Origin of the sequence: Peptoclostridium litorale DSM 5388 (assembly GCF_900141635.1) — a bacterium.
Classification (GTDB): domain Bacteria; phylum Bacillota; class Clostridia; order Peptostreptococcales; family Peptostreptococcaceae; genus Peptoclostridium; species Peptoclostridium litorale.
Genome location: NZ_FSRH01000003.1, coordinates 57672 through 173014, shown reverse-complemented (window position 1 = coordinate 173014; position 115343 = coordinate 57672). Strand labels below are relative to the sequence as shown.

113 protein-coding genes, 1 tRNA gene, 1 riboswitch and 2 other annotated features (2 of these 117 cut by a window edge) are annotated in these 115343 nt (G+C 41.2%); of the genes, 10 read left to right on the top strand and 104 right to left on the bottom strand.

Annotated elements, in window-relative coordinates; genetic code table 11:
* From smc to steA, 13 genes are all read right to left on the bottom strand, one after another.
* Positions 1-741 carry the 5' end (the start) of a chromosome segregation protein SMC gene (smc, locus tag BUQ87_RS04060; RefSeq protein ID WP_038268081.1) on the bottom strand. 2823 nt of this gene lie to the left of the window's left edge, so 741 of the gene's 3564 nt are visible here — the first part of the coding sequence; it begins with the start codon at positions 739-741; the stop codon falls past the left edge of the window.
* A 3-nt stretch (positions 742-744) separates the two neighbouring features.
* The gene (locus BUQ87_RS04055; RefSeq protein WP_038268079.1) at positions 745-1818 is read right to left on the bottom strand and encodes an elongator complex protein 3; all 1074 of its coding nucleotides are present in this window, start codon (positions 1816-1818) and stop codon (positions 745-747) included.
* Positions 1819-1820: 2 nt separating this feature from the next.
* Entirely contained in the window at positions 1821-2522 is a 702-nt protein-coding gene (gene rnc, locus BUQ87_RS04050) for a ribonuclease III (protein ID WP_038268077.1), read from the bottom strand.
* 21 nt (positions 2523-2543) lie between these two features.
* Complete coding sequence (locus tag BUQ87_RS04045; RefSeq protein WP_038268075.1) at positions 2544-3773, bottom strand: peptidase U32 family protein; 1230 nt, start codon at positions 3771-3773, stop codon at positions 2544-2546.
* 42 nt (positions 3774-3815) lie between these two features.
* Positions 3816-4460: an O-methyltransferase gene (locus BUQ87_RS04040; RefSeq protein WP_038268073.1), complete on the bottom strand. Its 645-nt coding sequence runs from the start codon at positions 4458-4460 to the stop codon at positions 3816-3818.
* 44 nt (positions 4461-4504) lie between these two features.
* Positions 4505-5512 carry an endolytic transglycosylase MltG gene (gene mltG, locus BUQ87_RS04035; RefSeq protein ID WP_038268071.1) on the bottom strand — a complete coding sequence of 336 codons (1008 nt, stop codon included), beginning with the start codon at positions 5510-5512 and terminating at the stop codon, positions 4505-4507.
* Positions 5513-5631: 119 nt separating this feature from the next.
* Positions 5632-6513: a tyrosine-type recombinase/integrase gene (locus BUQ87_RS04030; protein ID WP_038268069.1), complete on the bottom strand. Its 882-nt coding sequence runs from the start codon at positions 6511-6513 to the stop codon at positions 5632-5634.
* A gap of 99 nt (positions 6514-6612) precedes the next feature.
* Positions 6613-7143 carry an NUDIX hydrolase gene (locus BUQ87_RS04025; RefSeq protein WP_038268067.1) on the bottom strand — a complete coding sequence of 177 codons (531 nt, stop codon included), beginning with the start codon at positions 7141-7143 and terminating at the stop codon, positions 6613-6615.
* Entirely contained in the window at positions 7140-8213 is a 1074-nt protein-coding gene (locus BUQ87_RS04020; protein WP_038268065.1) for a DUF3866 family protein, read from the bottom strand. Before BUQ87_RS04020 ends, BUQ87_RS04025 begins: the two co-directional genes overlap by 4 nt.
* Positions 8214-8232: 19 nt before the next feature.
* Positions 8233-9033 carry an MraY family glycosyltransferase gene (locus tag BUQ87_RS04015; RefSeq protein WP_038268062.1) on the bottom strand — a complete coding sequence of 267 codons (801 nt, stop codon included), beginning with the start codon at positions 9031-9033 and terminating at the stop codon, positions 8233-8235.
* A gap of 27 nt (positions 9034-9060) precedes the next feature.
* Positions 9061-9735, bottom strand: coding sequence for a glycosyltransferase family 2 protein (locus BUQ87_RS04010; RefSeq protein WP_038268060.1), 675 nt, complete (start codon positions 9733-9735; stop codon positions 9061-9063).
* Positions 9736-9779: 44 nt separating this feature from the next.
* Positions 9780-10649 (bottom strand): copper transporter, encoded by an 870-nt coding sequence (locus BUQ87_RS04005; RefSeq protein ID WP_038268058.1) that lies wholly within the window; start codon positions 10647-10649, stop codon positions 9780-9782.
* 51 nt (positions 10650-10700) lie between these two features.
* Positions 10701-11813 (bottom strand): putative cytokinetic ring protein SteA, encoded by a 1113-nt coding sequence (gene steA, locus BUQ87_RS04000; RefSeq protein ID WP_038268056.1) that lies wholly within the window; start codon positions 11811-11813, stop codon positions 10701-10703.
* A gap of 789 nt (positions 11814-12602) precedes the next feature.
* On the opposite strand from steA, the gene ortA reads away from it, so the two are divergent.
* From ortA to BUQ87_RS03985, 3 genes are read left to right on the top strand one after another with little or no spacing between them, the layout of a single operon-like run.
* Positions 12603-12914 carry a 2-amino-4-oxopentanoate thiolase subunit OrtA gene (ortA, locus tag BUQ87_RS03995; protein ID WP_038268054.1) on the top strand — a complete coding sequence of 104 codons (312 nt, stop codon included), beginning with the start codon at positions 12603-12605 and terminating at the stop codon, positions 12912-12914.
* A complete protein-coding gene (gene ortB, locus BUQ87_RS03990) occupies positions 12901-14307 on the top strand; it encodes a 2-amino-4-oxopentanoate thiolase subunit OrtB (protein ID WP_038268052.1) in 1407 nt (468 codons plus the stop codon). The genes ortA and ortB overlap by 14 nt, the downstream gene beginning before the upstream one ends.
* A gap of 19 nt (positions 14308-14326) precedes the next feature.
* On the top strand, positions 14327-15766 hold the full coding sequence (locus BUQ87_RS03985; RefSeq protein WP_038268050.1) for a Na+/H+ antiporter NhaC family protein: 1440 nt from the start codon (positions 14327-14329) through the stop codon (positions 15764-15766).
* A gap of 67 nt (positions 15767-15833) precedes the next feature.
* On the opposite strand, the gene BUQ87_RS03980 is transcribed toward BUQ87_RS03985, so the two are convergent.
* The 3 genes from BUQ87_RS03980 to BUQ87_RS03970 form a co-directional block, all read right to left on the bottom strand.
* Positions 15834-17216, bottom strand: a complete 1383-nt coding sequence (locus BUQ87_RS03980; RefSeq protein ID WP_242943769.1) for a sigma-54-dependent transcriptional regulator — start codon at positions 17214-17216, stop codon at positions 15834-15836.
* 74 nt (positions 17217-17290) lie between these two features.
* Positions 17291-18844, bottom strand: a complete 1554-nt coding sequence (locus BUQ87_RS03975; RefSeq protein WP_159434261.1) for a transporter substrate-binding domain-containing protein — start codon at positions 18842-18844, stop codon at positions 17291-17293.
* 323 nt (positions 18845-19167) lie between these two features.
* Positions 19168-19503, bottom strand: coding sequence for a hypothetical protein (locus BUQ87_RS03970; RefSeq protein ID WP_038268043.1), 336 nt, complete (start codon positions 19501-19503; stop codon positions 19168-19170).
* Between the two features lie 336 nt (positions 19504-19839).
* Here BUQ87_RS03970 and BUQ87_RS15390 point away from each other — a divergent pair, with 336 nt between their 5' ends.
* Together BUQ87_RS15390 and BUQ87_RS15810 are read left to right on the top strand one after the other, a co-directional pair.
* Positions 19840-20004 (top strand): PPC domain-containing DNA-binding protein, encoded by a 165-nt coding sequence (locus BUQ87_RS15390; RefSeq protein WP_200774437.1) that lies wholly within the window; start codon positions 19840-19842, stop codon positions 20002-20004.
* On the top strand, positions 19940-20116 hold the full coding sequence (locus BUQ87_RS15810; RefSeq protein WP_408635096.1) for a PCC domain-containing protein: 177 nt from the start codon (positions 19940-19942) through the stop codon (positions 20114-20116). The genes BUQ87_RS15390 and BUQ87_RS15810 overlap by 65 nt, the downstream gene beginning before the upstream one ends.
* Before the next feature lie 118 nt (positions 20117-20234).
* Here the strand turns inward: BUQ87_RS15810 and BUQ87_RS03965 are convergent, their stop codons facing one another.
* From BUQ87_RS03965 to argB, 6 genes are all read right to left on the bottom strand, one after another.
* Positions 20235-21071, bottom strand: coding sequence for a radical SAM protein (locus tag BUQ87_RS03965; RefSeq protein WP_038268040.1), 837 nt, complete (start codon positions 21069-21071; stop codon positions 20235-20237).
* Between the two features lie 403 nt (positions 21072-21474).
* Entirely contained in the window at positions 21475-24669 is a 3195-nt protein-coding gene (carB, locus tag BUQ87_RS03960) for a carbamoyl-phosphate synthase (glutamine-hydrolyzing) large subunit (RefSeq protein WP_038268392.1), read from the bottom strand.
* 5 nt (positions 24670-24674) lie between these two features.
* The gene (gene carA / locus BUQ87_RS03955; RefSeq protein ID WP_038268036.1) at positions 24675-25739 is read right to left on the bottom strand and encodes a glutamine-hydrolyzing carbamoyl-phosphate synthase small subunit; all 1065 of its coding nucleotides are present in this window, start codon (positions 25737-25739) and stop codon (positions 24675-24677) included.
* A gap of 66 nt (positions 25740-25805) precedes the next feature.
* Positions 25806-26984 (bottom strand): aspartate aminotransferase family protein, encoded by a 1179-nt coding sequence (locus tag BUQ87_RS03950; protein WP_038268033.1) that lies wholly within the window; start codon positions 26982-26984, stop codon positions 25806-25808.
* A 44-nt stretch (positions 26985-27028) separates the two neighbouring features.
* Positions 27029-28015 carry an ornithine carbamoyltransferase gene (gene argF / locus BUQ87_RS03945; protein WP_038268030.1) on the bottom strand — a complete coding sequence of 329 codons (987 nt, stop codon included), beginning with the start codon at positions 28013-28015 and terminating at the stop codon, positions 27029-27031.
* Between the two features lie 3 nt (positions 28016-28018).
* Positions 28019-28876 carry an acetylglutamate kinase gene (gene argB, locus BUQ87_RS03940; protein ID WP_242943768.1) on the bottom strand — a complete coding sequence of 286 codons (858 nt, stop codon included), beginning with the start codon at positions 28874-28876 and terminating at the stop codon, positions 28019-28021.
* A gap of 139 nt (positions 28877-29015) precedes the next feature.
* Positions 29016-29245: a binding site (T-box leader), on the bottom strand.
* Between the two features lie 229 nt (positions 29246-29474).
* Positions 29475-29726: a binding site (T-box leader), on the top strand.
* A 171-nt stretch (positions 29727-29897) separates the two neighbouring features.
* On the opposite strand from argB, the gene argC reads away from it, so the two are divergent.
* On the top strand, positions 29898-30935 hold the full coding sequence (argC, locus tag BUQ87_RS03935; RefSeq protein WP_038268028.1) for an N-acetyl-gamma-glutamyl-phosphate reductase: 1038 nt from the start codon (positions 29898-29900) through the stop codon (positions 30933-30935).
* A 96-nt stretch (positions 30936-31031) separates the two neighbouring features.
* A complete protein-coding gene (gene argJ, locus BUQ87_RS03930) occupies positions 31032-32246 on the top strand; it encodes a bifunctional ornithine acetyltransferase/N-acetylglutamate synthase (protein ID WP_330391225.1) in 1215 nt (404 codons plus the stop codon).
* Between the two features lie 43 nt (positions 32247-32289).
* Here argJ and BUQ87_RS03925 read toward each other — a convergent pair whose 3' ends face one another.
* The 30 genes from BUQ87_RS03925 to BUQ87_RS03775 form a co-directional block, all read right to left on the bottom strand.
* Positions 32290-32595: a hypothetical protein gene (locus BUQ87_RS03925; protein ID WP_038268023.1), complete on the bottom strand. Its 306-nt coding sequence runs from the start codon at positions 32593-32595 to the stop codon at positions 32290-32292.
* 384 nt (positions 32596-32979) lie between these two features.
* Positions 32980-33783 (bottom strand): sporulation transcription factor Spo0A, encoded by an 804-nt coding sequence (spo0A, locus tag BUQ87_RS03920; protein WP_038268386.1) that lies wholly within the window; start codon positions 33781-33783, stop codon positions 32980-32982.
* Between the two features lie 54 nt (positions 33784-33837).
* Positions 33838-35523 (bottom strand): DNA repair protein RecN, encoded by a 1686-nt coding sequence (gene recN / locus BUQ87_RS03915; RefSeq protein ID WP_038268020.1) that lies wholly within the window; start codon positions 35521-35523, stop codon positions 33838-33840.
* 23 nt (positions 35524-35546) lie between these two features.
* Entirely contained in the window at positions 35547-35993 is a 447-nt protein-coding gene (locus tag BUQ87_RS03910) for an arginine repressor (RefSeq protein ID WP_038268017.1), read from the bottom strand.
* Positions 35994-36029: 36 nt separating this feature from the next.
* The gene (locus BUQ87_RS03905; RefSeq protein WP_038268014.1) at positions 36030-36836 is read right to left on the bottom strand and encodes a TlyA family RNA methyltransferase; all 807 of its coding nucleotides are present in this window, start codon (positions 36834-36836) and stop codon (positions 36030-36032) included.
* Positions 36836-38713 (bottom strand): 1-deoxy-D-xylulose-5-phosphate synthase, encoded by a 1878-nt coding sequence (dxs, locus tag BUQ87_RS03900; protein WP_038268011.1) that lies wholly within the window; start codon positions 38711-38713, stop codon positions 36836-36838. The genes BUQ87_RS03905 and dxs overlap by 1 nt, the downstream gene beginning before the upstream one ends.
* Positions 38714-38717: 4 nt before the next feature.
* On the bottom strand, positions 38718-39320 hold the full coding sequence (locus tag BUQ87_RS03895) for a hypothetical protein (RefSeq protein WP_052636422.1): 603 nt from the start codon (positions 39318-39320) through the stop codon (positions 38718-38720).
* Positions 39321-40041: 721 nt separating this feature from the next.
* Complete coding sequence (locus BUQ87_RS03885) at positions 40042-40491, bottom strand: divergent PAP2 family protein (RefSeq protein WP_038268005.1); 450 nt, start codon at positions 40489-40491, stop codon at positions 40042-40044.
* 17 nt (positions 40492-40508) lie between these two features.
* On the bottom strand, positions 40509-41399 hold the full coding sequence (locus BUQ87_RS03880) for a polyprenyl synthetase family protein (protein ID WP_038268002.1): 891 nt from the start codon (positions 41397-41399) through the stop codon (positions 40509-40511).
* 2 nt (positions 41400-41401) lie between these two features.
* Positions 41402-41629 (bottom strand): exodeoxyribonuclease VII small subunit, encoded by a 228-nt coding sequence (gene xseB / locus BUQ87_RS03875; RefSeq protein ID WP_038267999.1) that lies wholly within the window; start codon positions 41627-41629, stop codon positions 41402-41404.
* Complete coding sequence (gene xseA, locus BUQ87_RS03870; protein ID WP_038267996.1) at positions 41610-42839, bottom strand: exodeoxyribonuclease VII large subunit; 1230 nt, start codon at positions 42837-42839, stop codon at positions 41610-41612. The genes xseB and xseA overlap by 20 nt, the downstream gene beginning before the upstream one ends.
* Entirely contained in the window at positions 42829-43821 is a 993-nt protein-coding gene (locus BUQ87_RS03865; protein ID WP_038267993.1) for a hypothetical protein, read from the bottom strand. The genes xseA and BUQ87_RS03865 overlap by 11 nt, the downstream gene beginning before the upstream one ends.
* The gene (gene nusB, locus BUQ87_RS03860; protein ID WP_038267991.1) at positions 43805-44209 is read right to left on the bottom strand and encodes a transcription antitermination factor NusB; all 405 of its coding nucleotides are present in this window, start codon (positions 44207-44209) and stop codon (positions 43805-43807) included. The genes BUQ87_RS03865 and nusB overlap by 17 nt, the downstream gene beginning before the upstream one ends.
* A 74-nt stretch (positions 44210-44283) precedes the next feature.
* A complete protein-coding gene (locus BUQ87_RS03855) occupies positions 44284-44649 on the bottom strand; it encodes an Asp23/Gls24 family envelope stress response protein (protein ID WP_038267989.1) in 366 nt (121 codons plus the stop codon).
* Between the two features lie 233 nt (positions 44650-44882).
* Entirely contained in the window at positions 44883-46115 is a 1233-nt protein-coding gene (fabF, locus tag BUQ87_RS03850; protein WP_038267986.1) for a beta-ketoacyl-ACP synthase II, read from the bottom strand.
* A 19-nt stretch (positions 46116-46134) separates the two neighbouring features.
* Entirely contained in the window at positions 46135-46365 is a 231-nt protein-coding gene (gene acpP, locus BUQ87_RS03845) for an acyl carrier protein (protein ID WP_038267984.1), read from the bottom strand.
* 71 nt (positions 46366-46436) lie between these two features.
* The gene (fabG, locus tag BUQ87_RS03840; RefSeq protein ID WP_038267982.1) at positions 46437-47183 is read right to left on the bottom strand and encodes a 3-oxoacyl-[acyl-carrier-protein] reductase; all 747 of its coding nucleotides are present in this window, start codon (positions 47181-47183) and stop codon (positions 46437-46439) included.
* A 14-nt stretch (positions 47184-47197) separates the two neighbouring features.
* The gene (gene fabD / locus BUQ87_RS03835) at positions 47198-48139 is read right to left on the bottom strand and encodes an ACP S-malonyltransferase (protein ID WP_038267980.1); all 942 of its coding nucleotides are present in this window, start codon (positions 48137-48139) and stop codon (positions 47198-47200) included.
* A gap of 10 nt (positions 48140-48149) precedes the next feature.
* Positions 48150-49079 (bottom strand): enoyl-[acyl-carrier-protein] reductase FabK, encoded by a 930-nt coding sequence (gene fabK, locus BUQ87_RS03830; RefSeq protein ID WP_038267977.1) that lies wholly within the window; start codon positions 49077-49079, stop codon positions 48150-48152.
* 22 nt (positions 49080-49101) lie between these two features.
* The gene (locus tag BUQ87_RS03825; protein WP_038267975.1) at positions 49102-50091 is read right to left on the bottom strand and encodes a beta-ketoacyl-ACP synthase III; all 990 of its coding nucleotides are present in this window, start codon (positions 50089-50091) and stop codon (positions 49102-49104) included.
* Positions 50092-50250: 159 nt separating this feature from the next.
* Positions 50251-51252, bottom strand: coding sequence for a phosphate acyltransferase PlsX (gene plsX, locus BUQ87_RS03820; protein WP_038267974.1), 1002 nt, complete (start codon positions 51250-51252; stop codon positions 50251-50253).
* Between the two features lie 2 nt (positions 51253-51254).
* Positions 51255-51824, bottom strand: a complete 570-nt coding sequence (gene fapR / locus BUQ87_RS03815; RefSeq protein ID WP_038267971.1) for a transcription factor FapR — start codon at positions 51822-51824, stop codon at positions 51255-51257.
* Between the two features lie 162 nt (positions 51825-51986).
* Positions 51987-52166, bottom strand: a complete 180-nt coding sequence (gene rpmF / locus BUQ87_RS03810) for a 50S ribosomal protein L32 (protein WP_038267969.1) — start codon at positions 52164-52166, stop codon at positions 51987-51989.
* Between the two features lie 25 nt (positions 52167-52191).
* Entirely contained in the window at positions 52192-52710 is a 519-nt protein-coding gene (locus BUQ87_RS03805) for a YceD family protein (RefSeq protein WP_052636419.1), read from the bottom strand.
* A gap of 140 nt (positions 52711-52850) precedes the next feature.
* Positions 52851-54041: an acetate/propionate family kinase gene (locus tag BUQ87_RS03800; RefSeq protein ID WP_038267966.1), complete on the bottom strand. Its 1191-nt coding sequence runs from the start codon at positions 54039-54041 to the stop codon at positions 52851-52853.
* Between the two features lie 318 nt (positions 54042-54359).
* A tRNA-Sec gene (locus tag BUQ87_RS03795) sits at positions 54360-54456 on the bottom strand.
* A 265-nt stretch (positions 54457-54721) separates the two neighbouring features.
* The gene (selB, locus tag BUQ87_RS03790) at positions 54722-56602 is read right to left on the bottom strand and encodes a selenocysteine-specific translation elongation factor (protein WP_038267964.1); all 1881 of its coding nucleotides are present in this window, start codon (positions 56600-56602) and stop codon (positions 54722-54724) included.
* Between the two features lie 9 nt (positions 56603-56611).
* Positions 56612-58015 (bottom strand): L-seryl-tRNA(Sec) selenium transferase, encoded by a 1404-nt coding sequence (gene selA, locus BUQ87_RS03785; RefSeq protein ID WP_038267961.1) that lies wholly within the window; start codon positions 58013-58015, stop codon positions 56612-56614.
* A 206-nt stretch (positions 58016-58221) separates the two neighbouring features.
* The gene (gene selD / locus BUQ87_RS03780; RefSeq protein WP_081823017.1) at positions 58222-59232 is read right to left on the bottom strand and encodes a selenide, water dikinase SelD; all 1011 of its coding nucleotides are present in this window, start codon (positions 59230-59232) and stop codon (positions 58222-58224) included.
* Between the two features lie 327 nt (positions 59233-59559).
* Positions 59560-60222, bottom strand: a complete 663-nt coding sequence (locus BUQ87_RS03775) for a helix-hairpin-helix domain-containing protein (RefSeq protein WP_074210031.1) — start codon at positions 60220-60222, stop codon at positions 59560-59562.
* A gap of 133 nt (positions 60223-60355) precedes the next feature.
* Between BUQ87_RS03775 and BUQ87_RS03770 the strand changes: the two genes are divergently transcribed.
* Together BUQ87_RS03770 and BUQ87_RS03765 are read left to right on the top strand one after the other, a co-directional pair.
* Complete coding sequence (locus BUQ87_RS03770) at positions 60356-61684, top strand: D-alanyl-D-alanine carboxypeptidase family protein (RefSeq protein WP_074210030.1); 1329 nt, start codon at positions 60356-60358, stop codon at positions 61682-61684.
* A 90-nt stretch (positions 61685-61774) separates the two neighbouring features.
* On the top strand, positions 61775-62227 hold the full coding sequence (locus BUQ87_RS03765) for a DUF4942 domain-containing protein (protein ID WP_052636413.1): 453 nt from the start codon (positions 61775-61777) through the stop codon (positions 62225-62227).
* Positions 62228-62336: 109 nt separating this feature from the next.
* Here the strand turns inward: BUQ87_RS03765 and sdaAA are convergent, their stop codons facing one another.
* The 49 genes from sdaAA to BUQ87_RS03520 all read right to left on the bottom strand — a co-directional run bounded on the left by sdaAA (position 62337) and on the right by BUQ87_RS03520 (position 112682).
* Complete coding sequence (sdaAA, locus tag BUQ87_RS03760) at positions 62337-63209, bottom strand: L-serine ammonia-lyase, iron-sulfur-dependent, subunit alpha (RefSeq protein ID WP_038267947.1); 873 nt, start codon at positions 63207-63209, stop codon at positions 62337-62339.
* Between the two features lie 51 nt (positions 63210-63260).
* The gene (sdaAB, locus tag BUQ87_RS03755) at positions 63261-63932 is read right to left on the bottom strand and encodes an L-serine ammonia-lyase, iron-sulfur-dependent subunit beta (RefSeq protein WP_038267944.1); all 672 of its coding nucleotides are present in this window, start codon (positions 63930-63932) and stop codon (positions 63261-63263) included.
* 83 nt (positions 63933-64015) lie between these two features.
* Positions 64016-64399, bottom strand: a complete 384-nt coding sequence (locus BUQ87_RS03750) for a RidA family protein (protein WP_038267941.1) — start codon at positions 64397-64399, stop codon at positions 64016-64018.
* 133 nt (positions 64400-64532) lie between these two features.
* Positions 64533-65756 carry a threonine ammonia-lyase gene (gene ilvA, locus BUQ87_RS03745; protein WP_143182393.1) on the bottom strand — a complete coding sequence of 408 codons (1224 nt, stop codon included), beginning with the start codon at positions 65754-65756 and terminating at the stop codon, positions 64533-64535.
* Positions 65757-66922: 1166 nt separating this feature from the next.
* Positions 66923-68209 (bottom strand): diaminopimelate decarboxylase, encoded by a 1287-nt coding sequence (gene lysA / locus BUQ87_RS03740; protein ID WP_038267928.1) that lies wholly within the window; start codon positions 68207-68209, stop codon positions 66923-66925.
* An 11-nt stretch (positions 68210-68220) separates the two neighbouring features.
* Complete coding sequence (locus BUQ87_RS03735) at positions 68221-69414, bottom strand: aspartate kinase (RefSeq protein ID WP_038267925.1); 1194 nt, start codon at positions 69412-69414, stop codon at positions 68221-68223.
* Positions 69415-69611: 197 nt separating this feature from the next.
* Positions 69612-69785, bottom strand: a riboswitch (Lysine riboswitch).
* A 192-nt stretch (positions 69786-69977) separates the two neighbouring features.
* The gene (gene sstT / locus BUQ87_RS03730; RefSeq protein WP_038267923.1) at positions 69978-71231 is read right to left on the bottom strand and encodes a serine/threonine transporter SstT; all 1254 of its coding nucleotides are present in this window, start codon (positions 71229-71231) and stop codon (positions 69978-69980) included.
* Between the two features lie 372 nt (positions 71232-71603).
* Entirely contained in the window at positions 71604-72296 is a 693-nt protein-coding gene (locus BUQ87_RS03725; protein WP_038267920.1) for a DUF554 domain-containing protein, read from the bottom strand.
* A 60-nt stretch (positions 72297-72356) separates the two neighbouring features.
* Positions 72357-74777: a leucine--tRNA ligase gene (gene leuS, locus BUQ87_RS03720; protein ID WP_038267918.1), complete on the bottom strand. Its 2421-nt coding sequence runs from the start codon at positions 74775-74777 to the stop codon at positions 72357-72359.
* A gap of 311 nt (positions 74778-75088) precedes the next feature.
* A complete protein-coding gene (gene rsfS, locus BUQ87_RS03715) occupies positions 75089-75445 on the bottom strand; it encodes a ribosome silencing factor (protein WP_038267914.1) in 357 nt (118 codons plus the stop codon).
* 13 nt (positions 75446-75458) lie between these two features.
* Positions 75459-76400: an LCP family protein gene (locus BUQ87_RS03710; protein ID WP_038267910.1), complete on the bottom strand. Its 942-nt coding sequence runs from the start codon at positions 76398-76400 to the stop codon at positions 75459-75461.
* 1 nt (position 76401) lies between these two features.
* Positions 76402-76980, bottom strand: a complete 579-nt coding sequence (yqeK, locus tag BUQ87_RS03705) for a bis(5'-nucleosyl)-tetraphosphatase (symmetrical) YqeK (protein WP_038267907.1) — start codon at positions 76978-76980, stop codon at positions 76402-76404.
* Positions 76981-76985: 5 nt separating this feature from the next.
* A complete protein-coding gene (gene nadD / locus BUQ87_RS03700; protein ID WP_038267904.1) occupies positions 76986-77597 on the bottom strand; it encodes a nicotinate-nucleotide adenylyltransferase in 612 nt (203 codons plus the stop codon).
* Between the two features lie 168 nt (positions 77598-77765).
* On the bottom strand, positions 77766-78062 hold the full coding sequence (gene yhbY, locus BUQ87_RS03695) for a ribosome assembly RNA-binding protein YhbY (RefSeq protein ID WP_038267900.1): 297 nt from the start codon (positions 78060-78062) through the stop codon (positions 77766-77768).
* 29 nt (positions 78063-78091) lie between these two features.
* Complete coding sequence (gene obgE, locus BUQ87_RS03690; protein WP_038267896.1) at positions 78092-79372, bottom strand: GTPase ObgE; 1281 nt, start codon at positions 79370-79372, stop codon at positions 78092-78094.
* Positions 79373-79429: 57 nt separating this feature from the next.
* Positions 79430-79714 (bottom strand): 50S ribosomal protein L27, encoded by a 285-nt coding sequence (gene rpmA / locus BUQ87_RS03685; RefSeq protein ID WP_038267895.1) that lies wholly within the window; start codon positions 79712-79714, stop codon positions 79430-79432.
* Between the two features lie 2 nt (positions 79715-79716).
* A complete protein-coding gene (locus BUQ87_RS03680) occupies positions 79717-80052 on the bottom strand; it encodes a ribosomal-processing cysteine protease Prp (protein ID WP_038267894.1) in 336 nt (111 codons plus the stop codon).
* On the bottom strand, positions 80052-80363 hold the full coding sequence (gene rplU, locus BUQ87_RS03675) for a 50S ribosomal protein L21 (RefSeq protein ID WP_038267893.1): 312 nt from the start codon (positions 80361-80363) through the stop codon (positions 80052-80054). Before rplU ends, BUQ87_RS03680 begins: the two co-directional genes overlap by 1 nt.
* Before the next feature lie 92 nt (positions 80364-80455).
* Positions 80456-81943, bottom strand: a complete 1488-nt coding sequence (locus BUQ87_RS03670) for an Rne/Rng family ribonuclease (RefSeq protein ID WP_052636411.1) — start codon at positions 81941-81943, stop codon at positions 80456-80458.
* A gap of 16 nt (positions 81944-81959) precedes the next feature.
* Entirely contained in the window at positions 81960-82655 is a 696-nt protein-coding gene (locus BUQ87_RS03665) for a TIGR03936 family radical SAM-associated protein (RefSeq protein ID WP_038267892.1), read from the bottom strand.
* Positions 82655-84499 carry a TIGR03960 family B12-binding radical SAM protein gene (locus tag BUQ87_RS03660; RefSeq protein WP_038267890.1) on the bottom strand — a complete coding sequence of 615 codons (1845 nt, stop codon included), beginning with the start codon at positions 84497-84499 and terminating at the stop codon, positions 82655-82657. The genes BUQ87_RS03665 and BUQ87_RS03660 overlap by 1 nt, the downstream gene beginning before the upstream one ends.
* A 26-nt stretch (positions 84500-84525) precedes the next feature.
* Positions 84526-85629: a rod shape-determining protein RodA gene (rodA, locus tag BUQ87_RS03655; RefSeq protein ID WP_038267887.1), complete on the bottom strand. Its 1104-nt coding sequence runs from the start codon at positions 85627-85629 to the stop codon at positions 84526-84528.
* 89 nt (positions 85630-85718) lie between these two features.
* Positions 85719-86000 carry a cell division topological specificity factor MinE gene (minE, locus tag BUQ87_RS03650; RefSeq protein ID WP_038267884.1) on the bottom strand — a complete coding sequence of 94 codons (282 nt, stop codon included), beginning with the start codon at positions 85998-86000 and terminating at the stop codon, positions 85719-85721.
* A gap of 12 nt (positions 86001-86012) precedes the next feature.
* The gene (gene minD, locus BUQ87_RS03645; protein WP_038267881.1) at positions 86013-86810 is read right to left on the bottom strand and encodes a septum site-determining protein MinD; all 798 of its coding nucleotides are present in this window, start codon (positions 86808-86810) and stop codon (positions 86013-86015) included.
* Between the two features lie 17 nt (positions 86811-86827).
* The gene (minC, locus tag BUQ87_RS03640; protein ID WP_038267878.1) at positions 86828-87448 is read right to left on the bottom strand and encodes a septum site-determining protein MinC; all 621 of its coding nucleotides are present in this window, start codon (positions 87446-87448) and stop codon (positions 86828-86830) included.
* A 34-nt stretch (positions 87449-87482) separates the two neighbouring features.
* A complete protein-coding gene (locus BUQ87_RS03635; RefSeq protein ID WP_074210038.1) occupies positions 87483-90272 on the bottom strand; it encodes a penicillin-binding transpeptidase domain-containing protein in 2790 nt (929 codons plus the stop codon).
* 21 nt (positions 90273-90293) lie between these two features.
* On the bottom strand, positions 90294-90791 hold the full coding sequence (gene mreD, locus BUQ87_RS03630) for a rod shape-determining protein MreD (protein WP_038267876.1): 498 nt from the start codon (positions 90789-90791) through the stop codon (positions 90294-90296).
* 12 nt (positions 90792-90803) lie between these two features.
* The gene (gene mreC / locus BUQ87_RS03625; RefSeq protein WP_038267873.1) at positions 90804-91676 is read right to left on the bottom strand and encodes a rod shape-determining protein MreC; all 873 of its coding nucleotides are present in this window, start codon (positions 91674-91676) and stop codon (positions 90804-90806) included.
* Between the two features lie 18 nt (positions 91677-91694).
* Positions 91695-92789, bottom strand: a complete 1095-nt coding sequence (locus tag BUQ87_RS03620) for a rod shape-determining protein (protein WP_074210029.1) — start codon at positions 92787-92789, stop codon at positions 91695-91697.
* 17 nt (positions 92790-92806) lie between these two features.
* Positions 92807-93502: a RadC family protein gene (gene radC, locus BUQ87_RS03615; protein ID WP_038267869.1), complete on the bottom strand. Its 696-nt coding sequence runs from the start codon at positions 93500-93502 to the stop codon at positions 92807-92809.
* A 156-nt stretch (positions 93503-93658) separates the two neighbouring features.
* Positions 93659-94243, bottom strand: coding sequence for a Maf family protein (locus tag BUQ87_RS03610; RefSeq protein WP_038267866.1), 585 nt, complete (start codon positions 94241-94243; stop codon positions 93659-93661).
* A gap of 159 nt (positions 94244-94402) precedes the next feature.
* Positions 94403-95281, bottom strand: a complete 879-nt coding sequence (locus BUQ87_RS03605; protein WP_077216644.1) for an RnfABCDGE type electron transport complex subunit B — start codon at positions 95279-95281, stop codon at positions 94403-94405.
* Between the two features lie 12 nt (positions 95282-95293).
* Positions 95294-95866: an electron transport complex subunit RsxA gene (gene rsxA, locus BUQ87_RS03600; protein WP_038267863.1), complete on the bottom strand. Its 573-nt coding sequence runs from the start codon at positions 95864-95866 to the stop codon at positions 95294-95296.
* A 23-nt stretch (positions 95867-95889) separates the two neighbouring features.
* A complete protein-coding gene (gene rsxE, locus BUQ87_RS03595) occupies positions 95890-96480 on the bottom strand; it encodes an electron transport complex subunit RsxE (RefSeq protein ID WP_143182392.1) in 591 nt (196 codons plus the stop codon).
* A gap of 15 nt (positions 96481-96495) precedes the next feature.
* A complete protein-coding gene (locus BUQ87_RS03590; RefSeq protein WP_038267858.1) occupies positions 96496-97050 on the bottom strand; it encodes an RnfABCDGE type electron transport complex subunit G in 555 nt (184 codons plus the stop codon).
* The gene (locus BUQ87_RS03585; RefSeq protein ID WP_038267856.1) at positions 97050-97997 is read right to left on the bottom strand and encodes an RnfABCDGE type electron transport complex subunit D; all 948 of its coding nucleotides are present in this window, start codon (positions 97995-97997) and stop codon (positions 97050-97052) included. The genes BUQ87_RS03590 and BUQ87_RS03585 overlap by 1 nt, the downstream gene beginning before the upstream one ends.
* Before the next feature lie 15 nt (positions 97998-98012).
* Positions 98013-99341 carry an electron transport complex subunit RsxC gene (gene rsxC, locus BUQ87_RS03580; protein WP_038267854.1) on the bottom strand — a complete coding sequence of 443 codons (1329 nt, stop codon included), beginning with the start codon at positions 99339-99341 and terminating at the stop codon, positions 98013-98015.
* A gap of 568 nt (positions 99342-99909) precedes the next feature.
* The gene (locus BUQ87_RS03575; RefSeq protein WP_038267849.1) at positions 99910-101304 is read right to left on the bottom strand and encodes an FAD-binding oxidoreductase; all 1395 of its coding nucleotides are present in this window, start codon (positions 101302-101304) and stop codon (positions 99910-99912) included.
* A 33-nt stretch (positions 101305-101337) separates the two neighbouring features.
* Positions 101338-102534: an FAD-binding protein gene (locus tag BUQ87_RS03570; RefSeq protein WP_038267847.1), complete on the bottom strand. Its 1197-nt coding sequence runs from the start codon at positions 102532-102534 to the stop codon at positions 101338-101340.
* Positions 102535-102546: 12 nt separating this feature from the next.
* Positions 102547-103335 carry an electron transfer flavoprotein subunit beta/FixA family protein gene (locus BUQ87_RS03565; RefSeq protein WP_038267844.1) on the bottom strand — a complete coding sequence of 263 codons (789 nt, stop codon included), beginning with the start codon at positions 103333-103335 and terminating at the stop codon, positions 102547-102549.
* Between the two features lie 74 nt (positions 103336-103409).
* Positions 103410-104933 (bottom strand): L-lactate permease, encoded by a 1524-nt coding sequence (locus BUQ87_RS03560; RefSeq protein ID WP_038267841.1) that lies wholly within the window; start codon positions 104931-104933, stop codon positions 103410-103412.
* Positions 104934-105196: 263 nt separating this feature from the next.
* Complete coding sequence (locus BUQ87_RS03555; protein ID WP_038267839.1) at positions 105197-105904, bottom strand: FadR/GntR family transcriptional regulator; 708 nt, start codon at positions 105902-105904, stop codon at positions 105197-105199.
* Between the two features lie 81 nt (positions 105905-105985).
* Entirely contained in the window at positions 105986-106435 is a 450-nt protein-coding gene (locus tag BUQ87_RS03550) for a hypothetical protein (RefSeq protein ID WP_038267837.1), read from the bottom strand.
* 1 nt (position 106436) lies between these two features.
* Positions 106437-106925 (bottom strand): pantetheine-phosphate adenylyltransferase, encoded by a 489-nt coding sequence (gene coaD, locus BUQ87_RS03545; RefSeq protein WP_038267836.1) that lies wholly within the window; start codon positions 106923-106925, stop codon positions 106437-106439.
* Between the two features lies 1 nt (position 106926).
* Positions 106927-107475, bottom strand: a complete 549-nt coding sequence (rsmD, locus tag BUQ87_RS03540; protein ID WP_038267833.1) for a 16S rRNA (guanine(966)-N(2))-methyltransferase RsmD — start codon at positions 107473-107475, stop codon at positions 106927-106929.
* Between the two features lie 42 nt (positions 107476-107517).
* Positions 107518-109566, bottom strand: coding sequence for an ATP-dependent DNA helicase RecG (gene recG, locus BUQ87_RS03535; RefSeq protein WP_038267831.1), 2049 nt, complete (start codon positions 109564-109566; stop codon positions 107518-107520).
* 157 nt (positions 109567-109723) lie between these two features.
* Positions 109724-110653, bottom strand: a complete 930-nt coding sequence (locus BUQ87_RS03530; RefSeq protein ID WP_038267829.1) for a nucleoside hydrolase — start codon at positions 110651-110653, stop codon at positions 109724-109726.
* A 33-nt stretch (positions 110654-110686) separates the two neighbouring features.
* Complete coding sequence (locus tag BUQ87_RS03525; protein ID WP_330391222.1) at positions 110687-112312, bottom strand: DAK2 domain-containing protein; 1626 nt, start codon at positions 112310-112312, stop codon at positions 110687-110689.
* 13 nt (positions 112313-112325) lie between these two features.
* Positions 112326-112682, bottom strand: a complete 357-nt coding sequence (locus BUQ87_RS03520; protein WP_038267827.1) for an Asp23/Gls24 family envelope stress response protein — start codon at positions 112680-112682, stop codon at positions 112326-112328.
* 158 nt (positions 112683-112840) lie between these two features.
* Here BUQ87_RS03520 and rpmB point away from each other — a divergent pair, with 158 nt between their 5' ends.
* The gene (gene rpmB / locus BUQ87_RS03515) at positions 112841-113032 is read left to right on the top strand and encodes a 50S ribosomal protein L28 (protein ID WP_074210028.1); all 192 of its coding nucleotides are present in this window, start codon (positions 112841-112843) and stop codon (positions 113030-113032) included.
* 246 nt (positions 113033-113278) lie between these two features.
* Here rpmB and BUQ87_RS03510 read toward each other — a convergent pair whose 3' ends face one another.
* The 3 genes in view from BUQ87_RS03510 to rsgA are tightly spaced (at most 6 nt apart) and all read right to left on the bottom strand, a layout consistent with a single transcriptional unit that may run on beyond the window.
* Positions 113279-113923, bottom strand: a complete 645-nt coding sequence (locus BUQ87_RS03510; protein WP_052636399.1) for a thiamine diphosphokinase — start codon at positions 113921-113923, stop codon at positions 113279-113281.
* 6 nt (positions 113924-113929) lie between these two features.
* A complete protein-coding gene (gene rpe, locus BUQ87_RS03505) occupies positions 113930-114589 on the bottom strand; it encodes a ribulose-phosphate 3-epimerase (protein WP_038267824.1) in 660 nt (219 codons plus the stop codon).
* Positions 114586-115343: the 3' portion of a ribosome small subunit-dependent GTPase A gene (rsgA, locus tag BUQ87_RS03500; RefSeq protein ID WP_038267822.1), read on the bottom strand. 133 nt of this gene lie beyond the right edge of the window; only the last 758 of its 891 coding nucleotides appear in the window; its start codon lies beyond the right edge, outside the window; it ends in the stop codon at positions 114586-114588. Before rsgA ends, rpe begins: the two co-directional genes overlap by 4 nt.

Sequence of the window (115343 nt, the reverse complement as noted above, 5' to 3'; positions counted from 1 at the left end):
AGATTCAAACAGCTCTGAAAGTCTCGACCTCGTCTTTTCCACTTGATTTATGAAGCTGTTGACCTCAAGGGATTTTAGCTCTTTCGAAAGCGTTTTGTATTTTACAGCTTTTTTCATCTGCTTTTCAAGAGGACTTATCTGCTTCTCTATTTCAAAGAATACGTCATATATCCTTTCGAGATTTTCAGAAGTCTTGTTGAGTTTCCTCTGCGCCTCATCCTTTTTGTATCTGTATTTGGATATGCCCGAAGCTTCATCGAATATTCTTCTTCTAGAAGCCGAATTCGACGAAAGTATCTCGTCTATCTTTCCCTGCTCTATTATAGAATATCCTTCTTTTCCTATTCCCGTGTCCAAAAGGAGCTCTTTTATATCCCTGAGCCTGCACTGCTCGTTGTTTATATAAAACTGGCTCTCTCCCGATTTATAGGCTCTTCTTTTGACCGTGACCTCGGAAAAGTCAATGTCCATTATACTGTCCTGGTTGTCTATTGTAAGCGCAACCTCGCAGTATGACATGGCTTTTTTTTCCTGTGTCCCTCCAAATATTACGTCTTCGAGCTTTTCTCCCCTGAGGCTTTTCATCCTCTGCTCGCCCAGCACCCATCTTACCGCGTCTGATATGTTGCTCTTTCCGCTTCCATTGGGCCCTACAACTGAAGTTATTCCGCCGTTGAACTCTATTGTCGTTTTATATGGAAATGACTTAAATCCTTTAAGTTCTATCTTTTTTAAATACACAAGCTACCCCCTAAAATACATCTTTTCAAGACATTTGTATATTTGGTAAAGGCTAAAGTCGAGCTCTTTCTCTCCAAGCAATATTTTCAAGCTGCTTTCGCTCACTAAGTTGTCCTCGACTACAGCAAGCTCAATTTCCATGTTTTTGAAATATGATATATTTTCCTTTTTGTTGCCTATAATCTTTGACATGTTTTTCTTCGCTGCCCTTGCCGTCACTTTTTCCTCACCGCACTCTTTTATAAGAGAGTGTATGAAGTCCCTGTATATCCTGCTTTCTACCTTTTCCCTTATAGCCGGATGGTACGGGCCGCCTACCACTTGGTTTCCCATGGTTATGTTTTCAGTTGGCTGAAGCCCGACTCTTATTATTTTTATGTCATTGAGACTGTATATGACCATAAGCTTCTTCACTATCTCCACGGTCTTCTCTACGTCAAAAGGGACATAGCTTCCGCGCTCATAGTCCCTCTCAAGTCCCGTATCCCGAACCACAAGAGTCGGGTATATCCTTACAAAATCCGGACTAAGCTTTACAAACTCCCTTGCCGTATATATGCATTTTTGCTCATTGTCGTCAGGAAGCCCCACCATCATTTGAAGCCCCAGTGTAAATCCATGCTCCCTTATCATATTGGCGGAAGTTCTTACCACTTCGGAATCGTGCCCTCTTATGCTGCTTTTGAGGACCGTCTCGTCCATAGACTGCACTCCAAGTTCGACTATTGTAACTCCATATTCCTTGAGAATTTGCAGCCTCTTTTCATCTATTGCATCCGGCCTTGTCGAAAGTCTTATGTCTTTGACCTTTCCGGATTCCTTGTATGATCTGGCCACGCCCAAAAGCTCCCTTTGGAAATGGATGTCTATTGCAGTAAAGCTTCCCCCGAAAAAGGCTATCTCCACATCATTACTTTCTGTGTCTATGGTCTGCAGGTACTCCTTTATTATATCTTTTGCCCTTTTAGCGTTCATGTCTGTTTGAAGCCCTGTTATCTTTCTCTGGTTGCAGAATATGCAGTCATGCGGACATCCAATATGAGGAACAAATATAGGTATTATCTTCTTTCCCTTCATATTTAAGCAAACCTTTCTATGGCTTTTTTTGCAGCTTCCTGCTCCGCCTCTTTTTTTGTCCTTCCCTGTCCGCTTCCTAAAACCTTTTCATTGAATTTAACTTCCATTATGAACTTTTTGTCATGGTCAGGGCCGAATTCGTCTACAAGCTCGTATCTTATCTTCTCGCCGTTCCCTATGCTTTGAAGTATTTCCTGAAGCTCTGTCTTGTGGTCCCTGAATATGTTTCCATTCATAGACGCCTGTATTATGTCTTTTAGACGCACTTGTATAAACTCAGTCGCCTTTTCCATTCCTCCGTCGATATATATGGCGCCTATCACCGCTTCAAACGCATCTGCAAGTATCGACGATCTTTCCCTTCCCCCTGTGGCCTCTTCGCCCTTTCCCAGGAACAAGAACTCGCCCATGTTTATCTTTTTTGCCGCCTGGCTTAAAGACCTCTCGCATACTATTGTGGCCCTTTTCTTTGTAAGCTCCCCTTCCTGCAGCTCAAGATTTTTAAACAGATAGCTGCTTATAGCAAGTCCTAGAACTGAATCCCCCAAAAACTCGAGTCTCTCGTTGCATTTCGCCCCATGCACCTTGTTTTCATTCGCATACGAACTGTGCGACAGGGCTTCCTTTAAAACAGCCCTGTCCTTGAATGAGTAGCCTATTTTTTCTTCAAAATTTATAAGTATCTTCTGGTCATTTTTATTCATAATAATCTACCCCTTAGCTAATCACTTCTCTACTTTTTTTCTTATTATATAGTTTTCCTTTACTTCAATGTCCATTTTTATGTTTATAAGCTGCTTAGGGTGCGGCGCCGACTCGATCTCTTTCCAGTTTGCATCCCACATTTGCTCTACCGTGAATTCAATCTTTTCAAAATCCGGCCCTATTATTTCCATTGTATCTCCGATTTGGATCTTGTTCCTCTGCTCAACAAGCGCGACCTTCTTATCGCTGTCATAGTCTTTTATAACACCCATGAAATCGTATCCTCTTATATAAGAGCTTGAACCGTAGTGATGCTCATCTGGGCCCGGCTTTTCAAAATAGAATCCGTTTGTAAAATCTCTGTGGCTTACAGTCTTAATCTCGTCCATCCACTCCGGATTGAACTTCCAGCCCTTCGGATCTTCAATATATGCGTCTATAGCCATTCTGTATGCCCTTACGACATTTGCCACATAATATGCCGACTTCATTCTTCCTTCTATCTTAAGGCTCTTTATTCCAGACTCTATTATCTGAGGGATGTTTTCAATCATGCAAAGGTCCTTGGAGTTGAAAAAGAATGTTCCCCTTTCGTCCTCGTATACAGGAAAATACTCCCCAGGCCTTTTCTCTTCCATTAGAACATAGTTCCATCTGCATGGATGCTTGCACTCTCCCCTGTTCGAATCCCTTCCCGTCATGTAGTTGCTTATAAGGCATCTTCCCGAATACGATATGCACATTGCACCATGCACAAACGCCTCTATTTCCATATCCTCTGGTATATTGTCCCTTATGGTCTTTATCTCTTTAAAAGAAAGTTCCCTTGCAACCACTACTCTCTTTATGCCCTGCGAATGCCAGAACCTTGCGCTCATGTAGTTTGTATTGTTGGCCTGAGTGCTAAGGTGTATCTCCATTCCCGGAGTAACCTCTTTGATTTTCATTATCACTCCAGGGTCTGATGCTATGAATGCATCTATTCCCACATCTTCAAGTTCCTTCAGGTATTCGTCAAGTCCTTCAAAGTCTTCATTGTGAGGTATCATGTTTACGGTCACAAATACCCTTTTGCCCCTGGCATGTGCAAATTCAACGCCCTCTTTTACCTCTTCCATGGAGAAGTTTTTAGCAGCCGCTCTCAGGCCGAATCTCTCTCCTCCAAGATATACGGCATCCGCACCGTACAGTATTGCCATTTTAAGTTTTTCAAGGTCTCCCGCTGGAGCCAAAAGTTCTATATCTGTCATTTTATGCACCTCATGCTCTCTATTAATTTATATTTATACTCATTATTTTTTATAGCTAAGCGCCACTCCGTCCCCTATCGGGATTATGCTCGTCTCAAGCTCGTCAATGCTGCATATGTGGTCAAGATAGTTTCTCATCCTCTTTATTATTGTCTTTTTCCTTTTTACTGCAAACTCGTCGCTTGCAACCATTCCCTTGTAGAGTATGTTGTCTGATATCAAAAGTCCGCCTTTTTTGAGCTTGTCAAATACAAGGTCGAAAAACAGCTTGTACTGGCCTTTTGCTGCGTCCAAAAATATCATATCATATTCGCCTTCTAATTCCTTTAAAATCTCGCAGGCGTCTCCTTCAAGTATGGTTATATTTTTTTCAAAACCGCTTTTTTTGATGTTTTCTTTGGCGATTGGTATTATATTTTCATTTCTCTCCACGGTTGTTATCTCGCACTCCCCTCCGGCAGATTTTGCAAACACTATCGAAGAGTAACCTATAGCAGTCCCCACTTCCAGTATCTTCCTCGGCTTTTGGAAGTTCAGCATAACCCTTATGAGCTGAGCCACTTCCGGCTGTATTATCGGAACTATGTTTTCATGTGCATATTCCTCAAGCTCCTGCAAGAACGGCTCCCTTTCCCTTATAGTGGCCCTTATATAATTTTCCACCGGTTCGCTTACTATGTTGCTCAACTATATCATCCCTTTCACAAAGAAATAGATGGATTCTCACCCACCTATTCCGAAAAATTCTTTTTCTTTGCCTCTAAATGTTCCTTGTAAGTTTTTGAAAAAGTGTGGCTTCCGTCTTTTTTTGCTACAAAATATAGATAATCCGCATCAGCAGGATAAAGGGCCGCCTTTATTGACTTTTGGCCTGGCGATGCTATGGCCGACGGAGGAAGCCCTGCATATTTATATGTGTTGTATGGAGAATCTATCTCAAGGTCGGCATAGCTTAAGTTTGCCTTCCTCTCCTTCAATATATATTGTACAGTGGCGCAGGATTCAAGCCTTCTCTCCAGTTTGAGCCTGTTGTAAAATACAGACGAAACCAACTCTCTTTCCGAGTCAGCTTTCGCCTCCCTTTCGACAAGCGACGCCATTGTTATTATCTCATTTAATGTAAGTCCCATCTCTTCCTGCTTTTTTTCATATTCCGGCGCATACACCTGCTTGAATCTTTTGAGCATTTTTGCTATTATCTGCTCTTCGCTATCATCCTTTTCAAAATAGTATGTGTCCGGGAACAAAAATCCTTCGAGAGTCTTTATGTCTTCGCCCTTCAAAAACTCCGCCTCGTCATAAAATACAGAAGGAGTGTTCACAAGTTCCATGAACCTTTCACTGCTTGCAATTCCAATTTCCTCAAGCCTGTTTGCAATCTTGTATGATTCAAAACCTTCTGGAATTGTCACTGATATGCCCTCGCTGAATGTATCGCCGCTGTTTAGCATATGGAGTATCTCAACATTCGAGCTCGACCTGTAAATTTTGTATTTGCCCGCTTTTATTGATTCCATTTCGTTGGTCTTGGCCAATATCCTAAAGAAGATCTCATTCCTTATGAGCTTTTTCTCATGCAGAATATTTGCCGCGCCTTCCATATATGTCCCCTTTTGAATTTCGACTACCTCATATTCACTGCTGTTTTTTTCGTAAGGTCCAATCTGGGCCTTAAAATACATCCCTGCGCCCAAAACCGCCACTATGGCCGCTAGCGCCAAGGCCAAAAATTTTTTCATAGTATACCCTCTTTCAGTACGTGAGTTGCAGCATGAGTGTAAATTTATTTACTTTACATAATATATTATTATATTATCGAACCCCTGATTATACAATATAAAACTCAAATCTGTGCACTTTAGCCTCTAGGGTGATTGTTTTTTATCTCTTTTCTCGCACTTTTTCTCACTGTATCCATATAGGCCTGCATGCATGAAAGTGTGGAATTCCCCAGTATCTGGCTCACTATTTTTATGTCCGCCCCGTTTTGAATCATGTGGACTGCAAATGAATTTCTAATTACCGAGGGTGTGACGCTTTTGTCTATCTCCGCCATTTTTGCGTATTTTTTTATTATTTTCCATATCCCCTGCCTTGTGAGCCTCTCCCCTTTTGAATTCACAAAAAGAGCCTTCTGCTCTTCACTTCCCACAATGCTGTCTCTTGCATTTTCCATGTATGCCTTGACACTTTTCAATGAAAGGCTTCCAAGGGGAATAGCCCGGCTGCTTCCCGAGCAACTGCAACTTATATACTCCATTTCAAGGTTCACATCATCCACGTCTATTGATATTATCTCAGACACCTTCATCCCGGTTCCATACAGTATTTCAAAAAGAGCCCTGTCCCTTTTCCCTGTTTCGGAATCCATGCTTATTCTGTCAAGAATACTCACTATTTCTTCTTGGGTTAGTATTGCAATGCCCCCATTTTCTATTTTGGGCTTTTTAAGATTTTTGGCAGGATTTTTCTTCACGCCTTCTTTTTCACACATAAATTCATATAGTGACTTTATAGAAGAAACCATGCGTGAAAGCGTTGAAGTTGACATCTCCATGCCCTGAAGGTGTATCAAAAAACCCATCACGTCATTTTCCGTAGCCCCTTCAATATTTGCCTCTTTGGATTTGATGTATCCAAAATATTTTTTAATGTCGTTTTCATAAGACATTATTGTATTTTCAGATAATTTCTTTTCATCCTTTATATACTCCTTATATTTTTTGAGGATTTTTTCCATTCATATCTCTCCCAATTAAAACTTTTCCAAAAAATTATGTAGAACAAATCCCCTTCCCCAAAGCTTATAATAGCTCATTATTCTGGGAAGGGGAAGTTTCTACAGCAGTTTGTCCACATATAATATTGATATTATGCTCTTTGCGTCATGTATCTCATTGTCCTTTATCATCTGGACAAGATCTTCTATTTTGTATTTTTCTATCTCTATATATTCATTCTCGTCAGGTTGCGCCTTGCCGTTTTTAAGCCCAGTGGCAAAATATATGTGTATCTTCTCATCTGTAAATCCCGGCGAAGAGTAAAAATCCAATAAAAACTCCATGTTTTCCGCTTCATATCCGGTTTCCTCTTTAAGCTCTCTTATGGCGCACTTTTTGGGATCTTCACCATTGTCCAGCTTTCCAGCGGGTATTTCAAGCACACAGTCTTCAATCGGCTTTCTGAACTGTCTGACCATTATGACTTCATTTTCTTCAGTAAGAGCTATTATGCCTACGCCTCCAGGATGCTCAACAATTTCCCTCTTTGAGTATCTCTGCTTCGGAAGTTCTACAGTGTCGATTCTGAGGTTTACAATTTTGCCATTGTATACGATTTCACTGCTCATGGTTTCTTCCCTTACTATCATTTCAATCCCTCCATTATGTGGTATGCCGCAGCTGACGCCGCCTTGAAGAACTCTTCATCTTCTTCGAAACCTCTGCCCATGCTTTTGACCTTCATACCATAGTGGTCGAGGGCAATTTTTGTCGAATCATCATCAACAAAGACCACATCGTGCTTTTCCATAAGCCCGTTTTCCTCAATCTGGGCCCTAACCCTTTCAAGCCTGCTTTCATCCTGTATGTTTATAGGAATTTCAGCCCTGCACCACGCCATGTCCCCCAGTATGGTTACAGTATGGTGGCTTATTCCAAAATGTCTTTCCCTCTTGTCCGCAAAGCTTATCCTTGGAATTGCAACCGGACGTCCTCCCAGCTTTGCCACGCTGTCCAGTATATAGGCCTGCTCTATGCCTGTGAAACCATATTTCGTTCCAGTTCCAACTATCCCAGGACCCATGCATATAATAATTATATCAGATTTAAGCACCTGCTTTGCAAATATAATTGCAGAGTGGACATTTACGCTTTCGAATTCGCCCCCGAATGCATTACCACAACTTATTGTATGGTCTATAAGACCCTTTTCCACTAGGCTTTTCACATTCCTGCTCAGATACATCGGAAGAGCCGCCCCGTCAGTCATTATATATGTTATCTTCTTTTCAGAGTCCATAAATTTCGCCGTGCATGCAAACGGCACAAGCTGGCTGTGAAGCGTTCCAACTGCAACAGGGGTTCCTTCAAGCGATGAAAACCTTTTTATCTCTTCGTGGTACTTGCTCTCCTGCTCTTCCACTGCAAAACACTTTATCTGGAAGGGAGTGTACCTGAGCTTCATTATGTGGCCGCCCGGGCTCATCTGACTCTGCGGGCTGTCCATATTTGCAATTACGAAATGGTAGCCTCCAGTTCCAAGCCCAAGCTCTACAGCCGTAGTGTTCAAAAGAAGCCTGTCTCCTTCGCTGAGTTTGCCTGTGAGCAGTGTATATGATATGGCCTTTTCTATATTGCCATCTATTTCCACAGTCATCTCCTGCATGTCGTCATATTCTCTTGTTATTGATCTGACCAAACCAGTCTTTTTGCTAAGCATTGTATACTCCTTTTTTCTCCTATCGTCCTATCTTGTCTACATAGTCGAGAAGCCTGTTTCCTTCTATCATCTTTGTTATAGAATATTTTTCAGCAATCAGGTGGACAAGCACCAAAAATATCAAAGCTCCCATTTTAGCGCCCCCACCAAGCCCTAAAGCCACTAGCATTCCTATTGAAACTCCAAGCACATTTGAGCCTGCATCTCCCATCATGGCCCTGGCCTTTATGTCCTCTGGAAAATAGCCCATCACAGATGAAATGCTTCCAACCGCCAAAAGCCTTATGTCATTAGGTATGAATGGAAAAACTGCGGCGCAAGATGTAAAATACACCTTTATGGCCCTTCCCGGCCTTAAATCCATCAGGTTGAAAAAATTGGTGAAAAGCGCTATCAAAAGCGTGTTTATTATCATATCCAAAACGCCTGTGGATATGGGTATTGACGCAAAAAGAGCAACAAGCCCCCCAAACAAGGCCTTGAAAGCTCCAGTCGTAAGCTTGCCCTTGAAAAGGGCCTTGAAATGCCCCTTGAATCCGCTTGAACTCCTGTTTCCCATGGTGTCGTCAATTATGCCCGCAAAGCTCATGGCCATTACCGCAAACATGTATGTGCCTACAAATTCATACTTTTCAAAGTAAAGTATAATAGCGCAGTTTACAAGCATGAGCGGCAAGAATGACATTCCCATGCTCACCGGTATCGGGTCTTCCTTGTAATTCTTCCTTACCATTCCCGATTCACATATCATATCCTTGAAATAAGGGGTTAAAATTCTTGTTCCTGCAAAACCCGCAAGTATCAGTACAAAATACAGCAATTAATTTACCTCCAATCTGCTCACAGGCTATTTCCCCATTGCCTTTTTTAAAAGTATAAGCAGTATGTGGTAGAACTGCCTTCCCCTGTGCTTGAATCCCGAGATGTTTCTTCCCGTTTCATTGTGGGTCATATGAACCGGCACTTCTTGTATGGTGTATCCGGATCTTAGTATGTCTATTGTCATTCCAACTTCCACTCCGTACCCTGCAGGCACCTCGCCAAGCCTTTCTATGACTTCTCTTTTAAACGCCCTTTGTCCCGAAAGGCTTGAATTTATTTCCCTGCCGGTGAAAAGCCTCACTCCACCTCTGGCAAGCCTTTTCACAAGTCCGAATCCTCCCTTTTTCTTTGCTGGAGGAAATGCCGCTATTGTGACGTCGCACTCGCCTTTTAATATTGGATTTATGAGCTTTTTTATCTCCGATGAGGATTCGCATACATCCGCATCCAAAAATACTATTATATCCGCTTCATTCATGTGGCCAAGCCCAAAATTCATGGCATATCCCTTGCCCATGTTTTTTTCCAGCTTGAATGCCCTTACCTTTTTTATTCCCTGCGCCTGGCTGTATGTTTCATCCAATGATCCATCATCCACCACTACTATATCGTCTATCTCTTCAATGTCAATTATTCCCATCAACGTCTTTCTTATTCTTGATTCTTCATTATATGCTGGTATAAGTACGCTAGTTTTCATAAATGCCGTTACAAAAGTAACTGTTCACTCTCCCTTTGCCTGTATTAATCTATTTTCTTTGGCATAAGCTCTTCAGCTGTTTCTTTTTCACCAAAATGCCCGTTTTTGCCGCCCAAGGCCATTACAAGCGATATTTTCCCCGTTATGCTGTCCACATTGTCTATAGTTGAAGTCTTTGACTTCTTGTAGTAAGACACATATGAAAATTCAACATTTTTCTTTTCAATTTCAACTGCATTTATGTTCTTCTGGTTGAAATATCTCGTTATATTTCCGTCAAAAAGGTCCATTTTGGCCTTGTTCTCATCCATGCTTCCCGCTGCAATAACCACAGAGTCCACAGCGTCAAATCCGCCCTCTTTGTAAAGCGTGAATTTTACATATCCCTTTTCAGACAGTGCATTTGCAAACTCAAAATTCTTGTCTTCCATTATAGTCTTTAAAATGTATTCCACCAGTGCATCCTTGCTTTCAAACCCAGTTCCCATTTCCTGGTTAAATGCATTCATGTCCAGTTCTTCTGCAAGGGTGTCCTTGAGCAATAGTTCAAACGCCACCTCGCCCGAGGCCTTCTTTATAAACTCCGCAACATTCGGATAGAAATAGTCCTCTGTTGTATAAACCATTCCTATGGTCTTCCCCTCAAGTTCATTTTCTATTATGGAGCTGCTGCTGTTTTCGACATAGTTGTTGAGCTGTTCCCTGTTTTTTTCAAATGTCTGGACTGCTATTTCAAGTTCTTCCTTTTGGGATTTGACCTCTACCAGCCTCTCTTCAAGCTTTTGAATTATCTGTGTCTGCTGCTCGCTGAAAAACATCTCCCCGTCAAGGTTGAATCCTATGAGTATTCCTATTCCCAGTGCTATGAATATCGCACTTATCGTAACCACATAATACTTCATGTTTATATGCATTTTTATTCCCCTTTTCAATTGTGTTATTAAATTCAGTCCTACAAATCAATGCTATAGAAACTTTAGCCTCAGCTCTATCAGCCTCATTATCTGCTGTATCTGAGGAGATATAGACGCAACTATTAGTACGGGGAAGAGAGCCGCTATCATAAGCCCCAGTACGTATTTGATCTTCATTCGGCTTCTGTAAAGAAGGCTTACACCTTTTGCGTCTATAAGCTTTGCCCCTATTTTCATCCTCACAAGGAATGTACTCGACATCCCCTTTCTCCCCTTTTCCAGAAAGTCAATGATGTGAGTATGAGTTCCAAGCGCAACTATAAGCTCCGCACCGTTTTCATATGCTATGAGCATTGCTATGTCTTCGCTTGTCCCTATCGCAGGAAAGACAGTTGCCTTGAGTCCGAGTTCTTCTATACGCTTAAGACCCGGAGCCCTTCCATCAGGATATGCATGGACTATTATCTCCTTGCACTTCTTGAGGCTCTTGTCTGTGACGCTGTCCATATCCCCTACTATTATGTCGGGTGAGTACCCGTATTCCAAAAGGGCGTCGGCTCCGCCGTCCACTCCTATGAGTACAGGCTTTACCTCCTCTATATATGAAATTATGGTGCTCAGGTCCTCCTTGTAATTTTGACCTCTCACCACCACAAGCACGTGTCTTCCGTTTATATCCACATCAGTTTTTGGTATATTCATGTCGTCAAGTATGAAACTCTTTTCTCGCTGCGCATACTCTATTGTATTGTCTATGAAATTGTCAAGCTCTTGAGAGAGGTTAGCATGGCATACCTCCATAAGCTCCTCGACCCTCTTGCAGTCCAGTATATCCCCTTCTCCTATCAGCTTTCCATCAAGATATATCCTGCTGTCTTCTATTTCGAGCACGTCATCATCTTTTAAAAGTCCAAATATTTCGCTCCCTACATTGTCAATTATAAGAACTCCCTTTTCACAAAGCAAGTGAGGTCCCTTGTTCGGATATTTTCCGCTTATAGACAGATCTGCGTTTATTACGACCTTCACTTTCTTTTCAACAAGCGAATCCGCCGCAACCTCGTCTAAGTCCCTGTGGTTTATAACTGCTATTTCACCTGGACTTAAACGTTTTGCAAGGTTTTTAGTCTTCCTGTCTATTTTGATTGGAGCTTTAATTTTCATACAAACATACCCCTTTTACCCCTTAATAATTTTTATGTTAACTTAAACACGTCTAATTATAACATAAGTTCCTGTAAACCTCTTAAAATAATTTATGAAATTCCGGCCCACCAAACCATATGTCACAGGCATGCATAGGTATAAACGTCCGGACGTATTATGCTTTGGAGCTGCTATGTATTTTTATGTTGATCTAAATTTGTATAATCCCCCTATATTTCAATAGTTTATCAAAAAAGGCATATAAAGCAATGTTAAATTTCATTTCTTTATGCGCCTACAAAACTATCAAGTTTTTGTATTTTTTCAGAGAAAATAAGCCAATTTCTTGACATGATCAATTATTCTCTACATTTCACTTATGCAATTACCGCGATTGTTTAATAAGTTTGTACCTGGCTCCTTATTTTTGATTCGAAAATCCCAAATTCAAACGCAGACTTCAACAATACCGTGGCAACAAACAAATACGAATAGCCATGAAAAATAATTCCTGCTGGAAAAAATTTGCCTAGCTTGCCGGCAAATTTTTTCTTAATTTTGTTTACGAAAATACTTTTTCCTCAAAACGAATGAGGTGCACAAACATTCGTCTTGGAAACATCCGTATAAATATACGCATGAAAATCCCTTAAAATGAGCATTCTAAGAAAACCAATAAATAAAATCCTCAAAATTTCTGTTAAAAACGTCAATCTGGCATGAAAATTGCACTTGTATTTAGCAGAGTCAAAATTACAAACTCAAAGAAAACGCTATTAAATTTTTTGTTATTAAGAGGAGGATACAATGATCAAAAATGGTGAGTGGGTAATAATCCACAGGAATATTTTGAAGCCAGAAGAAAGGGCTCCACAAGTACCAGATGATACAAAAAAAGTGCCTCTGGAAATGTGGGTAAAAGGTTCTCTAAACGGTGATGCTGAAATTGGAGATGAAGTGGAAATCACTACACGAACAAAACGAATTGAAAGGGGAACACTGCTTGAAGTGAACCCTTATTACAAACATGATTTCGGAAGATTTGTGCCTGAACTGCTTAGGGTAAGCGAACAGGTGAGAGAGATTCTTTTTGGAGGTGAAGATAATGAAAATAGATAACGGCTATAGCGCAGTAATGGCAAGAAAAGCAGAAATCATGAAAGCTTCCGTTGGAATAGACTACAGTATATTTGAAAGTGGTTCAATTTCATTCGACTATGAAAAAATGATGAAAGAAACAGGATATACGCTTAGCGAAATGCAGAATATACAGTATTCAACAGCAGTGGGAAATACTCCGATACTCGAGCTTAAAAACCTCACTGCTCTTGCGAGGAAAATAGCACCTGAAGGTAAGGGCGCAAGAATATTCATAAAAGATGAAGCATCAAACCCATCAGGCTCATTTAAAGCAAGAAGAGCTGCAAATGCAGTCTATCATGCCAAAAAACTAGGCTACAAAGGTGTAATTGCAGCAACAAGCGGTAACTACGGGGCAGCAGTCGCATCTCAGGCTGCAATGGCCGGACTTAAATGCATAATAGTACAAGAGTGCTATGACTCAAACGGCATAGGGCAGCCTGAGATAGTAGAAAAAGCAAGGGCATGTGAGGCTCTTGGCTCAGAAGTTGTTCAGCTTTCAGTCGGACCAGAACTTTTCTACAAATTCCTTTTGCTTCTCGAAGAAACAGGGTACTTCAACGCTTCGCTATACACTCCATTTGGAATAGCCGGAGTTGAAACCCTCGGATATGAAATAGCTATGCAGTGCAGAGAAAAATACGGAAAAGATCCTGACGTAGTGGTATGTACGAATGCCGGCGGAGGAAATCTTACAGGAACAGCAAGAGGACTTATAAAAGCCGGAGCAAAATCGAAGGTGGTGGCGGCAAGTGTAAACCTAAAGGGTCTTCACATGGCATCAGACAAGCATTTCAACAAGAAATCATTCACAACAGGACACACCGGTTTTGGAATGCCTTTTACTACTTGGCCTGACAGGTCAGACGTCCCAAGATCAGCTGCAAGGCCTATGCGATATATGGATAGATATGTAACTATAAATCAGGGTGAGGTATTCTATATCACAGAATCTCTTGCAAGTCTTGAAGGAATTGAAAAGGGACCTGCAGGCAACACTGCCCTGGCAGCAGCATTTTCAATTGCACAGGAAATGGATAAAGACCAGATGGTACTTGTTCAGGAAACAGAATACACAGGAGCTGGAAAACATGTTCAGCCTCAGCTTTCATTCGCAAAGGAAAACGGCATCGAGGTGATATTTGGAAATCCTGCAGATGAAATTCCGGGCAAAAACATAGTGCTACCAGAGCACCCTTCCATGATAAAGGCAAAAGATCTTGATATGACAAAGCTTAGGAAATCACTCATAAAAAATTCTCTGGAATTTACAGGCAAAACGCCTACAATATGCGACATAGAGTTTCTGGCTGAAGAGACAAATACAGACATTGAATTTGTAGAAAATACACTGGCTGAACTTAAAAAATAATGCAGGGGGGATATAATATATGAAAAATAAAAGACTGGAGTTTTACGGAGGCGAATGGATGTCATTCATTCCCTTCATAGTGTTCATAACACTCATAGTTATAACAACCTTTCACTTCGCTTCAATATCGGATGGGGCGCTTTGGGTGCCTGCATTCATGGCTCTCATAGTAGCATTTTTCTTTGCAAAGGATAAAAGAAAATATGCAGACGTAATAATAGACGGAATGGCGAGCAGAGAAGCTGTAATACCGATTGTCTGCTGGATATTTGCAGGAGTTTTTTCAAGAATACTCCGTACATCAGGTCTTGCAGGCGGAATAGCGGGTCTTGCAGCAAGCATGGGCGTAAGCTCTACCGTGTTTCTTATAATATCATTTATAGCCTCTGCAGTATTTGCAACTGCTTCGGGAACCGGATTCGGGACTATAGCCGCGGGCATGGGCGTTATTTATCCTGCAGGGGTTGCTCTTGGGATTCATCCGGGACTTCTTGCAGGTGCTATAGTATCAGGAGCGGCATTTGGTGATAACCTTGCCCCTGTTTCAGATACAACCATATGTTCAGCAACATCTCAAGGTGTAGATGTGCCTGGGGTTGTAAAATCAAGGCTTAAATATGCTTTGACCGCAGGAATTCTAAGCATAATCGCATTTATTATACTTAGCTTTATTTATAAGGGAACTGCATCGGCGGCTTCAATTGTGGCATATGATAAAAAGACACTTGTTATGCTTGTCCCTGTGGCTATAACAATAGCAATAGCCATAAAAACCGGAGATATAATAATCGCAACAACAATAGGTATAGTCATTTCAGGCGCAACCGCAGTCGGCCTTGGACTTATGGACTTAGTGCAGATAGACCCTTCTGCAGATGTAGCAAAAGAGGCTCTTTTCAGAGTATCGGGAGAAGGTCTTGACAGAACGGTTGACGGCATAATTTACGTGGGAATAAATTCCATGCTTCAGGTATGTATATTGGCTCTTCTACTGTTTGGCTCAATTGCAATTATGAGAGCCGGCGAAGGAGACAAGAAACTTCTTTCAGTTCTTGGAAATGTTGCAAAAGGACCAGTTGGAGCCGAATTCACAATAACAGGCATGATAGTAGCGCTTTCAGCCATGATGGGATTGAATGCACCTGCCATACTGGCTGTAGGAGCATCATTTGCAAAACCTCTAAGCCAAAAATTCGGAATCAGCCCATACAGGGCAGCAAACCTTATGGACGCTACGTCATGCACTCTCGTTTATTCACTTCCATGGACCCCTGCAGTAATATACACAATAGGCTTTGCAAAGGACAGCGTTGCACCACTCACAGCTCTTAACGTCACACCATTTGTTGTATATGCATATATAATGATGGCAATAATGGTAACAAGCATTTTCCTTGGCATAGGAAGAAATGACGGCATTGGACAAAACAGTTCTGAAGCGGTCGCAAAAAGAGCATAGGATTCTAATCCAGAAATATAAATAAACTCAAAAAACAGTGCATACAATTGTATGCACTGTTTTTTTATCATTTCAATCCGAATTCCGTTATTTTATTGAACAGCTGCCTCCTACTCAGATTTATGAAATCCGCGGCCTTCGTAATATTTCCATCAAACTTTTCCATAACCTTCTCAAAATAATATCTTTCAAAATTCTTCTTTGCATCAGAGTAGGAAATAATATTGTCTCCCTCGAAAATAAAACTGTCTATGCTGCCGCAATCTTTTGAAAAGCTATTGTCTGATTTTATTTTTGAATCAAACGAGTCGCTATAGTCCATATTTAAAATTCCGCCCTTCGACGTCACTACAAGTCTTTCAATTATATTTTTAAGTTCCCTTATATTGCCAGGGTAATCATAGCCTTTTAAAAATTCCATAGTTGAGGGACTTATCGAAGATATGTTTTTTTTAGTGCTCTTGTTAAAGCAATTTAAAAAGAAAAAAATCAAATCCTCAATATCCTCCTTTCTTTTTCTCAGGGGCGGTATGTTTAATTCGATAGTATTAATCCTGTAGAAAAGATCTTCTCTGAAAAAGTCTTGGATCCCAGGCGTAATGCTCCTATTGGTTGCAGAAATCAATCTGAAATTTACAGATATGCTTTTATTGGAACCTATTCTCTCCACACTTCTGTTTTCGAGGACTCGAAGCATTTTTACCTGTGTGCTTTGAGAAAGTTCTCCTATTTCATCCATAAAAATTGTACCGCCGCTTGCCTCCTCAAAACGGCCAATGCGTTTTCCAAAGGCTCCCGTAAAAGCGCCCTTTTCGTGGCCAAAGAGCTCTGATTCGATAATATTATCCGAAAACGACTGGCAGTTTATTGCTACAAAAGGCATATCGGCTCGTGTGCTGTTTTCATGGATGAGTTTGGCAATAATTTCTTTTCCGACTCCCGATTCCCCAGTAATAAGAACATTTGAATCTGAGCAGGCTACAGTTTTTGCAAGTTCAATGACTCTGTTCATTTTAAGATTTTTGCTTGTACTTAGATAGGATTCGTCTCCGCTCTGCTTTTCATACATCGACAGCTTGTTTTTCATTTCAACAGAACGCCTTGCCTTTTCAATCTCTATTATCAACTCTTCAGGATTATGGCTTTTGATGAAAAAGCCGAAGGCTCCGTTTTTTATTGCAGAAATTGCAGTCTGGATATTGCCATAGCCTGTCACAAGTATAATCTCAAACGGCTTAAGTATTTCCGATTTTGCTTTAATCAAAAAGTCTATCCCATCAGTCCCTGGCATTATCACATCCGACAAAACAAGAGGAAAATACTCATTGTGCATTTTTTCAAGAGCGACATCTGCGCTTTCTGCAGTTTCAACAGTAAAATTCCTGCCTTCAAGCAGCATCTTGAACGTTTCCCTGTAGTCTATTTCATCATCAACAACCAATATTTTCATTTTGCTCATGCGATCACTTCCTTAAAAGCATTTTTTCAATTTCCGGTTATTTAATATGACATGAAAGCGGCTTTCTATTTTTCATGCGTAATCAGTTTTATTGGTATACTGACAAAGAAGGTTGTACCCTTGTCCAGTTCACTTTCAAGCCATATCTTGCCATTTAATTTGCTTATTTCACTGTAGACAATATAAAGCCCCAGTCCCGTTCCCTTATTTGGTCCCTTCGTGGTAAAAAACGGATTGAAAATCTGATCTGAATATTTTTTGTCCATGCCAATTCCATTATCTGAAAAATTTATCATTAGGGACGGCTCCTCTTTATTTATATATACTTCAACTGTTATTTTAGGAGAGTCATTCAAATTTCTAACATACTTGCCATTGGAATCGTACACACAAAGGGCGTCTACGGCATTTGAAAACAAATTTATAAGTATATGCTTCATGGCCTCCTGGTTTATGGGAACAATCGTATAGCTGTTACAGTTAAACTCCATCACTATGTTTCTCTTCGTAAGAATTTCTCTTTCAAGTGAAACAATATTTTCAATGAATGTTCTCATGTTCGTTCTTTCAGTTGTCTCTCCCGATATCTTCGAGAAATTCAAAAGGTTGTCAATTGTTTTGCTTGCTCTTTCCACCGCATTGTCAATGTATTCGAGAGATTTGACAGTAGGCTCGCAAGTGTCCAGGCTGCTTCTTATAATAAAACTTTGAGTTCTTATAATTCCAAGTGGGTTCCTTATTTCATGCGCAATTCCCGAAGCCAGTTCCCCAATTGCAGCCATCTTGTTCGCCTGAAGAGAAAGTCTTTCGTGAAACTTTTCTTTTTCGGCATAAGCAATTACCTGCTCTTTTAAAGAAGCGTTTATATAGAGCACCGCCATTGAGAGAATTAAAAATGGGATAGTTGCAAAAAAAGCGTATTTTGCAACAGAATTATTTTTTTCAGGACGGGTTATTGGCGCCGATATTCCAAACCACTTCTGCTGTATTTTCTCAAGCTGACGTTTGGAGTTTATCGAATCTATCCCCTTGTTTAGTATTGAAAGCAAAACAGGTTCATTTTTAGGAAGTGCAAATACAACTGTATTTTCATAGAGTGTGTTGTCCAGTATCCTGATATTCGGATTCTTCAGTGGGTCATGAAAATACAAGATTACAGGCTCGTCCCCTGCGACAGCATCTACACGTCCCTTACTCAAAAGCTCAAATGCAGACTCTATATCCTGCGTGTAGACAAGCTCCACATTTGGATAATTTTTGATCATATACGAGTTGAGATAGTCCCCTTTTTGAGTGGCAAGACGGATGTTTCGGGAAAATATTTCCCGTATACCTCCAGAATAGGAACTGTTGACGGCAACTGCCGCCCTTAGATTGTATATGGGCTTTGTAAAAATAAAATGCTGCGCCCTTTCTTCATTTGAAAACATGTCGCACATCTGGCTTTCACCGGATTTAAGGCTTTCGATGGCGTTTTCCCACGGGAGCGGCTTTGTGTCGATGTTTATGCCTAGTTCAAGCGAAAGCTGCGAAATATAGTCGATAACAACCCCCTTGTACTGCCCGTCCGACTTATCTACAAACCTGAGCGGGGGTGCATTCTGATCCGCCGCGTACAAGATTTTATCCGTATTCTTAAGATACTCGATTTCTGAGCTTGTAAACTTTATGTCATTATTTACTTTTGGAGTGTATATGTAAAAATAATAGAATGAAGAAAAAAACAGAATAATAATTGCAAATAAAATGAAAATGCTTTTTTTGCTTATCGTGAAATTTCTAGAATTATTTGCCATGTCATTTTTCATATGAACCTCTCAAGCGATTTGATATGGATAATATATACAATATAGATTATAGCATATTATTATCCGTCAAAACAGGAAGTGTAATTCGATGATATAGCTTTACAAATACACGGAGGTACATTATACCTTCGTCGCTAAGCTTCAACACCGTATTTAAATGAAACATATTCAATAATCCCCCCGTAAACAATCCCAGCCAAAAATCCCACGGCATCATCAAAACCTGTGGAACTGTAAAAGGCAAATGAAACAAGTAAACCAAGAAGCGCTCCCCTGCCAATTGCTTTTGGCATAACCTGAGTTCTTCCGGCTAAGCCTATAACCACTCCCATAAGCAGCCGATTGTACCAAAAAGCAAACAAATACAGGGCGTCTTTTTCAAACCCCGACCTTATCATTGCTCCCGCGATACAAAACATGCCCAGGATAGCACCTGAAGCAACACATATCCCCATTCTTTTAGTGAACATACTCTTTCTCACTCCCTCTCGTTTTTAAATCAAAATAGATACTACCCTGTGCAATATAAATTCATTTCATATATACCCAGTTAGAGCTTTATCATTGCTGTTTTACTGAGATATGACAATATCCACATTTCACAGCAGCGGATTCCAACTCACCTGTGCAACTTTAATAAGTCTGAAAATTCCGTTTTTTATAACTAAACGATTGCAAACGCATGCTATAATTAAACATATTGAATTATATGTAGCCACAAAACTAGTTGCAATAAACGCTCTATGCTTCAATCGCCTGTAGAGTTTTGCAACTGACTGATGCTGTTATAAGGGGAGGTTTTAAAATTGAAAGCTACTGAAGGAAAACTTGGCAGGGTCTTTGTGATCAGGCTTGAAGAGGGGGATATTCTACCAGACTGCATAGAAGAATTTGCAAGCGTTAAAAATGGTTCTACATATCCATGGCGCATTGGGAAGATCCGGAAATACCATTATGGGATGTCTGCGTAATGACGTTAAAGCATGGGTTTGTTGTGAAGTGATTTTACAGGAGATATTGAATGTCGATGCAAAGCGGCTGTTTGATGAAAAAACAGGTTTCACATTATTGAATCTAGGCTAACAAATCATTTTTGCATAGAACTTTTCCGACATATGCCAAAATAGCATAAAAGCATATGTCGGAAAAGTTCTATGCCTCCAATATGTTATGGATTGATGGATTCAGAACGGCCAGAAATTTAGGTTCTACTTACGCTTATCTGTCTTGTGACTTCATTTATTAATCTTTCCCTGTCCTGCGGCAATGTGCCTTTTATCTTTACTATATTTGTCGGATGCGTCGTGTCGAATATCGTCGCTTTTTGGGGTTCGAGGTTTTCTAAAAGTGTTATCACTTCCACTAACCGCTCTTTCCGGCTCGGAGGGACAAAATCTCCTCTTTTTACCATGTTTTTCAGCTCCGTCCCGTCAAAAACCGTCAGGTTCATTGTAATAACCCTGTTTGTTATGAACTGATTGATCATTTCAGCAGTTGCGACTGCGTTATCTACAGACTCTCCTTCACCAGCTATTCCATACATAACAATGGAATTAAATTGTAATTTTGCTTCGTTAAGTTTCTTTGCTTGTTTAATTGCTTCATTTGCCGTATGACCTTTATTCATAAGTTTTAATATATCATCTCTGCCTGTTTCAAAACCGATATAGAGCATTCTAAGCCCCGCATCATGAAGAACGGACAGTTCCTCAACTGAATATTTGGAAATGTTCTTTATGGACGCATATGATGCCACACATGCACAATAAGGCAAATACTGATGTATCATATCCAATAATCGCTTCATTTTGTCAAATCCTATTGACATGGGATCTGCGCCTGTCAAAAATACCTTTTCAGTATAAATGTACGCATTCAGCAATTGCATCTCCATATCCGAAAATGGAACTTCACCGTATTTATCGCATTTATACATAGAACAGAATGCGCATTTATTATACGAACATCCCAATGTTACCGGCAGTAAAAAAGTAGTCATTTCGTCCTGTGGATAATAAACTGTATTGTTTTCGTGCATAATCACAACCACTCCCTTCGCTCAAGGCAGAAAACATAATGAAAGATAGATTCACCTGCCCTTTTGTTTATATAGTTGCTGTTGTAATTATTATACCACTTTGTCTGACGCCACTAACTCATGGCCGAAGTCAGGATCAAGTTGCATTTCTTCAATGCGTGCCACATATGTAAACATATACACGCATAAAAGAATCCAGTTGGAATGGCTATGCCGATTTTATAGAGTTTTGCAATATTTCTCATCGAAATGCGCAGCTGAATTCGCTGGAATTTTGGACTGCCTGAGCGAAGCAAGTTTACAAAATTCCCGAATTCAATGCTCATGAGATGGTAGAAATACCAAAACGTAATATTATCGGCCGTTTATTCCACTGGATTCCCTTTATTGCTTTTTGTTTCTTCTATTTTCCCATATTCAAATATTCATTCATCGTCCTGTAGTCCACGCCTTCAGGACTTTTCGCTATGTCCATGGCATCCATGAAAAGCCTTGCGGTGTCAATCGACGTGAACATTGGAACCTTGTGCTCCGAAAGCTTCCTTCTGAGCTTGAATCCAAACGTCCCAAGCACATTCCCCTTTGTAGGTATGTTTATGGCAACGTCTATCTTTCCGTCAAACACGTTCTCAATCGCCTCTTCATTCGAAAGCACCTTGTGGTCTATCGAAACTTCTTTCAGCACCTCAGACGTTCCTTCCGAAGCGAATATCTCAAAACCTCTGCCTGAATATTCCCCTATCACCTGCAGAGCCTCTTCCTTGTGAATGTCCGCAACCGAAACATAAAGCCTCTTGCTCTTTGGCATCTTGAAGCCCGCCGCCACAAATCCTTTGTATGCCGCCTTTTTAAAGTCCTCGTCTATTCCAAGTATCTCGCCCGTGGACTTCATTTCAGGCCCCAGATACATGTCAACGTCCGAAAGCTTCTCGCCTGAGAACACAGGGAACTTTACAGCATAAAAATCTTTAGGCTTTACAAGGCCCTTCCCGTATCCAAACTCCTCTATTCCTCTGCCAAGCATTGCGCCCACGGCAATTTTGACCATAGGAATTCCTGTAACCTTGCTGAGTATAGGAACGGTACGCGAAGCCCTCGGGTTGACCTCTATAACGTATACATCTTTTCCGTCATAAGCATACTGTATGTTCAAAAGCCCCACTACGTTCATTTTTTTGACTATCTTTTCGGTGTAGGCTACAAGCTTTTCTATGACCTCATCTGAGACATCCAGGCAAGGATACACGCTTATGCTGTCTCCAGAGTGGACTCCAGTCTTTTCTATGTGCTGCATTATTCCCGGTATGAGTACGTTTTCGCCGTCGGCTATGGCGTCCAGCTCTATCTCCACGCCTTTTACGTACTTGTCGAGTATTATCGACTCGTCCGAAAGTGAAAGCGCCTCGTTCATATACCTTTCAAGAGAAGCGTCGTCGTATATCACCTGCATGGCCCTTCCGCCCGTTACATATGAAGGCCTCACTATCACAGGATATGATAGGCTGTTTGCAAGTTCCACGGCTCCCTTGACGCTCGAAACCATCCCGCCCGTAGGCACAGGTATTTCCAGCTCTTTTAGCATCTTGGCAAATTTGTTCCTGTCCTCCGCAAGATCCAGAGACTCGAATGAGGTTCCCAGAAGCTCAACCCCTCTTTGGTGGAGCTTTTTTGCAAGGTTTAAGGAAGTCTGTCCTCCCAGCTGAACTATAACGCCGTGAGGCTTTTCCTTTTCTATTATGTTCATTACATCGTCTATATATAGAGATTCAAAGTAAAGCTTGTCGGCAGTGTCAAAATCCGTGCTGACAGTTTCAGGGTTGTTGTTTACCATTATGGATTCGTATCCCGCATCGTTTATGGCCCATACCCCGTGGACGCAGCAATAGTCGAATTCTATTCCCTGTCCTATCCTTATAGGACCTGAGCCTATGACTATAATCTTATCCTTGCCTGATATGGTGTTGTCGTCTTCCTCTTCGTAGCATGAATAGTAGTAAGGCGTCTTGGCTTCAAATTCAGCGCTGCATGTATCAACCATTTTGTATACAGGCTTTATTCCAAAGCTGTCTCTCATATCCTGTATGGCCTCAAGGCTCATTCCGCTTAGCTCGCTTATCTCGCAGTCAGTAAAGCCCATCTCCTCGGCTGCATGTACAAGTTTTTCGTCCACGCTCTTGGATGAGAGTGCCTTTTCCATGTCTACTATGTTTTTCAGACCGTTTAAAAACCACGGGTCTATGGCGGTAAGCTCTTTAAGGTATTCTACGCCTTTTCCCCTTCTTATACTCTCCGCAAGAGCAAACGCCCTTTCGTCGTCGCAATTGAGTATTTTCTCCTCAAGCTCATTATCGTCCATTTCCATTATATAAGGTATTCTCATCCCTATATACTTGCCCTCGAGGCATGATATGCCCTTCAAAAATGCGCTCTCGAAAGTCCTTCCTATGGACATTACTTCCCCTGTGGCCTTCATCTGGGTTCCCAGAGTCCTCTTTGCGCTTTTGAACTTATCGAAAGGCCATTTTGGTATCTTCACTACCACATAGTCTAGCGCCGGCTCGAAAAATGCGCTTGAATCCTTTGTCACATAGTTTTTGAGCTCGTCAAGAGTGTATCCGATCGCAAGCTTTGCGCTTATCTTAGCTATAGGGTATCCAGCGGCCTTTGACGCAAGTGCCGAAGAACGAGAAACCCTAGGGTTGACCTCTATTACTATATAGTCCTGGCTTAGCGGATCAAGCGCGAACTGTATATTGCATCCACCTTCTATTTCAAGGCTTCTTATTATCTTTATGGCAGAGCTTCTGAGCATCTGGTACTCCTTGTCGGAAAGAGTCTGGCTAGGAGCTACGACTATGCTGTCCCCCGTATGCACTCCCACGGGATCGAAGTTTTCCATGTTGCATATTATTATGCAGTTGTCCTTCTTGTCCCTTATTACCTCGTATTCGACCTCTTTCCACCCTGCAACGCTCTGCTCCAGGAGAAGCTGCTTTATGGGGCTGTTTTCAAACCCCTTTTTGCATATCTCTACAAGCTCGCTCTCGCCCTTGGCTATTCCCCCGCCCGTGCCTCCCAGGGTGTATGCAGGCCTTACTATAACGGGATAGCCTATCTCTTTTGCAAAGTCTATGCACTCCTGAGTAGTTGTGGCTATTATGCTCTGCGGTATGGGCTCGTCTATTTCAATCATTAGCTTTTTGAACTCTTCCCTGTCCTCGGCCTTCTTTATGGCCATTTCGTTTATCCCGAGAAGCTCCACGCCGTACTTTTGAAGCACTCCGCTTTCCAGAAGCTCCATCGAAAGGTTGAGCGCCGTCTGACCTCCGAATCCCGCGAGTATTCCGTCAGGCATCTCCTTTTGTATTATCTTTTCTATGCTCTCTATTGTAAGCGGCTCTATATAAACGTTGTCCGCAATATTTTCGTCAGTCATTATTGTTGCCGGGTTGCTGTTTACGAGTACGGTCTTTATACCCTCTTCCTTTATGGCCTTGCAGGCCTGGGTTCCCGAATAATCGAATTCAGCAGCCTGCCCTATTATTATAGGCCCCGATCCTATTATAAGTACTTTTTTTATCGAGCTGTCTAGTGCCAATATCATCACCCCTTCATAATGTCAATAAATTCATCAAATATGTGCATCGAGTCCTGCGGCCCCGGACAGGCCTCCGGGTGAAACTGCACCGAAAAGACAGGAAACTCCTCGTGTTTCATCCCTTCAACAGTCCCGTCGTTGAGATTCCTGTGGGTAACCACCATTCCCTTGTCCTTTATGCTCTCTTCAAGCACGGCGTATCCGTGATTTTGAGTTGTTATATATCCCCTGTCCTTTTGTATGTCGAACACTCCGTGGTTGCCTCCCCTGTGCCCGTATTTCATCTTGTATGTCTGACCTCCGACCGCCAGCGATATGAGCTGATGCCCCATGCATATCCCAAGCATAGGGATTTTGCCTATGAGCTTTTCAATCTCACAGACTGCCTCTGCCGCCTTTTGAGGGTCTCCAGGGCCGTTGCTCAAAAGCACCCCGTCAAATCCGCCATTTAATATGTCCTCTGCTGAAAATCCGTATGGAAACACCGTTATATTGCAGTCCCTCTTCACAAGGCTTCTGACTATGTTGGCCTTTACCCCAAAGTCCACAAGGGCCACATTCGCCCCGCCGCCTTCTATTTTGTATACCTCTTTTGTGCCTGCGCTTTTCATCCAGTCGTCGTCCGAGACATAGGCTTCAACCATCTTTTTGAGCTCTTCCACGGGAGTGCCGTCATTTGATATCGCGCACTTTAGCGCTCCCTCTTTCCTTATGTGCTTTGTGATCATCCTGGTGTCCACACCGCACACGCATACAACTCCCATCTCCTTCAGCATGTCGTCAACGCTCATTTGCGATTTGTAGTTCGAAGGGGTGTTTGATGCCGATTTTATTATGAATCCCCTTGCATACACCTTGTCCGATTCCGAAAACTCCATATTGACTCCGTAATTGCCTATTAGCGGATATGTCATTGTTATTATCTGACCCCCGTACGACGGGTCTGTGAGTATTTCCTGATATCCTGTCATGGATGTGTTGAATACAAGCTCTCCAAGGGAAGTTCCGATTTTCCCGAGGCCCTTGCCTTTTATGACTCTTCCATCCTCCATGTATATTATTCCTTCCATTATTCAACTCCCCTTTAATTTATTCTGCAGCTCATTGCCCATGCTGTTTGTAAATTCCGCCAATCCCTAGGCTTCAATAGCCTCAAGCACATTGTCCATTATTTCAACCGCCTGGTCTATTACCTCTTTTTCAACCGTAAGTGCAGGCATCACCCTCACTACATTTCCCTGAGCCTTTGCAAGGAGCAGACCGCTTTCAAGTGATTTGGAGACGAACTCGCTAGTGTCGCAGTTGAACTGAATTCCTATCAAAAGGCCTTTTCCCTTTATCGTTTCAATTGACCCATATTTTTCGCAAAGCCCATTTAGCTTTTCAAACATATATGCGCTCTTTTCATTGACGCCTTCTGCAACTCCGTTTTCAACAAGCTCTTTTAAAACAGCAAGAGCCGCCGCACTTGCAAGAGGATTTCCTCCAAATGTGCATCCATGGTCTCCAAATGTGAATGCGCTTGAAATTCTTTCGTTTCCTATTGTGGCCCCTATTGGAAAACCTCCTCCAAGACCCTTTGCAAGGCATATCACATCAGGTACTATCCCAAAGCTCTTGTATGCAAATAGCGTCCCCATTCTGCCCATTCCGCACTGCACCTCGTCAAATATGAGTGCCGCATCGTATTTGTCGCAAAGGCTTCTCGAAAGGCTTAAGAACTCGGTATCCGCCTCTATAACTCCACCCTCGCCCTGCACCGGCTCCACTATTAATGCGCATACATGCTCGTCGAATTTGTCTTCAAGGTCTTTCATGTCATTGAATTTCACCACCTGCGTCCCAGGCATAAGCGGCATGAAGTCCTTTTGGTATTTATTGTCGCTGCTTCCCGTTACCGAAAGGGCTCCTATTGTCCTTCCGTGGAATGAATCGCTCATATAAAGCACCTTGTTTTTCTTGTCTCCACCCTTTATCTTTCCGTATTTTTTTGCAAGCTTCAGAGCCGTTTCAACAGCCTCTGCTCCACTGTTTGAAAGAAACACCTGTGAATGGTCGCTATGTTCGCAAAGCTTTTTTGCAAGCTCCATCTGATTTGGGTTCCAGTAGAGGTTCGATATGTGTATGAGCTTTTCGCTCTGCTCCTTTATGGCGTTCACAAGAGCCGGATGAGAATGGCCGAGGCAGTTCACGGCAACCCCTGCTACAAAGTCTATATATTCTTTTCCTTCTGTATCGTAAACCTTTGAACCCTTACCCTTTTCAAAATTTATGTCAAATCTGCAGTACGTCTGCATAAGTTTGTCTTTTCCCATTTGAGTTCCCCGCTTTCTTTTTACTCTTATATTTTCTGTCGCTTTTATTTTCCTATTGTGGCAACCATTACAGCCTTTATAGTGTGCATTCTGTTTTCAGCCTGGTCGAACACCTTTGAAATTTCTGATCTGAACACCTCGTCAGTCACTTCCATTTCGGATATTCCAAATCTCTCGTATATCTCCATTCCCACCTCTGTGTTTAGGTCATGGTATGAAGGCAGGCAGTGGAGGAATATGCAGTTTTCACTTCCAATGGCCTCTATCATTTTGCTGTCCACCTGGTAATCCTTCAGAAGCTTTATCCTCTCTTCAAACTGGTCTTCTTCTCCCATCGAAACCCAAACGTCCGTGTATACCGCATCCGCATCATTTATATCGCTCATGTTGTCTGTGATTTGTATGGAACCGCCTGTTTCCTTTGCGAGTTCATTCATCTCCTCCAAAAGCTCATTTGAAGGCCAAAGCTCCTTTGGCGCAAGCGCCGCGAATTTCATTCCCATTTTGGCGCTGCCTATCATAAGCGAATTGCACACGTTGTTTCTTGCATCTCCAACATATACGAGCTTTGTTTCTTCAAGAGGCTTTTTGACATGCTCCTTTATCGTAAGGAAGTCTGCAAGAACCTGAGTCGGGTGGTAAAGGTCTGTAAGCCCGTTCCATACGGATACTCCCGAATACTTTGCAAGCTCTTCCACAGTCTCCTGCTTGAAACCTCTGAATTCAATTCCGTCGTAAAACCTTCCAAGCACCTTTGCCGTGTCTTCAACAGACTCTTTTTTCCCAAACTGCGAATTTGAAAGGAACGTCACATTGGCCCCTTCGTCAAACGCCGCAACTTCAAAAGCGCATCTTGTTCTTGTGGAAGTCTTTTCAAACAATAGTACTATGTTCTTTCCAAAAAGCGAATCTCCCTTTGTGCCTGACTTTTTCTTTTCCTTGAGCTCTTTTGAAAGCTCTAGGAGATAGCCTATTTCCTCTCCTGTGAAATCTTTAAGCGTCAAAAAACTCTTTCCCTTTATATTCTCCATAATCTATTCGTCCCCTTTCACCATTGTGCCTATACCCTCTTTTGTGAATATCTCAAGGAGAAGGCTGTGCTCAACATTTCCGTTTATGAGATGTATGTTCTGTGTTCCACTTTCTATTGTATCCCTGCAGCATTCCATTTTTGGTATCATCCCGCCCTGTATTATGTTGCTTGATATCATATCGTCTATTTCGCCTTTTTTTATTTCGGATATGAAGCTTGAAGGATCTTTAATGTCCCTGTATACGCCGTTTACATCAGTAAGAAGTATGAGTTTTTCGGCGCCCAGCACAGAGCTGATGGCTCCTGCAACATAGTCTGCATTTATATTGTACGACTGACCGTCCTTGTCGCATCCTACTGGAGATATTACCGGGATGTATTCCTTGTCTATGAGGTCGACTATTATATCCCTTTTCACACTTTCGACGTCCCCTACATAGCCTATGTCTATTTTTTTGCCGCCCTCTTCAACGTATTTCTTCTTTGCTGTTATAAGCTCGCTGTCCCTTCCGCTTATTCCAACAGCTTTGATTCCGTGAGCCGAGAGCTTTGACGTTATGTCCTTGTTCACCTTTCCAGAAAGTATCATCTCTACAATTTCCATCGTGTCCTTGTCTGTGACCCTGAGTCCGCTTTCGAATTTAGTCTGAATATTCAGTCTTTTGAGCATTCCAGATATCTCCGGTCCCCCCCCGTGGACTATCACAATATTTATCCCGACGAGCTTGAAAAGGACTACATCCTCTATGAACGCCTTCTTGGCCTCCTCATTGCTCATTATGCTTCCCCCGTATTTTATTACGAATACCTTGTTTTTAAAGCTCTTTATATACGGCAGTGCCTCCGTCAGTATTTTCACCTTATCTCCCACATAAATCCATAATGCACCTCCAAAATTCAATATTTTTATTTATAAATTTAATTATCCAGTCATATTTAAAATATACCCCTAAAATATGGAGCAAACTAAAAAAAGCCCTCGCACTTATATTAAAAATATAAGAGACGAACGCTTCCGTGGTACCACTCTTTTTGAATCATCGCAAAAATACTCGGATGATTCCACTCATATAAATAACGGCTTTAACCGGACTGCCATACTCCCTCATGCGGTTTCAGGCGATCTTCTCCAAGGTACGCTTCAAAATATGACGGCTGCCGGACTCACACCAACTCCAGCTCGCTTGTAGCCTTTTCATAATCCTACTATCCTCTTCAACGAATTTGACATATTAAATTGTTTCATATGTTTACGTGTAATATTTTAATGCTTTTTTAAAATTTATTTTCGCTTTGGTTTGAGGTCAATTATATACCAGCGATTTTTTTGTGTCAACAGTAAAAATTATTTTTTATGGCTCAGTTTTTTCCCTGATGCTATTTTTCATAAAAAATATATTTTACTATTGACTTTTAAGACCCATTGCCTTATCATCTTGTATTAACAATCAAATTTTGAACATCTGATGATTGGAAGAGTAGGTATGCAGATTGTATTCAGCGAGCCAAAGTTGGTGTGAGTTTGGCACATGACCATATTGAAACGTATCCATGAAGAGGTTTTCCGAAAGGCCATAGCCCATTAGGAAAACTCGGCCGCCCCCGTTAAAGGCTTCGAGTGAAAACAGCAGGCGGTGTCTTTAGTTTTACAGAATTTTATATGTCTGTTGTTTTAAAAAGAGTGGTAACGCGATGTCTTCGTCTCTTATTTATATAAGAGGCGGAGGCTTTTTTTATTACTTTTTATTACATAGACTCAGCATAAAAAGCTAAGTCTTTTGAGCTTTAATGGTTGCAAACCCCCATGCAGGGGTATCACCTATAAAAAAAATATTTTTTCGCTTTGGTTTGTAAAATATATTATGAAAGGGTGATATGAGATGGTGAACGTGGGAATCATAGGATCTACCGGTTATGCCGGACAGCAGCTGGTATGGCTGCTTCTTAACCATCCGCATGTAAATATAGATTTTTTATCTTCAAACAGTTATGAGGGCTTAAAGTATTCAGATATATATGTAAGCTACTCTCAGATACTGGACGAAAAATGCATATCAAATGAGGCTGCAATTGAAAAAACTCCTGATTTGGATGTGCTGTTTTGCGCAATGCCTCATGGGAAGTCCATGGATGTAGTAAAGAAGGCGTTCGAATCAGGAGTAAAGGTAATAGACCTTAGCGCCGATTTCAGACTTAAAGACGCGCAGGTATACAAGCAGTGGTATGAGCTCGACCACACATGTGCCGATCTTCTGGGCACTGCCGTATACGGGCTGCCCGAGCTCCACAGGGCTTCCATAAAAGATGCCCAGATAATTGCAAACCCAGGCTGCTATCCGACTTCAGCCATACTTGGAATTGTTCCGATACTAAAGGCCGGCCTCGCAGAGTCATATCCAATAGTGATAGACTCGAAGTCTGGAATATCGGGTGCTGGAAGGGGATGTGACATTTCAAAGCTTTACGCCGAAGCCAATGAGTCCACAAGGGCATACAAGGTTGCCTCCCACAGGCATACGCCTGAAATAGAACAGGAGCTTTCAAGCCTTTCGGGATGCGATGCAAATGTAATTTTCACGCCTCACATAGTTCCAATGAACAGGGGAATGCTCTCCACATGCTACGTCAAGCTAAACAAAGATGTCGACAGGGAGCACCTTTTGAGCATGTACAAGGATTTTTACAAGGACGAATACTTTGTAAAAGTACTCGATTCCCTGCCAGAGACAAAATGGGTGAGAGGCTCTAATTTCTGCCACATAGGACTTTCATATGACAATAGAACAGGCATGGCTGTAATAGTTTCAGCCATAGACAATCTCATGAGAGGGGCTGCCAGCCAGGCAGTTCAGAATATGAACATAATGCTGGACATAGATGAAAAATGCGGTATAGATTTTGCTCCAATGTTTCCGTAAAAAATTGATTTGAACATAAACCAACTGCCTGCGGCAGAAATTGAATTTTAATAATGTAACCCGTCATACAGTATCGTATATAAGGAGTTGATCGTTTTGATAATACTTAAAGATAAAACCATAACTGATGTTCCTGGATTCACATCATCCGGAATTCACAGCGGATTAAAAAAGAATAAAAAAGACCTTTGCGTTATATTTAGCGAGGTTCCCGCAACTTCTGCAGGTGTGTTTACAAAAAATAAGGTCCAGGCCGCGCCTGTTGTACTCGATATCGAGACCATAAAACACGAAAAATCGCAGGCAATAGTTGTAAACAGTGGAAATGCAAATGCATGTACGGGAGAGCAGGGGCTCGAAAACGCAAAGTTCATGGCTCAAAAGACGGCGCAGTGCCTTGGCATAGATGAAAAGAGCGTGCTTGTCTCCTCTACAGGGATAATCGGTGTTCAGCTTCCAATGGACAAGATCTCAAGCGGAATAGAAAAAGCGTGTTCCTCCCTGTCTGTAGACGGCGGGGACGATTCAGCCCATGCCATAATGACCACTGACTCCTATACAAAGCAAATAGCTGTCCAATTTGAAATTGACGGAAAGGATATATTCATAGGAGGAATTGCAAAGGGCTCGGGCATGATACATCCGAACATGGGAACAATGCTGTCTTTCATAACCACAAATATAAGCATAGAAAAAGACATGCTTTCAAATATGCTAAAAGACAGCATAGAGGATTCATATAACATGATATCCGTGGATGGGGATACCAGCACAAATGATACTGTAATAATACTTGCAAACGGGCTTGCCGGAAACAAGGCGGTTTCGAAGGAAGATGATTCCTACCACAAGTTCAAGGAGGCTCTGGACTATGTAAACAAGGAGCTTTCAAAGATGATAGCCGCAGACGGCGAAGGCGCTACAAAGCTTATAGAGGCCCATGTGCTTAATGCACCTTCAAAGGAAGAGGCAAAGCTTTGCGCAAAGTCTGTAATAACGTCAAGCCTTGTAAAAGCCGCATTTTTCGGCAACAACTCAAACTGGGGAAGAATACTGTGCGCACTTGGATATTCTGGTGCTGAGATAGTCCCTGACAAGGTGGCTATTTTCTTCAAAGACGATTCCGACTCCATTCAGATAGCTGAAAATGGAATAGGAATAGACTTTGACGAAGACAAGGCCCAAAAAATAATGAAAAGCGGCCATGTAATCATAACAATAGACCTTAAAATGGGCGACTACAGTGCAACTGCATGGGGATGCGATCTAAGCTATGACTATATAAAAGTCAACGCCATGTACAAAAGCTAATATCTTCACAGAAAAAATGCGGTACCTTGAGGTACCGCATTTTTTAATCTTCGACTTCTATAGTCCACATATCTTTAAGGTGGCTATAATTTTCTTCATATTCAAATTTCAACTCTCTAAAATTATCTTTTCCTTTTTCTTTAAAAACAGCATAGCTTATACCATGCTCCTTCTTGGTTTCGTAGTATTCAAAATCCTCATTCAATAGTTTTTCTATTTCTATTTTATTGTCATGAAGTTCTTTTTCAGTTTCTTTCTTCTCAATCTCATACCTTTGCTTGGATGATTCTCTGAACATTTTTTTGTCTTTATCTCTACTCCTACCTACCGCTTCCCCTCTGTATGGCATAATATCATCCCCTTTACATTCTTTTTATTTTGCAGTTCTTATTATAAATATTACCCATTCAGACAGATTTTACTTTCAAAAAAATTAATTATTTTAATTTAATTTCGTTTTGCATTTAACCCATTTACCTTTTAAAATACTATGACAACATATGCTCATTATAAAAAAGAAAAAGCTGTTATAATGTAACAAGCTAGAGTCATTTCCCTTCTCCCCATATGCAAAGTACTAATACTATCAATAATGCACATGCTATTAATACAGTCAGCATTTGATCACATCTACACAGTTTTCTATATAAAGCTCCATATCTTCGTATTCCATATGAATATTTTTATAAAAAAACACTTCATTATCCACGGGATAAGAAGTGTCTTTTTATCGCTATTTACTTCCAACTTTGTTTTTAATCCTTATGGCGTCCGCCGCCATGGCTATAAACTCACTATTGGTAGGCTTGCCTTTGCTGTCATACGACTCGTACCCGAAAAGTCCTCTTATGGCCTCTGGACTTCCCTTGCCCCAAGCCACTTCAATGGCATGCCTTATTGCTCTTTCCACTCTGCTTGGCGTTGTGTTGAACCTTTGTGCGATTCCAGGATAAAGAGCTTTAGTCACCCCGCTCAAAAGACTCATATCCTTTATAACCATGTCTATTGCCTCTCTCATATACTGGTATCCTTTTATGTGAGGAGGTATTCCCACTTCGTGCATTACATTTGTTATTTCATTTTCTATATTCAAAGAACTGCCGCCAGAGCCGGCATTTTCAAATTTTGACGCTGACTGATCATCCTTTAATGGAACTGAATTTTGCAGCACAATATCTCTTATTCTGCTCGTAAGCATTTCAAATGAAAACGGCTTGACCATGTAATAATCCGCACCCATGCTCAAGGCCTTTTGAGTTATTCTGTCCTGACCAACTGCTGAAAGGACTATTATCCTTGGCATGTTCTTAACTTTCATTTCAACCAGCTTTTCTATGACTCCAAGCCCATCTATATGCGGCATTATTATATCAAGTATAAGAAGATCCGGATTTGTCTCCACAACTTTTTCAATTGCCTCAATACCATCTCTCGCCATTCCTACGACTTGTATATCTTCTTCATTTGACATATACTCATTCATCATATGACGAAAATCTCTATTGTCATCAGCTATAACTATTCTTATGTCTTCCATTTTTCTCAAATTAAATCCCCCCAAGACGAAATTTTTATATGTGACCCGTCATTTTTAGTTATTCCTTGCCATATTCAGTATCTCTTTTGCACTCTTGATTGTTGTCTGAGTTATGTTGAGCCCCCCCATGAGCCTTGCTATTTCGTTGACTTTTCCTTCTTCAGACAGCTTTGAAATACTGGTTTGAACCCGTTTATCCATTATTGTCTTTTGTATTTTAAAATGACAGTCTGAATTGACTGCTATCTGCGGAAGATGGGTTATGCATATTATCTGCTTCTTCTTTGAAATCTCCCTGAGCTTTCCGCCAACAACCTGTGCAGTTATTCCACTTATACCCGTATCTATTTCATCGAATATCAGTGTTCCGACAGTTTCAAATTCAGTTATTACATTTTTAAGCGCCAGCATGAATCTGGATATTTCTCCACCTGACGCCACTTTGTTTAGTGGAAGTATTTCCTCTCCCAGGTTGAAAGACACCATAAACATGATGTCATCTATTCCAGAATTTTCATACTCTGGCTTTCGGTTAAGTTCTATTTTAAACTCAGCATAATTGTTGTTTAACGATCTTACCTCATTTTTTATCTTCTGCTCGAATTTTTGAGCTACCGCCCTTCTGCTTTCAGACAGCTTTGTCGCGGCCTTTTTTAAAACAGATTCAATTTCATCCTTTTGCCTCATCAAATCCTCAATCAAGTTATCCCTGTTTAGTATTTCATCCAGACTTTTTGAAATGTCGCTTTTATATTTAAGTATCTCTTCTATAGTATTGCCGTATTTTCTTTTGAGATTATTTATGGCCGACAGGCTGTCCTCAAGCTGCTCCAGCCTCATGTCGTCAAAGCTCATGCTGTCGCTGTACAGCCTTATCTCTCTGGAAATCTCCACTATTGTATGGTAAACCCCTTCTATGCTGCTTTGAAAGTTTTCAAGCTTCGAATCAAAGCACGCTATGTCCTGCAAGTCCTTGTTAACCTGTGATATAAAGTCGCAAGCATTAAAATTCGAGGAATAAAGCGTCGAATAGCAGTTCATTATAGTTTTTTCTATGCTTTTCATATTCCTAAGCTTGTCGATCTCCCTTTCCATTTCATCGATATTGCAGTTTTCCAGTTCCGCCTGTTCTATCTCGTCTATTTGAAACTGGAGAAGGTCTATCTCCCTTTGTATTTGTTTTTCGTCTCTGTCCCCGGACAGACTTCTTATTTGCTCTCTTATTTCCCTGTATTTTGAATATATGTTCGCATATTCGGCCTTGCATGGGTCTATTTGTTTCTTCCCATACTGGTCCAAATAGTAAAGGTACTTTTCCTTGTCAAACATATCATAAGTTTCATGCTGGGAGTGGATGTCTATTATCATTCCTACAATGTTTTTCAGTCTGCCAAGCTTTATATTTCTCCCGTTTATCTTGCTTATGCTCTTTCCATCACAGGTAAGCTCCCTGCTGACTATTATCATTCCATCTTCCATGCATTCAATGCCAAATTCTTCAGACAAGAGACCCCTGAGCCTCTTGTCTTCCATAAAGAAAGTGGTTTCCACTATTGTATTCATGCCCTTGTCTCTGGCATATGTCTTATCCCACCTGTCTCCAAGGCAAAGCGATATTGCATTGAGAAGTATTGATTTGCCTGATCCGGTCTCTCCAGTTATTATGTTGAGCCCTTCTCCAAATCTCAATGTCGCCTCTTCAATCAGTATGAAATTTTTTATATAAAGCTCCAGGATCATTCAAAATTCCTCTCCCAATTTTTTCACAGTAGTTTTTTGAACCTTTCCATTATCTGCTCTACGTCGTTTCTATCCCTGAGAAGTATGAAAACGGTATTTATTCCGCCTATTGTACCAACTATTTCGCGGAGCTCAAGACTGTCCACCGCATGGGCAACTATTGGCGCCGCACCCTTTATAGTCCTAAGGCATATTATGTTTTCAGAGTAATCCATTGATATGAGTGTATCTTTTGCGACTCTTATAAGCTTATCTGAAGATTTTTTGTCATCCTTTTCAAGATATGTGTACTTGTATTTGCCGCTCGGGCTAAGCACTTTCACAAGTTTGAGCTCTTTTATATCTCTTGAAACCGTGGCCTGTGTAACATTTATTCCCACCCCTTTAAGTTCAAGAGCCAATTCGTCTTGCGTTTCTATCTCTTTATCCTTTATTATCTCCAAAATCTGAGAGTGTCTCGATAGCTTCAACTAGATACTCCTCCTTTTATGCATTTAATTTTTTAATTAGCTGTTAAGATCATTGTGTGAATTGTCTACTAAAACAGAAATGGATTCTTTCAGGTCTCTAGGCAGCGCTTCACCGCTCTTTTGAATATAAAGAAGATATTCTATATTTCCTTCCGGTCCCTTCACCGGTGAAAAATCAATACCCAAAACTTCAAATCCGGTTTCCTGAACAAAGTCAACTATTGTGTTTATGACATCAGCATGAACTTTTTTGTCTCTGACTACACCTTTCTTGCCAACGTTTTCTTTGCCAGCTTCAAATTGAGGCTTTATAAGAGCAACTATGCATGCGTTTTCCCTTATAAGCTCCCTTACAACCGGAATTACAAGCTTAAGTGATATGAACGACACGTCTATCGATGCAAAATCAGCCTTGTCCTGTATATCTTCGCTGGTGACATTTCTTATATTTGTTCGTTCCATGCACACCACTCGCTCGTCGCTTCTAAGCTTCCATGCAAGCTGTCCATATCCTACATCTATAGAATATACCCTTTTTGCACCGTTTTGCAACATGCAATCGGTAAATCCACCCGTAGAAGCACCTATATCCATGCAAATCTTGTCTTCAAGATCTATATCGAACTTTTTTATCGCCTTGTCAAGCTTAAGTCCTCCTCTGCTTACAAACGGCATTACCTTGCCCTTTACTCTTATGTCGGCATCTTCATCCACCTTTGTTCCCGGCTTGTCCACCTTTTGGTTGTCAACAAGCACAATGCCGGCCATTACAGTAGTCTTTGCCCTTTCCCTAGATTCTACAAGACCTTTTTCAAACAATAAAACATCTATTCTTTTTTTCATTATACAACTCCTTTTTTTGCTTTTGAAACCACATTTAAAATTCTCGATGCTATCTTTTCACTGGACAGTCCGTATTTTTCAAGCAGTATTGAAGTGTCCCCATGTTCTATGAAATGGTCAGGAAGGGCTATATTGTATACCCTTCCCCTATATGAATCCGCATCCTCAAACAGCTTCACACTGCTCCCGAAGCCTCCTGCATACACATTGTCCTCGACAGTGAACACATAGTCATATCCCGCAAGTACTTCCCTTACGGCATCCTCGTCTACGGGGCTTAAAAATCTAGCGTTTATAAGCCCCGCGCTTATTCCGGCATTTGAAAGTATTTCAACGGCTCCTGCCGAAAGCTCAACCCCCTTGCCTATCGCAAGTACTGCAACCTCTCTGCCTTTTTTGAGAACATCCCATTTTCCACTGTTTACATCCGTCTTTGAAAAATCGCTTGAGTACGCCGCCCCCCTTGGATATCTTATTGCAACCGGTCCATTTATATCCAGAGAATATTCCAGCATCTGCTCAAGTTCTTCACCGTCCATTGGAGCCATTACTGTGATATCCGGTATAAGACCCAAATAGCTGAGGTCAAACACTCCATGATGCGTCTCGCCGTCATTTCCTACAAGTCCCGCTCTATCCAAAAGCAATGTCACTGGTAATTTTTGCATTGCAACGTCATGAATGATCTGGTCAAAACCTCTTTGCAAAAACGTAGAATATACAGGAAAAAACGGTCTTATGCCGTTTGCCGCAAGTCCTGCACAAAATGTAACCGCATGTCCCTCGGCGATCCCAACGTCAAAAAATCTATCTGGAAATTCTCTTTTAAATTTTGCCAGACCCGTTCCATCAGGCATGGCCGCTGTAACTGCTACAATCCGCTTGTCATTCTTTGCCATTTGAACAAGCTTGTCTCCTGCAACACTAGAATATGTCGTCTTATTGCCAGAAACGAGCCCCTTTCGAACGTCAAAAGAGCCTACGCCGTGGTATTTGTCCGGATACTGCTCGGCTTTCTCATAGCCCTTGCCCTTTTTAGTCAGGGCGTGTATTATTACCGGACCTTCAACATGTTTAACATCATTTAATGTATTTATAAGATTTTCTATGTCGTGTCCGTCGACAGGACCAAAATATTTTATTCCCAATTCTTCAAAAAATGCTCCTGGAATCATAAAGTATTTTACGCTTTCCTTCACCTTGTGGGCCGTTTTGCACACCCTGTTTCCTATTTTAGGAATAGAGCTTATTATCCCCTCAACTTCACCCTTGAATGTCTTGTACATCTTATTGGTTCTCATCTTGTGGAGGTAGTTTGATATGCTTCCCACATTCGGCGATATGGACATTCCGTTGTCATTGAGTATTATTATCATCTTAGTCCTTGAATGTCCCAAATGGTTGAGTGCCTCAAGGGCCATTCCCCCAGTGAGTGCGCCATCACCTATTATGGACACTATGTTATAGTTTTCATTTAAAATGTCCCTTGCAGCCGCCATTCCAAGCCCTGCCGATATGGAAGTACTGCTGTGCCCCACTTCAAATACATCGTGCTTACTTTCACATCTTTTGGGAAATCCGCTCAGTCCGCCATACTGTCTTAGTCCGTCGAATTTGTCTTTTCTTCCCGTGACCATTTTATGTACATAGGCCTGATGCCCTACATCCCATATGAACTTGTCCCTTGGGCTGTCAAAAACGCAGTGAAGAGCAAGAGTTACTTCCACTATTCCAAGATTTGAGGCAAGGTGCCCCCCTGTCTTTGATACTTTATCTATAAGAAAATCCCTTATTTCACTTGAAAGTTCTTTCAGTTCTTGCATATTCATTTTTTTTAAGTCTGAAGGAGCCTCTATATTATCCAAGTGTTTATACATGAGCCTATCTCCCCTTTTTCCCCTTTTGCCTTTTTTTGTTTTTAAGCTTTAGAATTTCAACCCCTAAAAAACTTTCAACCATATGGATAAATATTGCCAAATGATATACTATATTGTCTGACTTTTTTATGCCTATCTCCTTGCCCAGGGCCTTTCCACCTATGGTCATTGAAGCCACAAGCCCACTGAGCAGGACACTCATAAGCGCCGCGTCCTTTATATTATAAACGACTGCAATTCTGGTTATAATTATAGCTGTTGCAACACCACTTATTATACCACAAATATCCCCTACGACATCATTGCATATGCTTGACACCATGCCTGCATTTCTGACTATCCTTACTGCAGTCTTCGCCTCTTTTACCCTGTTTGCCGCCATGGAGTGGAATGTCATCTCCTTTGAAGCCGCCACTGCTATGCCGACGGAATCAAACATAACCCCAATTAAAATTATGGTGATGAGCACTATAAAAGCTGTAATAATTCCAGTATTCCTAAGAATGGTTTCAGATACTACACTCATGAGTATAGCTATAAAAAAACTCATTATGCCTATTACTGCAACCCATCTTGCGTCTTTGATCCACTTAAACTTACTTAACAAAACCGCACCTCTTTTTATTCAATCATGTCAATTAGTCCATATATTTTGACTTGCAGACTATAATGTATTTTCTAAGCATAGATAAAAATATATCCTAGTATGGCTACTAGGATTTTGGCCTTTATTATATTCAAAAGTGATGGCAGCAAGGATAAATTTTACGGCTTAGGTCCAGTAGGATTTCCCAAAGAAGTACTACCTGTCGCCATGATAGCGGTTTCCCTTTAAACCTCTTTTTGCATTGTCGCCGTATGCAAAACTGGATCACCACTTAGTCCGCACTGCAATCCCCTTGCTACGCTACAGTCTAGGAGTTTTCCCCAACAGATTTTTTCAATCCTTAGCCTCTTTTGCAGAATAGGTTTCAAGCAGCAATGGACCCAACATCCCTGAGCTCTAGGGCATATGGGTTTGATCCACTTATCTACCTATTCCACTCAAGGCAGGCTACTCTACCTTCAGCCTAGCCCAAGTCCGACCTCCGATAGGTTTCTCTGTCTTTTGCAAGAAAAGACAGTCTCCGCGAAGGGAGGGTCATCGCCTGCATGCCATTGCAGATCGCCCCGGCCTTCTTACTCCCTGAAATGACCCCCGACTGGGCGTCAGAAGCCAAAACAAGAACCTTCATCGCTGTGCCCTTTGACGGATTTTTAGCCCCGCCTTCCAGACTGAAAAAACTGACTAGAATACTGCATCACCTTAGTCTAACACAAATTATATTTTAAAGCATAATGTTGGCAATTACAATGCCTAAAATTGCTCCCGACAAAACTTCCACTGGAGTATGCCCTATAAGCTCTTTAAGTCTTTTTTCAATTAAAAGGTGCTTTTTATGCTTGTGTATATCGTCAAGAAGAGCGTTTAGTATTTTAGCCTGCTTGCCCACAGACCTTCTAACTCCAGCCGCATCGTACATGACTATCAGTGAAAGTACAAGTGCCACAGTGAAAATCACAGAGTCATATCCTTCTATTATGCCCACTCCAGTCGAAAGACTCATTACAAATGAAGAATGTGAGCTTGGCATGCCCCCTGAACCGACAAATCTTGACATGTCAAATCTTTTTTCTATAAGAACGGTAAGTATAACTTTTATGAGCTGGGCAACAAACCACGCCGTTATACATACAATAAAAACTTCGTTTTTTAATACGCCTTCAAAAAAAGCCAACTATTGTGTCCTCCTCGTTAGAATTCCCTGTCAATTATATATTCAGCAAGTTCAACCAAAAATTGTGAATTTTCGCCAAAATGAGATATTGCATTTTTGGCATTTTCAATTTTTCCCACTGCCATACTTTTGGACTCTTCAAGCCCATACATTGACGGATAAGTCGATTTTTGATTTTCTTCATCGCTTCCGACATTTTTCCCAAGCTTTGACTGGTCTCCAACCACGTCAAGTATGTCATCAACTATTTGGAATGCAAGACCTATGTTCTCTGCGTATTCCGTTATCCTGTCAAGCTCGGCCTGGCTTGCTCCTCCCAGTATGGCACCTGCCCTCATAGGTCTTATAAGCATTTGAGCCGTCTTGTTCATGTGTATGAATTCAAGAGTTTCACTTTCAATAACCTTGTTTTCAGATTCCAAATCGGCAGTCTGGCCTCCTATCATCCCAAACACGCCTGCGCCTTGGGCTATCTCATTCATGGCCAGTATATATTTATAGCTTTCCTGAGGATATCTCAGCGACGACTCTATCATAAGTTCAAACGCATAGTTTAAAAGCCCGTCTCCTGCAAGAACGGCCAGTCCCTCTCCAAATACCTTGTGATTTGTAGGTTTCCCTCTTCTAAGATCGTCATCATCCATAGCAGGCAAATCGTCATGTATGAGGGAATATGTATGTATCATTTCCACTGCGCATGCAAATTTTATGGCCTTTGCAGCTTCTCCCCCGACAATACTGCACGCTTCCAAAAGAAGTATGGGTCTAAGCCTTTTGCCCCCCGCGTCAAGGCTGTACCTCATTGATTCAAAGAGCTTCCCGTGAGGACCTTCCGTATTTGGTATAGCTTCTTTTAAAAATTCTTCAATAAACTCCTTTTTCCCCCTGAGTTTTTCTGTAAATCCCATTTTTAATCCTCCTGTATATCAAAGCTTTCCTCCACTATAGTGCCCTGTTTTTTCGAAAGCTTCGTTATTTTAAGCTGGGCCTTCTCAAGCTGCTCACTGCAGTATCTATAAAGGCTTATGCCTTCTTCATAAAGCTTTAATGATTCGTCCAGCTGTACATCTTCAAATTCAAGTTTTTCCATTATTTCCTCGAGTTTTTCAAAAGCCTCTTCATAGCTCATCTTTTTCATAATCGATCATTCCCTTGCATATTTTATCGACACTGCACTCAAGCGTCCCGTCTGAAAGCATTACATTTATGACTTGACCTTCGACCACGTCATCTGCGCTCTTTAATGTCTTTCCCTCTTTTTGAGCCACACTATAACCTCTCGACAGTATTGAAAGGGGATTGAGATTAAAAAGGTTCCTGCCTGTCATTTCAATTGTTCTTATACGGCCATCCATGTTGGCAGACATCTTTTTTCCCATTTTCTCAAGAATGTAGTCCAGATCGACCTTTTTCTTGTCATATATCATTTCAGGACTCCTAAGAGGCCTTTTCCCCGCTATGTTTTCAAGTGCTATGCCTTTCTTTTCGAGCCTGGCCTTTATGTCTTTTGTCATTTTATTTTTGATATGCTCTAACCTGTATTCCATGTCCAAAAGCGAAGGGACACAAAGCTCTGCAGCAGCTGATGGTGTTGGCGCTCTAAGGTCTGATACGAAATCGCTTATGGTGTAGTCCGTCTCATGCCCTACGGCCGATATCACCGGAATTTTAGATTTTGCAATCTCCCTTGCCAGGTTCTCATCGTTAAACGACCAAAGCTCTTCAATGGAACCTCCACCTCTCCCTATTATTATAACATCAATATTGGAAATTTCGTTAAATAATTGTATCCCCTTTATGAGCTGCTTGGCCGAATTCTCCCCCTGCACAAGAGCCGGGTATATCTTTATAGAAACCTTCGGAAACCTTCTTTTGACAATATTTATTATGTCCCTCACGGCCGCCCCTGTTTCAGATGTTATTACCCCTATAGAGCCTGGATACTGCGGAATGGTTTTCTTTTTTGCCTCGGCAAATAGTCCCTCGCTTTGCAGCTTGTCCTTGAGTTTTAAAAAATCTGCATAGAGCTGCCCCATCCCCTCCATCTCAATTGATTTTACATAAAGCTGAACAGCTCCGTCCCTTTCATATATTGATATATATCCATTTGCAACTACATTCATTCCCTCTTTTAGAGTATTTTCATATTCAATTGCATTTTCAGAAAACATTATGCATCTTAGCTTTGAATTGTCATCCTTGAGTGAGAAATACATGTTTTTGCTGCTGTGAACCTTAAAATTTGAAATTTCGCCCTTCACTCTCACATTATAGAGTATGGGATCGTTTAAAATAAGCTTCTTTATATATGAATTCACGTGGGTCACCGAAAGAGGTTTAAGCTTCATTTTTCTCATCTCCATTTTTGATGTAAATGTCCCTTCCTATAAGGGCCACTCCCGCCGCATTGTCAGCTGAATATTCCGGTCTGCTCCAATATGTCTTTATCCCTTTTGTACTTAAATCCCTTGATATTTCAGAGTTTAGGAATCTGCTCGATGCCACTCCTCCTGCAAAAAGCACATCATTGCAGCCATATTTGCCGCCCAGATAGATTATAGATTTTTTAAGTTTTTCCGAAATCGCCTTTAACACATGGTATGACAGCTGCCTTTTCTTGTTATCATCGAATTTTTCCGACTCTATAATCCTGTACGCCTGGGTTTCAACTCCAGAAAGGTTCATGTGTCCGTCTTTTGACGATATCTTAAATATGCATTTTTCATCCCCATAGCCATATGCATTCTGATCGATAACCCTTCCTGCAGGGAAAGGATAGCCAAGCCTTACTCCAACCCTGTCAAGCAATTGCCCCGCGCTTATGTCCTTAGAGCCTCCAACAAGAGATACGTCAAAACCAGCTCCATTTTTTGCAGAAATCAAAATTTCCGTGGTTCCTCCAGATATGTGAACCGCCAAAAATCTGTCCGCCTTGAGATTGCTGCAAAACTGAGCGGCCTTTATGTGCCCTTCCTGATGTGAAGTCTCATAAAACTGAGCGCCCACTATCTGGGATATTGCCTTTGCAAAATTGTATCCGGCATTGAATACCGGCATGTATGAACCCTCCTGAGGCCGCGGGGTCTTTGATGCACAAACGGCTACTATTTGCGATTCCCCTGTACGGCTTTTGAAATCTTCAAAAAGCTCTCCGAAATTGCCTACATGCTGAAATAGGCCTTCTGACTGCCTGAGGCCTTTATTTCCTTCTTTGACCTTAAGCTGTATCTTTTTGTTTAAAAGAACATCTCCACCTAAATTTATAGCTGCTATAGATGTTGTATAGCAGCTAGTGTCAATCCCGAGTATTATTTTATTTTCCAAGCTCATTTGCAGCACTTCCCAGTACGCCATTTATAAACGATGGAGAATTTTTTCCCCCATAAGTTTTTGCAAGCTCTACAGCTTCATTTATGGATATTCCCGCACTTATATCGTCGGCATACATCATCTCAGAAACTGCAATCCTTAATATGCTAAGGTCCACTTTTGATATTTGCTTTATGCTCCATCCCTTTGAACACTTTGCTATTATCTCATCTACCTGTTCCATACCACCTATGAATTTACTTGATATGTTCTTGATGTACTCCACATCCATATCTTTCATGGCATTTTCGTCTATATACTCATAAACTTTTTGGCATTCAAATTCCTGTCCTATTTCCATTTGATAAAAAAGCTTCATTGCCATTTCTCTTGTCACTCTTCTGCTCATCAAAACCCTCCAAAATAATCTTTATTGCACACAACTAACCCTCTGAAAAATCAGAGGGCTATAATCATAATAATCTATTGTTCTTCCGGCATGGCTTCCTTTTTAAAACTTATGCCCTGAACGTGAAGGTTCACTTCTTCAACATTAAGTCCCGTCATGTTTTCAACAGTATTTTTCACGTTCTCCTGAACCTTCCATGCAACATCGGGAATAGTCATTCCATATTCAACAAGTATAAAAAGATCCATATAAACCCTATCTTCTTCTACTACCACTTTTACTCCCTTTGTCATGTCTTTTTTGCCCAAAATCTCTTTTATTTCGCCTTTTATACTTCTGCTCATATCTGCAACTCCATCTATTTCCGAAGCCGCCATACTCGCTATTGTAGAAATAACCTCTTCTGATATTTTAATCTGGCCGTAATCCTTGCTTTCCATAGACTGTACCCCCTAAACACTGATGTATTCATGGTATATTAATTAATGGCTGTATATTATTATAACATATACCCGTATAATTGGTAAGAATCCATTTGAAAATTTACTGTCCTCTATTATGTCCAATACCTGGAATCATGCCAATATGCTTCCAATAAATAATTTCCTCCAAATTTAAAATTCAGATGGGAAAACCCATCTGAATCCTAAATTTGAATATATGAATTCACATACTATTCATATTTTTTAAACGCAAGAGTTCCGTTATGTCCACCAAATCCAAGCGAGTTTGAAAGAGCACATCTAACATCTGCCACTCTTCCCTCATTTGCAACGTAATCAAGGTCCAGATCTTCATCTGGATTCTCCAGGTTTATAGTTGGAGGAAGGAATCCTTCTTTAATCGCAAGCGCACAGAAAATAGACTCGACTCCTCCGGCAGCTCCAAGAAGATGGCCCGTCATGGATTTTGTAGAAGATACAGCTAGCTTGTATGCATGCTCTCCAAACACATCCTTTATTGCCATAGTCTCAAATTTGTCATTATACGGAGTGCTTGTTCCGTGTGCGTTGATATAGTCGACATCTTCCTTACTTATGCCAGCATCGTCCATTGCCATTTTCATGGCTCTTGCAGCCCCTTCTCCGCCTTCAGCTGGAGTTGTAATGTGGTATGCATCTGCTGTAGCTCCATACCCAACTATTTCAGCATATATATCGGCATTTCGCTTAAGTGCATGCTCAAGATCCTCTATGACTAGCACTCCTGCTCCTTCTCCCATTACGAAACCGTCCCTTTGGCTGTCAAAAGGTCTTGACGCCTTTTCAGGCTGGTCATTTCTAGTCGAAAGAGCTTTCATGCTGCAAAATCCTGCCATAGACATAGGTGTTATAGGCGCCTCGGCACCTCCACAAACCATTATGTCTGCATCTCCTCTTTGAATAGCCTTGAATGCATCTCCTATGGCATGTGTACCTGATGCACATGCTGTCACAACGCACGTATTAGGTCCCTTTGCACCTAATTCTATTGCAACCTGGCCTGCCGCCATGTTTGATATCATCATAGGTATAAGGAATGGACTCACCTTCTTAGGTCCCTTTTCAATCAGCTTTGTATGCTGAGTTTCAAGGGTTTCTATTCCGCCTATTCCAGACCCTATTATTACTCCCATTCTGTTTGGATCAAATTCCTCAAGCCCTGAATCTTCAAAAGCCATCTTAGCAGATGCCACGGCATACTGCGTAAATCTGTCCATTTTCTTTATTTCCCTTTTTTCTATAAAATCAGTTGGCTCAAAATCATCAATTTGAGCAGCTATGGTAGCCGAAAGATCTGTGGAATCAAATCTTGTAAGCTCCTTGACTCCACAAACTCCATTTTTCACAGAAGTCCAAGTGGCGTCTGTTCCTATTCCTATAGGTGTAACACATCCAAGACCAGTTATTACGACCCTTTTTTCCATATGATATTACCCCCAAGAATTACTTGTTTTCTTCTATATACGCTACTATATCGCCTATGTTTTTGAACTTTTCTGCATCTTCGTCTGGAACTTCTATGTCAAATTCGTCTTCTAGAGCCATTATTATCTCAACCGCATCTAGCGAGTCAGCCTCAAGATCGTTTACTAGAGAGCTTTCTTTCTTTATGATTTCCAGATCGTCAATTCCCAGTTGCTCTGCAATTATCTCTTTAACTTTATCAAATACCATTTTAAATTCCTCCTGTATGTTTGTTATTTTTTTATAATAGCCTAAGCTAGTTTTTTAATATATATTAATGCTTACTGCATTACAAAACCGCCATCTACATTTATAACCTGTCCAGTTATGTAAGCCGACATGTCGCTTGCCAAAAATGCCACTGCATTTGCTATGTCTTCAGGCTTTCCAAACTTTCCAAGCGGTATGCTCGCAAGCATTGAATCCTTTATGTCATCCTTTAGCACATCTGTCATGTCTGTCGCTATGAAGCCTGGAGCTATTGCATTTACATTTATGTTTCTTGATGCAAGTTCCCTTGCAGTGGCTTTTGTAAGTCCTATGACTCCAGCCTTGGCCGCACAGTAGTTGCTCTGTCCAGCATTTCCAGTTATTCCGACTATTGAAGTCATGTTTATTATTCTGCCGCTTCTTTGCTTCATCATCTGCCTTGTCACTGACTTTGTGCAGTTGAAAACCCCCTTGAGGTTTACATCTATAACCCTGTCCCAGTCATCTTCTTTCATCTTCATGAGAAGGGTGTCCTTTGTTATGCCTGCATTGTTTACAAGTATGTCTATGCTTCCAAACTCCTTAGTGACAAAGTCCATGAATTCTTTAACCTGATCAAAATCAGATACATCAACCTTCTCGCAGATCACTTTGACCCCTAGCGCTTCAACTTCGCTTTTAGTCTCAAGTGCAGCTTGTTCGTTCCCCGCATAGTTCATTGCAATATCGGCTCCAAGGGATGCAAGCTTTATCGCTACGGCTTTTCCTATTCCTCTTGACGCACCTGTAACTACAGCTACCTTACCTTTTAAGTCCATGTATTTACCTCCCTTTATTCTTGGGATAAAAACTTTTCCATATCTTCAGCCTTGTCTATGTTAGAAATGCTTACTTTGGCATTTTTCTTTTTTGATATCTTTTTTATAAAAGAAGAGAGAGTCTTTCCAGGCCCTATCTCGACAAATGTATCAAATCCGTCGTCAATAAGCCTTCCTATAGAGTCCTCCCACATTACAGACGAGCTTACCTGTCTTACAAGAAGCTCCTTTATGTCTTCTTTTTCAGCATAATCGCCTGTCACATTTGAAACCACAGGATATGTTACAGCTCCCAGGTTTACCGCTTCAAGCTCTGATTTAAGTTTTTCGCCTGCCCCGTCAAGCAGTGAAGAGTGGAAAGGCCCGCTTACATTTAATATCACTGCCCTCTTTGCCCCTTTTTCCTTGCAAAGCTCCACAGCTTTTTCAAGCGGCTTTAGTTCTCCAGATATTACAATCTGCCCTGGGCAGTTGTAGTTTGCAGCCTGTATAACTCCGTAAACGCTGCATTCCTTTATGACTTCGTCAAGGATGTCTCTGTCAAGTCCCAGTATTGCAGCCATAGATCCTGTGCCTTCAGGCACTGCCTCTTGCATTATCTTTCCTCTTTTTCTTACAAACTTTACGGCATCCTCAAATTCAAATGACCCTGATGCCACAAGTGCCGAATATTCTCCAAGTGAAAGTCCTGCAAATGCCTTTGGCTCTATATTGGCCTTTTCCTTTAACACTTCTAGTATAGCAATACTGTGAATAAGTATTGCCGGCTGTGTGTTTTCTGTAAGAGAAAGTGATTCTTCAGGCCCTTCGAACATAAGTTTATTTATGTCCATTCCAAGAGCCTTTTGCCCTTTTTCAAACACTTCTTTTGCCTTGTCATAATTTTCATATATGTCTTTTCCCATGCCAACGTACTGCGCTCCCTGGCCTGGAAATACAAGAGCCAGCTTTCCCATAAGACTCCTCCTATATTTTAAGGTTTTCGATTACATTTTTTGCATCTTCCATTATATCTTCTATTATCGCCTTGCAGCTCTTTACGTCCTTTATCATTCCTGCTATCTGACCAGCCATTACAGAGCCGCCTTCCATGTCTCCATCTACAACTGCGTTTCTGAGAGCTCCTATTCCTCTTTTTTCTATCTCTTCAGCTGACGCGCCTTCTTTTTCAAGCGCTTTCATTTCCTTCATAAGCCTGTTCTTGAGGGCTCTTACTGGGTGTCCCGTCGACCTTCCGCCGACTATCGCATCTCTGTCCTTGGCCCCTATTATGGCATTCTTGTAGTTTTCGTGCACTACGCACTCGTCGCTGCATACGAATCTTGTCCCTATCTGGACTCCCTCAGCTCCAAGCGCAAAGCTTGCAACCATTCCTCTTGCGTCGCCTATGCCTCCTGCGGCTATTACAGGTAGGCTTACGCTGTCCACTATCTGCGGTACAAGAACCATAGTCGTAAGCTCGCCTATGTGTCCGCCGGCCTCTGTTCCTTCCGCTATGAGTGCATCAACGTCATATTTTTCCATTCTCTTTGCAAGTGCCACTGAAGGAACAACAGGTATTATCTTGGTGCCTATGCTCTTTAGCTTTTCTATATACTTGGCAGGATTTCCCGCTCCAGTAGTTATAACCGGAACCTTTTCCTCATATATAACTTCCATGACGTCTTCAACATATGGCGATATCAGCATCACATTCACTCCATACGGCTTGTCTGTCATGTTTTTTATCTTTCTTATTTCTTCTTTAACCACACTGCTTGGAGCATTTCCTGCAGCTATTATTCCAAGTCCTCCGGCATTGCTTACTGCCGCTGCAAGTTCTGCAGTTGCGACCCAAGCCATTCCGCCTTGTATTATAGGATACTTTATATTTAAAATTTCACATACTCTATTCAAATTATTTTCCCTCCATTGCTAGCTATATACTCCACTTTAAAAGCAGTGCGCCCCACGTGAGGCCTGCTCCAAAACCTACCATAAGGACAGTATCTCCTTTTTTGATCTTGTTTTGGGTATAGGCTTCATACAAAGCGTAAGGGATCGATCCTCCCGACATATTTCCATACTTGTCAAGGTTTACGAATATTTTTTCCATAGGACATTTAAGTCTCTTTGCTGAAGCCTCTAGTATTCTCATATTCGCCTGATGAGGCACTATAACGTCCACATCTTCAATTCCAATGCCTGCCTTTTCAATAACCCTCTTTGACGAACCCGGCATGGCTCTTACTGCAAACTTAAATACTTCAGGCCCTGCCATTGTAAGATAATGAAGCCTGCTATTTACACTTTCAATGCTCGCAGGTATTCTAGATCCTCCCGCAGGTATTTTCAGGCAGTCATGTCCGCTTCCATCAGAACCCAGTTCAAATGAAAGTATGCCTTCTTCCTCATCAACCACTCCAAGAAGAGCTGCACCCGCTCCATCACCAAAAAGGACACATGTAGATCTGTCCTCCCAGTCAAGCACTTTTGACATAGCTTCAGCCCCAATTACAAGTACATTCTTGTAAACTCCGCTTTCAACAAACTGTTTCCCTACAACCATGGCATATATGAATCCCGTGCATGCAGCTCCCAGGTCAAATGCCGCAGCATTTACAGCTCCTATTTTATCTTGAACTATGCATGCAGTCGATGGCATATTCGAATCTGGCGTAAGCGTAGCAACAATTATGAGTTCGACCTCTTTAGCGCTTATGCCGGCACTCTCAATAGCTCTTTGGGCCGCTACTGCAGCAAGGTCCGATGTCGCCTGATCTTCGGTCGAGACTCTTCTTTCCCTTATGCCTGTCCTTGTGACTATCCACTCATTAGATGTGTCCACAATCTTTTCCATGTCAAAATTGCTAAGTATCTTGTCGGGCACATAACCGCCTATCCCTATTACTCCAGCTTTTCTGTTCATATGATGTACCAGCTCCCAATCTCTATTAAAACCATGCTACATAGTTTGTTTTCATTATAATAGTTAATATTAGCACCTACTACTAATGTCTACTATATAATATTTAAATTTAAAAATCAAGAAATTTTTAGATTGGCATATACATGTTAATGGGCATAATTATTCGTTTTCAAGCGAAACCATGCTATCCGATATATCGCCTACCACATTTGCTTTTGCATAGCCTGCCGCCTGCCTTATTGCATTCTTAAAGGCATTCGAGTCCGAACTTCCGTGAGCCTTTATGAGCGCGCCGTCCACTCCTATGAGTGGAGCTCCTCCGTACTCCGAATAGTCAAGCCTTTTTTTCATGTCTGAAAGGTCTTTTTTTACAAGAAGAGCTGCAATTTTACTCTTTAGACTGCTCATAAAAACATCTTTTAGGTTTGACATCAAGAATCCCGCCACCCCTTCAATAAGCTTGAGTACAACATTTCCTGTAAACCCGTCACATACTATTACATCCGCCTGTCCGCTCGGAATATCTCTCGCCTCTATGTTTCCGCCAAATATTATGCCCTTTTCAGATTTAAGAAGCTCGCTTGACTGCTTTGTAAGCTCGTTTCCCTTTCCTTCCTCAGATCCGACATTGACTATTTTGACTACAGGTTTTTCAACATTCATGACCTTGCTTGAATATATGGAGCCCATAAGTGCAAACTGTCTTATGTTCAGTGGCTTGCAGTCGGCATTTGCGCCCGCATCAAGCATTATGGAAAAACCCTTTTTAGTAGGCAGGCATACACAAAGTGCAGGTCTGTCTATTCCACGTATTCTCCCAATCACAAAAAGTCCTCCGGCTAAAAGCGCACCCGTGTTTCCCGCCGAAACAACAGCATCCGCTTTTTTATCCTTTACAAGCTGCATGGCTACAACCATTGATGAGTCCTTTTTGGCTCTTATCGCCTTTACCGGCTTGTCTTCATTTTCTATTTTCTGGCTCGTATGTACTACCTGTATCCTGCTTTTATCGTATTCATATTTGAGGAGTTCCTTTTCCAGTTCTTCACTGTCACCGGTAAGTATTATTTCCACCTCAAGCTCCTTTATAGCATCTACAGCACCTTTTACTGTAGAAAAAGGTGCGTTATCTCCACCCATTCCATCTACAGCTATTTTCAATTTCAAGCCTCCCCGTCTTCCAGTTCATCAAATATGAATTTTCCTCTAAACACCTGTTCCTGTTTCTTGTTGAATATCTTAACGTGAACGTAATGTTTTTTATCACGCCTTTTAACGACCTCAGCCTTTGCTATGAGCCTTTCTTCTGATTTTATAGGCGTTATGGTCTTTATGTTTGCAACCCCTAGAAGCACCACTGGAGCATCTACAACCGCCATAGCAAGAGATTCTGCCTGTCCAAATATATAGTGGCCCTTTACAATATCAGTCTTGCTATAGAGCATCTCTTTGCTTGTTTCGAGTATGGATATTCCAAAGTTACCTATTTCAAGATCTATAAGCTCTCCCACTATTTCTTTGCCTAAAAGCGTCTTCACTTTAACAACATTGCTCTCTGCAATCTTTTTGACTCTCTCTCTCAGCTCGGGTATGCCTAATGTGAGCCTGTCAAGCCTTATAGTCTGTATACTCACGTCAAAATAATCCGATAGCTCTTCATCTGTATAAAAAGGGTCTTTTTCAAGCATTTCCAAGAGTTCTCTTTGTCTTTCATGCTTTTTCTTTTTTTTCATAATGTCACCCCGATAAAAACAAATTGCTCTCAAATCAAATTTATATTATAAGGATATATTAACCCATAACAGTTTTTCAAATCATGTGCAAATGGGCATACCCATTCCAATTCCAAATTTTGAAAAAAAAAGCATGTAGTTTATACTACATGCCCTTTTTCATTATTCTGATACTACTACTTCTTTGCCTTTGTAGTGTCCACATTCAGGACAAACTCTGTGTGGCATCTTTGGCTCATGACAATTTGGACAAGAAACAAATCCTGGAGCCACCATTTTCATGTTTGCCGCTCTTCTTGAACGAGTATCGCATTTTCCTGTTTTACGCTTTGGTACTGCCATTGATATTACCTCCCATATTCTGCTTTTACAGTAAATCTTTTAATTTTGCTAAGCGAGGATCTATTAGTCTTTCATCTTTTTCTTCTTCGCTGCATCTGCACTCCTCTACATTCAAATCGGCCCCACACCCAGGGCACAATCCTTTGCAGTCTTCGCTGCACAGCAGCTTCTGGGGAACATTCAATGCAATTGCATCTACTATTATCTTATAAAAATTAAGACTGTCCCCATGATAAACAAAGATATCTTCTTCCGCCTCCAAAAACCCCTTATCTTTTTCAACAAGGAATCCCTGGACATTGGAGTCTATTTCGACTTGCATCTCCTTAAGGCACCTACTGCAAAAGTCCTCTATTGTAGTCTTGATATTGCATTCCAGATACATACCTTCGGTAGTATTCACTATCTCGCCTTTGATTTCAAGCGGCGAAAGTATGGATATCTGTCTACCATCTACACTTATGTGATCCAAATGTTCTGCAAAGTCAAGCTCCATAACATTTATCTCTCTGGACTTGAGCTTTTCTAAACTTATATTTATCATTAAATCACCTCAATGAATTGCCAAATTAATTATACAAACTCCAAAGTTTTTTGTCAAGTATTTTTACTTGATAGACAAACAGCCTCACAGAAATAAAAGGCGGACATGGGTCCGCCTTTTGTTTGAATACCGTAAAATACTTATTTTACAAGTGCCGCAGTGTCTTTTGCTATCATAAGTTCTTCGTTTGTAGGTATTACAGCTACCTTTATAGCAGAGTCGTCTGTACTTACAACAGTCTCTTTTCCTCTTACGTTGTTCTTCTCAGCATCCATCTTTATTCCCATTCCTTCAAGTCCTTCGCATATCTTAGCTCTCATAGATATCGAGTTCTCTCCAAGTCCAGCTGTGAATACTATTATATCCGCTCCGCCCATTTCTGCCATGTAAGCACCGATGTACTTCTTAACTCTTTGAGCGAATGCGTCAAGCGCAACCTGAGCTTTTTCGTTTCCTGCATCAGCTGCTTCTTCAACGTCTCTGAAGTCGCTGCTTACGCAAGACATTCCAAGTATTCCTGACTTCTTGTTTACAAGGTTGTTAACAGCAGCTACATCAAGATTTTCTTTTTCCATTATAAATGTAACTATAGCTGGGTCAAGGTCTCCGCATCTTGTTCCCATTATAGATCCCTCAAGTGGAGTAAGGCCCATTGAAGTGTCTATAGACTTTCCGCCATCAACAGCAGTTATACTTGCTCCGTTTCCTAGGTGGCAAGTTATTATCTTAAGGTCTGCCATTTCTTTGCCCATAAGAGCTGCTGCTTTTTGAGCTACATACTTGTGAGATGTTCCGTGGAATCCGTATTTTCTTATTCCATGCTTCTCATAAAGCTCGTATGGAAGTCCGTAAAGGTATGAAGCCTTTGGCATTGTCTGGTGGAATGCAGTGTCGAATACAGCTACCTGTGGAACTCCTGGAAGTATTTCTTCGCAAGCGTCTATTCCCATAAGGTTTGCTGGGTTGTGAAGTGGTGCAAGCTCTGCACAGTCTTGTATAGCCTTTTTAACTTCGTCAGTTATAATAACTGATTCTGCAAATTTCTCTCCGCCGTGAACAACTCTATGTCCAACCGCAGATATTTCCTTCATGTCCTTAACAGCGCCGATCTTAGGATCAACTATCGCGTTTAGAACTATCCTAAGAGCGTCTCTGTGGTCTTTCATAGGCTCTTCTATGATTGTCTTTTCTCCGCTAGTTTTATGTACCACTCTAGATCCTTCGATTCCTATTCTTTCAGTAAGGCCTATTGCCATTACCTCTTCGTTTTCCATGTTTATAAGTTGGTACTTAAGAGATGAACTTCCGCAGTTTATTACTAAAACGTTCATTATAATTACTCCTCCTTGACTTTTAATTATTATTTTAAAGCTGATTAAATAAATAATCAAACTTTTTCGACTTTTCTGAATGCCTATGCCCATAATTCATATTTTAACCTATTTCGCCGTTAATTTCAAAATTTAATTTTTAACATGTGTATTTAATTATGAAATATAAGGCTGCGCTTTGATTAATGCGTCATATAATCGTTGCTTTTGTCACCACTTTTGATTATACAAATCCCTTATGAATTATGCAAGATAATTTTATAACAACCCCGGAAATAAATAAAGACCTTTTTTTCAAAAGGTCTATTACTACTATATTGGCGGGAATACGTGGGAATCGAACCCACCCAGGAAGCTCTTAACCCCCCGTACTGGTTTTGAAGACCAGAGAGCACACCAGCACTCATCTACTCCCATATGTTGTTTGCCCTTCCCTTGAGGACTTTTATAGTATATCATAGGTTTTTTTGATGTTCAACACTTTTTTATTCAATTTTTATATATTTATTCAAAAATCCACATACAGCTTGATATCAGCCAGTTGCCGCACGTATTTAAGCGCCTGGCCATTCAGTCTATGTATTATGCAGAGGACAAAAAGGCCCCTGAAGGCCTTTTTTGTACCTCAGGCAAAAGCAGTTTAATGTATCTGAATTTAGTCAGATTTCATATTATCAATCCTAAAACAACACCCTTTTTTCTCCGACTCTCTTGGTTATCTTGTTTCTGTCGAAATCTTCAAGCAGAAGCATTGCATATTTCCTGCTTGCACCTATCATGTCCCTAAACTCCGCAAGTGTTATTTCGCCATTTGAACTCAAATGCGCTTTCACAGACTCCACAGCCTTTTGATACTCGTCCTTGTGGTAGACAACATCATCTGAAACCCTCACAAGGGTATATCCTATAAGCGCCTCGAGAACCTTTTGATACTCATCCCTTCCTCCCGTAAGTTCTGAAACTACAGGCGGAGCGTAGCCCCCTGTTTTTATGCTCTTTTCTATTTCATTCTTTATCTGGATATCTTTATCGCCAAACACAACATTGAAGCCCGAAAGTGAAACAGTATTTTCAACTATCTTTATATCTCCGTCTCCCTTTATTATGTCAAGAAGCACATCAAAATCCTTGCTCTTGAGCTTGCTTTCAACTCTCGATCTTAGCTCTTCCTTTACTATTCCCTTTTTCAGCCTGTTGGCTGCATGGAATTCGCCAAGCACTGCCAGCGCCTTTTCCTTAAGCTTTCCATAGTGCTGCACGTGGATATATGAACCATTTATGTTGACTACTCTGTTTTCAGAGCAAAGACCTTCTATTATTTCAGCAAGCTTTTCTTCGCTTTCCCCAAGCTGCTTTGCAAGTTCCTTAAGCCCCGGATACTGAGAAGAGCTGCTCCTTATGTTTTCTTCTACCATATAGTCAATGTCTCCGCTTTCCTTCATTGTAAGCGTGTTTATTACCTCTTCATCATATCTCTTGTGCTTTTTAGGATTTGTTTCAAGTATTACCCCTCCACCTATGGTTTCCATAGGTGAATAGAACCTTATTACAAACCTGTCGTCTTTTTTAGCCACTATATGGTCTTCAAGCCTAAGCTGGCAGTAGCACTCTTCTCCTGCTGTAAGCTCTTCTCTGTCTATAAGGGCAACCCTTGCAAGTATTTCCTTGGCTCCGTGGTATACTCTCACCCTGTCCCAGTACTTGAGGCTTCTTTCAGTGTTTTTAATTATCTTAAGCTTTACATCTATCATCATTGAACTGCTCATTGAATTCGGTTTTGCCAGGACGTCACCTCTTTCAATTTCCTCGACCTTGACGTTAGCAAGGTTTATCGCAACCCTTTGGCCCGCATAGGCCGTCTTTTGCGACTCGCCGTGCACCTGAACGCTTCTTATCTTAGTCTTTATTTCATTTGGATATATCATCATCTCGTCGTCTACATTCATTTTGCCTTCCATAAGCGTACCTGTTACTACGGTTCCAAATCCCTTTATGCTGAAAGTCCTGTCTATGCTAAGTCTCGGATTTGCATCCAGGTTCTTCTCACTAAGGCCTTCTGTAATAACGTCTATCTTCTCAGACAGTTCCGGTATTCCCTTATGGCTTATGGAGTCGACCTCCATTATCTCTGCATCTTCAAGGAATGTGCCTTCAAGCTTTTCCATTATGTCTTCCTTTACAAGCTCTTTAAACTCCTCATCAACAGTGTCGGCCTTGGTTATTACGACAAGGCCCTTTTTAATGTCAAGGAAGTTGAGTATCTCAAGGTGCTCAAGGGTCTGGGGCATAACACCCTCGTCTGCCGCAACCACAAGCAGTACCACGTCCATGCCGTGGACTCCTGCAAGCATGTTCTTTACGAATTTTTCGTGCCCTGGAACATCTATTATACCGGCCCTTTTACCGCTTGGAAGGTCGAAATACGTAAAGCCAAGGTCTATAGATATACCCCTTTTCTTCTCTTCTTTAAGCCTGTCCGTCTCTTTTCCGGTAAGCGCCTTTATAAGTGTTGTCTTTCCATGGTCTATATGACCTGCCGTTCCTATTATTATGTTTTTCATATAGCACCCCTATCCAAGTATTTTTTTAAGCCTGTCGCACACTATCTCAAACTCCTCGTCAAACAAAGTCCTAACGTCAAGCACATACTTTTCATCGTATATTCTTGCAATAACGTGGTCCTGCGAAAGCCTCATCTCTTCTTCAAGCTTTGAAACACTCATGTTCTCTGGAACTATGGATATAACCCTGCTTTCTATTCTTTCAAGCGGAAGAGAACCCCCTCCAACCTGAGAATAGCCTGTTTCTATTTTTACGTCGGCGCTTATATGGGCTTTTTCTATAAGCGAGTAAAGCCTGTTTGCCTTTTCCTCAATTTCTTCTATCTTGTATGTCAGCATTCTCAGCGTAGGCACTTTTTTAAGGGCCATATCTTCCTCAAGGTAAAGCCTCATAGTCGCTTCAAGTGCGCATATTATAAGCTTATCGACTCTAAGAGCCCTTGTAAGCTGGTTTTTCTTCATTTTTTGTATATATTCCTTTTTTCCAACAATTATTCCAGCCTGCGGTCCTCCAAGTATCTTGTCCCCGCTGAAAGTAACTACGTCTGCTCCGTTTTTCAGAGAATCCATAACCGTAGGCTCGTAAGTTATGCCGTATTTCGAAAGATCGACAAAAAGTCCGCTTCCAAGGTCTTCTATTACAGGGATATCGTATTTTTCTCCAAGGTCCTTAAGTTCTCTAAGCCCCGGAGTGTCGGTGAATCCTACAACCCTGTAGTTGCTTGTGTGAACCTTCAAAAGAGCACCTGTGTCTTCAGTTATCGCGTCTTCATAATCAGCCGCATATGTCTTGTTTGTTGTTCCAACCTCCACAAGCTTTGCTCCGCTCTCCTCCATGACTCTAGGTATCCTGAAAGAACCTCCTATTTCAACAAGCTCTCCCCTTGATGTTATTACCTCTTTCCCCTTCGCCATTGTACTTAGAACAAGCATTACCGCAGCTGCATTGTTATTCACAACAAGAACATCTTCCGCACCTGTGATCTTTCTTATTATGTCTTCAAGGTGAGAATATCTCGATCCCCTGCCACCGCTTTGAATGTCATACTCGAGATTCGAATACCTCGATGCGATTTCCCACATGTCTTCCTTTATTTCTTCTGAAAGAGGGGACCTTCCAAGGTTTGTATGAACAACCACTCCAGAAGCGTTTATAACTCTTGTGAGATTTAGTGCGTACTCTCTTTCAATCTCATTTTTTATGTTTTGAACAAGCTCGTCAACTTCAATGCTAAAGCTCTCCATTTCATCCTCTGTAAGGCTGAGTATTTTGCTCCTGCAGCCGTCTATCTCCGCCCTTATGATGTCAACCAGTAGCGTCCTTGGATACTGGCCTTCAAGCTCTATAACACGCGGATGGCTCAGCATTTTGTCCACTGAAGGCAGATTTGCAAAAAGTCTTCTTCTATCCATTTATAAATTGCACTCCTTTGAATAATATTTTATTTTTTAACTGTATACCATAAATATATCATAAAACCTGTAATACCAACACATATGTGGACAGCAAAAATTAATGAGGCTATAAAAAGCCTCATTAATTAGGTCCGTCATATACAAATTCGCCCAGCCAAGCTCAATGAGCCTTTTATGCCGTTTGGATGTTTTGCCGCTTCACTCTAAATTACCCTTATATAGCTTTCTTCCTTGTCTACAACCCTTCCGACTATGCTAGCTGCCAGGCTTCCATTTTGGAGCATCTTTCGAGCTAGTTCCTGCGCGTGCTCCTCAGGCACTGAAACCAAAAGACCTCCCGAGGTTTGAGGATCATAGAGTATGTCCATTATATGCTCTTTTATGCCCTCTGCCCTTACGTCTTTTTGTATATAGTTTCTGTTTTTATACATTCCTGCAGGTATTATTCCCATTTTGGCAAGATCTTCCGCTTCTGACATCACAGGCACTTTTGAAGAGTCTATCTCTATTGTAAGGCCGGAACCCTTGGCCATCTCCATTGCATGTCCTAAAAATCCAAATCCGGTTATGTCCGTAGCCGCATTTACAGCTACATGATCAAATGCCATTGCCGCATACTTGTTCAAATGGGCCATTATCCTTACAGCCTCTTCTTCGGTGCTCTTTTGAACCATGTCGGCCTTTATTCCAGTGTTGACTATTCCTGTCCCTACAGGCTTTGTAAGAATAAGAATATCTCCCTTTTTAGCGCTTGCATTTGCAAGTACCTTGTCAGGATGCACAAGTCCCGATACAGAAAGTCCGTATTTAGGCTCCTTGTCGTCCACCGTGTGTCCTCCTACAAGTACAGCCCCAGACTCAGCAACCTTGTCAGAGCCCCCCTTTAATATCTGTCCAAGCACTCCCATATCGTGACAAGACGGAAAACAAACTATGTTCATTGCAACTATAGGCTTTCCTCCCATTGCATACACGTCGGAAAGAGAATTTGTAGCCGCTATCTGCCCGAAAAGATAAGGATCATCTACAACCGGGGTGAAAAAGTCCAAAGTCTGTATTAAAGCCTTTTGCTCATCTAATTTATATACCGCAGCATCATCCGCCGTATTAAAGCCTATTATAAGGTTTTCATTGTCCACCTGCGTAAGCTGCGAAAGCGCCTTTGCCAGATCCTCTGGCCCTATTTTCGCGGCTCAGCCTGATGCTGAAACCATTTGAGTAAGTCTTATCTCTTTACCCTTCAAAATTATCACTCCTATATTCTATTCAATTATCACTAGATACTAATATATCATAAAAAAAACCCTTTAAAAATAGCATACCACGCATAAAAAAGCAAAAGACCCCCCACGAACTGGAAAGGTCTGTAAATAAGTTTTTTATTCCACCGCAAACACACTCAAATCACTCATTTTGATGTACCTTCAAATGCACGTACTCATTTTGATACATTAATAAATTTGATCATCTGTTTCATGATTAAAATTTTTTATTTTCTACAGACTAATATTTATAACGGTTTTTGATCGCATGCGTGCTTTTTATTCAACTCTTATCATATCCCTTATGCCCTCGAATTTTTTATCCCCTATCCCAGAAACATTCTTTATCTGGTCTATGGATTTGAATTTTCCATTTTGCTCTCTGTACTCTATTATCCTTTGGGCTATTGCATCCCCTATTCCTGGAAGCTCTTTGAGCCTGATTGCGTCAGCAGTATTTATATCTATCTTGGCATTATCCTCATCATTTGCGCCGTTACTTTGCATCTGATATTCATTTTGAACATCAATATTCTCTCCTATTTTGGGAACTATGTAGTGCCCCCCGTCCTCAAGCCGTTGAGCCAGATTCACCCTGTTCACATCCGCATACTCTGTAAGGCCTCCAAGTTTTTCAACAGCATCTACAAGTCTTGCATCTCTACTCATCTCTATAACTCCATAGTTTTTGACCTCGCCGCTTACATATACCTTTATACGAGCAGCCACTTCTTCAGGCTCCCGATCATATTCAGAAGTTTCCTGTTCAGATTGCACTTTTTCCTGTAAAGATTCCTTTTCAGAGCTTATGACGTGCACTTCCCGCTGTGAATTGTTTTTAAATGCAATCACAATGATTATAATCACAAGCAATCCTGCAATCATTTTATTCTTATCTGTTTTAAACTCCAACTCAATCACCTCATTTTGCTTATTACCCATTTTTTCAAAATATGTTATACTAAAATTGTCTTTTTTTTAGAAAAGTTTTATAATGCAGACTAATAATGCGCCAGTAGTGCATTTAAAATATAGTTACCAAAGACACACATATACACTAGTCAGGAGAGATTTTATGAAGAAAAAGATTTTTGCCATTTTAATGTCCATATCAATAGTGCTTTCAAGTATTGTCATTTCAAATGCACAGACCCCTGCAGCACCGGATATAACAAGTGAAGCAGGAGTCCTCATCGATTATCAGGCCAAAGAGATACTCTACAACAAAAATGCCTTCAAAAAAATGTATCCTGCGTCGACCACAAAAGTCATGACTGCTCTTTTAACCCTTGAGAACTGCAAAAATCTGGATGAAATCGTCAATATAGATTACGATCTTTCTAATGTAGGCGGAAGTAGCATGTACATAAAACAGGGAGAATCCTTTACTGTAAGACAGCTTCTCGAGTTCATGCTAATACGTTCTGTAAATGACGCCGCAGTCGCTCTTGCAAACCACATAGGCGGCTCCATAGACGAATTCAAAGACCTTATGAACAACAGGGCAAAAGAACTCGGCTGTAAGACTACCCATTTTAACAATCCTAATGGAATGCCTGATGAAAACCACTATACAAGTGCATACGACCTTGCCCTGATAGCAAGTGAAGCTATGCAACACGACGAGTTTAGACGGATAGTAAAGTCCAAAGATGTCAAACTGGCTCCAACCGAGCAGACCCCTGTGTGGAGAGTATACAAGAATTCAAACAGATTTCTTTGGGGCACAGGTGGCGGTAACCAGATAAATTACAGAAACCAGTGGATTAACATAAAATATGATTTGATAGACGGCATAAAGACAGGCTATACAAACGCAGCCGGAAACTGCCTTATAAGCTCCGGTGAAAAAGACGGAATGAGACTCGTATCAGTCATATTAAAATCACAGGGTTCCAATGTATATCTTGACTCAAGAACCATTATAGACTTTGGCTTTGAAAACTACCATTTCGAGCAATACATTTCTAAAGATAAGGTACTTGGGGAAAAAGATATATTTTTTTCAAAAGAGAAAAAGCTTAAGTACTCACTAAGCAGGGACATAGGATTTGTAGTCGAAAATGGCCAGACCCTAGATTCACTTAATCTCAAATACAATATAGTTCTAAACGAGGACATAAAGCCACCCCTTAAAAGCGGCGATATAGTTGGATACGTCGAAATATACAAGGCCGATACGCTTTCATCCAAAGAAAACCTCATATCGGTTTCGGATTTGAATTCACTTTCACTTCTTTCCATGGCCAAAAACATTGTGCTCAAGCTGCTTAAATACCTGCTCATACTTGCAGCATCGCTAATCTCACTATGTTTCATGGTAAGATTTGTGAACATTAATGTGCTGAGGAAAAAGAGAAAAAAAAAGAACAAAAATTATAAGTACTACTCTAAACAAAATTAACTCTTTTTTGTCATTCTTGTTTAGCGCATAGCCTTTTGGGGAATTTTCATAATGAAGTCCATTTTTTATTTTTTAAAGGAGGAGATTCCAATGGTAAAATTATTACTAGGCAAGGCTGGCTCAGGTAAGACAAAAAAGATGATCAGAATGGCTAACAAAGACATTTTGAACTCAAAAGGTGAAATAGTCTTTATAGACAGTGATAACAGGCATATGCATGAACTACATAGAAATATACGGCTTATTCCCTCAAACGAATTCAATCTTGATAATATCGACTCTTTCTATGGCTTCCTGTGTGGGATGGTAGGCGAAAATTATGATATTGAAAAGATTTACGTAGACGGAATAAAAGACATAATACCTGATTGCTCCAGCAATTTTAAGCCTTGCTTTGAAAAACTTAAAAGCTTTTCTAGTAAGTTTGGAATCAAACTGCTAATCTCCGCTAGTTCAGATTTGGAAAGTGAACTATCCGATTTTGAAAAATACACTATTATGGAATCAGATTCTTTTTTAGAACAAGAAAAAATGCTAGTATAGTTAAAGCCTCCAGCATGAGCTGGAGGCTTTTTTTTATCGCCTATTACTATTGATTTTTATAGTATGCATTCTTCGCAGCACATACATATAATTGTACAAGCTTTTCGGCTTAACTAAATATCTGTTTGCAAAGCCTGCAGCCTGTAGGAGTGCTCGCTGCACCTCCAAGAGCTGTCTCTCTAAGCTCAACCGGAAGTCTTCTTCCGACCTCGTACATTGCCTGAACAGCTTCATCAAATGGTATTACGCTTGGCACTCCAGCAAGAACCATTTCCGCACTTATAAGTGCATTTGCAACCCCTATCGCATTTCTCTTCTGGCAAGGCGCTTCAACAAGCCCTGCTATAGGGTCGCACACAAGCCCCATTACATTCTTAAGGCATATTGCAGCGGCATCAAGAGCCTGCTCTGCACTTCCGCCCATAAGTTCCACTATTCCAGCAGCAGCCATGGCAGCAGCAGCTCCCGTTTCGGCCTGGCATCCACCTTCAGCACCTGAAACCGTAGCGTTTCTTGTAATTATTATCCCAATGGCTCCAGCGGCAAATATTGCCTTTATTATCTCTTCGTCGCTTTTTCCGAATTCATCTCCCACAGTTATAAGAGCTCCTGGAAGAATGCCACAAGAGCCTGCAGTAGGTGCGGCTACTATAAGACCCATCGATGCATTCACTTCCATTACTCCCATGGCAGCGCTCATGGCCTTTGACATAAGTTCTCCACATACCGGCCTGTTTTGGCTCATTCTGTCCTTAAGCTTCTTGGCCTCGCCTCCTATAAGGCCTCCCATGGATTTTAGTTCTTCATGTTGGCCTTTTTCAATTGCCTTTCTCATTATATCGTAGCTCTTTCTCATGTCTTCAATTATTTCTTCTTCGCTTCTTGCCGAAATTTCAACTTCTCTTTCTATGCATACTTTGGATATTGAAAGCCCGCTGTCCTTGCACAGCTGTGTAAGCTCTGCTCCATTTTTAAAATTCATGATGCTCACCTTCTCTTTGAAATTTTTTAAACTTTCAGACATTTAACCGTATCATATAGATACCACAAAGGCATCCTGTATAAGCTGGGTGTTGCTCTTTATGTCGTCTATGGCCTTTTGGCATATAGGCTCGTCGGCCTCTATTATGGTAAATGCGTTGTTTCCTTTTTCCTCCCTGTATATTCTCATAAACGCTATGTTCACATCATTTTGAGCTACGCAGTTTGTTATGTGAGCCGCCGCTCCCGGCATATCCCACTGCTTTACTATGAGTGTATAGTACTCGCCTGTGAATTCAATATCAAGTCCATTTATGCCCACTATCTTGATGTTTCCCCCGCCTATGGACTCTCCTATTATCTCCACCTTAGAATCGTCTTCTTTTGTTATTATCATCTTTACAGTGTTTGGATGGAATTCGTCCCCAAGGTCGGTTGGAATGAATTCATACTTTATACCCTTTTGGTCTGCTATTTCAAATGAATTCCTTATCCTCTCATCCTCAGTGGAAAACCCAAGTATTCCTCCCACAAGCGCCTTGTCTGTTCCGTGCCCCTTGTAGGTCTGTGCAAAAGATCCGTGCAGATAGAATTTCACCTCTTTAATGCTACCCTTGGCTATTTTGGAAGCCGCTATGGCAATCCTTGCCGCTCCCGCAGTATGGGAACTCGACGGCCCTATCATACGAGGCCCTACGACATCAAATATGCTATAATTTTTCATATTTTCAACCTCTCTTTTTAATTTTAATATTACAATTGCCGGCACTTTGCGTGCCGGCAATCCATATTTTTTTGTTAACTTTTTTACTCTACAAACGCTATAACTTCTATTTCAACCTTTACGTCTTTAGGAAGTCTAGCCACTTCAACGCAAGCTCTTGCAGGCTTGTTTTCTCCGAAGTACTCAGCGTAAACTTCGTTTATCTTTCCAAAGTCGTTCATGTCCTTTATGAAAACTGTAGCCTTTATTACATCTGCAAACGAAGATCCAGCTTCTTCAAGTATAGCTTTAACGTTTTCAAGCGATCTTGCTGTCTGCTCTTTAACGTCTTCTGATACAAGCTCCATAGTCTCAGGTATGAAAGGAATCTGTCCTGAAACAAAAAGCATGTTTCCAGCCTTCACAGCCTGAGAATATGGTCCCACTGCCGCTGGCGCCTTGCTTGTACTTATTATCTCTTTTTTCATCTAAATATACCTCCAGTTTTTATTATATTTAAATATTGGCTAACCTCATTATATTATAAATACCACTTTGCATAAAGATTATTTAATTTATTTAAATAAAATTAAATTCATATTGATTTCACATGGTTTTTGCCTACAGCAGTATAGTATATCCATGTCTTCTAAGCTCGCTCACTATCTTCTCCATGTGCTCCTCGTCAAATGTTTCAAGCACGACCTCGATCTCCTGAGTGCCTATTGGGACAAAGTCCTTAAGTCTTGTCTGGTTTATCGAGAATATGTTTGCATTGAGCTCCGATACAAGCTGTATCACCTTCATAAGCTCTCCCGGCTTGTCAGGTATCATTGTGTGGAAGTAGAATCTTCTTCCCTCTTTCATAAGAGCCTTGTCCACTATTTTAGACATCATGTTTATGTCTATGTTTCCTCCTGAAACGACAGCCACTACATTTTTTCCCTTTTCCCATATCTTTTCGTTCATAAGCGCCGCCGTAGTAACAGCTCCAGCGCCTTCTGCGACTATCTTGTTCTTTTCCATAAGGTAAAGTATAGCCTGTGCGATTTCATCCTCTTCAACTGTAACTATATCATCCACATATTTTTCTATTATTTCGTAAGTAACATCGCCTATTTGTTTTACCGCTATTCCGTCTGCTATAGTCGAAGCCGAATCAAGAGTCACTATCTTTCTCGCCCTTCTCGAGCTGTACATTGACGCCGCCTGTGCAGCCTCAACTCCTATTATCTTCACAGAGGGCTTTATTGTCTTTGCAGCTATGGCTATTCCCGAAATGAGTCCGCCTCCTCCTATTGGAACAAGTATTACATCGACGTTTTCAAGCTCTTCAAGTATTTCAAGACCTATTGTTCCCTGACCAGCTATTACGTGCGGGTCGTTAAACGGGTGCACGAAAGTCGCGCCTGTCTCCTTCTGTATCTCCACGGCCTTAAGGTATGCATCGTCGTAAACGTCCCCATGAAGCACAACCTGGGCTCCGTATCCTCTTGTAGCCTTGACCTTTGCAAGTGGAGCCGTTGCAGGCATTACTATTGTAGAGTCTATTCCATATTCGCTTGCCGCAAGTGCGACTCCCTGCGCATGGTTTCCAGCGCTTGACGCTATGACCCCGCATTTTCTTTCTTCTTCTGTAAGGTTTGCAATCTTGTTGAACGCTCCCCTTATCTTGAATGCTCCGGTTTTTTGAAGGTTTTCAGTCTTTAAAAACACATTGTTTCCTGTAAGCTTTGAAAGGTTTGGACATTCATACAATCTTGTATTTATTGCAACTTTGTCTACAATTTCCTTTGCCTTTAGTATTTCGTCGAACGTCACAGATACATCTGTCTTTGTATGCATTACACTCATTCTCCTTTGATGTGGTTTTCGCGTACACTTAATATCTATTTTATACCCAAATCGCAGTATAATCAATACTCAAAAACAGTAAGAGAACCCAATAAATGCATACCCAATTTCTCGGGCAATTTCACAAATCATTTTTGGGATAATGGAATCCCGAGGAATAAACGGCCGCTATCTTTCGTTTTGAGTTTTCCACAATCTCATTCACTGCTGAATTTCGGGAATTTTGAAAACTCGCTTCGCTCAAACAGTCCAAAACCCCAACGAATTCAAGCGTGCATTTCAATTTGGAAAACTTACAAAACTTCATAAAACCGGCCTAGCCATTCCTCGGGATTCTGCAATGCGCGAAAACCGCCAATGGCATGTTCTTGTGAAAAGACATTGATATTTTCATTTACACATTCAGATTATTTATCGAATTTAAACATTGATACTTGATAATAAAACTATGTAAATTTTAATATATTTTACTGCAAAAGAAATCAAATGTTTTTGTTTACGTGTATCGTCATGAAAAAAGGACACTCTGAAGCATCTTTTAACATCTAGAATATAATTTAATTTTCTATATTTGTCCTTTTAAGTCTATCTTCATTTGTTTCTTCCCATATTATCCCACCTTGCAAAAGCGAGCCCGAACGGAATAAAAAGGCCTGATTTAATAAGATTTGTAAGATTTCTTATCAAAATGCAGTCTGAAGCCGCTAAAAACTTTGACTGTCTGAGAGCAGCGAGTTTCAAAGTTTTGCGGAATTCAGAGCTGTATGAGAGATATTATAGAAATCTCAAATCGCAATTTAAAGGCCGTTTACTCCTTCGGAGCTCGCAAGCCATATACTTCATATTGAAACATAATTCAAATTATATATAAACATCAATCAAGTCTTTCAGTAAGCAAAAAAACCGGGAGATCCCGGTTTTTTCATTTTGATCCTGGTTTATATCTTTTATTTATATTACTGAATCCCAATTGATTCATTCTTACCACACACACTGCTCAAAATTTTCTTTTCCATTAATCTCTTCCACTGTAAATTACAGTTATGTTCCACTCAAACTTTGCTAAGGTTGCAGTGAGCGTGGATTCTGTCTATCCTGTAAATTACAGTTATGTTCCACTCAAACCCGTTCGCTATATCCCCCGTAAACCGTAAATACTACTCCTGACCCATAAGAAGGTCTTCGTATGTCTGCCTCTTTACAACTGTCTTTATTCCGCTGTCGCTCACGAATATTACAGCCGGCCTTCTCAGCATATTGTAGTTGCTTGCCATGGAATAGCCATAAGCCCCAGTGTATAGAAGCGCAAGTATGTCATCTTCCTCCATCTTGGCCATTTCTATGTTGTTTATAAGAACGTCTCCGCTTTCGCAGCACTTTCCTGCTATCGTCACAAGTTCTTTCTCGTCGCTTTCCACCCTGTCCGCTATGACTGCGGTGTACTCCGCCTGGTAAAGAGCTGGCCTTATATTGTCAGTCATTCCCCCGTCAACAGACACATATTTTCTGACTCCCGGAATCTCCTTTATAGCCCCCACAGTGTAAAGGTTGACTCCGGCGTTGTTCACCATCGACCTTCCAGGCTCTATTATAAGCCTTGGCTCTTTCATCCCTAGCTTTTCTATGCCTTCTGCTACTCCCCTTAGTATTATGTCAACATACTCTTCTATCTCAAGAGGATCGTCTCCCTCTACATAGTAGCATCCAAATCCTCCGCCAAGGTCAAGCTCTTCAAGTTCCCTGCCTATCTCCTCGTTTATCTCCTTTAGTATTCCAAGCATTGCAAGTGCCGCGTCGTAAAACGGCTGAACCTCGAATATCTGGGACCCTATGTGGCAGTGTATTCCCTTTAGCTCCACGTTTGGAAGCACTTCTGCAGCCTTTGCAGCCTTCAGGTATTCCTTTTCAACTATTGAGAATCCGAACTTGGTGTCTATCATGCCCGTCTTTATATATTCATGGGTGTGGGCCTCTATCCCCGGCGCTATTCTGAGTATTGCATTTGAAGTCTTGCCCATTTCACCCGCTATCTCGTCTATGAGCCTTAGCTCCCTGAAGTTGTCGGCTATGAATCTTCCAACCCCAAGCTCTACTGCCATGGCGATTTCCTCTCTAGTCTTGTTGTTTCCGTGGAAATATATTTTTTCCATAGGGAAACCTGCTCTTTTAGCTGCGTAAAGTTCTCCTGAAGAAACAACATCCAGCGAAAGCCCCTCTTCCTTTACAAGCCTGCACATTTCAACAGTGAGGAATGCCTTTCCGGCATATGTCACTATGTTTTTTCCCTGTTCAAAGCTTTCCCTGTATCTTCTCGCATTCTCCCTTATGTAATTTTCATCATATACATAAAGTGGCGTTCCGTATTCGTTTGCAAGTTCTTTCATGCTGTGTCCATGCAGGTGCAGACTGTTTTGTATCACTTCATAATTTCCAAAAGTTTTCATAGTATCTTCTCCTAAAGGTTAAATTCTCTTGCTATTACATTTACTGCCTCGCCCTTGTCTTCCCTCTTTATCGCACAGGTTATTTTGATTTCAGAGGTTGTTATCATTTTTACCTGTATGTTGTTCTCCTTAAACAGCCTGAATATCTTTGAAGCCACTCCTGAAGTCGTCTTCATTCCTATTCCGACAACCGAGAATTTAGTTATGTCCCTGTCGACTGTTATATTTTTTTCTTCTGCAAAGCCGCCAAGTATGTTTATGCACTCGTCAATCTCGTCTTCCGGTATTGTAAATGAAAGGCTGACTTTTCCATTCGAAGGAGCTGTCTGGCTTATCATGTCTATGTTTATCTTCTTGTTCGCTATTGACTCGAATATGTCTGAAAGCATATTTATGTCGTAGTTTATGTCCTCAAGTGTTATAGATACGTCCGCATCTGAAACTGCTATCCCTGTTATCGGCTTATTCTCCATTTTATTTACCTCCCTGATGTAAGTTCCCTTTTTATCACTGCAGCTTTCCCCTACGTATATCGGTATATTGTATTTTTGTGCCAGCTCGACTGATCTCGAGTGCATTACCTTCGCCCCAAGGCTTGAAAGCTCAACCATTTCTTCATAGCTTATCTCGTCCAGCTTCTTTGCGTCGCTGAATATCCTTGGGTCTACAGTATATATGCCGTCCACATCGGTATATATCTCACATACCCCTTCCATCTTGGCCGCTATTGCAACCGCAGTGGTATCGGAGCCGCCTCTTCCAAGCGTGGTTATCTCATTGTCATCCGATATCCCCTGGAAGCCTGCAACTATTATTATCTTGCCCTGGTCTATATATTTATTTAAAACCCTGTCCTCTATGTTTTGTATAAGTGACTTTCCATATGTCCCGTCTGTCTGTATGCTTATCTGGTATGCATTTAGCGATATCGCATCATGCCCCATGTTGTTTATCGCCATGGACAAAAGCGAGCTTGAAACCATTTCGCCCGTAGCTATAAGCGCGTCGAGTTCCCTTTTATTCGGCTTGTCGCTTATGCTCTTTGCCAGGCTTATAAGACCGTCCGTAGTCTTCCCCATTGCCGATACCACGACTATCATGGAGTCCCCCGCCTCTTTTCTTTCTATTACCCTCTTTGCTATGTTAGTTATTTTTTCAACTGTTGCAACTGAGCTTCCACCGTATTTTTGTACAACTATTCCCATTACCACACCTCCAGATTTTAAAAAAGCTTTGTACCGCGGGACATTGATCCCGAATGGCGACGCATGTGTGTATGAGCACCCCTTATAAGAACTTTGAAAAGCCTCATGCTCTGTATTTTTATATTACCCCATAAAAAATAGTATAAAAAAATGCAACAAAGGTATTTGCCTAAGTTGCATCAAAAAGCATCTCGACAAACCCTTTTAGCTCTCCATCCAAAACAAGGATGACAGCCATATGCATATTATGCACACAGCCAGGCACGCCAGTTGGCAACTGGACACGCCTTCGGCTTCAATCCCTTTCACTTTGATTCACTGATTGCCATCTCCACAAAGTTACTAATTATTAAAGCTCCTCTAAACAAGGTCGACATTTAAAACTTATATAATTGTATACAATCTTTAATGTCTTTTATTCTACTACAGCATTGCAGTTTTTTCAACTATATTTTTAAAATATTTAAAATATATTAAATTCACCTGCCGTAATATCATACTAATGAATTCCATAAAAAAAGCAGGCTCAGAGTTTGAACCTGCTTTTTCATCAGTTTAAGTTTTTAAGAACACTTTTTAACAGGAGACTTGCTTATATTTATTTCTTTTCCCTCTTTACGCCACTGTGCAAATTCAGATACTGCTGTGAAAAGCACGTCTGTAGATGAGTTCAGTGCTGTCTCGCAAGAGTCCTGTATAACTCCTACGACGAATCCTACTGCAACTACCTGCATAGCTACATCGTTGGGAATTCCAAACAGACTGCACGCAAGAGGTATAAGCAGAAGCGATCCTCCAGCAACTCCTGAAGCTCCACAAGCACTTACAGCTGACAGAAGGCTTAGTATAAGCGCCGTACCAAGGTCTACATTGATTCCAAGCGTATGTGCCGCTGCAAGAGTCAGTACAGAAATAGTTATAGCCGCACCAGCCATGTTTATAGTGGCTCCAAGTGGAATTGAAACCGAATAAGTGTCGCTATCTAGTCCAAGCTCTTCACAAAGGCTCATGTTTACAGGTATGTTTGCAGCTGAGCTACGTGTGAAGAATGCTGTTATTCCGCTGTCCTTTAGACATTTAAGTACAAGCGGATATGGGTTTCTACGTATGTTTACGAATACGATTATTGGGTTTACTACAAGTGCCATGAAGAACATCGTTCCAACAAGCACAAGAAGAAGCTGTCCATAGCTTAAAAGAGACCCTATACCATTTGTAGCAATTGTATCAAATACAAGGCCCATTATTCCAAGTGGAGCAAAGTTTATAACCCATCTTACTATTTGAGATAGTGCATCTGAGAAATTGCTTATCATAGTCTTTGTAGATTCAGGGGCATTCTTTAATGCAAGGCCAAGCAAAAGTGCCCAAGCAAGTATTCCGATGTAATTGGCATTAGTAAGCGCTTTTACAGGGTTGTCAACTACGTTCATAAGAAGGTTTTTAAGAACCTCTGAAACTCCTCCTGGAGGCGTTACATTTTCAACTCCAGCTCCAAGTTTTAATGTTACCGGGAACATAAAACTTGCAACAACAGCAACAAGTCCAGCCATGAATGTCCCTAGAAGATAAAGTATAATAATTGATTTCATGTTGGTCTTCTGGCCACTCTTATGCTGAGATATGGCTGACATAACTAGGAAAAATACTAGTATTGGTGCAACCGACTTTAGAGCTCCTACAAACAGCGAACCAAAAATTGCAACCGGTTTTACAGCATCAGGAACCGTTAGAGCCAGTATAATACCAGTGATAAGGCCTATTATGATTCTTTTGACCAAACTCAATTGATTCCATTTGTTAAGCAGGTTTTTCATTATTTCTTCTCCTCCAATAATTAAATGATAATGACATTTAGCTGAATTTATAGTATTTTCAGCTTTTGCAAATAGTTCAATATATTGTGAAAAATATCCGCATCTAGAATTTGAAAAACGTTTTCAAAAACCTCAACTCCAACACACATATATATAACTGTCTGCTTATTAAAAGAATTACCAAAGAAATTGTATCATAAATAACAACAAATTTAAAGCGAATTTATCAAATTATTTTAATTTTTGCTTTTGTTGAAAATTTTGCTTAAAGAGTGATTTTTTCGAATATTCAAAAGCTTTCGCCCCCTTGGAATAAGGTCACATATTCGAAAAAAGGTTCATTTATGCCCTGCCGATATTTTACATGTCGGCTTAAAAAAATCCCCTTCCAACATGATATATTACGGGTATTATTATTGCGGGCAGAAGATTTGCAATTTTAATCTTGCATGCTCCCAGTATGTTGAGCCCAAGTCCCAGGATTAAAAGGCTCCCCACAACGCTCATATCAGCTACAACGGCATCTGTAAGTATGTTTTTAAGGAATCCCGCCCCAAGGGTTATTGCCCCTTGATATATAAAAACAGAAACGGCCGAAAGCATTACTCCTATTCCCATTGTAGACGCAAACACTATCGATGATATTCCGTCAAGTACGGATTTTGCAAAGAGCGTCTTGTGGCTTCCGGTAAGTCCGCTTTCAAGCGATCCCACTATCGCCATGGCTCCGACGCAGTATATAAGGGTGCAGCTTATGAAACCTTCAGCTATCTTGCCTCCTTTTTTAGCAAATCTCCTTTCCATCCTTTCTCCAAATCTTTTGAGCGCACTGTCTATATCCATAAGCTCTCCCGCCAGGCCTCCAAGAGCTATTGAAAATATCACAAGCATAACGTCTGTAACCTCAAGGGCCCCCAGCATTCCTATCAGTATTACGCAAAGCGATATCCCCTTTATTATTGTGTCGCTAAACTTTTCTGTGTTTTTTCCCCTTATGCTTATTCCCAAAGCGCTGCCTGCGACTATCGAAAGCACATTTACTATAGTTCCCAGCAAATTAAGCATCCCCTTTTATGTATAAAATCAGGAGCGGAAATTTTTCCGCCCCCTTATATTGCCAATATATTATTTTACTACTATGTTTACAAGCTTTTTAGGTACGACTATCACCTTTACAACATTTTTGCCTGCTATGAACTCTTTTACCTTTTCATCATCAAGAGCGATTTTTTCCATATCCTCTCTAGATATTTCAGAAGGTACGCTCATCTTGCCTCTTACCTTGCCGTTCACCTGGACTACTATTTCTATTGCATCCTTCACAAGTGCCTTTTCATCATATGACGGCCACTGCTGCTCGTGTATGCTTCCCTCTTGCTTGCTCATCTCCCACAGCTCTTCCGCCGCATGAGGTATGAATGGGGCAAGCATTACAAGAAGCTCTTTTGACGCAATATTTAAAAGCTCAGGCTTTTTGCCATCAAGCGCCTTGTATCTGTACATCTCATTTACAAGCTCCATAACAGAGGATATTGCAGTGTTGAAGTTGAACCTTTCAGCTATATCTTCCCCAACCTTCTTGATCGAAGCGTTGAGAACGTAATTTAGCTGCTTGTCGTCCTTGTCAAGCTCTCCAGAATATTCGAAGCCAGATCCTGCGCACACTTCGTTTATTTCATCCACAAGCCTCCATACCCTGTTTATGAACCTGTAGCATCCCTCAACCCCGTTTTCTGACCATTCAAGGTCTCTTTCAGGCGGCGCTGCAAACAGTATGAAAAGTCTCGCAGTATCTGCTCCGTATTTGTCTATTATCTCTATAGGGCTTACAGTGTTGCCCTTTGATTTTGACATCTTCGATCCGTCTTTAAGCACCATTCCCTGAGTAAGAAGGTTCTTGAACGGCTCGTCGAAGTCGCACATTCCCATGTCCCTAAGTACCTTGACGAAGAATCTCGAGTAAAGAAGGTGAAGTATCGCGTGCTCAACTCCTCCTATATACTGGTCTACAGGCATCCACTTTTCAGCTATTTCCTTTCCAAAAGGAATGTTTTCGTTCTTAGGGTCTATATATCTTAGGAAATACCAAGAAGAGTCTACGAAAGTATCCATCGTGTCAGTTTCTCTTCTGGCCTTTTTGCCGCATTTAGGACAGCTTACATACTTGAATTCTTCTGAAGTTGTAAGAGGCGATTCTCCCTTTCCTGTGAACTTCACGTCAGTCGGAAGCATTACAGGAAGATTCTTTTCCTCCACCGGCACTATTCCACATTCGTCACAGTAAACAACAGGTATGGGGCATCCCCAGTATCTTTGTCTTGATATAAGCCAGTCTCTAAGCCTGTAGTTTATAGTCTTCTTGCCTATTTCCATCTCTTCAAGCTTTTGAGTTATCTTTTCGCCGGCCTCTTTGTAGTCAAATCCGTTGAACTCCTGCGAGTTTATCACTTTTCCATCTTCGTCGATTACGTCTACTATCTCAATTTCATATTTTTTAGCAAAGTCATTGTCCCTCTCGTCATGAGCTGGAACGGCCATTATTGCTCCAGTACCGTAGTCAGCAAGCACGTAGTTTGCTATATATATAGGGATTTTAGCTCCGTTTACAGGGTTTATTGCGTATCTTCCTATGAATATACCTTCTTTTTCAGCTTCGTTTGAAGTTCTTTCTATCTCGCTCATGTGAGCCATTTTAGCCTTGAACGCTGTAACGGCTTCCTCATATTCACTTCCTGCCACAAGCTCATCCACATATTCATGCTCAGGTGCAAGAACCATGTATGTCACGCCGTATATAGTGTCAGGTCTTGTAGTGAATATCTTCATGCTCTTGTCAAAACCTTCAATCGAAAAGTCGGCTTCTGCTCCCACACTTTTTCCTATCCAGTTTTTCTGCATGGTCTTAACCTTTTCAGGCCAGCCATCAAGCTTGTCAATGTCCTGTAGAAGCTCTTCCGCATAGTCTGTAATCTTAAAGTACCACTGGTCAAGCTTTTTCTTTCCTACAGGGCTTGAGCATCTTTCGCATTCTCCGCCCACTACCTGCTCGTTTGCAAGAACCGTCTCGCATGAAGGGCACCAGTTTACAGCATATTCCTTCTTGTATGCAAGCCCCTTTTCAAAGAATTTAAGGAATATGTACTGAGTCCACTTGTAGTAGTCTGGATGGCATGTGCCTATCTCCCTATCCCAGTCATAGCTAAGCCCCAAAAGCTTAAGCTGAGTCTTCATCTCTTCCATGTTTTCAATAGTCCACTTGTACGGGTGTAGTCCGTGCTTTATGGCTGCGTTTTCGGCTGGAAGCCCGAATGCATCCCATCCCATTGGATGAAGCACGTTATAGCCTTTCATTTTCAAAAATCTTGCAACTACGTCTCCTATTGAATAGTTCCTCACATGTCCCATGTGTATTTTACCAGATGGATATGGAAACATCTCCAATGCATAGTATTTTGGCTTTTCATTTTCTACTGTTTTGAAAGCCTCTGTCTCATCCCAAATTTTCTGCCATTTCTTTTCTATCATACTGAAATTATATGATGACATGCTGCACCTCCTAATATATTCACAAAAAATAAAAAAGTCCCTGCGTCCCCCTTTAGGGACGAAAGGACTGAAAGCTTTCGCGGTACCACCCTAATTGGACCCTCACGGATCCCTCTTAGATTGCATTTTAAGGTTTGCTAAACCACAGGCTTATGTTTGGCAAGTTCAAGGTATTGCATGCTGGTTTGCACCTACCACCAGCTCTCTGAGTTCATGCCCCATCCTCTAATACTCCAACGCCTATTCTTGTATACAGTTTACATCTATTATATATAAATTACATTCTATTATCAAGGCAGTATTTCAAAATTTTAAAAATTTTCTATTTCCTCTCTCGGCGCATCTTTCCATGTCCTTTCAAGGTCATAAAAATACCTTTCCTCACTCTTGAAAATATGCACCATTACATCTCCATAGTCAAGAAGTATCCAGCTTGGACTTGAAAGCCCTTCCTTCCCTATTGGGAAAATTCCCTTTTTGGCAAGCCTTTTCTGAACTTCGGTAGCTATGGCCTTCGCCTGTCTTTCAGATCCCGCACTTGCGATAACAAAATAGTCTGCTATTATAGAAAGTCCGCCTATGTTTATTACAACTATGTCTTCACCCTTTTTGTCGTCGATTGCCTCGTATATCTCTTTTACAATAGCTCTTATCTCTTCTGTAACCAATATGTCTGCCTCCTTAATTACCCTCTAAGGAGAAAAACTCCTCTCTTATAGCCTTTATATCGTCCTGCTTGACCTGATAGTATGCAACACCGTTTATCATAGCAGGTTCTCCAGGAAGAGTCGCCTTTGTCATCTCGTCAGGATTTATTCCCTTTGCCATATATGCCATGTCAAGCATGTCCTTTATTTTCATGTCTGTTTCCACATACATGTACAGAGTCTGCACATAGTCAGGAATTTTAAGTATTGAAGAAGGGCTGAGAACCTTCCTTATCATCGCATCCAAAAAGCTCTGCTGGGCTCTTATCCTTCCAAGGTCTTGGTCCGGATATCCCGGATATCCCTTGCTTCCTTTTCTGAATCTCAAAAACTGCATGGCCTTGCTTCCGTCAAGCACCTGATTTCCCTTTTGCAGGTCTATGTGAAGCGGAGGATTTGCATAAGGGTCGTTATACTTCATCCTTATGGGCACGTCAACTTCCACCCCGCCTATGTCGTCCACAGTCTTGAAAAGAGCTTGATAGTCGACCTTTACATAGTGATGCACCGGCACTCCCAAAAGGTCCTTTACCGTTTTCACGGCCAGATCCACTCCACCGTATACATTTGCAGCGTTTATCTTGTCGTATCCACTTCTTCCCCTTATTTTGACTCTTGTATCCCTTGGTATCGAGACTATAGAAGCCTTATTCGTCTCGGGATTGAAGCTGAAAAGCATCATTGTGTCGGTCCTTGTATTGCTCTTTTTTGCATTTAAACTGTCCACACCCATTAAAAGCACATTCACAACGCCCTTGTCCTTTTTGTCAAGGTTAACAGGTGAACCTTCAACGCCCGAACTTTCAAACTCTCCCGGAATACTGCTTATCTTGGATGTTACAAAAAAAAGTCCCCCGCTTATTGTCATTGTAAATATGAGAAACGAAACTACAAACACCTTAATAAAATATTTCATATCAACACCCCATATGCTCCATTTGTTCTAAAATGAAATTTCTGGCTTCAATTGTTCTTGTGTGAAGTATCTTGCGTATGGACAATACATATCTTATTGTATTGTCAAACGCCAAAAGCAGCGCTGCGTCAATATCTTCAAATGCAAGTTTTCTGAGCTCGTCCACCCCGGGATAGCTCCTTTCTGGCTCAATAAAATCCGCTATGTATATTATCTTTTCCAGCTTAGTCATGTCAGGCTTGCCTGTAGTATGATATCTTATAGCCGAAATTATCTCATCATCATTTATTCCAAATTCCGCCCTCGCCATGTGCGCCCCTATGGCTCCATGAGAAAGAGCAGTCTCCTTTTTTTCAATGTCATCTAGAAAGACATCATGCTCAAATACATATTCAAACACTTTTTCCCCTTTTACACCCTTTGCACAGTCATGAAGAAGCGCAGCCATTTGAGCCCTTTGGACATCCGCACCGTAAGTCTTTGCAAGTTTTTCTGCCGTTTCAAAAACTCCAATGGTGTGTTTGAATCTTTTGGGGGAGACAATCTTTTTAAGCTTTTCCTTGATTTGCTCTATATCCATATTAATCACCTGTAGAGATTATATTTGTATATATACTTTTCCACATTTTCAGGAAGAAGATATTTTATTGTCATTCCATATTTTATTCTGTCCCTTATATCGGTAGAAGATATGTCAAGCGACGGAACGTGGACATGAAGTATTTGTGTTTTATATTTTTGCTGGATTTTTGTTATATTCCTTTTGAAATCATCCATATCTATTCCCGGCCTAGTTGCTCCTACAACTTTTGAAAGCTCAAACAGCTTTTCAACTCTGCTCCATGTTTCAATGTCGCAAAATGCATCTGCTCCCATTATCAGATAGTACTGGGCATTTGGATTTTTTTCGCTGAGCTCCAAAAGCGTATCAACGGTGTAGGAAAGCCTGTCCTTTTGAATTTCAACATCTGAAACTTCAAAGAAATCATTGCTTACTGTAGCCAGTATGCTCATGTTGTATCTATGTGATTTTGAGGTTATGTCCCTGTCGGTTTTATGGGGAGGGTTTCCAGACGGTATGAAAAGCACTTTTTCAAGCCCATATTTTTTTCTGACAGCCTCTGCTGTAGCAAGATGACCGTAGTGAATCGGGTCAAAAGTTCCGCCCATTATGCCTATTTTTATTTTATCATCCATATATATTCTCCACTGAGATTACCTTTTACTGTAACTCATATTTTATATTCAATTTCACAAATGCTAAAATAGACAACTCCAATCCCATTTGAAATCAGCATTGAAGTTGTCACAGTTATATCCCCATTATATAACATAAAGGGCTTTTTGCAAGCAAATTAATGCGTCCTATTTTTTAGGAAGCTTTATTTGCTGATTGTCTTTTGATCTCTTATATACTGTAAATTTCGACCCTATCGCCTGTACAAAGTTTCCGTTAACCCTTTTAACTACCTCATTTGCGCATTCCTTAACATCAAGTCCGCTGTTTTCAAGAACATGCACTTTTACCAGTTCTCTTGCATTCAATGCTGCATCAAGCTGCTTTATGAATGCATCAGTAACTCCCTCTTTTCCTATTTGAGTAATAGGCTTAATTCCGTTTGCTAAACCTCTAAGATACGCTCTTTGCTTTCCTGTAATCATGTTTTACCTGCCCTTCAATAGCTGTTAATCTATTCATAGTATTCAAATTCAAGTTCATATATCTTTACAAGGTCACCATCTTTTATTCCCATTTCCTTAAGCTTTGCAAAAACGCCTTTTTTCTCAAGCACGCTTTGGAAATATCGAAGGGATTCCATGTCGTCAAAGTCTACCGAGTATAGAATGTTGTCAAGCGCTTTGCTTTCTATTATATATACATCTTCTTCAACACTTATGCTTATATCATCTTCACTCTGACTAATCATATCCAGGCTTGGCATCATGTCCTCTTCTGATACTATCTGCGTATCTTCTATTTCTTTCAGAATAGGGCATACATAGTCTATAACTTCGTCAACTCCGCTTCTTGTCGCAGCTGACATTGAAAACACCTTGTATCCCAGCTTTTCTACTTCTTCTTTGAATATCTCATAATTTTCATTCGCACCTGGAATGTCCATTTTGTTTGCAACCACTACCTGCGTTCTTCCCGCAAGCACGGCATTATATTTTTGAAGCTCTTCATTTATCTTTTTGAAGTCATCCAGCGGATCTCTTCCTTCCATTCCAGAAACATCCACTATGTGTATCAAAAGCTTAGTCCTCTCGACATGCCTTAAAAACTCATGCCCAAGCCCTATGCCCTCATGTGCGCCTTCTATAAGGCCCGGTATGTCCGCCATCACAAAACTGTCTCCAAATCTTGTTTGTACAACTCCAAGATTAGGTGTCAATGTTGTAAAGTGATAGTTTGCAATTTTAGGCTTGGCCTTTGTAACTATAGAAAGGAAGGTTGATTTTCCGACATTAGGAAACCCGATAAGACCTACATCAGCAAGAAGCTTAAGCTCAAGAGTTATCCATCTTTCCTCTCCGGACGTTCCCGCCTTTGCAAATCTTGGAGCCTGTCTTGTAGCTGTCTTGAAGAAAGCATTTCCTTTTCCGCCTCTTCCTCCTCTTGCCACTATGGCCTTGTCACCGTGCTCTTTAAGGTCAGCTATTACGAGTCCGCTCTCCTCGTCCCTTACTATCGTTCCTGGAGGCACATGAAGCACAAGCTCTTCCCCGTGCGCTCCTTCCATATTTTTTTTCTTTCCGTCTTCACCGGACTGCGCAACATACTTTTGCTTGTATTTCAAATCCATGAGTGTTCTAAGCCCATTGTCGGCTTCAATCACTATGTTTCCGCCGTTTCCGCCGTTTCCACCAGACGGTCCGCCGGCTGGAACGTATATTTCTCTTCTGAATGCTACGACGCCGTTTCCGCCGTTTCCTGCCTTGACAAATAATTTTGCCTTGTCGACAAACATAAAAATACCACCTTTATATTAAAAAGGAGTGTCACGAGACACTCCTTAGCAATCTTATTATTCTGCAGCATAGATACTAACTTGTTTTCTTTTCTTGTCTTTTCTTTCGAATTTAACTACTCCGTCCACAAGAGCAAACAGTGTATCGTCTCCGCCTCTTCCAACGTTGTTTCCTGGATGCATCTTAGTTCCTCTTTGTCTAACCAGTATGCTTCCAGCAGTTACCACTTGTCCATCTGCTCTTTTCACACCTAGTCTCTTTGATTGCGAGTCACGGCCGTTCTTAGTAGAACCAACACCTTTTTTACTCGCGAATAATTGAAGATTTATGTTGAATAGCATGCCTACACCTCCTTATACTCAATGCTTACGTAGGATCCGTACCCATTTTTGATGTTTTCAATTCCGAGCACCATTGTCTCGAGAATGCTGTCTATCTTCACCTGCTCCTGCTCCGAGCAGTGCTGCGGCAGTTTGCAGTAAAGATAACCATCTTTTATTTCGTAAGTACAATCTATCCTTACATATTCCAAAAGTCCAATCACAGCAGTCTGTGCAAGAATCGAAATCGCACTGCATACAATGTCTCTTCCGTACTCATCGTATCCCGCATGGCCGCTTATCTCGAACTCCATTATTTTATTGTTTTTACTGTTTCTGGATATACTGACCGTAATCATTATCCCATTATTTTTTCAATTTGAAGCTTAGTGTATGGCTGACGATGGCCTTTTTTCTTTCTGTAGTCTTTCTTAGCCTTGTATTTGTAGATAACAACTTTCTTAGCTTTGCCATTTTCTACAACCTTAGCTTCAACTTTAGCGCCTTCAACTACAGGACTTCCTACTGAAAGGCTTCCATCCTTAGAAAAAGCTAGGACCTTGTCAAGAGTAACTACATCTCCTTCACTTGCCTCAAGCTTCTCAACGAATATCACATCGCCTTCTTGTACTCTGTACTGCTTTCCACCAGTTTCTACTATTGCGTACATTGTCGCACCTCCTCTATCCAGACTCGCCAGAATCAGGTTGCCTTACGGCATTCATACCCATCCTGCGCGGTTACCTCATTTATGTTACCAAATTAAGCTTCTTTTGTCAATGGATAAATTCCTTTAAATTCAAAGCAATTTTGGAGTTTCTCCATAACCTGCGCCCTGCCTCCCATTGCCTTTACAGACGCTTTTCCAGGTTTTTGAAAATGGTCCTTTGCCACTATTATTTCAATTCCATATTTTTTGCATATGCTATATATATGCTTAAATTCGTCCTTTTCCATAGAATCGTAAAAGTCACAGCTCACATGAAAAAGTGCTGCTTCTGCATTGGTATGTTTTTTCATCCTAGAAGCTTCCTTTTCAATGGAATCCAGCACAAAATAGTCTGAAGATATTTTTCCGGCCCCGTGGCAATATGGGCACTCCTTGCTTATAAGCAGCTCTATTCCTTTTTTCTGGTTTTTCCTTGTGATTTCCACAAGGCCCAGCTGCGTAATGCCATGTACAAAAGCCCTTCCCGGTTCATCCGCAAAATTCTCCTCAAGCCTTTTCACAAGCCTTTGCCTGTTCCCTGCAGATTTCATGTCTATGAAGTCTATGATGACTATGCCGCCTATGTCCCTTAGCTTTATTTGGCGCACTGCCTCGTCTGCAGCTTCCATATTGGCTTCGAGTATGGTCTTTTCCACATCGAATCCTTTTACCTTCCTGCCCGTGTTTACATCTATCACCGTAAGAGCCTCTGTTGGTTCTATTATTATGTGAGCTCCGCTTTCAAGCCATAGCTTCCTGTTTGTAAGGCTCTTTATGCTCTTCTTTATGTTGTAATAGTCAAATATGTCGCTAGTCTCATCGAAGAGGAGCAGCCTGTCTTTTTCACTCTTGTTTATTTTAAGCATCAATTTTATTTTTTCATAATCATCAGGATCATTGACCACAATCTGGCAAAAGCTCTGGTTGAAATTATCCCTTATATATTCAGTCACAGTGTCAATCGAACTGAGTAAAAGCTTAGGACCAATGCCCAATACATATTCGCTCTTTATGGCTTCCCACTGGCTAGCGAGGCGGCTTATCTCCCCCTCAAACTCAGCCTTTTGCGCATTTGCGGCATTAGTCCTCACTACCGCCCCAAAGCCCGTAGGGCACATTTCTTCCACAACCGATAGGAGCCTACTTCTTTCATGCTCGTCGCTTATCTTGTTTGAAATTTTAATTATACTTTCGTGGCTTTCTTGCGGAATCAGTATCATATGCTTTCCTGCAAGGGATATCTCGAGTGAGATCTTTGGCCCCTTATCTCCCATGCCGTCCTTTTCAACCTGCACCAATACATCGGCGCCCTGCTTTACCTTGCTGTTTTTCCCAATAGGCAAATATGCATTTTTGCCTTCCCCTATGTCAACAAAAGCGGCCCTTATTCCAGGAAGTATCCTATGCACCTTCCCCCTGTACACATTTCCAACGATGCTTTTGTTTAAACTTTCATGAACTCTAATATCAAGCAGGCTGTTGTCCTTTGCTGCTGCTATTCTCGTATAAAACAGTCCCCTGTCTATTAATATCCTCTTCAAGCTATCACTTCCAAATTTAAATTAGCGATTTCATATCTTCGCCGTCCATGATGTACATGTCCTGCCTTTGCATCCTTGAGTCCTGAGGGCAAAATTCAAGATTTGTATTATCAGCAATTGAACTAAGCAGTATGTCAGGCTTTAGGTTTCCGGCAGAACCCGTCGAAAGAACGGCATTTATATACATTTGGCCATCCTCCACAAATGTTATTGCCATGCTTTGTACCATGGTTCTTATGTTGATTTCCTTTATTTTGCCCTTTTTGTTCTTCTTTTTGACAAGTATCTCTTCCATTTCCATGAATTTGTCCAGCTCTGTTTGCGCCTCATCCCTTGAAATTTCGCCCTGTAATATTATGTTCAGCATGTATCTTGCATGAGTCACTATGCTCATTAGAGAATCTGATTTTTTGTCGACTATTTTTGACTTTGTAAACTCAATTCCTTCAGGAAGGAATTTGTTCATACTCTCTTTAAATTCGTCCCCGCTCATATCACTGTCAATTTCAATGTCCACATACTCTCCCTGGCTTGCGATTCCAAGCGAGAGAGCCTGCGCGAAAGATATCTTGGGATGTTTGTTGAACCCCTGCGTGAATGTCGGTTTTATTCCGGCTCTTCTCATTGTTCTTTCCAGCAGTCTTAAAAGGTCAAGGTGTGATATATATATCATGTCAGATTCTTTTTTGAATTTGCTCCTTACTAAAGGCATTAGCACAGCCCCCTTGCTATATCTGTATTTATTCCACAGCCCCTGCATCCGCCTCTGCAGTCAGGTGTAAGCTGCTCGTTTTTCGCTTTTTCATTTTCATCTATAAGGAATTTCTTGCTCACTCCTGCATCTATATGATCCCATGGGAACAGTTCGTCATAGCTTCTTCTTCTGTGTGCGTAAAACTCCATGCTCATATCATTCTCTTCAAATGCCTCTTTCCAAAGATCAAACTGGAATTTCTCGTCCCATCCGTCGAATGTGCATCCCTTTTTGAATGCATCATGTATAACCTTTGAAAGCCTTCTGTCTCCCCTTGCCATTACAGCCTCCAAAAAGCTTGTCTTTGATTCATGGTATTTGTATGATATGTTCTTGTTTTTAAGCATTTGAACCAGATACCTTTGTTTTTCCCTGAGCTCTTCAACGGTGTTTTGCGGCTCCCATTGGAAAGGAGTAAACGGCTTTGGTACAAATGAAGACGTGCTTACAGTTACATTGAAATTCCTGCCAAGCTTTCCGTCATTCAGATCTCTGTATATGTCCAATACCTTGTATGCAAGATCCCCTATTCCGTCAAGGTCTTCATATGTCTCTGTCGGAAGGCTCATCATGAAGTACAGCTTTACATTGCTCCACCCCATGCCAAAAGCCTTTGTCATTGCGTTTTCAAGGTCTTCTTCAGTTATACCCTTGTTTATTACATCCCTGAGCCTTTGAGTTCCCGCCTCCGGTGCAAACGTAAGTCCGCTTTTTCTAACCTCCTGAATCTTTTGGGCAAGTTCTGCCGAGAAATTGTCAAGCCTTAAAGATGGAAGTGAAAGAGATATCTTCTCCTTTTCACTATATTCCTTTAGTATGTGCATTGTGAGTTCTTCAAGGCCCGAATAGTCGCTTGTGCTCAGTGATGACAGTGATATTTCCTCGTATCCTGTGCTTTTTACAATCTTCGCCAAATGCTGTTTGAGTTTTTCAACGCTTCTCTCCCTTATAGGCCTGTATAGCATTCCGGCCTGGCAGAACCTGCATCCCCTTGTGCATCCCCTAAATATCTCGAGCATTATCCTGTCGTGAACAATGTCTATATACGGGACTATAAGTCTGTCTTGATAGTATACAGAATCCAGGTCTTTTATTATTCTCTTTTTTATTTTAGCCGGCACTCCTTCGATATTTGGAGATACCTCTTTGAGCGTGCCGTCTTCATTATACTTGCAGTCGTATAGGGATGGGATGTACACACCTTCAATATCCCTTGCTATTTGAACCAGGAAATCCCTTTTGCTCTTGCCGCTTTTCTTCCACGCCCTGTAGCTGTCCATAAGCTCGGCCATTACCTCTTCGCCCTCGCCTATTGTCGCTATGTCTACAAAGTCCGCTATAGGCTCCATATTGTAAACGCAAGGCCCTCCAACTATTACAAACGGGTCTTCCTCCGATCTGTCATTTGCATAAAGAGGTATTCCTGAAAGGTCAAGCATATTTAATATGTTTGTATATGAAAGCTCATACTGAAGCGTAAATCCTACAAAGTCAAAATTCTTTAAAGGATGCCTGCTTTCAAGAGCAAACAGTGGGAGATTCTTTTCCCTCATTACGCTTTCCATATCTGAAGCCGGCGCAAATACCCTTTCACAATACACATCATCAATGTTGTTTAGCAGATTGTAAAGTATCTGCATTCCCATAAAGCTCATGCCCACCTCATATATGTCCGGGAATGCAAATGCAAACCTTATTGTCTTTTCATCTATTTCCTTTTTGTATACGTTAATTTCATTACCAGTATACCTTGCAGGTTTTTCAACCTTAAGCAAAATGTCGTTTATTTCGACTCTTTCCATTATAGCTCTCTACCTCCATAAATATATTAAAAATTGATTTTCTTTCTTCTCATGGCTACATTGAATACAATCCCCAGGGCTATCATGCTGTTTATCATAGAACTTCCTCCATAGCTCACAAACGGAAGCGTGACTCCCGTTACAGGCATAAGTCCCATTGTCATGCCTATGTTTTGAATCGTCTGGTACAAGAACATGAATAGCACTCCTGTTGTTATAAGACTGCCGTAAAAGTCTTTTGAAGTCTTGGCTATTGTGAGTATCCTCTTTAACAACATGTAAAAGAGAATTATAAGCATAAGCCCTCCTATAAGCCCAAGTTCCTCTCCCATTACTGCAAATATAAAGTCAGTGTCCTGAACCGGAAGGAAATTAAACTGGTTCTGGGTCCCCTTGTAAAGTCCCTTGCCAAAAATCTTGCCCGAACCTATGGCAATCATAGACTGTATAACCTGGTAGTTGCCGGCGTAATCAGGATTTCCCGGATGTAAAAATGCATCTATTCTTAATTTTTGGTGCGCTTTCAAAAATGGGTATATTGCAGGAATCGACAAAACAGAAGCAGCCATGGTATAAAACACTATTTTGATATTTATATCACATATAAAAACCATTCCTGAAATTATAGATACGAAAACTATTGCAGTTCCAAGGTCAGGCTGCTTTAATATGAGAAGAACTATTGGAGCTGCATACAATGCCACAGGCATCAAATCCCTGAATGTATTTAATTTTCCTTTTTTATCTTCAAGAAAACTGGCAAACGAGAGTATGAACCCTATCTTTACTATTTCAGATGTTTGAAGATCAACAAACCCAAGGTTTATCCACGACCTTGCTCCCGCTCTTTGTATTCCAAGCCCCGGCATGTAAACAAGAAGCAGTAGCAGTATATTCACTATATATATTGGCCTGCTGTATTTTGCAAATGTATTGTAGTCTATGAGCAGCAATCCAAATATTATGCACAGTCCCATTAAAAACGATATGAACTGGACCTTGACCTGCCTGTTTATTCCAACTATATTCGCCTGGGTTGCACTGCTTATTACTATTATTCCTAGTATGAATATCAGCGAAACTATAACAAGCAGTTTCCAGTCAATCTCTTTGAACTTTCTAAAATCCATTTTTTCCTCCCTGCGTTGACAAGACCTTTTGGGTTTAAAAATATCTTCCGACCGAAAAGAAAAGGAAATTCCAAAAGTGGAATTCCCTTTTATCTTTTGCAGTCCTTCACTTTTTTTATCGGTATATTGGCTACCAAGGCTGAAAGCACAGTCCCCTCACTCGAATCCCTTGACTTGGTCATCTTGACTTCAAAACCATCCTCATCTATTTCTATGTAGTTGGATATGGTTTTTATGAGGTCTCCTTTAATGTTTTCCAAAAAACTATCTGAACAATTAGTTCTGTCATGCACAAGCACAAGCTTAAGTCTTTCTTTTGCTATGTTCTTACTTGCTTTAGAGCTTTTGCCGAACAAGCTAAACAAATCCATCCCTAATCACCCCTATCTAGCAATTCCAAATATTCTCTTGATCTTTTCCATAAAAGTCTCATTGCTTTCAATGCTCAAAAACGGAACTTCTTCCCCCAGTATTCTCTTTGCAATATTCAAATAGGCCCTTCCTGCAAGCGATTTTGACTCTGTAACTGCAGGTTCACCCTTGTTTGTAGTTATTACAACACTTTCGTCATCCGGAACAACGCCCACAAGGTCTACCGCTAATATGTCTATTATGTCTTCTATGTTCATCATGTCTCCGCGCTTTACCATCTCAAACCTTATCCTATTGATAATTAGATTTGGATTTTCAAGGTCATTCGCCTCCAAAAGACCTATTATCCTGTCAGCATCCCTTACGGCTGATACCTCTGGGGTAGTTATGACTATAGCCCTGTCTGCCCCTGCTATTGCATTTTTAAATCCCTGTTCTATCCCTGCCGGACAGTCTATAATTACATAGTCAAAGCTTTCCTTCAGGGTTTTTGCAAGCTCTTTCATCTGATCTGGCGACACGGCCGTCTTGTCTCTTGTCTGAGCGGCTGGAAGCAGATAGAGTCCCTCGAATCTCTTGTCCTTTATAAGGGCCTGCTTGAGTCTGCAGTTCCCCTCAACTACGTCTACAATATCATACACGATTCTATTTTCAAGTCCCATTACAACATCCAAGTTTCTAAGTCCTATGTCCGCATCAACAACTGCAACTTTTTTCCCAGAAAGGCTCAGCGCTGTCCCTATGTTCGCAGTCGTGGTCGTCTTGCCGACCCCTCCCTTACCAGATGTTATGACTATTACCTCTCCCATCTACTCAACCTCCCAAATCATTTTCTATTAAGGCTTGGTTCGATTACTATATGATTGTCTTTTATAAAAGCTATTTCTGGAAATTCCGGCTTGTTGCCGGATTCGCTTTCTGGCGGTATGGCTATGCTGTCCGCAATCCTAAGCTGCATGGGCTGAAGCTCATATGCTGATACGAAAGCCTTTTTATTGCCGTTTGCACCCGCATGCACTACTCCTTTTAAAGAGCCTATAACTACTACGTTTCCATGTGCAACTATCTGTGCCCCCGGGTTCACATCACCTATTATAACTATATTACCATTAAATTCTATCTTTTTGCCAGATCTAAGTGTGCTTTTTACAAATTTTGTATCACCCTCTTGTATACCTTCAAAGACTCCACTGCTTTTTTGTTCCTGTTCCTCCAGAAGCTTCATGTGCAGCTTTTCTGTAACAAGGGCTTTTAGCCTTAAATACTCTACATCATCTATATGACTACAATTTATAGCAGCTATGGTGGCTCCTGTAAAAAAGCCTCCTGCACCTTCAACCTTTTCAGTAACGCTTTTTTCTATTGTATCAAAGTCATGCTCACCTTTTATGTTTATAACGAGCCCATTTTTGGTTCCCTTGAATTCAACAACTTCTGCGTCCTTCATATAGACTCCTCCATTTATTTTATTAAATACACCCTTACTCCGTCAATGTGCCTGAATAATCAATTTTTGGGACGTCAATTTCATCTTCCAATCCCATATACTGTGCAATGACATCCCTTGCTATAGGGGCCCCATACCCACCATGGCCTCCTTGGAATATCATGACTACAACTGCAATCTCCGGTTTGTCATATGGCGCAAAAGATACAAACCATGCAAAATCATCATATGTGTCCTTGAACCTGTCTATATCCGCTGATTTGAGCTTTGGATTGAGCTTTAAAAGTGCATTTCTCAAAAAATACTCCCTGTCCATTTCCCTTGCAGACTTCGCTTCTAGCTCGTCGGCTTTTTGATCGAGCATCTCCTTTGACACTCCAAAACTGGACAAGTGTGAATATATATACTCCTGCTCATCTTTAGCAGGTACCCTGCCACTTTTTTGGGCTGTACCAGTTTTGGCTGCAGTTTCAACTGGGAATCTCCCAAACACGCTACTTGCTGTACCTATGCTTGTAACCCTTCTCATGCCCTTTTTAATTTCTTCAAGGTTTTTTTCATTTACCAGCTCTATTTTTTCGCTTTTTCGTTCTATTCTTTCTATATTAAGTTTATCATAAGATTCTATTTTGTCCACCACAGTAACCTTGTTTTTATAGCCTCCATTGGATATTGCCGATATATAGTTTGCCATTTGTATAGGCGTATATGAGTTTTCACCCTGGCCTATGCCTATGTTGAAACTGTCTCCCGTTCCCCACTGTGCCTGGTTGAAATAGCTGTATTTCACTAAATCGGTCACTTCGCCTATCTTGTCGCTTTTTATTTTAAGGTCGGTAAGCCTTCTTATAATCTCTCCTCTTGAAGGGTTTTCCTCTGTCCACGAGACTATTGTCTCTACCCTTTTTTCATATTCATTCAAGTCTTTGTTTTTTTCTATGTCCTCAAAATATTTTTCAAGCTTTTTGTTAAGCCTGTTTTTTAGCATCCTCTTTGTCGTTTTGAGTTTGTCTTCAGGATTTGGAACCTTTCCTGCAAACTCTTCTATCTGTATGCCGGTCTCTTCATCAAGCCCGAAAAGCCTCGCATAGTGGAGTATGTCATCGACACTCATTTTTACGGGCAGCGGCTTGTCCTTTGAATAGTCGTACCCAACACTCAGGCTGTAGAAATAGTAGTTGCACGAAACCTCAAGCGCCTTGTAAAGGTCCGTATCCCCGTGATTACCCCTGCTGCTGTTCCATATCCAACAACCAAAAGTCTTGTTCCCAAGTTTTATATATCCCTTATCCCTTATAGTGTATGTTGGAGAAAGTCCCGCTTCGAGAGCTGCAAGACCTGTTACCATCTTAAATGTCGAACCCGGTTGAACAGCCGTCATAGTCGCTATATTGTAAAGCGGCCTTGGAGCAAGAAGGTCATTGCCATTTGCTGGAAGAAGGCTTTCCATATCATCGTTTGATATTCCAGTTGAAAACAAGTTTGGGTCGTAGTCCGGGTAATTCGCGAGAGCAAGCACTTCTCCCGTATTGACATCCAGTGCAACCACGGCTCCTGATGTAGCCTTGTCATATACGCTGCTGTCTCTTAGCCTGTAATTTCCCCATTTGCTGCTATAAGTTCCGCCGCTTCTTATAGTCTGAAGTACTTCTTTCAGCGACTCCTCGGCTCTTTTTTGAAGATCCAGGTCTATTGTGAGATATACTGCGTCTCCTGGCAAAGGCTCATTCATATCAAGCCTTTTTATCAGCCTTCCCGCAGCATCCACCTGGACCCTATTATAGCCGTTTGTTCCCTTAAGTCTTTCTTCAAATTCTTTTTCTATGCCGGTCTTGCCTATCATGTCATTTTGGTTGTAACCCTTTTCTTTAACATAATATTCTATTTCGCGTGTCTGAGAAATTTTACCCATCTGGCCAAGTATATGGGAGGCCGCGCTGCCATTTGGATAGTATCTTATAGGCTTTATTTCAACACTTACCCCAGTAAGCTGCACGCCCTTTTCCTCTATTTCCGCAACTGTATTTTGAGATACATCCACTGCAACGTCTACAGGCTGATACTGAAGATATCCCTTCGCCTTCAAGAGGTCCCTTATTGACATTATCTTCCTCGCATCATCAATGTCTTCCATGTTCTCAAGCTCGAAATATTCCTTTATCTTATCAAAAGCCTTAGCTGCACTTATGTTTTCGTCTTTTATCCCATACCCGTAAAGCCAGTTTTCTTTTCTTACCTGCTCTGAAAACTTCCACTTCGAAACATATATAGGTGGATATACACCCTTTTCATTGAGCATTTTTTGCAGCTCGTACGGCTCCAGTGCATATATGTCTGCATCTATGCTTCCACTTTCCACTAGCCTTTCCGCAAGAATATAGAAGCTCTCTTTCGCGTTGCTTACAGAAGGTATATTGTTGGTTTTTTTCCATTCTTTTATTTTTTGCTCGGATTCAAACTGGTATGTCCCATTTTTCATTTTTATGGGGAATTCATCGAGATATTCATCTCTATTTTTTTCCAGTATGTTCACAAGCTGAAGCACCACATCATTTGTCTTGTCCTTTAGCACTTCATTTTTGGATATTCGAACGGCAAAACTCGGTCTGCTGCCCGCGAGCAGCCTTCCATATCTGTCTCTTATCTCGCCTCTTGGCGCCTCAACTGATATTTTTCTATAAACCTTGTTTGATGCTTGATTATAATACTCTTCTCCCTGTATTATTGTCATAAACGAAATCCTGACAGCCAGCATGCAAAAAACAGCAATAAACACCAGCCTTAAAATATCAAATCTGTCTTCAAATTTTTTATTTTGAATCATTGCCTCCACCCTTTTACACATCTAGTAAAGCGATGTTGCCTTCTTAAATTTATTGTCGAGCCTTTCCCAGAGCCTGTATAAGACCACAGAAAATATGCTGTTTGCAATAGGAAATACAGCGAAATTCCTAAGCATTGTAGTATATAGGTTTCCATTTATATACTCTCTGTAAAAAATCATCTTGAATGCACAGCTCACCATGCTTGCAAATATTAAAAGCACAGCTATTGTAAATCTGCTTTCCTTGAATATCTTATCTTTTATATAGCTGTATACTTGCGCTATTATGAAAAATATCAAAGCCTCCAGACCTATTACATTGCCAACAAGCATATCCCTGAAAAAACCTGCGCATATTGCTGTTATTACTGCTGTTTTTTTCTCTACAGATATCGAAATCAGGCAGATATATACAAGCAGAAAATCTACCGATGAGCCAAATATATTAAAATGGTTCAGTATGCTGTTTTCAAATATGACCAGTATAAATGACATGGTCAAAAAAATTGAAGTTTTCATTTTATTACCGCCCTACTCAATTCTATTTGGGTTTATTATCATCACGTCATCCAGATTTTTGAAATTCACATAAGGTCTTACCCTTATGTTCTTCACAAGATTCCTCTTGTCTTCTATAACCTGTTCTATTTCGCCTATCGGGATTCCTTCTGGATACATTCCAAGCCCTGATGTTATTAGAATGTCTCCGGGAACCGCATCATATTCCATGTCAAACATGTAGCCCATAAGATATCCCTTGACATTCTTAGCCGAATCCACGGAGATATTCTTTCTTATAACCCCCATGTAATCGCTCTTTCTTAGAACCTTGAAACTTACTGCCGATTTATAGTTGAGCAGGGATATTACCTTTGAATAATCCGAAGACACTTCATATACTATTCCCGCCAGTCCGTCCCCTGTAACCACTATGCTTTCCACTTCAACTCCGTCTTTTTCTCCTGCGCTTATCACAAAACTCTCATACCAGTTCCCATCGTTTTTCGCCACAACTCTTGCACTGATATAGCTATTGGGCTTTGTAATTTCCACGTAGTTGAGAGCCTTTTTCAATTCTTCAAAATTCCTTATATCTTCTTTTGATATGTCCATTTCTATGAGCTCTTTTTTAAGCTGCTGATTTTCTTTTCTTAAATCTTCAATCTGCTTCATATTTTCATTGTAACTGAACATGCCGCTTATGTTTCTATTCATGCCCGAAAAAAAGCCTCCTATAGCACCCTGCATGGGGCTGAATGTGTCAATGGTGCCTGATGACACCTTTGCCAAGGCATTATTTCCTCCCATCGAAAAAAGCGTAATTAAAAATAGAGTGATAGCCACACTAACAGCTGCTATCACTTCTTTTTTATTTCTATTGTATTTTTTTATTTTAAGTCTCATTTTTGGCATCACCATCTGTTACAGTTTTTTTGTTGATATTAAAACCTTTTTAAGACTCTCTATCTCTTCAATGACCTTGCCTGTTCCAAGTGCAACACAGTCAAGAGGATTTTCTGCTATCTTGACAGGCATGAATGTCTCATTCTTTATAAGGACATCAAGCCCCTTTAAAAGTGCGCCTCCTCCTGTGAGCATTATGCCGTTTGTCATTATGTCTGCAGCAAGTTCTGGCGGAGTCTTTTCAAGCGTCGCCTTTACAGCATCCAGTATTACCGTCACAGGTTCGCTAAGTGCCTGTCTTATCTCATGAGCATCCACTTCTATTGTCTTTGGAAGTCCCTGCACAAGGTCCCGTCCCCTTATCATCATCTTCTTTTCTCCGGCCTCATATTCATGTGCCGATCCTATGGTTATTTTAATTTCCTCCGCAGTTCTTTCGCCTATCATGAGGTTATATGCCTTTTTGACGTAGCTCACTATTGAATCGTCAAGCTCATCTCCTCCAACTCTTACTGACTTGGCCGTAACTATCCCTCCAAGCGATATAACCGCTATTTCAGTAGTTCCTCCGCCTATATCCACTACCATGTTTCCATATGGCTCTGCGACCTGGAGCCCAGCACCAATTGCAGCGGCCATAGGCTCTTCTATGAGATAGACCTCTCTTGCGCCTGCCTGCATGGCGGCGTCTTCAACCGCTCTTTTTTCAACCTCAGTAATTCCAAATGGTATACATATTACTATTCTAGGGCTGAATACAGTTTTTTGAGGGCTTGCCTTCTTTATGAAATATTTTATCATGCTTTGAGTCACATCAAAATCCGCAATGACACCGTCTCTCATTGGCCTTATTGCCACTATGTTTCCAGGCGTTCTCCCTATCATTTTTTTTGCTTCTTCCCCGACTTCAAGCACTGACTTGCCATGCTCCTCTATAGCTACAACTGAAGGCTCCCTAAGGACTATGCCTTTGCCTCTCAAATATACAACTGTATTTGCAGTTCCAAGGTCTATCCCCATGTCATTAGTTTTTATACTAAAAAAGTTAAACCCCAGCTTCTTTTTTGGTGATTTAGTTTTACTTTTGCTTTTGTTTGTTTTATCCTTAGACATTGATGTCGATCTCCTTTCTAGATGAGCGAATGCTCTTTAAAACTAAAATATACTCCATCCCCAAGTATTATGTGATCAAGTATTTTTATCCCTATTATATCGGCGCATTCCAAAAGTCTTCTGGTTATATTCTTGTCCTCGCTGCTCGGCGAAGGGTTTCCAGAAGGATGGTTGTGAACCAGCACTATACTGTTTGCGCTTCTTTTTATGGGCTCTATAAACACTTCCCTCGGATGTACTATTGACGAGTTAAGCGTTCCCGTGGAAACATCTATATCGCACATAACTTCATTTTTAGTGTTCAGCAGTACGGTCTTAAACACCTCTTTTTTTAAGTATCTCATATCTTCCATGTATATGTTTGATATATCGCTTGGATGAGTTATTTGCGGATTGTGCCCCTTGGAAAGTCTCGATATCCTTTTCCCAAGCTCCAAGGCCGCTATTATCTGGCAGGCCTTTGCATTTCCTATGCCCTTTATGCTGCTAAGCTCTTCAACCGTTATATTTTGAAGTCTTCTTATGCCTTCAATGTCCGCATTTATTACTCTATTTGCAAGATCTATCGCCGATAGGTTCTTGCTACCCGTTCTTATGAGTATTGCAAGTAGTTCTGAGTTTGAAAGGTATTTTACGCCTTTGGCCATAAGCTTTTCTCTTGGACGTTCATATTCTGACATTTCATTTATAAGTATGCTCTCAGATCCGCTCATAGTTTTTCCCTCCTTGAATTATATAACATATCAGTTAAAAAAAATAGCCCGAGAGTTCAAAATTAATACTTCCTTAATGTCCAAAGCTCTTATGCCCATCACACTCAAATTCCATCTCAATTCATGTCTACATTTTGCCGCTGCATTCCTGTACAATCAGTTCCACTTTATAAGGTTTTCGTCCAGCTCTTTCATCACATCATAAAGCCTTGCAAGAGGAAGACCTACCACATTATTATAGTCCCCTTCTATCTTTTCAACAAACACGGCTCCAATCCCCTGTATTCCATAGGCTCCCGCCTTGTCCATTGGCTCTGAAGTTTTTATATATTCATATATGTCTTGTTCTGTCATATTTTTCATATACACCTTTGTCTCTTCGTAAAAATTGATTACACTTTCACTGCTTACAACCGCAACGCCGGTATAGACATAGTTAATATTCCCACTCAAACTGCTCAATATTTTAAAAGCGTCTTTTTCATCTGCAGGCTTTCCTATAACCCTGCCCTCATGCACAACTATGGTATCAGCACCTATGACTATAGCATCCTGATTTCCCTCTAAATCATATACATTTTCTGCCTTCATGAGTGCAAGCTTTTTCACAATCTCTGTAGGGTCCATATCTCCATCTATATTTTCGTCAATGTCACTTACAATTATATCAAACTTAACCCCTATTTGCTCAAGCAGTTCTTTTCTTCTCGGGGAAGCTGACGACAATATTATTTTTTTCATGGTTACCTCCTCTTCAGATAAAGCATATTCCAGTGCAGATATAATTTTCTCATTAGAATTTTCCCATACCTGCCCAACGATTTAGTTTATCACTCAAAAACAAAAAAAGCAACAGCAGGCACAATGCATGCTGTTGCTTTTTAATCGTATTTCCACGCTTTAAGCTTTTGCAGCTTCTTCTTTTGCTTTTTCCTTATCTCTTTCTTCTTTTGCCTTCATTGCCTTTTTAATCTTCTCAGCTTTTTCAACATTTCCAGATATGGCACCCGTAGGACATTTTACAACGCATTTATAGCACTGCTTACATTTTTCATAGTCTATCTTGGCAAGCTTGTTTTCTATTGTTATTGCATCAAACGGGCAAACCTTCGCGCATATTCCGCATCCTATGCATCCCACCGAGCATTTATCCTTGACAGCCTTGCCGAATTCCTTGCTGTTGCAGTCCACAACAACTTCCTGCTTATAAGGAACCCAGTCTATTACGGCTTTAGGACACGCCTCGATACATTTGCCGCAAGCCACGCATTTGTCCTTGTCTATATGCGCTATACCGTCTTTCATATATATGGCTCCAAATGCACATACCTTTTCGCATGTTCCAAGTCCAAGGCATCCGTACTGGCATGATTTCGCTCCGCTGTTCGCAAGAACCGCAGCCTTGCAGTCACTTATACCCTGATACTGTGCCTTGTCTTTAGCTGATTCACAAGTTCCCTTGCATATGACCCTTGCAACCTTTTTCTCTCCGGCATCGGCAGATACTCCCATTATGCCCGCTATGGCCTCTGCTGCTGCTGCCCCTCCTACTGGACATGCATTGACAGGAGCCTCACCCTTTGCTATGGCCTGTGCAAGCGCACCGCATCCTGGAAGTCCGCAGCCTCCGCAGTTAGCTCCAGGCAATGCATCATTTATAGCCTCAGCCTTTGGATCGACTTCCACTGCAAACTTCTGCGATGCATATGCAAGTCCCGCTCCAAATAAAAGTCCCATTGCCCCAAGGCTCAAAACCGAGTTTACTATTACATTATCCAATCATCGCACCTCCTATACAAGTCCTGCAAATCCAAGAAAGGCTATAGACATAAGTCCCGCAGTTATGAGCGCTATAGGGAATCCCTTGAATATTTCCGGAACATCTGATATTTCGAGTCTCTCTCTTATTCCTGCAAACAGTACTATTGCAAGCGTAAATCCTATGGCCGCACCTAGTCCGTTGAATATAGTCTGAACAAGGTTGTATTCGCTTTGCACGTTAAGTATCGAAACCCCTAGCACGGCACAGTTTGTAGTTATAAGCGGAAGGAAGACACCAAGCGCTTGGTAAAGCGTAGGGCTCACCTTTTGTATAACCATTTCAACAAACTGCACAAGCGAAGCTATTACAAGTATGAACGCTATTGTCTGCAGGAATTCTATATGCATCTTCACAAGAAGAATCTGTACAAAATAAGTAATTATAGAAGCAAGTGTCATTACGAATGTAACCGCCATCCCCATACCAAGAGAAGTTTCAACCTTCTTGGAAACTCCAAGGAACGGACATATTCCAAGAAACTTTGACATTACAAAGTTGTTTACTAGTATGGAACTCAGCAGTATTATAAATATAGTCTTCATCTTTCAACCTCCCTACTCTCTTTTTATTTTGCCGCTGTAAGCTTCTTGAAGCCGGCAAGTAAAAGGCCAAGCGCCAAAAACGCCCCTGGCGGAAGTATCATTATAAGTGCCGGGTTGTATGTACTTCCAAGCAGGCTCATTCCAAATACGCTTCCGTTTCCAAACAGTTCTCTTACAGAGCCAAGGATTGTAAGTGAAAGCGCAAATCCAAGCCCCATTCCAAGTCCATCTACAATTGATGAAACGGGATTATTCTTGGATGCAAAACTTTCAGCTCTTGCAAGTATAAGACAGTTTACCACTATAAGAGGTATGAACAGTCCCAGTGCCGCATCGAGCGCTGGCATATACGCCTTTAGAAGCATTCCAACAAGAGTAACAAATGTCGCTATTACAACTATGAAAGCAGGTATTCTTATCTTTGAAGGTATGAACTTTCTAACTAGCGATATCACGAAGTTTGAACAAATAAGCACCGCTGTAGTCGCAAGACCCATACCCAGTCCGTTTTCTGCAGATGTTGTAACCGCAAGCGTCGGACACATTCCAAGCACCTGCGCAAATATAGGGTTTTCATTTATAACACCATTTTTAAATATCTTAGCAAGTTTCATCATTTCACCTCCAAGCTACTGTAGTACTTCATTAAATACTCTTATTGCCTCATTTACGCCTTCAGTTACAGCATTTGACGTTATTGTGGCTCCTGAAATTGCAACTATCTGGTTGTCCTGTGGCGATCCTGCCTTTATGACCTCAATTTCCTTTTCCACAGCCTTTCCAGTGTACTGGTCCTTGAATTCGCCGCTTGCCTTTGCTCCAAGTCCCGGAGTCTCCGCATGGCTTCCTATGTTGACTCCCGTTATCTTTCCGTCCGCGCTTATCCCAACTGTAACCTCTATGGCTCCTCCATATCCGCTGGTTGGAACAGTTTTTATGGTATATCCCACAGTCTCGCCATCTATTCCCTTATAGACCTCTTTCACTACGGGACCAAAATCCTCTCCAGAAACTTCCTCAAATTCTTTTGCAGCCGGAAGTATTTCCGCTCTGGCCTTATTGCTGGCCTGCTCTGCCTGAGCCTGTATTATAGGCTTTGTGATCTCATTTGTAAATCCTAGCACTACTGCCGATATTGAAGCTATCACAAGCAGCATTATCCCAAGTTTGGTGATTTCTTTCATTATTTAGCCACCTCCCCAAATACTCTAGGAGCTGTATATCTGTCTATAAGCGGAGCCGCCACGTTCATAAGCAGTATCGAATAAGAACATCCTTCAGGATATCCTCCCCACACCCTTATTACAGTAAGCAGTATTCCCGCTCCAACGGCATACACTATCTGTCCCTTATGTGTGACAGGCGATGAGGCGTAGTCTGTAGCCATATATATAGCACCTATCATAAGTCCCCCTGAAAACAGGTGGAAAAGCATGTAGTTGATGTCAAATCCGCCTATTAAAAGCGTTAGCACTGCAACAGTACCTATATAGTACGCAGGGATCACATACGTTATTACTCCCCTGTAAAAAAGGTATATTCCCCCTATGATCAGAAGAATCGCCGAAGTCTCTCCTACGCAGCCTCCTATGTTTCCAATCATTAGATTCTTAAGGCTTACCCCGCTAAGAGCCGCATCCTTGCCCTGTTCCATAAGAACTCCAAGAGGTGTCGCAGTTGATACAACATCAGCTCCCGGAGCCTTCCAAGCTGTCATTTCAACCGGCCATGAAGCAAGTAGCATTGCACGGGCTGCAAGTGCCGGGTTCATAAAGTTATGTCCTATTCCTCCAAAAAGCTGCTTTACTATTATTATTGCGAAAAACGAACCTACAAGAGGCAGCCACCATGGTGCATAAGGCGGAATGTTAAAAGCCAGAAGAAGGCCCGTAACCACTGCCGACCAGTCGTTTACAGTTATCTTTTTCCCCATCATTTTCTGTATGAGTGCTTCAGCAGCCACCGCTCCTATAACTGCGGACAGTATTACCGTTATAGCTCCCATTCTAAAAAAGTATATTGAGCCTATCGTCGCCGGAAGAAGGGCTATAACGACATCTCTCATTATTGTCGATATGTTTTCTCCATTTCTCAAATGTGGAGAAGATGAAACTATCAGATTTTGACTCATTGTCCTACCTCCCTGCTACTTGTTTTGCTTTCTTCTGTTTGAAATTATCTCTTTTTTTGCAACTCTTATAGACTGAAGAAGAGGACGCTTTGACGGACATATGAAAGAACATGATCCGCACTCAATGCAGTCAAGAGCCCTGTATTCCTCTGCCTTTTCAAAATCATATTTAAGCGAATATGCACTTATATATATCGGCTGTAAAAATGCCGGGCATACTTCCACACATTTACCGCATCTTATGCAGTTTTCAGGCTGCGGAAGACTCGCCTCCTGCTTGCTAAGGCACAGTATTCCTGATGTACCCTTTATTACAGGCTGCTCTAGCGTGCTTTGCGCAAGACCCATCATAGGCCCTCCAGATATAATCTTTCCAGGCTCCTCTTTGAATCCGCCGCACTGCTCGACTATTTCGCTGTAAAGCGTTCCTATCTTTATGATAAGGTTTTGAGGATTTGCAATAGTGCTTCCGGTTACAGTCGTTATCCTCTCTATAAGAGGCATTCCTGTCTTTATTGAAACTGCAATCTGAGCTGCTGTTCCAACGTTGTTTACCACAGCCCCAACATCCATTGGCAGCCCGCCCGATGGAACTTCTCTTTTTGTGCATGCATAGATAAGCTGTTTTTCAGCCCCTTGCGGATATTTTGTCTTCAGAGGGACAATTTCTATGCCTGCCTCTTCACTTGCAGCCTTTTGCATCACTTCTATCGCATCCGGCTTGTTGTCTTCTATTCCTATGTAACCAAGCTTAACGCCAAGCGCCTTCATAAGAGCTTTAAGCCCGTAAATCACTTCGCCAGGCTGTTCAAGCATAAGCCTATGGTCCGCAGTAAGATAAGGTTCACATTCTGCCCCGTTTAGTATTACAACATCTATAGTCTTTTCCTTTGGTGGAGAAAGCTTTACATGTGTTGGAAAAGTAGCTCCTCCCATCCCGACTATTCCCGACTCCTTTATTATCTCCACTATCTCCTCAGGTTTAAGGCTTTCAAGACTTCCCCTCGGCTCAACGCTTTCATGTTTTTCGTCTTTAAAATCGTTTTCCACCACTACACACATGGTCTTGGCACCCATAGGCGATGGCATTTCCTTAATGCCCTTTACAGTTCCCGATACAGATGAATGCACCGGTGCAGAAACAAATCCCTGCGCTTCGCCCAATTTTTGCCCTACCTTGACATAATCTCCTACCTTGACCAGGCAAGCACAAGGAGCTCCTATGTGCTGCTGAAGAGGTATGTATACAAAACCGGGCTCATTGGCCCTTTTTGTAGAATTGTGTTCTGTATACTTCTTTTCGTGTGGAGGATGAATACCGCCTCTAAAAGTTGAAAGATTCATCAAAATACCTCCTACTTTCTAAATTTCTCTGAATTTCTGTTAAAAATTTTGTAAAAAGCTACTACATTTTTGCACCCCATCAATAATTGCCATTTATAGTATATCACAAAGACTCAGCTTATTGCGATAAATTAATTTATTAACGTTCCCATCATATTTACTTTACTTTCTTGATTTTAAGCCGTTTTTATAATATTAAATTCAATAAAAGTTCAATTTTCATATCGTACAGCCATATACGCAAGTTGCCCCTTTTAAAATTCCACTCCACTGCATTTTCATTATCTGTAAAAATGTCCATTTAAAAACATTTTCAACATTATACAATTTTACTTTTCATTCATATCCAGAGCCATATTTTGAATATTTTTTCACAATCACATGCATGAATTTCAATATATTCCCAGTTCGTTTTCATTGGACAATTTAGCTTTTTATATTTATTTTTAAAACCCTGCTCCACAGATCCCATACCTTTACGGGCTCTGTGGAGTAGGGAATTTTCAGAAAAATCTCACTTTTGAAACTGCCCTTCAATATTATTATTCGATAAATAAATATTCATCACCTAGCATACTTTGCCTGGATTCAATATGTTATCCGGGTCAAACGCGGCTTTTATGTTTTTTAGAAGCTGAATGCCCGTATCTCCAAGGGAATCCTTAAGGAAAGATCTTTTTGCAAAACCTATCCCGTGCTCTCCAGATACCTTGCCCCCCAGCTCTCTTGATTTTTGGTACATCTTTTCAAACACCCCGCCAAGCTTGGTCTCCCAATCTTCTTGGTCCAGATCGTCCCTGAGTATATATATGTGAAGATTCCCATCTCCTGCATGGCCAAAACTCTTTATCCTTATTCCAAATTCGCCTTGAAGCTCATCTGAAAACTTCACAAATTCCGCAATCCTGTTTCTTGGAACTACGACGTCACACTCATCCATTTCAGTGGTTGACGCCTTTATGGCCTCCAAGAACGCTCCCCTGGCAGACCATATTGACTCCTGCCTTTCCTGGGTATTTGATATAAGCACATCAAGAGCTCCAGATTCGAGACATATGTTTGCCACTTTTTCATATGAATCCTCTATTTCCTGGGTGCTGTTGCCGTCAAATGTCAGCAGCAGATATGCATCCGAGGTACTGTCTGGAAATTTTTTCCCCAGAAACTCTTCCGAAGCAAGTATTACATCTCTTACCATGTATTCTATTGCAGTAGGTATTGCCTTTGACTTTATTATCCTTGGAACTGTCTCTATTGCCATTTCAAGATTCGGAAAAGGTATTAGAAGACTTATGGCCTTTTGGGGTAGCGGAAGAAGCTTAAGCGTAGCCTTTGTTATTATTCCAAGAGTTCCTTCAGCCCCTACAAACATGTCCTTGAGACTGTATCCCGAACTGTTTTTAACTACTTTTCCTCCCACAGTGATTATCTCTCCATTGGGAAGCACAACCTCAAGCCCTCTTACATAGTCTCTTGTCACTCCATATTTGACAGCTCTCATTCCGCCTGCATTAGTGCTTATATTGCCTCCTATCGTGGCACTCTTTTCACCTGGATCCGGCGGATAAAAAAGGTCGTGTTCTTCCACATACTTCGATATCTCCATAAGAAGCACCCCCGGTTCCACAGTCAGAGTGAGGTTTTCCTCATCTATTTCAAGTATTTTGTTCATCTTGCTCATATTTATCATTATTCCGCCATTTATGGCAACAGCGCCACCTACAAGTCCTGTCCCAGAGCCTCTGGGCGTAATAGGGATTTTATTTTCAAACGCATACTTCATAATCTTTGAAACCGTGTCTGCATTATCTACCTCAACCAGAACTTCTGGAGATTTTTTAATTCCAGCCAGCTCGTCCCTCCAAAAATCTTCATTTATCTCTTCCCCAACAAAAACCTTGTCAGGTCCGCAAATTCCCCTCAAATATTCTATATCTTGAGAATCGACAATTTTGTAAGCCATAATTCCAAACACCTCCGCAATTAATATTAAGCCTTACCCTATAAGCCCTTTTCCACTTTTTATATTTTCTATAAGTCTTGGGACGACCTCGTATACATCACCTATTATTCCATAGTGAGCTACGTTAAATATCGGTGCATTTTTGTCCTTGTCTATCGATATTATACACTCCGAATTGTTCATGCCTGCCACAAACTGTATGGCGCCTGAAACACCGCATGTTATTATGAGCTTTGGCTTTACAGTCCTTCCGCTAAGACCTATTTGCTTTTTGGCATCCTCCCATCCGGACTCTATAAGTGGTCTTGTTACTGCTACCTTAGCCCCCAAAAGGTCTGCAAGTTCGTTTATCAGCGAAAGATCTTCCTCTTTCTTTATTGCCCTTCCCGCTACAACTATGGCCTCAGCTTCTTCAATTCCCTTTTCCATGATTTTTTTTCTAACCTCGATTACATCTATATCTGAATGGAGCTTTTTAGTAGCCATATCACATACAGTGATTTTCCCGCTTGGATTTTCCCCTCTTTGAGGCGCCGAGAATATTTTGTATCTTACCGTTGCAAATTGAGGCCTATGGTTTGGCGTATATATATGGGCCATTATATTTCCACCAAATGCCGGCCTTATCTGGTCAAGGTCGGTGTTCTCCTGCACGTCCAAAATTGTACAATCTGCTGTAAGCCCCGTCCTAAAACGTGCCGCTACCCTCGGTGCAAGTGACCTTCCTATTGTAGTTCCTCCAACAAGCGCTATAGAAGGCCTGTTTTTGTCTATAAAGTCTTCAAATGCAGCCGCATACGGTTCTATCCTGAAGTTTTCCAGTTCACTATAGTCGTATACAAACACCTCATCTACACCGTAATGCAGCAGTTCTTTTGCAGCTTTCCTTATATTGTGACCCATGAAAAGGCAGTAAACCGGATGATCTATCTTTTTTGCCATCTCCTTAGCCTTTCCTATAAGTTCCATTGTAACCGGATGTATCTGCCCTTCAACATGGTCTACATAAACAACTATCCCTCTCCACTTGCTCTTGTCTATGGCCTCTATTTTATCTTCTACAAATTCAAATGCTCCTTCAGGTCCATTTTTAATACAAAGCCTGCACATTTTACAGGCTGAGTTTATTTCGACTTTCCCATCAATTAACTCTATCGCCCCAAAAGGACAAAGAGATGTAACTTTTGAAGTATCTGAAATCCTGTTTTGATTCACTGTGATTTTCGCCATTTTCCACTCCCCCTATATGAATTTTAATTCTTTTAGTTTTCCAAAGAGTTTTTGAGATACTTCCTCAGGATCCCCTTCCCACATTTCATGACTGTCATTTGCCTTTGGTGGGAATATCCTTTTAACTTGCGTAGGCGAGCCTGTAAGTCCGTATCTGCTCTCATCCTTGTCATAGTAGTCTTCAAGCGAGTAGAATTTAACCTCTCTGTCCTTCGTGGCCATCTTGAGCTTAAATGATGGAAGCCTCGGCTGGAATATTCCCTTTTCAACAGTTATAAGACACGGGTATTTGATATTTGCCAGTTCAACTGTGTTCTGCATATCCATTTCCACCACTATGGAGTCCTCTTTAAGTTCCACTATTTTGAGTACATTTGCAATATGGGGAATTCCCAAAAACTCCGCCATTTCAGGACCAACCTGTGCCGTATCGCCATCCGTAGTCATCTTCCCACATATTATAAGGTCCGGACTGCCTATTTTTTTAATTCCCTGTGAAATTGTGTATGCCGTAGCAAGCACATCCGCCCCTGCAAACTTCCTGTCTGTAAGAAGAGCCCCTTCGTCAACACCCATCATATATGCTTCCCTTATGACATCAGCCGCCTGCGGAGGCCCCATGCTTATGGCACTGACCTTTGCCCCAACGCTTTCTTTTATATTCATTGCAGTTTCAATAGCATAAAGGTCATATGGATTCATCTTTGAATCCGCCCCATCCCTTTTTAAAACCCCAGTCTTTTCATCCACTTCTACATTTGAATTGCCGGGCACCTGTTTTATACAAACAACTATTTCCATGTCTAATCCTCCTTTTTCATTTCGGTATTATGGTCATACCAGTTAATCTAAAAATTTTTATATCAATATATTGATTATATTGCTGCAAGCCATCCTCCAAAGTATACAAGTATTCCAAGCGCCAGTACATACACCATACAAAATTTTAAGGTCTGGTTGAATATCTTACCTTCAAGCCCCACAAGACCTGTTGCAGATGTTGCCACCGCTATGCTTTGAGGCGATATCATCTTTCCGGCTGTAGCTCCAGATGTGTTTGCAGCTGCCAGCCAGTAGGGACTTGCCCCTATGTTGCCCGCCACCTGTTTTTGAAGCTCTCCAAACAGTATATTAGACGAAGTATCGCTTCCAGTGACAAAAGTTCCAAGCATTCCTATCAGGGGTGCTATAAGCGGATAGTATTTCCCCGTGATCTGGACCATTACTACTGCTATGGATGTAATCATACCACTATATCCCATAATCTTTGCCATGGCGACTATTGAAACTACTGTAATAGTCGACTTTGTAAGCTGTTTTGCGGTTTTCACCAGAACATCGAGTATTTCAGAGAATTTTGCGCCCTGAATGATTCCACCGATGAAGGTTGCAATCAGTATGAGTGTTCCAGGGGTTGCCAGCCATTTAAAGCTTGTGGCCTTTGCGCCTTCTCCCTGATATATTGTAAAGCTGCTCTTTACCGCTCCCGCCAAATGATTAACATTTGGGAGAAGAGGGCTTGTTCCTATTATAAATACAAATATGAGTATATATGGCAGCCATGCCATATATCCTTGTTTAAAGCTGATTACAGACTCTTCTGATGATGTTTTGTCTTTATGAAACAGCTTTGCCATGCCTATTGTAACCGCCATGCTGCATATGCTTCCAAGAAGTGCCGGAAGTTCCGCTCCAATGTATCTTGCTGCAAGCACTTGAGGCAATGCAAACGAAAGACCTGAAGCAAGAGTTATGCCAAGCACCCCCTTGAGTCCCGAAAAACCTTTTGATGTCATCGCCACAAGTATAAACGGGATTATAACTATGAAAAGAGCCAATTGAATCCCTATTTCACTGCTGAGTATCATAACGTTAAGATCTGTAACCTTTGCCAGTGTTGTAACCGGTATCCCCACAGCTCCAAATGCCGTAGGAACCGTATTAGCTATAAGGCATATGACTGCCGCAAAAAGCGGGTCAAACCCCAGTGAAGCCAAAATGCTTGCAGGTATTGCAACTGCAGTTCCATATCCAGCAACTGATTCAAGGAATCCACCAAACCCCCATGCAAGTATTAACACCTGAATTCTTCTGTCTGTCGATATTCCTGAAAGCATCTTTTTTATTACGTCCATACTTTTCGTGTGCAGTGCCAAGTTATAAGTGAATATGGCCGCTATTATGACTATCATTATTGGCCAAAGCCCTATAAGCGCACCTTCCACTGCTGCGCTAGTTGCTGCGCCAAACGGCATTTTCCAAACCAACACTGCAAGTCCAAATGTCACCGCCAAAGCAATGCTGCACGCCTTGTGCGCAGGCAATTTAAGTACCCCAAGTGATGTCATGAGCCAAAGTATTGGCAGTAAAGCTATAAAAAACATTAAATAGGAATTCATAACAAACCTCCTTTTTTATTGGTATTACCACCCAGCCACCATACCTATATTATATCTTATTTTCAGATTATTCAAACATTTGTTTTTTTTTAAACAAAACGGGGTATGCACTCAAATCTCTGCATACCCCGTTTTGTATTGTTTTTTTAAAAGACATTTTCAAAAAAATATTATCCCTGCTCGTATTTAAGTCTTACTTCGCATAATTTTTAACAACTACGATTCCAGCATTCACTATACACATGCATTTTATATTCCGTATATCAACTATCTATCATATCCGGATAAATGTTGTTTATATAGTCTAGATGTTCCTTCATGGCCTTCATTGATTTTTCAACATTTCTTTCCATTATTGCACTGCATATCATCTTATGCTGCTTAACAAGAATCATTCTAGTTTCATCTTTTTCCTGTATCTTCTGCCTTGCGTCCTTTATGAAGGACTCCATAAGAGATGATATGGTCTCAAGCAAGTTTACAATAAGCTTATTCCCAGTTATACTTGCAATCTTGTAGTGTATCTCCTTGTCAAGTCTTGCGCTTTCCACCTCGTTATTTTTTGCCTTTTCAAATTCATCAATAAGCTTTCCAAGTTCATCCGACTGCTTGTCTGTTATCCTTGCAGCGGCAAGTCCTGCGGCTTCAACCTCTATTATCTTTCTAAGGTCCAGCACATCAAGGGAACTTCCTTCATCGAGTCTAAACACTATCGAAAGCTGTTCAAAAAATCCGCTCTTTATTGAACCGTTTATAAAATTTCCCTCTCCCTGTCTACTTTCGATAACACCGAGTATTTCTAGGGCTCTTAATGCCTCTCTTATTGACGTTCTGCTTACTCCAAGTGTTTCGGCAAGCTCTCTTTCCGAAGGAAGCTTATCTCCCCTTTTAAGTTGTCCATTCATTATCATGTTTTGTATCTGTTCTATAACCTGTTCGTATAGCTTCTTGTTTTTTATGGGAGTGAACATATCATACCTCTTTCAAACAGCCTTTAATAATACGTTGCTTAGAGCAATCCATAGGCAATTTCATTTATTTATGTATACTTTCTACCTACTCATCCTGCTGAGTTCTTCTCTGTTTTCAGCAATAGTTTCCAGCATCTCTTCAAAATCCTGCTGAACCCTGTTTAGCATTTCATCCGCATATTCCCCTGCACCTATTTTCATTTCATTTGAAATCTTTTGTGCTTCTAAAATCATATCATCAGCTTGTTTTTGCGCCTCTTTTATTATCTCGCTCGCCTCGATTTTTTCCTGTATGTAAATCTTGGCCTCTTCCACTATGGCATCGGCTTCCTTTTGCCCTTCCGCAAGAATCCTTTGCCTTTCAGTGTTGATCCACTCTGCCTGCTTGATCTCATCAGGAAGCTGAATCCTGACTTCCTTTATTATTTCAAGTGCTTCCTTTTTGTCTAAAAGCACCTTGTTTCCAAAAGGAATCGAAGAACTCTCGTCTATAAGGTCCTCCAACTCCTCCAAAAGCCTAAACACCTCCATGCTATTCATCCCCTTTTAGTTTCTTGTTTAATTCTCTTAGAACTATTGACGGAACAAATTCACTTATATCTCCATTTAAGCCCGCAACTTCTTTTACAAGTGTGGAGCTTAAAAATGAATACTTTGTGCTTGTTGTCAAAAATATGGTCTCTGTTTCACTGTTGAGCTGTCTGTTCATCTGAGCCATTTGGAGTTCATATTCAAAATCCGAAATCGCCCTAAGACCTCTTACTATTGCATTTACCCTCTTTTTCTTGCAGTAATCTATAAGAAGCCCCGAAAATGCATCTATTTCCACATTTTCCATTTCAGCTGTTATTTCTCTTAGCATTTCCACCCTTTCTTCAAACGTGAACATGCATTTTTTTTGAGAATTGTTTAAAACCGCCACTATGAGCTTGTCAAAAAGCTTCGAGCCTCTCTTTATTATATCCAAATGTCCTTTTGTTATCGGATCGAAGCTTCCCGGGTAGACTGCTATTTTTGCCATTTTAATCCTCCATTTCGTAAAAAGAAATTGTTGTTCCTCCATAAGTTCTCTCGTCCGACTTGACTAGGCCCTTTACACTTTGAGGGGTTTTATCGCTCGAGTCATGCTCAACCACCACTATTCCACCTGCATCTAAAACACTATTTTCAACGATTGATGAAAGCACAGGTTCTATAAACCCTTTGCAGTATGGAGGGTCCATGAATATCATGTCAAATTTTCCACCCGACAGCCTGGAAAGTGCAGATTCTACTTTAGACGATATCACCTCAGCCCTGTCACCCAGCCTTGCTTTTTTGAGGTTTTCATTTATAATTTCTATGCTTTCCCTGCTCGAATCTACAAATGTGCAGCTGTCAGCTCCTCTCGAAAGAGCTTCTATTCCAAGTGCGCCGCTCCCGGCGAAAACGTCCAAAACGCGGCTTTCTCTTACTCTAAAACTTATTATATTAAACATCGACTCCTTCACCCTGTCCGTAGTCGGCCTTGTACTTAGCCCCTTTGGCGATTGGAGTTTCAACCCTCTTGCCGTTCCTGAAATTACTCTCATTGCTACTTCACCTTCCTATATTTTAACATATTTATAATGTATTCAACAAATGTCTGTGTTCCCATTTTTAACAATAATGTTTTTAAGCAGACTGTTTCCATCCGACTCAAGCCTTATGCCTTCTTCAATCAATTTGTCCACTTGTTTCTTCGCCTTTTCAAGTATGTCTGGATGCCTTGAAATATCGGCAATCCTGAAATTAAGCATTCCATGCTGCCTGTGGCCCGCAAACTCGCCAGGTCCTCTGATTTCAAGGTCCTTTTGGGCTATTTCAAACCCATTGCAGCTTTGCTTTATGACGTTCAGCCTCTTTATGCTTTCACCTGAACAGCTTTCACACACGAGGACGCAGTATGACTGTATGCTCCCTCTGCCGACTCTTCCCCGCAGCTGATGGAGCTGTGAAAGCCCGAATCTTTCTGCATTTTCAATTATTATTATGCTTGCATTTGGCGCATCGACTCCCACTTCAACTACAGTCGTGCATACAAGTACATCTATCTTCGCACTTTTAAAATCTCTTATTGTATCTTCCTTTTCTTCAGAGCTGAGCCTTCCATGCAAAAGCCCCACCTTTACGCTGCCTTTCCAAAGTCTTTTGAGCTTCTCATAGGTTTCCACGGCAGAATTAAGGCTTAATGAGTCCGACTCCTCTACAAGAGGACATACTATGTAGGCCTGGACTCCGCTTTTCACCTTTTCCATTAGTGAATCATACAACTGTTTTCTCTTTTCCCCTGTAATTATGCTCGTAATCACTTTTTTCCTTCCGCTTGGAAGTTCGTCCACAACGGTCATATCCATATCTGCATACATCGTTATGGCAAGGGACCTCGGAATCGGGGTGGCCGACATGTACAGCGCATGTGGGCTATTTCCCTTTTTCGATAGCATATTCCTTTGGCTCACGCCGAATCTATGCTGCTCGTCTGTAATGACAAGGGCTACATTCTCACATTCAAGCCCTTCCTGTATGAGGGCGTGCGTGCCCACTAAAATGTCTATATCTCCTGATTTCATACGGCTGTAAATGTCTTCCCTAGTATCTTTTTTTGTGTTTCCTGTAAGAAGCGCCGTTTTAACACCAAATTTCTCCAAAGTCGCACTGATTGAATTATAGTGCTGCTGAGCCACCACTTCCGTAGGAACCATCATAAGGCTTTGGTATCCGCCAAATGCACAATTGGCCATGCATATTGCGGCTATTATCGTCTTGCCGCACCCCACGTCGCCTTGGAGGAGCCTGTTCATTGGCATCCCCAAGGCCATTTCTCCCATTATCTCATCTATGGCCTTTACCTGGGCTTTTGTGAGCTTGAACGGAAGCGAGTCTATAAGCTCGTAAATCTTTTCTTCTTTTTTTACGACACATGATTTTTTTGCCAAATTGTTTCTTTCGTTAAGTCTGAGCCTGCACTGCATTATGAAAAACTCCTCAAACACCATTCTGTACATGGACTGCCTAAGGCTTTTTTTATCCCTTGGGAAATGTATATTTTCAAGTGCAGTGTTCAAAGGGCAAAGGCCCTCCTCCTTTAATATGCTGGCTGGAATATGGTCCTTTTCTAGTTCCGAGCTTACCATTTCAAAAGCCCTTTTGACAGAGGCGTATATGTCCGTATTGCTTATCTTCCCACTAAGTGGATATACTGGAACTACAGCTCCTATTTTTTGATTCCCACCGGCTTCTGATGCCCTGTACATTTCATATCCGTCAATTTGAGTATATACTCCCTTTTTGCTGAGTTTTCCATATACGAGAACTTCCTGGCCTTTTGAAAAAGTCTTCACCATGTGATTTTTGTTGAAAAACACGGCATATATGCTCTCTTGCCCGTCATATATTAAAACCTTGCTCATTCTGAGCCCGTGTTTGACCTTTTTGTTTTCAATCTTTTTTATGACGGCCCTTATGTACGCCTTTTCCCCTTCTGCCATAGAGGATATGTTTTTTATTTTGCTCCTGTCCTCATATGCTCTAGGAAAATAATATAAAAGATCTTTTATTGAAAATATCCCCATCTGATTGAAATACTTTGCCTTTTTAGGTCCTATTCCCTTTATTGTCAGTATAGGGTCATAAATACTCATATAACCACCCTCTAATATTGTATACTCATAAATTATAGCATACTGACCATCGATATATGAAATACAAATTACTCTCATTATTTTTTAAACAAAAAGAGCAAAGAGAATGTTCAAATATTCCCTTTGCTCTTTATAGACTGGCCTATTGTTTTCAAACTTACAAAAGGCGGCTTATTGAAGAATACATCATCTTCATAAGAGCTTCCTTGTCTATGTTCATTGCTATTTTAGCGTTTATTCCATTTCCTCTTTTGTCTCCGATGTCGACAACAGTCTGCCCCGTGGTATGTTCTCCTTTAGTCTCGACATCTATATGGCAGTCCTTGCACTCGAATATTTCTGGATTCATAACATAGGCAACAGCGCATGCGTCATGCATAACCGCACCGTTTAAGTCGGTATGCTGCGAATAGAATTTATAGTAGTTTTGAAGTATCTGGAATGCGGCATTTCCCGATGCATTTCCTATAGTCCCAAATATATCCATTTCCTCTTTGTATATTACAGCCTTGTGAGTAACGTCAAGCCCGCTCATTACTATAGGAACTCCGGATTTGAAAACTATGTCGGCCGCTTCAGGATCGACATATATGTTAAATTCCGCACACGCAGTGACATTTCCTCCGTTACATGCTCCGCCCATAAGCGATATGAGCTCTATTTTTTCTTTTAGATGAGGGTATATCGACAGTAACAGCGCTATGTTTGTAAGCGGCCCCGTGGGTATTAATATGATCTTTTCATCGCTTTTTTCTATTATGTCTGCCATTATGTCCACCGCACAGCTTTTGATCTCGCCTATATCCTCATCCGGAAGGTCAACTCCGTCCATTCCCGTTTCACCGTGAACTGACGAAGCAGTCACAAGGCCTCTGGAAAGAGGCTTTAAAGCTCCCGGCGCAACTATGGTCTTTGCGCCCATGAGCTTTATTAGCCTTTTTGCGTTTGTATACACCATCTCCTGAGTCTGATTCCCTGCGCAAGTCGTAACGGCTTCAACCTGAAGCTCATCGCTTCCAAATGCAAGCATAAGAGCTAAGGCATCATCATAACCCGGATCACAGTCTATAATAACCTTTTTTTTCATATTGTCATCCTCCTTTATTGTAAGGTCTGCCTTTTATTCAGCCGAGATTATATAGTAGTATACAGGCTGGCCTCCATAGTATATCTCAAATTCAACGTCTTCATATTCTTTTTCAAGATCCTCTATGAGTTTGTTTGCATCTTCTTCAGACACATCCTCACCGTAGAATACGCTCACTATTTCAGTATCCTCGTCAATCATGCTCTTTGCCGTTTCTACAGCCCCGGCCTTGACTTCATCAGCGCATATATCTATTTCGCCCTGGACTATCCCTATGATGTCGCCCTTTTTGATGTCCTTGCCATTTAGCGAAGTATCCCTCACAGAAAATGTGACTTGTCCTACCTTCACATGTTCTATGGCCTCAGACATGTTCTTTTCATTTTCAAGAGCATACTCGTCAGGGTTAAATGCAACCATGGCGGCAAAAGCCTGCGGCATATTCTTTGTAGGTATGACTATGACATTTTCGTCAGACATCTCTTTTGCCTGGTTTGCAGCCATTATTATATTCTTATTGTTCGGGAACACTATTACGTTTTCAGCGCTGGCTCCATTTATGGCCTGCAGAAAATCGCTTGTACTCGGATTCATGGTCTGGCCCCCTTCTATTATGGAGTCCACTCCAAGGTCTCCAAGTATAGAAGCCATTCCCTCTCCTGAAGCTACCGCCACTACCGAATACTTCTTCTTTTCTGTCTCAGCAGGCTTGCCTGATTCTTTTTCAACTATGTTGTTTTCATGTTGTACCCTCATGTTTTCTATTTTGATCTTCACAAGTTCTCCATGCTCAAGAGCCATCTGCAGCACTGTTCCAGGCTCGTTTGTGTGTATATGCATCTTTATGAGATCATCGTCAGACGCCGCCACCATGCTGTCACCCATATCTGCCATAAGCATTCGCATTTCATCGCATACTATGCTCTTTGATTTCAATATGAATTCAGTGCAGTATGCATACTTTATGTCAACAGCGCCGGTTTTTTCCAGCTGCAGCTCTTCCGCCGGCTCTAACGGCCTACCTCCACTTCTTTGGACAGGGCTTCCAACAAGCGCATTGTACATTCCCTCGTATATTAGTACAAGTCCCTTGCCTCCCGAATCCACAACATTTGCCTCTCTAAGCGCATCAAGAAGGTTTGGAGTGTTTTCAAGCGACTCATTTGCCCTTCCCACAAACTTATTGAAGAAATCCTCTATTGATATTTCCTCTTTCACAAGTTCCAGCGCGTATTCTCCGGCTTCCCTGGCCACTGTTAGTATTGTGCCTTCTATAGGCTTTATTACAGCCTTGTAAGCCATATGTGCAGCCTTGCTCATTGCCTGTGCGAAGTCATACACGTCAAGCGTCTTTTTCTCCTCAATCGCAGATGCAAATCCCCTTAGAAGCTGTGACAGTATTACTCCTGAATTGCCCCTTGCTCCCATTAGAGATCCTTTTGAAACCGTCTTGCCTACATTTGATATGCTCTCTTCTTTCAATCCATGGAGTTTTTCCACCGCCGAATTCATTGTAAGCGACATATTGGTTCCAGTATCACCATCGGGTACTGGAAATACGTTGAGCCTGTCCACAACATCTTTATGGTTTTCAAGGTTGTTAGCACCGGATATAAACATTTTTATAAGCATTTTAGCTTCTACAAATTCGTGTTTCAACTTTTGAGACCTCCTACTTACTCACTCTTATTCCTTGGACCTTTATGTCTATCTTAGAGACCTTGAGTCCTGTATTTTTTTCAACTGAATATTTCACTCTATCCATTATATTGTGCGCCACCTCTGATATTTTCGTTCCGTACTCTATTATAACAAACAACTCCATCTCAAGCCTTTCGTCGTCGACATTCACGTTTATTCCCTTTGCCATGTTCTCTGACTTCAAAAGCTCTACTATTCCGTTTTTCATGGATTTTGATGCGAAGCCAACAATCCCGTAGCATTCAACTGCCGCTTTCCCTGCTATCTTTGCTATTACATCGTTTTCTATGTATATCTTCCCATATTGGTTTTCTATTTTTCCGTACATGCATATTCCTCCCATAATAAACTTCTTTACAATATTATTCTATAGTATGCCTGCCATTTCTTCAATACAATTTATTTTATATTGCAAAAGCCCTCTAATTGTGATAATATAGTAATGTTTTTAGTGCAATTTATGAAACTCAAAGGAGGTGTTTTTACGTGGCAAAGGTATGCGAAATGTGCGGTAAGGGAAGAACTTCTGGTAATCAGGTCAGTCACTCAAATCGTCATTCTAAAAGAACTTGGCTACCTAACCTTAGAAGCGTAAAGGCTTTGGTTAATGGTTCTCCAAAGAAAGTAAAGGTATGTACAAGATGTCTACGTTCTGGAAAAGTAGACAGAGCTATCTAATTTGGAGATAATTGGATATTGAAAATTTTTTCAATATATAATTAGCAAAAAAAGAGTCGTGAGGCTCTTTTTTTTATGCACTTTTATATATCTTTACTTTATCCCATTTAGCATGACGGCTGCATATCGCTGGCAGCATGAAAATTCAGTTTCATATGTATACCCATAAAAAATAACGACTGCTGAGCAGTCGTTATTTTTTATGGCAAGTATTGTATTGATGTAGTTTTTAAATTATATAATTATTTAATCCCTTGCCTTTATTACAAATATGCATCCGTCTTTCACTTCTATTCTGCAGCTTTCTCCAACCATTACATTTGAAAGGCCTATGGTCTTTCCAAATTCTATCGTATAGTCCGTAAGAGGGTATTCAAGGCCCGTCAGGGTGACTCCTATGGCGTCCCCGTTTACAGGTATTACAGATACCAAATCGCCTTTTCTTCCCTCAATCACAAGTTTTCCATCGGTGATACGGACTTCGTTTTTCTCGTTTACAAGCCTTCCCTGCATGCCTCTTTTAAGCATGTAGTATAAAAGGTTGATATTGCCCAAAGAGTGGTCTATCCGGCTTCCTACGGCCGCATAAAGCACTACTTCGTCTGCACCTATATCCTTTGCGTAGTCTATTGAAAGCTCCGTGTCCGTAAAGTCTTTTTTGGAAGGGAATCTTTTGAACTCAACTCCCTTTTCCAGGAAAAAACTCTTTGCATCTTCTTCTATGGAGTCCATATCCCCTATAATGACATCTGGTACTTTTTTCATCTTATAAAGGACATTGGATGCGCCATCGGCGCTTATCACATAGTCGCACCCGTCCAGCTCTTTTTTGTAAAACTCAATATCATCTATTGCCCCGTTTACTAGTATTCCAACTAACACCTCGTTCACCTTTTTCTACAGCATGCTGTTTTTTCTGAATTCTTCAACAGTCGCCTTTATGTCTTCGCTTCCAAATATGGCAGATCCCGCAACTACCACGTTTGCACCCGCCTTGACAACCTGGTGGACATTAGAAGGCTTTATTCCTCCGTCAACCTGTATGTCCAGCTCAATGCCAAGCTCGTCTGCCATTTTTCTCACCTGCGATATTTTAGGAAGCACGCCCTCTATGAAGCTCTGTCCTCCAAATCCAGGGTTGACACTCATTATAAGCACCATGTCAATGTCTTCTATGATGTGCTTTATGGTCTCCACAGGCGTCGCAGGGTTAAGTGCAACCCCTGCCTTTACTCCGCATGACTTTATGTTTTGTATCGTCCTGTGAAGGTGTATGCAGGCCTCCTGGTGCACAACTATTATGTCCGCGCCCGCATCGGCGAAATCCTTTACGTAATTGTCAGGGTTTTCAATCATAAGGTGGACGTCAAATACCATGTCCACTCCGCCCTTTTTTAGAGCCTTCGCAACAAGCGGTCCTATTGTTATATTGGGAACAAAATGACCGTCCATGACATCTATGTGCAGGAATTCACATCCTGCCTCTTCAACCTTTCTTACATCGTCTAAAAGTGTTGCAAAATTTGCCGAAAGTATCGACGGTGCCAGTTTTATCATCTTCTACTCCTCCTGTTGTTATTCCTTATTTCATTTAAAAGCTGTATATAGCTGTCGTATCTTTCCTTGAACAGTTTCCCGTCATCCACCGCATTTTTGACTGCACAGCTTGGCTCGTTTTCATGTATGCAGTCGCTGTGGAACCTGCACTCGTCCGTGTAGTCCTCAAACTCGACAAAATATTCCTTGAGTTCCTTCTCGTCTATGTGGTTCAGGCTGAGAGAGCTGAATCCCGGAGTGTCTGCAATCATAGTGCCGTCCCCAAAGTCCATAAGCTCCGCATGTCTTGTGGTGTGTTTTCCCCTTCCAAGCTTTTCGCTTATTTCGCCGGTCTTTAGCTCCAGTCTCTGGTCTATGGTATTAAGCAGGCTTGACTTCCCAACCCCTGAAGGGCCTGCAAGAACTACAACGTTTCCACTCATCTGATCCCTGAGTTCCTCTATACCTATCCTTTTTTTGGTGCTCGTAAGCACAACCTTGTATCCGCACGACTCATATATGCTCTTTATTTTCATGTAGTCCTTTTCTTCATCTGCATCTATTTTGTTTATGCATATTACTATGTCGAGAAACTCCCTCTCTGCAAGCACTATGAATCTGTCTATGAGAGAAAGGTTCGGATCCGGGCTTTTGGCAGCAAATACTATTACAGCCATGTCCACATTTGCTATACTTGGCCTTATAAGCTCGTTTTTCCTATCTCGTATGGCTTCTATAACGCCTTTTTTTTCTTTTTCGTCAACAACCTCAATCT

What these genes read in the sequence shown, in the direction of transcription:
- BUQ87_RS04055 (WP_038268079.1), bottom strand. Translation starts at nt 1,818, where the DNA reads ATGAAGGGAAAGAAGATAATACCTATATTTGTTCCTCATATTGGATGT.
- rnc (WP_038268077.1), bottom strand. Translation starts at nt 2,522, where the DNA reads ATGAATAAAAATGACCAGAAGATACTTATAAATTTTGAAGAAAAAATA.
- BUQ87_RS04045 (WP_038268075.1), bottom strand. Translation starts at nt 3,773, where the DNA reads ATGACAGATATAGAACTTTTGGCTCCAGCGGGAGACCTTGAAAAACTT.
- mltG (WP_038268071.1), bottom strand. Translation starts at nt 5,512, where the DNA reads ATGAAAAAATTTTTGGCCTTGGCGCTAGCGGCCATAGTGGCGGTTTTG.
- BUQ87_RS04030 (WP_038268069.1), bottom strand. Translation starts at nt 6,513, where the DNA reads ATGGAAAAAATCCTCAAAAAATATAAGGAGTATATAAAGGATGAAAAG.
- BUQ87_RS04025 (WP_038268067.1), bottom strand. Translation starts at nt 7,143, where the DNA reads ATGATAGTAAGGGAAGAAACCATGAGCAGTGAAATCGTATACAATGGC.
- BUQ87_RS04020 (WP_038268065.1), bottom strand. Translation starts at nt 8,213, where the DNA reads ATGCTTAGCAAAAAGACTGGTTTGGTCAGATCAATAACAAGAGAATAT.
- BUQ87_RS04010 (WP_038268060.1), bottom strand. Translation starts at nt 9,735, where the DNA reads ATGAAAACTAGCGTACTTATACCAGCATATAATGAAGAATCAAGAATA.
- BUQ87_RS04005 (WP_038268058.1), bottom strand. Translation starts at nt 10,649, where the DNA reads ATGCATATAAACATGAAGTATTATGTGGTTACGATAAGTGCGATATTC.
- steA (WP_038268056.1), bottom strand. Translation starts at nt 11,813, where the DNA reads ATGAAAATTAAAGCTCCAATCAAAATAGACAGGAAGACTAAAAACCTT.
- ortA (WP_038268054.1), top strand. Translation starts at nt 12,603, where the DNA reads ATGATCAAAAATGGTGAGTGGGTAATAATCCACAGGAATATTTTGAAG.
- ortB (WP_038268052.1), top strand. Translation starts at nt 12,901, where the DNA reads ATGAAAATAGATAACGGCTATAGCGCAGTAATGGCAAGAAAAGCAGAA.
- BUQ87_RS03985 (WP_038268050.1), top strand. Translation starts at nt 14,327, where the DNA reads ATGAAAAATAAAAGACTGGAGTTTTACGGAGGCGAATGGATGTCATTC.
- BUQ87_RS03980 (WP_242943769.1), bottom strand. Translation starts at nt 17,216, where the DNA reads ATGAAAATATTGGTTGTTGATGATGAAATAGACTACAGGGAAACGTTC.
- BUQ87_RS03970 (WP_038268043.1), bottom strand. Translation starts at nt 19,503, where the DNA reads ATGTTCACTAAAAGAATGGGGATATGTGTTGCTTCAGGTGCTATCCTG.
- BUQ87_RS15810 (WP_408635096.1), top strand. Translation starts at nt 19,940, where the DNA reads ATGGTTCTACATATCCATGGCGCATTGGGAAGATCCGGAAATACCATT.
- BUQ87_RS03965 (WP_038268040.1), bottom strand. Translation starts at nt 21,071, where the DNA reads ATGCACGAAAACAATACAGTTTATTATCCACAGGACGAAATGACTACT.
- carA (WP_038268036.1), bottom strand. Translation starts at nt 25,739, where the DNA reads ATGGAAGGAATAATATACATGGAGGATGGAAGAGTCATAAAAGGCAAG.
- BUQ87_RS03950 (WP_038268033.1), bottom strand. Translation starts at nt 26,984, where the DNA reads ATGGGAAAAGACAAACTTATGCAGACGTACTGCAGATTTGACATAAAT.
- argF (WP_038268030.1), bottom strand. Translation starts at nt 28,015, where the DNA reads ATGGAGAATATAAAGGGAAAGAGTTTTTTGACGCTTAAAGATTTCACA.
- argC (WP_038268028.1), top strand. Translation starts at nt 29,898, where the DNA reads ATGGTGAACGTGGGAATCATAGGATCTACCGGTTATGCCGGACAGCAG.
- BUQ87_RS03925 (WP_038268023.1), bottom strand. Translation starts at nt 32,595, where the DNA reads ATGCCATACAGAGGGGAAGCGGTAGGTAGGAGTAGAGATAAAGACAAA.
- spo0A (WP_038268386.1), bottom strand. Translation starts at nt 33,783, where the DNA reads ATGGAAGACATAAGAATAGTTATAGCTGATGACAATAGAGATTTTCGT.
- recN (WP_038268020.1), bottom strand. Translation starts at nt 35,523, where the DNA reads ATGATCCTGGAGCTTTATATAAAAAATTTCATACTGATTGAAGAGGCG.
- BUQ87_RS03905 (WP_038268014.1), bottom strand. Translation starts at nt 36,836, where the DNA reads ATGAAAAAAAGAATAGATGTTTTATTGTTTGAAAAAGGTCTTGTAGAA.
- dxs (WP_038268011.1), bottom strand. Translation starts at nt 38,713, where the DNA reads ATGTATAAACACTTGGATAATATAGAGGCTCCTTCAGACTTAAAAAAA.
- BUQ87_RS03880 (WP_038268002.1), bottom strand. Translation starts at nt 41,399, where the DNA reads ATGGGATTTACAGAAAAACTCAGGGGGAAAAAGGAGTTTATTGAAGAA.
- xseB (WP_038267999.1), bottom strand. Translation starts at nt 41,629, where the DNA reads ATGAAAAAGATGAGCTATGAAGAGGCTTTTGAAAAACTCGAGGAAATA.
- xseA (WP_038267996.1), bottom strand. Translation starts at nt 42,839, where the DNA reads ATGAAGCTTAAACCTCTTTCGGTGACCCACGTGAATTCATATATAAAG.
- BUQ87_RS03865 (WP_038267993.1), bottom strand. Translation starts at nt 43,821, where the DNA reads ATGAGCTTGGAAAATAAAATAATACTCGGGATTGACACTAGCTGCTAT.
- nusB (WP_038267991.1), bottom strand. Translation starts at nt 44,209, where the DNA reads ATGAGCAGAAGAGTGACAAGAGAAATGGCAATGAAGCTTTTTTATCAA.
- BUQ87_RS03855 (WP_038267989.1), bottom strand. Translation starts at nt 44,649, where the DNA reads ATGGAAAGCAAGGATTACGGCCAGATTAAAATATCAGAAGAGGTTATT.
- fabF (WP_038267986.1), bottom strand. Translation starts at nt 46,115, where the DNA reads ATGGAAAAAAGGGTCGTAATAACTGGTCTTGGATGTGTTACACCTATA.
- acpP (WP_038267984.1), bottom strand. Translation starts at nt 46,365, where the DNA reads ATGGTATTTGATAAAGTTAAAGAGATAATTGCAGAGCAACTGGGAATT.
- fabG (WP_038267982.1), bottom strand. Translation starts at nt 47,183, where the DNA reads ATGGACTTAAAAGGTAAGGTAGCTGTAGTTACAGGTGCGTCAAGAGGA.
- fabD (WP_038267980.1), bottom strand. Translation starts at nt 48,139, where the DNA reads ATGGGAAAGCTGGCTCTTGTATTTCCAGGCCAGGGAGCGCAGTACGTT.
- BUQ87_RS03825 (WP_038267975.1), bottom strand. Translation starts at nt 50,091, where the DNA reads ATGAACAGAAAAGCTGGAGTAATAGGGATAGGCGGTTATGTGCCCGAC.
- fapR (WP_038267971.1), bottom strand. Translation starts at nt 51,824, where the DNA reads ATGAAAAAAAAGAAAAAGCATGAAAGACAAAGAGAACTCTTGGAAATG.
- rpmF (WP_038267969.1), bottom strand. Translation starts at nt 52,166, where the DNA reads ATGGCAGTACCAAAGCGTAAAACAGGAAAATGCGATACTCGTTCAAGA.
- BUQ87_RS03805 (WP_052636419.1), bottom strand. Translation starts at nt 52,710, where the DNA reads ATGATAAATATAAGTTTAGAAAAGCTCAAGTCCAGAGAGATAAATGTT.
- BUQ87_RS03800 (WP_038267966.1), bottom strand. Translation starts at nt 54,041, where the DNA reads ATGAACGTTTTAGTAATAAACTGCGGAAGTTCATCTCTTAAGTACCAA.
- selB (WP_038267964.1), bottom strand. Translation starts at nt 56,602, where the DNA reads ATGAAAAACATAATAATAGGAACGGCAGGTCATATAGACCATGGAAAG.
- selA (WP_038267961.1), bottom strand. Translation starts at nt 58,015, where the DNA reads ATGGATAGAAGAAGACTTTTTGCAAATCTGCCTTCAGTGGACAAAATG.
- BUQ87_RS03775 (WP_074210031.1), bottom strand. Translation starts at nt 60,222, where the DNA reads ATGGGTAATAAGCAAAATGAGGTGATTGAGTTGGAGTTTAAAACAGAT.
- BUQ87_RS03770 (WP_074210030.1), top strand. Translation starts at nt 60,356, where the DNA reads ATGAAGAAAAAGATTTTTGCCATTTTAATGTCCATATCAATAGTGCTT.
- BUQ87_RS03765 (WP_052636413.1), top strand. Translation starts at nt 61,775, where the DNA reads ATGGTAAAATTATTACTAGGCAAGGCTGGCTCAGGTAAGACAAAAAAG.
- sdaAA (WP_038267947.1), bottom strand. Translation starts at nt 63,209, where the DNA reads ATGAATTTTAAAAATGGAGCAGAGCTTACACAGCTGTGCAAGGACAGC.
- sdaAB (WP_038267944.1), bottom strand. Translation starts at nt 63,932, where the DNA reads ATGAAAAATTATAGCATATTTGATGTCGTAGGGCCTCGTATGATAGGG.
- BUQ87_RS03750 (WP_038267941.1), bottom strand. Translation starts at nt 64,399, where the DNA reads ATGAAAAAAGAGATAATAAGTACAAGCAAGGCGCCAGCGGCAGTGGGA.
- ilvA (WP_143182393.1), bottom strand. Translation starts at nt 65,756, where the DNA reads ATGCATACAAAGACAGATGTATCTGTGACGTTCGACGAAATACTAAAG.
- lysA (WP_038267928.1), bottom strand. Translation starts at nt 68,209, where the DNA reads ATGAAAACTTTTGGAAATTATGAAGTGATACAAAACAGTCTGCACCTG.
- BUQ87_RS03735 (WP_038267925.1), bottom strand. Translation starts at nt 69,414, where the DNA reads ATGGGAATAGTTGTACAAAAATACGGTGGAAGCTCAGTTGCAACAGTT.
- sstT (WP_038267923.1), bottom strand. Translation starts at nt 71,231, where the DNA reads ATGAAAAACCTGCTTAACAAATGGAATCAATTGAGTTTGGTCAAAAGA.
- BUQ87_RS03725 (WP_038267920.1), bottom strand. Translation starts at nt 72,296, where the DNA reads ATGCTTAATTTGCTGGGAACTATAGTAAATGTGCTTTCGATAGTCGCA.
- leuS (WP_038267918.1), bottom strand. Translation starts at nt 74,777, where the DNA reads ATGTCATCATATAATTTCAGTATGATAGAAAAGAAATGGCAGAAAATT.
- BUQ87_RS03710 (WP_038267910.1), bottom strand. Translation starts at nt 76,400, where the DNA reads ATGAAATATTTTATTAAGGTGTTTGTAGTTTCGTTTCTCATATTTACA.
- yqeK (WP_038267907.1), bottom strand. Translation starts at nt 76,980, where the DNA reads ATGGATATAGAGCAAATCAAGGAAAAGCTTAAAAAGATTGTCTCCCCC.
- nadD (WP_038267904.1), bottom strand. Translation starts at nt 77,597, where the DNA reads ATGGATGATAAAATAAAAATAGGCATAATGGGCGGAACTTTTGACCCG.
- yhbY (WP_038267900.1), bottom strand. Translation starts at nt 78,062, where the DNA reads ATGATTACAGGAAAGCAAAGAGCGTATCTTAGAGGTTTAGCAAACGGA.
- obgE (WP_038267896.1), bottom strand. Translation starts at nt 79,372, where the DNA reads ATGTTTGTCGACAAGGCAAAATTATTTGTCAAGGCAGGAAACGGCGGA.
- rpmA (WP_038267895.1), bottom strand. Translation starts at nt 79,714, where the DNA reads ATGCTATTCAACATAAATCTTCAATTATTCGCGAGTAAAAAAGGTGTT.
- BUQ87_RS03680 (WP_038267894.1), bottom strand. Translation starts at nt 80,052, where the DNA reads ATGATTACGGTCAGTATATCCAGAAACAGTAAAAACAATAAAATAATG.
- rplU (WP_038267893.1), bottom strand. Translation starts at nt 80,363, where the DNA reads ATGTACGCAATAGTAGAAACTGGTGGAAAGCAGTACAGAGTACAAGAA.
- BUQ87_RS03665 (WP_038267892.1), bottom strand. Translation starts at nt 82,655, where the DNA reads ATGCCTTTAGTAAGGAGCAAATTCAAAAAAGAATCTGACATGATATAT.
- BUQ87_RS03660 (WP_038267890.1), bottom strand. Translation starts at nt 84,499, where the DNA reads ATGGAAAGAGTCGAAATAAACGACATTTTGCTTAAGGTTGAAAAACCT.
- rodA (WP_038267887.1), bottom strand. Translation starts at nt 85,629, where the DNA reads ATGGATTTTAGAAAGTTCAAAGAGATTGACTGGAAACTGCTTGTTATA.
- minE (WP_038267884.1), bottom strand. Translation starts at nt 86,000, where the DNA reads ATGGATTTGTTTAGCTTGTTCGGCAAAAGCTCTAAAGCAAGTAAGAAC.
- minD (WP_038267881.1), bottom strand. Translation starts at nt 86,810, where the DNA reads ATGGGAGAGGTAATAGTCATAACATCTGGTAAGGGAGGGGTCGGCAAG.
- minC (WP_038267878.1), bottom strand. Translation starts at nt 87,448, where the DNA reads ATGAAGGACGCAGAAGTTGTTGAATTCAAGGGAACCAAAAATGGGCTC.
- BUQ87_RS03635 (WP_074210038.1), bottom strand. Translation starts at nt 90,272, where the DNA reads ATGATTCAAAATAAAAAATTTGAAGACAGATTTGATATTTTAAGGCTG.
- mreD (WP_038267876.1), bottom strand. Translation starts at nt 90,791, where the DNA reads ATGAAAACTTCAATTTTTTTGACCATGTCATTTATACTGGTCATATTT.
- mreC (WP_038267873.1), bottom strand. Translation starts at nt 91,676, where the DNA reads ATGAGACTTAAAATAAAAAAATACAATAGAAATAAAAAAGAAGTGATA.
- BUQ87_RS03620 (WP_074210029.1), bottom strand. Translation starts at nt 92,789, where the DNA reads ATGTCTAAGGATAAAACAAACAAAAGCAAAAGTAAAACTAAATCACCA.
- radC (WP_038267869.1), bottom strand. Translation starts at nt 93,502, where the DNA reads ATGAGCGGATCTGAGAGCATACTTATAAATGAAATGTCAGAATATGAA.
- BUQ87_RS03610 (WP_038267866.1), bottom strand. Translation starts at nt 94,243, where the DNA reads ATGAAAAAAATAATATTGTCGTCAGCTTCCCCGAGAAGAAAAGAACTG.
- rsxA (WP_038267863.1), bottom strand. Translation starts at nt 95,866, where the DNA reads ATGAAGACTATATTTATAATACTGCTGAGTTCCATACTAGTAAACAAC.
- rsxE (WP_143182392.1), bottom strand. Translation starts at nt 96,480, where the DNA reads ATGAAACTTGCTAAGATATTTAAAAATGGTGTTATAAATGAAAACCCT.
- BUQ87_RS03590 (WP_038267858.1), bottom strand. Translation starts at nt 97,050, where the DNA reads ATGAAAGAAATCACCAAACTTGGGATAATGCTGCTTGTGATAGCTTCA.
- BUQ87_RS03585 (WP_038267856.1), bottom strand. Translation starts at nt 97,997, where the DNA reads ATGAGTCAAAATCTGATAGTTTCATCTTCTCCACATTTGAGAAATGGA.
- rsxC (WP_038267854.1), bottom strand. Translation starts at nt 99,341, where the DNA reads ATGAATCTTTCAACTTTTAGAGGCGGTATTCATCCTCCACACGAAAAG.
- BUQ87_RS03575 (WP_038267849.1), bottom strand. Translation starts at nt 101,304, where the DNA reads ATGGCTTACAAAATTGTCGATTCTCAAGATATAGAATATTTGAGGGGA.
- BUQ87_RS03570 (WP_038267847.1), bottom strand. Translation starts at nt 102,534, where the DNA reads ATGGCGAAAATCACAGTGAATCAAAACAGGATTTCAGATACTTCAAAA.
- BUQ87_RS03565 (WP_038267844.1), bottom strand. Translation starts at nt 103,335, where the DNA reads ATGGAAATAGTTGTTTGTATAAAACAGGTGCCCGGCAATTCAAATGTA.
- BUQ87_RS03560 (WP_038267841.1), bottom strand. Translation starts at nt 104,933, where the DNA reads ATGAATTCCTATTTAATGTTTTTTATAGCTTTACTGCCAATACTTTGG.
- BUQ87_RS03555 (WP_038267839.1), bottom strand. Translation starts at nt 105,904, where the DNA reads ATGTTCACTCCCATAAAAAACAAGAAGCTATACGAACAGGTTATAGAA.
- BUQ87_RS03550 (WP_038267837.1), bottom strand. Translation starts at nt 106,435, where the DNA reads ATGGAGGTGTTTAGGCTTTTGGAGGAGTTGGAGGACCTTATAGACGAG.
- coaD (WP_038267836.1), bottom strand. Translation starts at nt 106,925, where the DNA reads ATGGCAAAAATAGCAGTCTACCCGGGAAGCTTCGATCCGATAACAAAA.
- rsmD (WP_038267833.1), bottom strand. Translation starts at nt 107,475, where the DNA reads ATGAGAGTAATTTCAGGAACGGCAAGAGGGTTGAAACTCCAATCGCCA.
- recG (WP_038267831.1), bottom strand. Translation starts at nt 109,566, where the DNA reads ATGAGTATTTATGACCCTATACTGACAATAAAGGGAATAGGACCTAAA.
- BUQ87_RS03530 (WP_038267829.1), bottom strand. Translation starts at nt 110,653, where the DNA reads ATGAAAAAAAAGGTTATTATAGACTGTGATCCGGGTTATGATGATGCC.
- BUQ87_RS03520 (WP_038267827.1), bottom strand. Translation starts at nt 112,682, where the DNA reads ATGTACGGAAAAATAGAAAACCAATATGGGAAGATATACATAGAAAAC.
- rpe (WP_038267824.1), bottom strand. Translation starts at nt 114,589, where the DNA reads ATGATAAAACTGGCACCGTCGATACTTTCGGCAAATTTTGCAACACTT.